The organism is Streptomyces sp. NPDC028314, from assembly GCF_055565795.1.
In genome coordinates this window covers 110,655-225,688 of record NZ_JBVHTP010000012.1, presented here as the reverse complement: position 1 = coordinate 225,688, position 115,034 = coordinate 110,655, and the positions used below count along the sequence as shown (strand labels likewise).

General features: G+C 72.7%; 98 protein-coding genes and 2 pseudogenes (1 of these 100 only partly in view). 35 read left to right on the top strand and 65 right to left on the bottom strand.

The genetic code is table 11. The features are described 5' to 3' along the window. Window positions 1-74: 74 nt before the first annotated feature. The 5 genes from ACZ4TG_RS27005 to ACZ4TG_RS26985 all read right to left on the bottom strand — a co-directional run bounded on the left by ACZ4TG_RS27005 (window position 75) and on the right by ACZ4TG_RS26985 (window position 3,957). Window positions 75-281 (bottom strand): hypothetical protein, encoded by a 207-nt coding sequence (locus ACZ4TG_RS27005; protein ID WP_468167214.1) that lies wholly within the window; start codon window positions 279-281, stop codon window positions 75-77. 113 nt (window positions 282-394) lie between these two features. Next, window positions 395-727: a hypothetical protein gene (locus ACZ4TG_RS27000; protein ID WP_468167212.1), complete on the bottom strand. Its 333-nt coding sequence runs from the start codon at window positions 725-727 to the stop codon at window positions 395-397. Then, on the bottom strand, window positions 724-1,095 hold the full coding sequence (locus ACZ4TG_RS26995; RefSeq protein WP_053676354.1) for a WhiB family transcriptional regulator: 372 nt from the start codon (window positions 1,093-1,095) through the stop codon (window positions 724-726). The genes ACZ4TG_RS27000 and ACZ4TG_RS26995 overlap by 4 nt, the downstream gene beginning before the upstream one ends. A 184-nt stretch (window positions 1,096-1,279) precedes the next feature. After that, the gene (locus ACZ4TG_RS26990) at window positions 1,280-1,624 is read right to left on the bottom strand and encodes a hypothetical protein (protein WP_468167210.1); all 345 of its coding nucleotides are present in this window, start codon (window positions 1,622-1,624) and stop codon (window positions 1,280-1,282) included. A gap of 167 nt (window positions 1,625-1,791) precedes the next feature. Continuing rightward, the gene (locus ACZ4TG_RS26985; RefSeq protein ID WP_468167208.1) at window positions 1,792-3,957 is read right to left on the bottom strand and encodes an ATP-dependent DNA helicase UvrD2; all 2,166 of its coding nucleotides are present in this window, start codon (window positions 3,955-3,957) and stop codon (window positions 1,792-1,794) included. Window positions 3,958-4,154: 197 nt separating this feature from the next. Between ACZ4TG_RS26985 and ACZ4TG_RS26980 the strand changes: the two genes are divergently transcribed. Next, a complete protein-coding gene (locus ACZ4TG_RS26980) occupies window positions 4,155-4,415 on the top strand; it encodes a mycoredoxin (protein WP_468167206.1) in 261 nt (86 codons plus the stop codon). 129 nt (window positions 4,416-4,544) lie between these two features. Here the strand turns inward: ACZ4TG_RS26980 and nudC are convergent, their stop codons facing one another. From nudC to ACZ4TG_RS26955, 5 genes are all read right to left on the bottom strand, one after another. Beyond that, entirely contained in the window at window positions 4,545-5,492 is a 948-nt protein-coding gene (nudC, locus tag ACZ4TG_RS26975; protein WP_468167204.1) for an NAD(+) diphosphatase, read from the bottom strand. Between the two features lie 55 nt (window positions 5,493-5,547). Beyond that, window positions 5,548-6,951, bottom strand: a complete 1,404-nt coding sequence (locus ACZ4TG_RS26970; RefSeq protein ID WP_468167202.1) for a dipeptidase — start codon at window positions 6,949-6,951, stop codon at window positions 5,548-5,550. Between the two features lie 10 nt (window positions 6,952-6,961). Then, window positions 6,962-10,690 (bottom strand): UvrD-helicase domain-containing protein, encoded by a 3,729-nt coding sequence (locus tag ACZ4TG_RS26965; RefSeq protein WP_468167200.1) that lies wholly within the window; start codon window positions 10,688-10,690, stop codon window positions 6,962-6,964. Between the two features lie 69 nt (window positions 10,691-10,759). Next, window positions 10,760-14,200, bottom strand: coding sequence for an ATP-dependent helicase (locus tag ACZ4TG_RS26960; protein WP_468167198.1), 3,441 nt, complete (start codon window positions 14,198-14,200; stop codon window positions 10,760-10,762). A 225-nt stretch (window positions 14,201-14,425) separates the two neighbouring features. Continuing rightward, window positions 14,426-14,773: an MGMT family protein gene (locus tag ACZ4TG_RS26955; protein ID WP_468167196.1), complete on the bottom strand. Its 348-nt coding sequence runs from the start codon at window positions 14,771-14,773 to the stop codon at window positions 14,426-14,428. Between the two features lie 119 nt (window positions 14,774-14,892). On the opposite strand from ACZ4TG_RS26955, the gene ACZ4TG_RS26950 reads away from it, so the two are divergent. Further along, window positions 14,893-17,811 (top strand): lysylphosphatidylglycerol synthase transmembrane domain-containing protein, encoded by a 2,919-nt coding sequence (locus ACZ4TG_RS26950; protein WP_468167194.1) that lies wholly within the window; start codon window positions 14,893-14,895, stop codon window positions 17,809-17,811. Between the two features lie 46 nt (window positions 17,812-17,857). Here ACZ4TG_RS26950 and ACZ4TG_RS26945 read toward each other — a convergent pair whose 3' ends face one another. Continuing rightward, window positions 17,858-18,589 (bottom strand): YwiC-like family protein, encoded by a 732-nt coding sequence (locus ACZ4TG_RS26945; RefSeq protein WP_468167192.1) that lies wholly within the window; start codon window positions 18,587-18,589, stop codon window positions 17,858-17,860. Between the two features lie 286 nt (window positions 18,590-18,875). Between ACZ4TG_RS26945 and ACZ4TG_RS26940 the strand changes: the two genes are divergently transcribed. The 6 genes from ACZ4TG_RS26940 to hemG are packed head-to-tail and all read left to right on the top strand — an operon-like array spanning window position 18,876 to window position 28,093. After that, window positions 18,876-22,535 (top strand): nitrate reductase subunit alpha, encoded by a 3,660-nt coding sequence (locus tag ACZ4TG_RS26940; RefSeq protein WP_468167190.1) that lies wholly within the window; start codon window positions 18,876-18,878, stop codon window positions 22,533-22,535. 33 nt (window positions 22,536-22,568) lie between these two features. Beyond that, window positions 22,569-24,080, top strand: coding sequence for a nitrate reductase subunit beta (narH, locus tag ACZ4TG_RS26935; RefSeq protein ID WP_468167188.1), 1,512 nt, complete (start codon window positions 22,569-22,571; stop codon window positions 24,078-24,080). Next, window positions 24,077-24,736: a nitrate reductase molybdenum cofactor assembly chaperone gene (narJ, locus tag ACZ4TG_RS26930; RefSeq protein WP_468167186.1), complete on the top strand. Its 660-nt coding sequence runs from the start codon at window positions 24,077-24,079 to the stop codon at window positions 24,734-24,736. Before narH ends, narJ begins: the two co-directional genes overlap by 4 nt. Then, window positions 24,736-25,461, top strand: coding sequence for a respiratory nitrate reductase subunit gamma (gene narI / locus ACZ4TG_RS26925; RefSeq protein WP_468167184.1), 726 nt, complete (start codon window positions 24,736-24,738; stop codon window positions 25,459-25,461). The genes narJ and narI overlap by 1 nt, the downstream gene beginning before the upstream one ends. Then, window positions 25,458-26,726, top strand: coding sequence for a TIGR04053 family radical SAM/SPASM domain-containing protein (locus ACZ4TG_RS26920; protein WP_468167182.1), 1,269 nt, complete (start codon window positions 25,458-25,460; stop codon window positions 26,724-26,726). Before narI ends, ACZ4TG_RS26920 begins: the two co-directional genes overlap by 4 nt. Continuing rightward, on the top strand, window positions 26,714-28,093 hold the full coding sequence (gene hemG / locus ACZ4TG_RS26915) for a protoporphyrinogen oxidase (protein WP_468167180.1): 1,380 nt from the start codon (window positions 26,714-26,716) through the stop codon (window positions 28,091-28,093). Before ACZ4TG_RS26920 ends, hemG begins: the two co-directional genes overlap by 13 nt. Window positions 28,094-28,119: 26 nt before the next feature. Here the strand turns inward: hemG and ACZ4TG_RS26910 are convergent, their stop codons facing one another. After that, window positions 28,120-29,058, bottom strand: coding sequence for a MerR family transcriptional regulator (locus tag ACZ4TG_RS26910; RefSeq protein ID WP_468167178.1), 939 nt, complete (start codon window positions 29,056-29,058; stop codon window positions 28,120-28,122). A gap of 92 nt (window positions 29,059-29,150) precedes the next feature. Between ACZ4TG_RS26910 and ACZ4TG_RS26905 the strand changes: the two genes are divergently transcribed. Next, entirely contained in the window at window positions 29,151-30,728 is a 1,578-nt protein-coding gene (locus ACZ4TG_RS26905) for an alpha/beta hydrolase (RefSeq protein WP_468167176.1), read from the top strand. Between the two features lie 107 nt (window positions 30,729-30,835). On the opposite strand, the gene moeZ is transcribed toward ACZ4TG_RS26905, so the two are convergent. The 12 genes from moeZ to ACZ4TG_RS26845 form a co-directional block, all read right to left on the bottom strand. Next, window positions 30,836-32,014, bottom strand: a complete 1,179-nt coding sequence (moeZ, locus tag ACZ4TG_RS26900; RefSeq protein WP_363053164.1) for an adenylyltransferase/sulfurtransferase MoeZ — start codon at window positions 32,012-32,014, stop codon at window positions 30,836-30,838. 63 nt (window positions 32,015-32,077) lie between these two features. After that, window positions 32,078-32,845: a spherulation-specific family 4 protein gene (locus ACZ4TG_RS26895; RefSeq protein ID WP_468167174.1), complete on the bottom strand. Its 768-nt coding sequence runs from the start codon at window positions 32,843-32,845 to the stop codon at window positions 32,078-32,080. Beyond that, window positions 32,833-33,831: an NAD-dependent epimerase/dehydratase family protein gene (locus ACZ4TG_RS26890; RefSeq protein ID WP_468167172.1), complete on the bottom strand. Its 999-nt coding sequence runs from the start codon at window positions 33,829-33,831 to the stop codon at window positions 32,833-32,835. The genes ACZ4TG_RS26895 and ACZ4TG_RS26890 overlap by 13 nt, the downstream gene beginning before the upstream one ends. Window positions 33,832-33,932: 101 nt before the next feature. After that, window positions 33,933-34,823, bottom strand: a complete 891-nt coding sequence (locus ACZ4TG_RS26885; protein ID WP_468167170.1) for a hypothetical protein — start codon at window positions 34,821-34,823, stop codon at window positions 33,933-33,935. After that, window positions 34,820-36,688, bottom strand: a complete 1,869-nt coding sequence (pelF, locus tag ACZ4TG_RS26880; protein WP_468167168.1) for a GT4 family glycosyltransferase PelF — start codon at window positions 36,686-36,688, stop codon at window positions 34,820-34,822. The genes ACZ4TG_RS26885 and pelF overlap by 4 nt, the downstream gene beginning before the upstream one ends. 205 nt (window positions 36,689-36,893) lie before the next feature. Continuing rightward, complete coding sequence (locus ACZ4TG_RS26875) at window positions 36,894-38,549, bottom strand: dipeptide ABC transporter ATP-binding protein (protein ID WP_468167166.1); 1,656 nt, start codon at window positions 38,547-38,549, stop codon at window positions 36,894-36,896. Next, entirely contained in the window at window positions 38,546-39,538 is a 993-nt protein-coding gene (locus ACZ4TG_RS26870) for an ABC transporter permease (protein ID WP_468167164.1), read from the bottom strand. The genes ACZ4TG_RS26875 and ACZ4TG_RS26870 overlap by 4 nt, the downstream gene beginning before the upstream one ends. Continuing rightward, the gene (locus ACZ4TG_RS26865; RefSeq protein WP_468167162.1) at window positions 39,535-40,518 is read right to left on the bottom strand and encodes an ABC transporter permease; all 984 of its coding nucleotides are present in this window, start codon (window positions 40,516-40,518) and stop codon (window positions 39,535-39,537) included. Before ACZ4TG_RS26865 ends, ACZ4TG_RS26870 begins: the two co-directional genes overlap by 4 nt. Continuing rightward, window positions 40,515-42,263, bottom strand: coding sequence for an ABC transporter substrate-binding protein (locus ACZ4TG_RS26860; RefSeq protein WP_468167160.1), 1,749 nt, complete (start codon window positions 42,261-42,263; stop codon window positions 40,515-40,517). The genes ACZ4TG_RS26865 and ACZ4TG_RS26860 overlap by 4 nt, the downstream gene beginning before the upstream one ends. Before the next feature lie 247 nt (window positions 42,264-42,510). Further along, window positions 42,511-42,606, bottom strand: coding sequence for an Ms4533A family Cys-rich leader peptide (locus ACZ4TG_RS26855; RefSeq protein ID WP_323178900.1), 96 nt, complete (start codon window positions 42,604-42,606; stop codon window positions 42,511-42,513). 46 nt (window positions 42,607-42,652) lie between these two features. Beyond that, window positions 42,653-44,284: a DUF3152 domain-containing protein gene (locus ACZ4TG_RS26850; protein WP_468167158.1), complete on the bottom strand. Its 1,632-nt coding sequence runs from the start codon at window positions 44,282-44,284 to the stop codon at window positions 42,653-42,655. A gap of 5 nt (window positions 44,285-44,289) precedes the next feature. Further along, window positions 44,290-45,279, bottom strand: coding sequence for an alpha/beta fold hydrolase (locus tag ACZ4TG_RS26845; RefSeq protein WP_468167156.1), 990 nt, complete (start codon window positions 45,277-45,279; stop codon window positions 44,290-44,292). A gap of 123 nt (window positions 45,280-45,402) precedes the next feature. Between ACZ4TG_RS26845 and ACZ4TG_RS26840 the strand changes: the two genes are divergently transcribed. The 4 genes from ACZ4TG_RS26840 (at window position 45,403) to ACZ4TG_RS26825 (ending at window position 47,200) form a co-directional block, all read left to right on the top strand. After that, on the top strand, window positions 45,403-45,618 hold the full coding sequence (locus tag ACZ4TG_RS26840) for a hypothetical protein (protein ID WP_468167154.1): 216 nt from the start codon (window positions 45,403-45,405) through the stop codon (window positions 45,616-45,618). Between the two features lie 146 nt (window positions 45,619-45,764). Next, window positions 45,765-46,403 (top strand): TetR family transcriptional regulator, encoded by a 639-nt coding sequence (locus ACZ4TG_RS26835; RefSeq protein ID WP_468167152.1) that lies wholly within the window; start codon window positions 45,765-45,767, stop codon window positions 46,401-46,403. Between the two features lie 134 nt (window positions 46,404-46,537). Next, window positions 46,538-46,765, top strand: a complete 228-nt coding sequence (locus tag ACZ4TG_RS26830; protein ID WP_069921827.1) for a DUF3107 domain-containing protein — start codon at window positions 46,538-46,540, stop codon at window positions 46,763-46,765. Window positions 46,766-46,903: 138 nt separating this feature from the next. Further along, window positions 46,904-47,200: a hypothetical protein gene (locus tag ACZ4TG_RS26825; RefSeq protein WP_468167150.1), complete on the top strand. Its 297-nt coding sequence runs from the start codon at window positions 46,904-46,906 to the stop codon at window positions 47,198-47,200. 137 nt (window positions 47,201-47,337) lie between these two features. Here ACZ4TG_RS26825 and ACZ4TG_RS26820 read toward each other — a convergent pair whose 3' ends face one another. Continuing rightward, the gene (locus tag ACZ4TG_RS26820) at window positions 47,338-48,096 is read right to left on the bottom strand and encodes a ferritin-like fold-containing protein (protein WP_468167148.1); all 759 of its coding nucleotides are present in this window, start codon (window positions 48,094-48,096) and stop codon (window positions 47,338-47,340) included. A 492-nt stretch (window positions 48,097-48,588) separates the two neighbouring features. On the opposite strand from ACZ4TG_RS26820, the gene ACZ4TG_RS26815 reads away from it, so the two are divergent. The 3 genes from ACZ4TG_RS26815 to ACZ4TG_RS26805 all read left to right on the top strand — a co-directional run bounded on the left by ACZ4TG_RS26815 (window position 48,589) and on the right by ACZ4TG_RS26805 (window position 51,736). Then, window positions 48,589-50,529 carry a DEAD/DEAH box helicase gene (locus ACZ4TG_RS26815; RefSeq protein WP_468167146.1) on the top strand — a complete coding sequence of 647 codons (1,941 nt, stop codon included), beginning with the start codon at window positions 48,589-48,591 and terminating at the stop codon, window positions 50,527-50,529. Between the two features lie 91 nt (window positions 50,530-50,620). Beyond that, entirely contained in the window at window positions 50,621-51,487 is an 867-nt protein-coding gene (locus ACZ4TG_RS26810) for an alpha/beta fold hydrolase (protein ID WP_468167144.1), read from the top strand. 96 nt (window positions 51,488-51,583) lie between these two features. Continuing rightward, window positions 51,584-51,736, top strand: coding sequence for a hypothetical protein (locus ACZ4TG_RS26805; protein ID WP_356874603.1), 153 nt, complete (start codon window positions 51,584-51,586; stop codon window positions 51,734-51,736). Between the two features lie 102 nt (window positions 51,737-51,838). Here ACZ4TG_RS26805 and ACZ4TG_RS26800 read toward each other — a convergent pair whose 3' ends face one another. The 4 genes from ACZ4TG_RS26800 to ACZ4TG_RS26785 all read right to left on the bottom strand — a co-directional run bounded on the left by ACZ4TG_RS26800 (window position 51,839) and on the right by ACZ4TG_RS26785 (window position 54,783). Beyond that, window positions 51,839-52,444, bottom strand: coding sequence for a MarC family protein (locus ACZ4TG_RS26800; RefSeq protein ID WP_468167142.1), 606 nt, complete (start codon window positions 52,442-52,444; stop codon window positions 51,839-51,841). Window positions 52,445-52,513: 69 nt separating this feature from the next. Further along, complete coding sequence (locus ACZ4TG_RS26795; protein ID WP_468167307.1) at window positions 52,514-53,377, bottom strand: PHP domain-containing protein; 864 nt, start codon at window positions 53,375-53,377, stop codon at window positions 52,514-52,516. A gap of 92 nt (window positions 53,378-53,469) precedes the next feature. Then, entirely contained in the window at window positions 53,470-54,114 is a 645-nt protein-coding gene (locus ACZ4TG_RS26790; RefSeq protein WP_468167140.1) for a DUF6758 family protein, read from the bottom strand. Between the two features lie 84 nt (window positions 54,115-54,198). Beyond that, entirely contained in the window at window positions 54,199-54,783 is a 585-nt protein-coding gene (locus tag ACZ4TG_RS26785; RefSeq protein ID WP_468167138.1) for a suppressor of fused domain protein, read from the bottom strand. A gap of 379 nt (window positions 54,784-55,162) precedes the next feature. Between ACZ4TG_RS26785 and ACZ4TG_RS26780 the strand changes: the two genes are divergently transcribed. Both ACZ4TG_RS26780 and ACZ4TG_RS26775 read left to right on the top strand, forming a co-directional pair. Next, window positions 55,163-56,287: a magnesium and cobalt transport protein CorA gene (locus ACZ4TG_RS26780; RefSeq protein WP_468167136.1), complete on the top strand. Its 1,125-nt coding sequence runs from the start codon at window positions 55,163-55,165 to the stop codon at window positions 56,285-56,287. A 67-nt stretch (window positions 56,288-56,354) separates the two neighbouring features. Then, entirely contained in the window at window positions 56,355-56,867 is a 513-nt protein-coding gene (locus tag ACZ4TG_RS26775; RefSeq protein WP_468167134.1) for a hypothetical protein, read from the top strand. Window positions 56,868-56,944: 77 nt separating this feature from the next. Here the strand turns inward: ACZ4TG_RS26775 and ACZ4TG_RS26770 are convergent, their stop codons facing one another. After that, window positions 56,945-57,739 carry a hypothetical protein gene (locus ACZ4TG_RS26770; RefSeq protein WP_468167132.1) on the bottom strand — a complete coding sequence of 265 codons (795 nt, stop codon included), beginning with the start codon at window positions 57,737-57,739 and terminating at the stop codon, window positions 56,945-56,947. Window positions 57,740-57,994: 255 nt separating this feature from the next. Between ACZ4TG_RS26770 and ACZ4TG_RS26765 the strand changes: the two genes are divergently transcribed. The 3 genes from ACZ4TG_RS26765 to ACZ4TG_RS26755 all read left to right on the top strand — a co-directional run bounded on the left by ACZ4TG_RS26765 (window position 57,995) and on the right by ACZ4TG_RS26755 (window position 61,142). Then, on the top strand, window positions 57,995-59,266 hold the full coding sequence (locus ACZ4TG_RS26765) for a magnesium transporter MgtE N-terminal domain-containing protein (protein ID WP_468167130.1): 1,272 nt from the start codon (window positions 57,995-57,997) through the stop codon (window positions 59,264-59,266). A 97-nt stretch (window positions 59,267-59,363) separates the two neighbouring features. Next, window positions 59,364-59,939 (top strand): DUF1003 domain-containing protein, encoded by a 576-nt coding sequence (locus tag ACZ4TG_RS26760; protein WP_468167305.1) that lies wholly within the window; start codon window positions 59,364-59,366, stop codon window positions 59,937-59,939. A gap of 87 nt (window positions 59,940-60,026) precedes the next feature. After that, entirely contained in the window at window positions 60,027-61,142 is a 1,116-nt protein-coding gene (locus ACZ4TG_RS26755; RefSeq protein ID WP_468167303.1) for an Mrp/NBP35 family ATP-binding protein, read from the top strand. A gap of 93 nt (window positions 61,143-61,235) precedes the next feature. Here the strand turns inward: ACZ4TG_RS26755 and ACZ4TG_RS26750 are convergent, their stop codons facing one another. The 5 genes and pseudogenes from ACZ4TG_RS26750 to sigE all read right to left on the bottom strand — a co-directional run bounded on the left by ACZ4TG_RS26750 (window position 61,236) and on the right by sigE (window position 65,533). Continuing rightward, on the bottom strand, window positions 61,236-61,970 hold the full coding sequence (locus ACZ4TG_RS26750; protein ID WP_468167128.1) for a hypothetical protein: 735 nt from the start codon (window positions 61,968-61,970) through the stop codon (window positions 61,236-61,238). Window positions 61,971-62,108: 138 nt separating this feature from the next. Further along, entirely contained in the window at window positions 62,109-62,558 is a 450-nt protein-coding gene (locus tag ACZ4TG_RS26745) for a sec-independent translocase (protein WP_468167126.1), read from the bottom strand. Window positions 62,559-62,663: 105 nt separating this feature from the next. Next, a complete protein-coding gene (locus ACZ4TG_RS26740; protein ID WP_468167124.1) occupies window positions 62,664-64,007 on the bottom strand; it encodes a S1C family serine protease in 1,344 nt (447 codons plus the stop codon). Window positions 64,008-64,304: 297 nt separating this feature from the next. Next, window positions 64,305-64,757: pseudogene (locus ACZ4TG_RS26735) on the bottom strand (zf-HC2 domain-containing protein); the annotation flags it as partial. Continuing rightward, the gene (sigE, locus tag ACZ4TG_RS26730; RefSeq protein ID WP_468167122.1) at window positions 64,754-65,533 is read right to left on the bottom strand and encodes an RNA polymerase sigma factor SigE; all 780 of its coding nucleotides are present in this window, start codon (window positions 65,531-65,533) and stop codon (window positions 64,754-64,756) included. The pseudogene ACZ4TG_RS26735 and the gene sigE, both read right to left, overlap by 4 nt. Before the next feature lie 190 nt (window positions 65,534-65,723). On the opposite strand from sigE, the gene ACZ4TG_RS26725 reads away from it, so the two are divergent. Next, entirely contained in the window at window positions 65,724-66,386 is a 663-nt protein-coding gene (locus ACZ4TG_RS26725; protein WP_360903462.1) for an O-methyltransferase, read from the top strand. A 186-nt stretch (window positions 66,387-66,572) separates the two neighbouring features. Here the strand turns inward: ACZ4TG_RS26725 and ACZ4TG_RS26720 are convergent, their stop codons facing one another. Beyond that, complete coding sequence (locus tag ACZ4TG_RS26720; RefSeq protein WP_003966491.1) at window positions 66,573-66,740, bottom strand: DUF3117 domain-containing protein; 168 nt, start codon at window positions 66,738-66,740, stop codon at window positions 66,573-66,575. A gap of 332 nt (window positions 66,741-67,072) precedes the next feature. Between ACZ4TG_RS26720 and chcB the strand changes: the two genes are divergently transcribed. After that, window positions 67,073-67,876, top strand: a complete 804-nt coding sequence (chcB, locus tag ACZ4TG_RS26715) for a 2-cyclohexenylcarbonyl CoA isomerase (RefSeq protein ID WP_468167119.1) — start codon at window positions 67,073-67,075, stop codon at window positions 67,874-67,876. A 25-nt stretch (window positions 67,877-67,901) separates the two neighbouring features. Here chcB and ACZ4TG_RS26710 read toward each other — a convergent pair whose 3' ends face one another. Both ACZ4TG_RS26710 and ACZ4TG_RS26705 read right to left on the bottom strand, forming a co-directional pair. Continuing rightward, window positions 67,902-68,480 (bottom strand): DNA-3-methyladenine glycosylase I, encoded by a 579-nt coding sequence (locus ACZ4TG_RS26710; RefSeq protein WP_468167117.1) that lies wholly within the window; start codon window positions 68,478-68,480, stop codon window positions 67,902-67,904. Further along, entirely contained in the window at window positions 68,477-68,830 is a 354-nt protein-coding gene (locus ACZ4TG_RS26705) for a DivIVA domain-containing protein (protein WP_468167115.1), read from the bottom strand. The genes ACZ4TG_RS26710 and ACZ4TG_RS26705 overlap by 4 nt, the downstream gene beginning before the upstream one ends. A 76-nt stretch (window positions 68,831-68,906) precedes the next feature. On the opposite strand from ACZ4TG_RS26705, the gene folP reads away from it, so the two are divergent. Next, window positions 68,907-69,767 (top strand): dihydropteroate synthase, encoded by an 861-nt coding sequence (folP, locus tag ACZ4TG_RS26700; protein WP_468167113.1) that lies wholly within the window; start codon window positions 68,907-68,909, stop codon window positions 69,765-69,767. Between the two features lie 110 nt (window positions 69,768-69,877). On the opposite strand, the pseudogene ACZ4TG_RS26695 reads toward folP, so the two are convergent. Beyond that, window positions 69,878-70,630: pseudogene (locus ACZ4TG_RS26695) on the bottom strand (LOG family protein); the annotation flags it as partial. Between the two features lie 64 nt (window positions 70,631-70,694). Then, complete coding sequence (gene dapE / locus ACZ4TG_RS26690) at window positions 70,695-71,774, bottom strand: succinyl-diaminopimelate desuccinylase (protein ID WP_468167111.1); 1,080 nt, start codon at window positions 71,772-71,774, stop codon at window positions 70,695-70,697. Between the two features lie 125 nt (window positions 71,775-71,899). Here dapE and ACZ4TG_RS26685 point away from each other — a divergent pair, with 125 nt between their 5' ends. Continuing rightward, the gene (locus tag ACZ4TG_RS26685; RefSeq protein ID WP_468167109.1) at window positions 71,900-72,871 is read left to right on the top strand and encodes a hypothetical protein; all 972 of its coding nucleotides are present in this window, start codon (window positions 71,900-71,902) and stop codon (window positions 72,869-72,871) included. A gap of 237 nt (window positions 72,872-73,108) precedes the next feature. Continuing rightward, window positions 73,109-73,516 carry an ATP-binding protein gene (locus ACZ4TG_RS26680; RefSeq protein ID WP_468167107.1) on the top strand — a complete coding sequence of 136 codons (408 nt, stop codon included), beginning with the start codon at window positions 73,109-73,111 and terminating at the stop codon, window positions 73,514-73,516. Window positions 73,517-73,634: 118 nt separating this feature from the next. Here the strand turns inward: ACZ4TG_RS26680 and dapC are convergent, their stop codons facing one another. Both dapC and fdxA read right to left on the bottom strand, forming a co-directional pair. Next, window positions 73,635-74,729: a succinyldiaminopimelate transaminase gene (gene dapC / locus ACZ4TG_RS26675; RefSeq protein WP_468167105.1), complete on the bottom strand. Its 1,095-nt coding sequence runs from the start codon at window positions 74,727-74,729 to the stop codon at window positions 73,635-73,637. Window positions 74,730-74,860: 131 nt separating this feature from the next. Continuing rightward, entirely contained in the window at window positions 74,861-75,187 is a 327-nt protein-coding gene (fdxA, locus tag ACZ4TG_RS26670; protein ID WP_030291119.1) for a ferredoxin, read from the bottom strand. A 117-nt stretch (window positions 75,188-75,304) separates the two neighbouring features. Between fdxA and ACZ4TG_RS26665 the strand changes: the two genes are divergently transcribed. After that, a complete protein-coding gene (locus tag ACZ4TG_RS26665; RefSeq protein ID WP_468167103.1) occupies window positions 75,305-76,288 on the top strand; it encodes a GNAT family N-acetyltransferase in 984 nt (327 codons plus the stop codon). Continuing rightward, a complete protein-coding gene (locus ACZ4TG_RS26660; RefSeq protein WP_468167101.1) occupies window positions 76,285-77,076 on the top strand; it encodes a transglutaminase family protein in 792 nt (263 codons plus the stop codon). The genes ACZ4TG_RS26665 and ACZ4TG_RS26660 overlap by 4 nt, the downstream gene beginning before the upstream one ends. Window positions 77,077-77,141: 65 nt before the next feature. Here ACZ4TG_RS26660 and ACZ4TG_RS26655 read toward each other — a convergent pair whose 3' ends face one another. The 21 genes from ACZ4TG_RS26655 to ACZ4TG_RS26555 all read right to left on the bottom strand — a co-directional run bounded on the left by ACZ4TG_RS26655 (window position 77,142) and on the right by ACZ4TG_RS26555 (window position 102,734). Further along, complete coding sequence (locus ACZ4TG_RS26655; RefSeq protein WP_468167099.1) at window positions 77,142-77,759, bottom strand: response regulator transcription factor; 618 nt, start codon at window positions 77,757-77,759, stop codon at window positions 77,142-77,144. Between the two features lie 29 nt (window positions 77,760-77,788). After that, window positions 77,789-78,907, bottom strand: a complete 1,119-nt coding sequence (locus ACZ4TG_RS26650; RefSeq protein WP_468167301.1) for a sensor histidine kinase — start codon at window positions 78,905-78,907, stop codon at window positions 77,789-77,791. Between the two features lie 77 nt (window positions 78,908-78,984). Further along, entirely contained in the window at window positions 78,985-79,740 is a 756-nt protein-coding gene (locus ACZ4TG_RS26645; protein WP_468167097.1) for an ABC transporter permease, read from the bottom strand. Further along, complete coding sequence (locus tag ACZ4TG_RS26640) at window positions 79,737-80,690, bottom strand: ABC transporter ATP-binding protein (protein WP_468167095.1); 954 nt, start codon at window positions 80,688-80,690, stop codon at window positions 79,737-79,739. Before ACZ4TG_RS26640 ends, ACZ4TG_RS26645 begins: the two co-directional genes overlap by 4 nt. A gap of 141 nt (window positions 80,691-80,831) precedes the next feature. Then, window positions 80,832-82,955: a peptidoglycan binding domain-containing protein gene (locus ACZ4TG_RS26635; protein ID WP_468167093.1), complete on the bottom strand. Its 2,124-nt coding sequence runs from the start codon at window positions 82,953-82,955 to the stop codon at window positions 80,832-80,834. Window positions 82,956-83,160: 205 nt separating this feature from the next. Beyond that, window positions 83,161-83,544: a DUF6113 family protein gene (locus ACZ4TG_RS26630; RefSeq protein WP_468167091.1), complete on the bottom strand. Its 384-nt coding sequence runs from the start codon at window positions 83,542-83,544 to the stop codon at window positions 83,161-83,163. Further along, window positions 83,541-84,434 (bottom strand): N-acetyl-1-D-myo-inositol-2-amino-2-deoxy-alpha-D-glucopyranoside deacetylase, encoded by an 894-nt coding sequence (gene mshB / locus ACZ4TG_RS26625; RefSeq protein WP_468167089.1) that lies wholly within the window; start codon window positions 84,432-84,434, stop codon window positions 83,541-83,543. Before mshB ends, ACZ4TG_RS26630 begins: the two co-directional genes overlap by 4 nt. 24 nt (window positions 84,435-84,458) lie before the next feature. Beyond that, window positions 84,459-84,653 (bottom strand): hypothetical protein, encoded by a 195-nt coding sequence (locus tag ACZ4TG_RS26620; protein ID WP_468167087.1) that lies wholly within the window; start codon window positions 84,651-84,653, stop codon window positions 84,459-84,461. Window positions 84,654-85,053: 400 nt separating this feature from the next. Beyond that, the gene (locus tag ACZ4TG_RS26615; protein WP_468167085.1) at window positions 85,054-86,130 is read right to left on the bottom strand and encodes an ABC transporter ATP-binding protein; all 1,077 of its coding nucleotides are present in this window, start codon (window positions 86,128-86,130) and stop codon (window positions 85,054-85,056) included. After that, window positions 86,123-87,097 carry an ABC transporter ATP-binding protein gene (locus tag ACZ4TG_RS26610; RefSeq protein WP_468167083.1) on the bottom strand — a complete coding sequence of 325 codons (975 nt, stop codon included), beginning with the start codon at window positions 87,095-87,097 and terminating at the stop codon, window positions 86,123-86,125. Before ACZ4TG_RS26610 ends, ACZ4TG_RS26615 begins: the two co-directional genes overlap by 8 nt. Window positions 87,098-87,109: 12 nt before the next feature. Continuing rightward, entirely contained in the window at window positions 87,110-88,111 is a 1,002-nt protein-coding gene (locus tag ACZ4TG_RS26605; RefSeq protein ID WP_468167081.1) for an ABC transporter permease, read from the bottom strand. Then, a complete protein-coding gene (locus ACZ4TG_RS26600) occupies window positions 88,104-89,027 on the bottom strand; it encodes an ABC transporter permease (protein WP_468167079.1) in 924 nt (307 codons plus the stop codon). The genes ACZ4TG_RS26605 and ACZ4TG_RS26600 overlap by 8 nt, the downstream gene beginning before the upstream one ends. Before the next feature lie 75 nt (window positions 89,028-89,102). Next, window positions 89,103-90,728 (bottom strand): peptide ABC transporter substrate-binding protein, encoded by a 1,626-nt coding sequence (locus ACZ4TG_RS26595; RefSeq protein WP_468167077.1) that lies wholly within the window; start codon window positions 90,726-90,728, stop codon window positions 89,103-89,105. 107 nt (window positions 90,729-90,835) lie between these two features. Continuing rightward, window positions 90,836-91,774 carry a GNAT family N-acetyltransferase gene (locus ACZ4TG_RS26590; RefSeq protein ID WP_468167075.1) on the bottom strand — a complete coding sequence of 313 codons (939 nt, stop codon included), beginning with the start codon at window positions 91,772-91,774 and terminating at the stop codon, window positions 90,836-90,838. 136 nt (window positions 91,775-91,910) lie between these two features. Continuing rightward, window positions 91,911-92,963, bottom strand: coding sequence for an ABC transporter ATP-binding protein (locus tag ACZ4TG_RS26585; RefSeq protein WP_468167073.1), 1,053 nt, complete (start codon window positions 92,961-92,963; stop codon window positions 91,911-91,913). Then, a complete protein-coding gene (locus ACZ4TG_RS26580; RefSeq protein WP_468167071.1) occupies window positions 92,956-94,011 on the bottom strand; it encodes an ABC transporter ATP-binding protein in 1,056 nt (351 codons plus the stop codon). Before ACZ4TG_RS26580 ends, ACZ4TG_RS26585 begins: the two co-directional genes overlap by 8 nt. Before the next feature lie 13 nt (window positions 94,012-94,024). Continuing rightward, a complete protein-coding gene (locus tag ACZ4TG_RS26575; RefSeq protein WP_468167069.1) occupies window positions 94,025-94,990 on the bottom strand; it encodes an ABC transporter permease in 966 nt (321 codons plus the stop codon). Then, entirely contained in the window at window positions 94,983-95,927 is a 945-nt protein-coding gene (locus ACZ4TG_RS26570; protein ID WP_468167067.1) for an ABC transporter permease, read from the bottom strand. Before ACZ4TG_RS26570 ends, ACZ4TG_RS26575 begins: the two co-directional genes overlap by 8 nt. A gap of 92 nt (window positions 95,928-96,019) precedes the next feature. Beyond that, entirely contained in the window at window positions 96,020-97,636 is a 1,617-nt protein-coding gene (locus tag ACZ4TG_RS26565) for a peptide ABC transporter substrate-binding protein (RefSeq protein WP_468167065.1), read from the bottom strand. Window positions 97,637-98,072: 436 nt separating this feature from the next. Then, window positions 98,073-99,977 carry a translational GTPase TypA gene (gene typA / locus ACZ4TG_RS26560; RefSeq protein WP_468167063.1) on the bottom strand — a complete coding sequence of 635 codons (1,905 nt, stop codon included), beginning with the start codon at window positions 99,975-99,977 and terminating at the stop codon, window positions 98,073-98,075. 348 nt (window positions 99,978-100,325) lie between these two features. Beyond that, window positions 100,326-102,734 carry an ABC transporter family substrate-binding protein gene (locus ACZ4TG_RS26555; RefSeq protein WP_468167061.1) on the bottom strand — a complete coding sequence of 803 codons (2,409 nt, stop codon included), beginning with the start codon at window positions 102,732-102,734 and terminating at the stop codon, window positions 100,326-100,328. Between the two features lie 361 nt (window positions 102,735-103,095). Here ACZ4TG_RS26555 and ACZ4TG_RS26550 point away from each other — a divergent pair, with 361 nt between their 5' ends. The 7 genes from ACZ4TG_RS26550 to ACZ4TG_RS26520 all read left to right on the top strand — a co-directional run bounded on the left by ACZ4TG_RS26550 (window position 103,096) and on the right by ACZ4TG_RS26520 (window position 113,230). Continuing rightward, window positions 103,096-103,323, top strand: coding sequence for a hypothetical protein (locus ACZ4TG_RS26550; RefSeq protein ID WP_468167059.1), 228 nt, complete (start codon window positions 103,096-103,098; stop codon window positions 103,321-103,323). 111 nt (window positions 103,324-103,434) lie between these two features. Next, window positions 103,435-104,274, top strand: coding sequence for a hypothetical protein (locus ACZ4TG_RS26545; protein WP_468167057.1), 840 nt, complete (start codon window positions 103,435-103,437; stop codon window positions 104,272-104,274). A 1-nt stretch (window position 104,275) separates the two neighbouring features. Then, window positions 104,276-106,195: a fumarate reductase/succinate dehydrogenase flavoprotein subunit gene (locus ACZ4TG_RS26540; protein WP_468167055.1), complete on the top strand. Its 1,920-nt coding sequence runs from the start codon at window positions 104,276-104,278 to the stop codon at window positions 106,193-106,195. After that, entirely contained in the window at window positions 106,192-106,965 is a 774-nt protein-coding gene (locus ACZ4TG_RS26535) for a succinate dehydrogenase/fumarate reductase iron-sulfur subunit (RefSeq protein ID WP_468167053.1), read from the top strand. The genes ACZ4TG_RS26540 and ACZ4TG_RS26535 overlap by 4 nt, the downstream gene beginning before the upstream one ends. A 60-nt stretch (window positions 106,966-107,025) precedes the next feature. Next, entirely contained in the window at window positions 107,026-110,232 is a 3,207-nt protein-coding gene (locus ACZ4TG_RS26530) for a serine/threonine-protein kinase (RefSeq protein ID WP_468167051.1), read from the top strand. A 100-nt stretch (window positions 110,233-110,332) separates the two neighbouring features. Next, window positions 110,333-112,468, top strand: coding sequence for a TPM domain-containing protein (locus ACZ4TG_RS26525; RefSeq protein ID WP_468167049.1), 2,136 nt, complete (start codon window positions 110,333-110,335; stop codon window positions 112,466-112,468). 33 nt (window positions 112,469-112,501) lie between these two features. Continuing rightward, window positions 112,502-113,230, top strand: coding sequence for a PspA/IM30 family protein (locus tag ACZ4TG_RS26520; protein WP_468167047.1), 729 nt, complete (start codon window positions 112,502-112,504; stop codon window positions 113,228-113,230). A 67-nt stretch (window positions 113,231-113,297) separates the two neighbouring features. Here ACZ4TG_RS26520 and ACZ4TG_RS26515 read toward each other — a convergent pair whose 3' ends face one another. Together ACZ4TG_RS26515 and ACZ4TG_RS26510 are read right to left on the bottom strand one after the other, a co-directional pair. Continuing rightward, window positions 113,298-114,506: a hypothetical protein gene (locus ACZ4TG_RS26515; RefSeq protein ID WP_468167045.1), complete on the bottom strand. Its 1,209-nt coding sequence runs from the start codon at window positions 114,504-114,506 to the stop codon at window positions 113,298-113,300. Window positions 114,507-114,613: 107 nt separating this feature from the next. After that, a protein-coding gene (locus ACZ4TG_RS26510) for a SpoIIE family protein phosphatase (RefSeq protein ID WP_468167299.1) crosses the window boundary here: on the bottom strand, window positions 114,614-115,034 show its end. It continues 2,192 nt past the right edge of the window; 421 of the gene's 2,613 nt are visible here — the last part of the coding sequence; the start codon falls outside the window, past its right edge; its stop codon occupies window positions 114,614-114,616.

Below are 115,034 nucleotides of genomic sequence, written 5' to 3'. Positions count from 1 at the left end.
CGGGTTCCAGGGCCGCCCCGGGGAGCAGCTCCGGGGCCGGCCCCGGCTGCCCTGCCGGGGGCGGGTTCCGGCGTTCACCACCAGGAGGAGTCGAGCCGGCCTTCGATCGCTCGGAGGTTGGCCCGGGCGCAGTCGACGCAGAAGTACTGTCTGGCGCCGTTCTCCACGGAGCAGGTCCAGGTGGGCGGCGCGCCGTCCGGGGAGCGGGTGCCGCAGCGCGCGCAGACGACGGGCTGGGCCTCGGATCCCGGCGGGGTGGGTCGGGGGGTCGGCTGGTCCACCTCCAGACGATATCCCCGCGGGCGGTGGACGCGCTCGGCAACGCACCGGGGGGACCGGTCCCTTCGGACCGGTCCCCCCGGGGTGCTGTTTTCTTTGCTGTTTTCTTCAGCTCTTACTGCATGACGGCCATGGCGAGCGCGCGCCGGGCGCGCATCGAGACGCGCTCGGCTCGACGCTGCATGCGCCGCGCGGCGACCAGGCGCAGGGCGTGACGCTCGGCGTCGGCCTCACGCATGCGGTCGTCCATATGGGCACGAGCCATGGCTTCTGGGATGAGTTGCATTTCGCGGGTCCTGTTCTGACGCGAGGTGATCGCGCCTGCGGTGATGAAGTCTGCGGTGGCGGAGCCGTGCGGCTGCTCGCTCGTGGTGGCGTGGGGGGACATGAGGGCCTGCTTCAAGGGGTCGTGCGTCAGGGGGCGGTCGATGGTTCCGATGGCGGTCATGCCGCGACAACCGGGTTCTTGCGCGGACGGCCACGGGGGCGCTTCCGGGCGACGACAACACCCTGGACGAAGAGCTCGCCACCCCAGACACCCCAGGGCTCGCGGCGCTCCTTCGCGCCGGCGAGGCAGGCCTCGACCAGCGGGCAGGTGCCGCAGAGGGACTTGGCGTACTCGACGTCGGCCGGGGACTCGGCGAAGAAGACCTCGGGGTCGAAGGTGCGGCAGGGAACGGGTACGCCGAGGTTCTCGATGGCGTCGTCGAGCGCGGTCAGCGCGGTGAGGGGAGTCAAGGTGGAGTCCTCCGGGACTGCGGGCGGGGAGATCGTTTGGGTCTGCGGTACGGACGGGGCGTGCGCTTCGAGTTGCACGGTGGTTTCTTCCTCGTCTTTGTTGACTAGTCGTTCCGGCCGGGTTCGGCCGGGGTCGGCTGGTACCTGTTCTTGCCAGTCCCGAGGCCCCTTCGCTCCGTCGTCCCCGTTCGGGGACAAACAGAAGGGCCGCGGATCCCGGGTGGGGTTCCGCGGCCCTGAAGGCGCCGGCCTGATCGTCGGATCAGGCTGGATCACTCCAGGGTTCGAGCCCGCGGAAGGCCCACATCAGGTGGTGCTGCTGCTTCGTCTGCTTCGTCTGGGATCCGGCACCGGCTGCGGCGGCCCCAAAGCCATAGGCGCCATGCGCCTGGGCTTCTGCTGCCATTACTGCCACCGGTGCCAGGGTCCGTCGCTCATTGCGCTCACTCACCAGCAGCGCGGAGGGCGCGGCCAGGCGGGCAGGGCTGTCCGTGGAAATCGGGGACAGACCGGTGACCAGGAGCGGAAGGAGCGGGGAGACACCGAGCGGGCAGGAAGCGGCAACCGAGCGATCGGTCATTTTGGTGGTGGTCATGAAGCTGGTCACTGGTCTCGCCTCCTCTCGGCGTCTCGGGGACTGGGCCCGGGGGCCTGTCCCATGCGTATTCGGATAAGTACAGCACGGATCCTGGGCTTCGGAGAAGCCACCGTTTCCGTTGCTAAGAACCTATGGGGATTCGCTGGGCATGTGCAAACTATTTTTCCGACGAGTTTCTACGCGTCGTCAGGATCGCCGCCCCCAGGCTCCTGGCCTGCGCAGATGGCCAGCACGTCGGCTCCGTACCGCTGGAGCTTGCGGCCGCCCACGCCGGAGATCATCGAGAGCTCGCCCTCCTCGGCGGGCGTGGCCTCCGCGATCGCCATCAGGGTCTTGTCCGTGAAGACGCAGTAGGGCGGCAGGCCCTGCTGCTTCGACTGGACCGAGCGCCACTCGCGCAGGCGCTCGTACAGACCCTCGTCCATGTCGGACGGACAGTCCTCACAGCGCATCAGTTTGAGCTCGCCGGCATCGGTCAGCGTCCTGCCGCAGACCCGGCACAGCACCGGGCCGCGGGGGCCGCGCTTGCGGGCACCGCGCTCGGCCGGGGCGGCGCCCTTGGCCCCCGGGGCCACAGAGCCCGGCCGCAGGCCGTTCAGGAAGCGGCTGGGGCGTCGGGAGGCCCTGCCGCCCGGAGCGCGGGAGAGCGCCCAGGAGAGGCCCAGGTGCAGCCGCGCCCGGGTGACGCCGACATAGAGCAGCCGGCGCTCCTCCTCGACCTGCTCGTCGGTCTTGGCGTAGGTGATCGGCATCATGCCGTCGGTGAGGCCCACGAGGAACACCGAGTCCCACTCCAGGCCCTTCGCCGCGTGCAGGGAGGCGAGGGTGACGCCCTGGACCGTCGGGGCGTGCTGGGCGGCCTTGCGCTCCTCCAGCTCGACGGTGAGATCGGCCAGGGTGGCGCCGGGACGGGCCCGGGCGAAGTCCTCGGCGAGGCGGACCAGCGCCGCCACGGACTCCCACTGATCGCGCACGGCGCCGGAGCCGGCCGGCGGTTCGCTGGTCCAGCCGATGGAGCTGAGCACGGCCCGGACCTGGGAGCCGAGCTCCACGACATCGTCGAGGAGCGGGTCGTTGCCGCCGGAGCGGGCGGCTCCGCGCAGCGCGAGCAGCGCCTTCTGCACCTCGTTGCGCTCGAAGAAGCGCTCGGCTCCGCGCAGCTGGTACGGGACCCCGGCGTCGGCGAGGGCCTGTTCGTAGACCTCGGACTGGGCGTTGATGCGGTAGAGGACGGCGATCTCGCCCGCCGGGACTCCCGCCGCGATCAGGTCCCGGATGCGGCCCGCGACGCCCTCGGCCTCGGCGGGCTCGTCCGGGTACTCGGCGTAGACCGGGTCGGGGCCGGTCTCGCGCTGGGAGACCAGCTCCAGGCGGTGCTCGGCGGCCCGGCCCTTGGCCTGGTTGAGCAGGCCGTTGGCGAGGTGGACGACCTGGGGGGTGGAGCGGTAGTCGCGGACCAGCTTGACCAGGGTGGCCTGCGGGTACTTGGTGCGGAAGTTCAGCAGGTGGTCGGGGGTGGCGCCGGTGAAGGAGTAGATGGTCTGGCTGGCGTCACCGACCACGCAGAGGCTGTCGCGGTCGCCGAGCCAGAGGTCGAGCAGACGCTGCTGGAGCGGGCTGACGTCCTGGTACTCGTCCACCACGAAGTGCTGGTACTGGGTGCGGATCTGCTCCGCGATGTCGTACCTGTCCTGGAGGATGCCGACGGTGAGGAGCAGCACGTCCTCGAAGTCGATCATGTTGCGGTCGCGCTTGAGCTGCTCGTACGTGCCGTAGATCTGGGCGATCTCGGCCATGTCCCGGGGGGCCTCGCGGCCCGCCTTGAGGGCGGCCGCCGGGTAGTCGGCGGGCACGGTCTGGGTGACCTTGGCCCACTCGATCTCGCCGGTGACATCGCGCAGCTCGTTGCGGTCGAGGCGGATGCGGCAGCGCGCGCCGGCCTCGGCCACGAACTGGATCTTGCGCTCCAGCAGCCGGGGCACCTCTCCGCCGATGGCCTTGGGCCAGAAGTACTGGAGCTGGCGCAGCGCGGCGGAGTGGAAGGTCCGGGCCTGGACCCCGCCCGCGCCCAGGGTGCGCAACCGGCCCCGCATCTCGCCGGCGGCGCGGTTGGTGAAGGTGACGGCCAGCACACTGGCGGGCATCAGCTGCCCGGACCGGACTCCGTAGGCGATCCGGTGGGTGATCGCCCGGGTCTTGCCCGTGCCCGCGCCCGCCAGCACGCACACCGGCCCGCGCAGGGTCGTCGCGACCTCGCGCTGCTCCGGGTCGAGGCCCTGGAGCACCGCATCGGCCGAGTCGGCGCCTGCCGTGAAGGATGAGGTGTGCGTTGCTGATGTCACCCCGCCATGCTGCCAGGTCTCCGGGGTCGGGCGGGAAAGTTGTCCACAGGCCCCCCGGATCCGTCGTACTGGTCGCACTGGTGGTACTGGTCGCACTGGCGCATCAACCGGAGAGGGGCGGCCGTGCGCGGGAATGGCCGGGCGGCCCCGTGCGTTCGAGTACTCGGACCACCGAGCCCCACGAAGGAGAGCGCAGCATGCAGGACACGGGCACCGTCACGATGTACAGCACGACCTGGTGCGGCTACTGCCGTCGGCTGAAGACGCAGCTGGACCGCGAGGGCATCGCGTACAACGAGATCAACATCGAGCTGGACCCGGAGTCCGCCGCGTTCGTGGAGAAGGCGAACGGTGGCAACCAGACCGTTCCCACCGTGCTCGTGAAGTCCGCCGCGGGCAACGAGTCCGTCATGACGAACCCGAGCCTGGCCCGGGTCAAGCAGGCCCTCGCCGTCTGACCGGGACCCGGGCACCGCGTGCCCGCCCGCGCGGACGCACGCCCGCTCACAGCAGAAGGCCCCCGCCGAGGCGGGGGCCTTCTGCTGTGACGAACGTTACGGTGCGCGGGCGCCCCGCGGCCCCCAGGCCTACGGCGTGGGTCGCGGCAGCGGCTTCCCGTACCAGAGCTCGACCAGGCGGGCCGCGATGGAGATCCCCGACGGCGGCAGCACGTCGCCCGCCTCGATAGCCTCGCGCAGGTCCTCGCGGGAGAACCAGCGGGCTTCCTGGATCTCCTCACCGTCGACCGTGATCTCCGAGGTGACGGCGCGGGCGGTGAAGCCCAGCATCAGGCTGTACGGGAAGGGCCAGGGCTGGCTGGCGACGTACTCGACCTCGCCGACCTTGACGCCGGCCTCCTCCCACACCTCGCGGACCACCGACTGCTCGATGGACTCGCCCGGCTCCACGAACCCGGCCAGCGTCGAGAAGCGGCCCTCCGGCCAGTGCACCTGGCGGCCCAGCAGCGCGCGGTCCTGCTCGTCGGTGACCAGCATGATCACGGCCGGGTCGGTGCGCGGGTAGTGCTCGGCGCCGCAGCCGGGGCAGCGCCGGATGTGGCCGGCGGCCGCGACGACGGTGCGCTCGCCGCAGCGGGAGCAGAAGCGGTGCATGCGCTGCCAGTTCTCCAGCGCCACCGCGTGCACCATCAGGCCGGCGTCGCGCTGGTTCAGCAGCAGCCCGGCCTCGCGCAGGCCGGCCGCGCGGGCCGACTGGTCCATGCGGCCCGGCAGGGAGTCCTTCTGCAGCGCGAAGTACCGTACGCCGTCCTCGTCCGTGCCCAGGAAGTAGCGGTGGGTCTCGGTGACCGGGGCCTCGAAGGCCGGGGTCATCACGATGCCGGTGCCGCCGTCGGGGGTGTCGTCGATCAGGACCTGACCGCCGGAGACCACGAAGACGCGGGTCGTCGGGTGGCTCCAGGCGGCCGCCAGCCAGGCCTCGTCGAGGCGGTGGTGCGCGGCGCGGTCGATTCCGCTGGGCGCGGCGAGCGAGATCGTGCGCTCGGGCTCGGTATGGGTGCTCACAGGTACTTCCAACTCCCCCGGTGGTGGGACAGACGGGCTCACGTAGGACGGTGGGCGGACGGGTGCGTCAGGCGGGCTTCCAGTGGGCGGCGAGGTCGCCCCAGAGGTAGGCCGTCGTCTCGACGCCCTTCAGGAGGAGGTCCAGCTCGACCTTCTCGTTCGGCGAGTGCCAGCCGTCCGAGGGGACGGAGATGCCGAGGAAGAGGACGGGTGCGTCGAGCACGTCCTGGAGGTCGGCCGCGGGCCCCGAGCCGCCCTCGCGGGTGAACCGGATCTTCTCGCCGAAGGCCCGGCCCATGGCCCGTACGACGGACTGCAGGGCCGGGTGGTCCAGTGGGGTCAGGCACGGCCGGGTGGGGGCGCCGAAGACGATGGAATGCCGGATTCCGGCCGGGATCCGCTCGGCGACCCAGTCCTTGACCGCGGCCTCCAGCTCGTACGGGTCCTGCCCCGAGACCAGGCGGAACGACAGCTTCAGGTGCGCGGAGGCCGGCACGATCGTCTTGCCGCCCGGGCCCTGGTAGCCGCCGCCGATGCCGTTGACCTCGGCGGTCGGGCGGGCCCAGACGCGCTCCAGGGTGGAGTAGCCCCGCTCGCCCGAGGCCGCGTGGGACTTGGCCGTACGGAGCCACTCGGCCTCGTCGAAGGGCAGCTCGGCGATCAGCGCGCGTTCGGCGTCGGTGAGCTCGGCGATGTTGTCGTAGAAGCCGGGGATCGTGACCCGCTCGTCCGCGTCGTGCAGGGCCGCGACGAGGCGGGCGGCGGCGGTGGCCGGGTTGGGCACGGCCCCGCCGAAGGCGCCGGAGTGGATGTCCTGGTCCGGCCCGTACAGGTCGATCTCGCAGTCGGCGACCCCGCGCATGCCGGTGCAGACGGTGGGGGTGGTCTCGGACCACATGCCGGTGTCGGAGACGATCACGACATCGGCGGCGAGGCGGCCGGCCTCCCGCTCGACGAGGGCGCGGAAGTTCGGGGAGCCCGACTCCTCCTCGCCCTCGATGAGGAGCTTGAGGCCGACGGCCGGGGCGTCGGCGCCGGTGGCGGCGAGGTGGGCCCGTATGCCGAGGGTGTGGAAGAAGACCTGGCCCTTGTCGTCGGCCGCGCCGCGCGCGTACATCCGGCCGTCCTTGATCACCGGCTCGAACGGGTCGGTGTGCCAGCCGTCGGCGAGGGCGGCGGGCTGCACGTCGTGGTGCCCGTAGACGAGGACGGTGGGGGCGGCCGGGTCGGCGCTCGGCCACTCGGCGAAGACGGCCGGGGCGCCTGCCGTCTCCAGGACCTCGACGACCGGGAAGCCGGTCGTCTTGAGCTGCGCGGCGAGCCATTCGGCGCTGCGGCGTACGTCGCCCGCGTGCTCGGGCTGGGCCGAGACGGAGGGGATGCGCAGCCAGTCGGCGAGCTCGTCGAGGAAGGCCGCGCGGTGGGTGTCGATGTACGTGCGGACGACGCTGTCCGCCGAGGTGTCGCTCATGGCCACGAGCCTAGCTGTCCGCCTGGTGGGCACTTTCCGTGTCCGTTTTGCCTTGGAGGATCTGCTCAAGGCGGGCCCGGTCGGGGAGGTTGCGGGGGCGGATCACGCGGCCGCTGCGGACGTGCAGGAAGGAGGCGGTGACCCGGGCGAGGGGGGTCTTGGTGGCTTCGGCCCAGGCCAGCCGGTACACGGCGAGCTGGAGGGGGTCCGCCTCGGTGGTGCGGCCGGTCTTCCAGTCGACGATCTCGTAGTCGTACGGGCCTTCGTGGTGGCGGTACACCGCGTCGATCCGGCCGCGGACGACCCGGCCGGCGAGCGTCAGCTGGACCGGGGCCTCCATGCGGTACGGGGTGCGGTCGGCGTACTCGCTGCGCTCGAAGGCGGCCTTGAGGGAGTCGAGGTCGGCCTCGTCGGCGATGTCCTGGTCGGAACCGGGGAGATCGGTGGCGGGGTCGAGGACGTCGAGGAGGGGGAGCGGGAGTTCGTCGAAGCGGGACTCGACCCAGGCGTGGAAGCGGGTGCCCTGGCGGGCGGCCGGCTGCGGGGGGCGGGGCATGGGGCGGGCGAGGTCGCGGACGAAGCCCTGCTCGTCGGAGGCGAGGCGCAGCAGCTGACTGGCGGACAGGGCCGAGGGCAGCACGACGTCGCGCACGGCGGCGCGGGCGCGGCGGAGCTCGCCTTCGAGGGCGTCGAGGTCACGGTCCCAAGAGGCGATGGCGCGGGCCTCTTCGGGGGTCAGGGCCCCTTGGCCACCGCCGGTGAACCGAGCCCGCGCGGCATCGCCGACCCGGCCGCCCCGCGCCCCGGGACCCGGGCCGGCAGCCCACCCCTCGGCCTCCGGCCACAGGTCGGGGTCGGCGGCGGGAGGCACCGCCCCGGCGGGGGCTGCGCCAGCCGCAGGCCCCGGGCGGGCAGCAGCCCACCCCTCGGCCTCCGGCCACAGGTCGGGGTCGGCGGGGGTGGGCCGGGGCGGGGTCGCCGGCGCGGCCTCGGGCTGCGGCCAGGGCTCGGAGTCTCCCGCCAGGGGCGCGGTCTCGGGGGCGGGCGGGGTCCAGGGGTTCTCGTCCGGCGCGGGGGCGGCAGGGGTGGGGGTGCCTGGGCGGAGGGGCCGGGGGCCCGGCACGGGGGCGGGCCACTCTTCGGGGTCCGGCCAGGGTTCCGCGTCGTAGGACGGGTCCTCGCAGTCCGGGGGCCAGAGGTACGGGTCCTCCGCGGGCGGCGGGGTCGCCAGGTGGGACTCCACCAGGGCCGCCGCGCGGCGGCGCAGGCGCAGGGAGGCCGGGTCCAGGGGCAGGGGCCAGGACTGGTCCGGAGTCGTGGCGTCGGACAGGGCCGGGTTCTCGGCGTCGGGCTCCGGCTCCGGTGCCCAGGCCTCGATCTCGCCGTACCCCGCCTCGCAGTGGGACCGGAGGGCCTCCAGGAACGCCGAGGGGCCGCGCGGCTTCTTCTGCGTCGGGCCCCACCAGTGGCCGGAGGCCAGCAGCAGGGAGCGCGGCCGGGTGAAGGTCACGTAGCCGAGGCGGAGTTCTTCGACGGCCTTGTGCTCCTTGAGGGCGGCCTTGAAGGACCTGAGCCCCGCCGAGGTCCACGCCGGGTCCCCCGGCAGGGTGGGGGCGTCGCCGCGCAGCGCGTACGGCAGCACCTTCGCGTACGAGGTCCAGGCCTCCGGGGGCTTCTCCTTCGGGAACGCGCCCGCGCACAGGTCGGGGACCACCACCACGTCCCACTCCAGGCCCTTGGACTTGTGGGCGGTGAGCACCTTGACGGTGTTCTCCCCGCCGGGCAGCGCGTGGTCCAGGCCCTTCTCGTACTGGGCGGCCGTCCGCAGGAAGGCCAGGAACGCCAGCAGCGAGGCCTCCCCGTCCAGGGCGGCGAACCCGGCCGCGACGTCCATGAAATTCGACAGCGTCTCGCGGCGGCGCGCGGCGAGGGCGTGCGGGGACGCCGACAGCTCCACGTCGAGGCCGGTCGCCGCCAGCACCCGGTGCAGTACGTCCATCAGCGGGTCCGCGAGGGAACGCCGCAGGTCGCGCAGCTCCTGGGCGAGGTGCGCGAAGCGGACGCGGGCGTCGGCCGAGAAGGGGAGGTCGTCGGCGGAGGAGGCCCCGGAGCCGTCCAGGAAGGTCTCCAGTGCGTCGGCCAGCGAGATCACCTCGGCCGGGTCGACGCCCTCGACGGCCGCCGCGAGCCGCTCGTCGGGGTCGTCGGTGCCGGCGGGGGCCCGGCCCACGAGCTGCCGCGCCCGCCGCCCCAGCAGCGCCAGGTCGCGGGCGCCGATCCGCCAGCGCGGGCCGATCAGCAGCCGGACGAGGGCGGCATTGGCCCCCGGATCCTGGAGCACCTCGCACACCGAGACCAGGTCGGCGACCTCCGGGAGGTGCAGCAGGCCCGACAGGCCGACCACCTCCACGGGGACGTCGCGGGCTACCAGCACGGCCTGGATCTGCGCGAAGTCCCCGGCGGACCGGCACAGCACCGCGATCTCGCCCGGCTCCGTCCCCGTCCGGACCAGGTGCGCGACCGAGTCCCCGAGCCACTCCAGCTCCTCGGCGTGGGTGGGCAGCAGTGCGCAGCGGACCGAACCGTCCCGCTCGGCACCCGGGGCCGGGCGCAGTGCCTCGACCCCCTCGTGCATGGAGCGCAGCGGCGCGGCGAGGCCGTTGGCCAGGTCCAGGAGGCGGCCGCCGCTGCGCCGGTTCTCGCTGAGCGAGTAGCGGGTGGCGGGGCGGCCGTCGGCGTGCGGGAAGTGCTCGGGGAAGTCGTCGAGGTTGGCCACGGAGGCGCCGCGCCAGCCGTAGATCGCCTGGCAGGGGTCGCCCACGGCGGTCACCGCGTGGCCCGCGCCGCCGCCGAACAGCCCGGACAGCAGCAGGCGCTGCGCGACGGAGGTGTCCTGGTACTCGTCGAGGAGGACGACCTTGAACTCCTCGCGCAGCAGCGCGCCCACCTCGGGCCGGGTGGTGGCGAGCTGCGCGGACAGGGCTATCTGGTCGCTGAAGTCGATCAGGTCGCGGGAGCGTTTGGCGGTGCGGTAGCGGGCGACGAGCTCCAGCAGTTCGAGGCGCCCGCGCACGGCCTCGGGGACCTTGCGCAGGTCGTCGTTGGTGAGCTTGGTCTGCGCGAGGACGCCGAGCAGTTCGGTGTCGTACGCACGGAGTCGTTCGGGGGTCGCCAGGTGCTCGGAAAGCTCCGCGTCGAGCGCGAGCAGGTCGCTGACCAGGTCGGGGATGGACTTCGTCAGCGACGGGTACGGGCCGGGGGCCTCCCGGAGCACGCGGGCGGCGAGCTGGAAGCGGGTGGCGTCCGCGAGGAGCCGGGCGCTGGGCTCCAGGCCGATGCGCAGGCCGTGGTCCTTGAGGAGCTGGCCCGCGAAGGCGTGGTACGTGGAGATGCGCGGCTCGCCGCCGGCCGCGTCGGCCTCGGCCGGGGAAGGGTCCGGGTCGCTGATGCCGGCCCGGGCGAGGGCCTTGCGCACGCGCTCGGCGAGCTCACCGGCGGCCTTGTTGGTGAAGGTCAGCCCGAGGACCTGTTCCGGTGCGACGGCGCCGGTGCCGACCAGCCAGACCACGCGGGCGGCCATGACGGTGGTCTTGCCGGAGCCGGCGCCCGCGACGATGACCTGCGGGGCGGGCGGGGCGGTGACGCAGGCCATCTGTTCGGGCGTGAAGGGGATCCCGAGGAGCTCCTTGAGCTGCTCGGGATCGCTGATCACGGCCGGTACGGGCGGGTGCGCGGACACCTGAAAAGGCTAGCCTCCCGCACTGACACCCCCGACCGTCCCGGTCGCGGGGGAGGGCGGCCCGCGGGGTCACTCGACGGTCTGGCGGCCCTCCGGGCGGCCGCTGCAGGCGCTGCGGAAGGAGCAGCGTTTGCAGTGCTCGCCGACGGCGGGCGCGAACCGCTCGTCCAGCACCCGCCCGGCGGCGCCGGCCAGCAGGTCGCCCACCCACGCGCCGTCGAGCGGCTGCTGTGCCTGGACCTTGGGGACCACGTCGCCGCCGTCCTTCTTGGGCGCGCCCTGGCGCAGCTGCACGAGCTCGGCGCCGCCGGACTCGGGGCGCAGCCCGTCGAAGACCTCGTCGACCGCGCCCTCCCGTACGGCGAGCTGGTAGACGGCGAGCTGGGGGTGGCGTGCGACCTCGTCCTTCGTGGGCACGGCCTTGCCGGTCTTGAAGTCGACGACGTACGCGCGCCCCTGCGGGTCCGTTTCGACCCGGTCCATGGAACCCCGGATGCGGACGGCGAACTCGCCCGCTTCGAGGGTGACGTCGAAGTCGTGCTCGGTGGCGACGGCCGCTCTGCCGCCGCGGTCGGTGGTGTGCCAGCGCAGGAAGCGTTCCAGGGCGGCGCGGGCGTTCTCCTTCTCCTGGCGGGACTTCCAGGGGGCGTCGAAGGCGAGGGCGTCCCAGACCGAGTCGAGGCGTTCCATCAGGACGGCGAGGTCGGCGGGGGTGCGGCCGGAGGCGACCTCGTCGGCGAGGACGTGGACGACGTTGCCGAAGCCCTGGGCGGCGGTGGAGGGGGCGTCGGCCTTGACCTCGCGGCCCAGGAACCACTGGAGGGAGCAGGTGTTGGCGAGCTGGTCCAGGGCGGATCCGGACAGGGCCACGGGCCGGTCCCGGTCGCGCAGCGGGACGCTGCTGCGGGTGGGTTCGTACAGGCCCCACCAGCGCTGCGGGTGCGCGGCGGGGACCAGGGGGCGGTCCTCGTCGTCGGTGAGCGCGGCGAGGCGGGCGAGCCGGCGGGCGGCGGCGTCCCGCAGGGCCTCGGAGGCCTCGGGGTCGACGGTGGTGGCCCGGAGCTCGGCGACCAGCGCCGGGACGGCGAGGGGGCGGCGGGGGCGGCCGGTGACGTCCTTGGGGGTGACGCCGAGCTCGGTGAGGAAGCGGGAGGGCTGGTCCCCGTCCTCGGCGGGGGCCTTGACGGCGGTGACGACGAGTCGGTGGCGGGCGCGGGTGGCGGCCACGTAGAACAGCCGGCGCTCCTCGGCCAGCAGGGCACCGGGGGTGAGGGGTTCGGCGAGGCCGTCGCGGCCGATGCGGTCGGCCTCCAGGAGGGAGCCGCGCCGCCGGAGGTCGGGCCAGAGCCCCTCCTGTACGCCGGCGACGACGACCAGGCCCCACTCCAGGCCCTTGGAGCGGTGGGCGGTCATGAGCCGGACGGCGTCCTGGCGGACCGCGCGGGTGGTGAGGGTGTCGGCGGCGATGTCCTCGGCTTCGAGCTGTTCGAGGAAGTTGAGGGCGCCGCGCCCGCCGGTACGTTCCTCCGCGCGGGCGGCGGTGTCGAAGAGGGCGCAGACCGCGTCGAGGTCGCGGTCGGCGTTGCGGCCGCCGGCTCCGCCGCGCCGGGCGGCCCGCTCCAGGCGCTGCGGCCAGGGGGTGCCGTCCCACAGGGTCCACAGGGCCTCTTCGGCGGTGCCGCCGCCCTGGAGGAGCTCGCGGGCCTTGCGCAGGAGCAGGCCGAGGCGCTGCGCTCCGCGGGCGTGGGCGGGGTCGTGGGCGACGAGCCGCTCTGGCTCGGCGAGGGCGCGGGCCAGCAGTACGTCGGAGGGCGCGGGCACCTTGACGCCGGCGGCGCGCTCCTCGTCGCGCAGGGCCCGGCCGAGGCGGCGCAGGTCGGCGGCGTCCATCCCGCCGAGCGGTGAGCCGAGCAGGGCGATGGCGGCCTCGACCCCGACCCACCCGTGGTCCGCGCCCCCGGCCCCGGCCTCGACGGAACCCGGGGCGTCCGGGGCGGCGTCCGCGTCCGGGCCCCCGTCCGGGGCCGGGGCGTCCGGAGCCGGGGCGGATCCGGGCTCGGCGGAACCCGGGGCGTCGGGGTCCGGGGCCGGGGCGTCGGGGGCCGGGCCGGTGGCAGGGGCCTCGTCCGATACCGGGGCCTCTGCCGGATCCGGTGCCGGCAGGGTCGTGGCCGCGGTGGCGGTGACGCGGAGGGCCGTGAGGAGGGGGGCCACGGCCGGTTCGTGGCGCAGGGGGGTGTCGCTGCCGTCCGTCTCGGCCGGGACTCCCGCCGAGATCAGGGCGCGGCGCATCGCCGGGAGGGTGCGGCCGCCCGAGCGGACCAGGACGGCCATGTCCTGCCAGGGCACGCCGTCCTCCAGGTGGGCCCGGCGCAGGATGTCCGCGATGTTGTCCAGCTCCGCGCCCGCGGTGGGGTACGTGTACACCTCCACGCGGCCGCCCTCCCGCGTGGGGCGCAGGTCCCGGTGGGCCCGTACCGCCGCCGCGGGCAGCCTCGGGACCGGCATCCGCGCGGTGAGGAGCCGGGTGGCCGCCAGCAGCGCCGAGGACGAGCGGCGGCCGACCGTCAGGGCACGTACCGCAGCGCCCGGGAAGGAACTCTCGAAGTCCAGGACGTTGTTGATGTCGGCGCCCCGGAAGGCGTAGATCGACTGGTCCGGGTCGCCGAAGGCGACCAGCGTGCCGCCCGGCCCGGACAGCGCGCGCAGCAGCCGCAGCTGGGAGGCGTCGGTGTCCTGGTACTCGTCCACGAGGATCACGTCGTAGGACGAGGCGAGCGACGGGGTGCGTTCGGCGAGCAGGACGGCCCGGTGGAGCAGTTCGGCGTAGTCCAGCGTGCCCTGCATGTCGAGGACGTCGAGGTACTCGGAGAGGAAGGCCGCGGCGGCCTTCCAGTCCGGGCGGCCGATGCGCCCGGCGAACTCGGACAGGGCCGTGGGCCCCAGGCCCAGTTCCCGGGCGCGGGCCAGGACGGCGCGGACCTCGTCCGCGAAGCCGCGCGTGGTGAGCGCCGCCCGCAGGTCGTCGGGCCAGCGGATGGAGCGGATCCGGCGCTGGCCCTCCAGCAGGGTCCGGACCATGACGTCCTGTTCCGGTCCGGACAGCAGCCGCAGCGGGTCCGCGAACAGGTCGGTGTCCTGGTGGGCGCGGACCAGGCCGTAGCAGAAGGAGTGGAAGGTGGTGGCCTGCGGGGCGCGTGCGCCGCCCAGCCGCAGGGCGGCCCGGTCGCGCAGTTCCACGGCGGCCTTGCGGCTGAAGGTGAGGATCAGGATGCGGGCGGGGTCGATCCCGGCCTCGACCCGGGCGGCGGCCGCCTCGATCAGGGTCGTGGTCTTGCCGGTGCCCGGCCCGGCCAGTACCAGCAGCGGTCCGGCGGTGTGATCAACCACCGCCCGCTGCGCTGCGTCCAAGACGGGGGGAGCCACCCGTTCCGGCCCGGTGCGCACCAGGCGGTACGCGTCAGGAGTCCGCGTACGCCGCTCTGAGCGGCCGGAGGGAGAGGTGATCACGTGGGGTGCCGGTCCTGGTGGGTCTGCGGTTGCTGCGACGACTGCTGTTGCTCCGGAGGCGGGGCCGACCGCGGTGGCGGCGGTGGCCGAAGAGGCAACGCTACGCCAAACGCGCCGACCGCCGCAGTCCCCCCGGGCGGCTGCGGGCGTCGCCTCGGGGACCCCTCGTGTCGTCCTCCGTACGGGCCTTCGACCTCCCGCCGGGGCTCCGCATGGCGGAAGCTGTCAGATGTGACCCTCGTCGCCTCCGTCCCGTCCTTCCCGCCCGTCCCAGCGTGCCCGCCGCATCGCCAGCCGGAGCTCGCCGTCGGCGGTCTCCCGCAGCGGCGTGGCCTCGGCGCGGTAGTGCTCCAGGGCCCGGTGCTCGCTGCCGGGCAGGGGTCGGCCGTCCGCGCGCACCACGCGCCACCAGGGCACGGCTCCCCCGTACAGGGCCATGACGCGCCCGACTTGGCGCGGTCCGCCCTCGCCGAGCCACTCCGCGACATCGCCGTACGTCATCACCCGGCCGGGCGGAATCCGCTCGGCCGCCTCCAGCACCCGCTCCGCGTACGCGGGAAGCTCTTCGCTCATTCGGGACATGGTGCCGCACCTCACCGACACCACGACGGAAGGTTTCCTTCCGCACCGGCGCGCACCCTGCTGCCCCGCTTGCCCGCCGGTCCGTGCCACCATCTTCCGGGCGGTGACTGGTGATACGTGATCAAGAAGAGACGGAAGTGACGGCGAAGGAGCAGGGTGTGAGCCCTCCGGACGGCGCGACGGCCGACGACGGCCCGCACCCGGACGCGCCCCGCGGCAAGCCGGGCGCGGACCGGGGCGCAGCCACGCCCGAGGGCACGGGAACGGGCTCCGGAAAGGGCGCGGGTCCGGCGAACGGCTCGGACACGGCGCAGGGCACGGGCACGGGCAAGGACACGGACACGGCAAAGGGCGCGGGCAAGGGTCCCGACGGCAGCCGCCACCACGGCCTCGACCCCGACCACCACCGCGCGGACGGCTTCGACAGCCCGGAGGCCCCGCACGGCCACACCCCCACCGCGGCCGACCAGGTCGAGGTCGACGAGCCGCTCCTCGCGGCCCGCGTGCACCGCCCGTCGGACCTCGTGCGCCTGCTCGTCGGCATCCTCGGCATCGCCGTCGTCCTCGGCATCGCCGCCTTCGCCCACGGCACCACCGCGGGCCTGGCCGCCGACATCAGCAACGGCACCGGCCAGGCCCCCGACGTACTGATCAAGGTCGCGGGCCTGGTGTCGAGCATCGCGGTGCTCCTCGTACCCGTCGCCTTCGCCATCGAGCGGCTGATCAAACGCGACGGGCTGCGCATCGCCGACGGCGTGCTCGCCGCGGTCCTCGCGCACGGCGTCACCCTCGCCACCGACCTGTGGGTCTCCCAGGCCGCCCCCGACACCATCCAGGCCGCGCTCACCCTGCCCACCGGTGTGGACGGCGGCCTCACCGACCCGGTGCACGGCTACCTCGCGCCCGTCATCGCGTACATGACCGCCGTCGGGATGACGCGCAGGCCGCGCTGGCGGGTCGCGCTGTGGGTGGTGCTGCTGCTCGACGCGTTCGCGATGCTGGTCGGCAGGTACACCACGCCCTTCTCGATCATCCTGACCGTGCTCATCGGCTGGACCGTCGCCTACGGGACCCTGTACGCGGTCGGCTCGCCGAACGTCCGGCCCACCGGGCAGACCCTCCTCGCCGGTCTGCGCCGGGTCGGCTTCAAGCCGGTCAGCGCGATGCGCGCCGAGCACGCCGGCGGGGGCGAGGCCACCGAGGTCAGCGACCGGGGCCGCCGCTACCACGTGAGCCTGGAGGAGGGCCCGCCCCTCGACGTCACGGTCGTCGACCGCGAACAGCAGGCGCAGGGCTTCTTCTACCGGGTCTGGCGCCGGCTCACGCTGCGCGGGATCACGACCCGGCGCAGCCTCCAGTCCCTGCGCCAGGCGCTGGAGCAGGAGGCGCTCCTCGCGTACGCGGCCATCGCGGCCGGGGCGAACGCGCCGAAGCTGATCGCCACCTCCGAGCTCGGCCCGGACGCCGTGATGCTCGTGTACGAGCACCTGGGCGGCCGCAGCCTGGACGCGCTGGCCGACGAGGAGATCACCGACGAGCTGAGCCGCAACGCGTGGGAGCAGGTACGGGCCCTCCAGTCGCGGCGCATCGCGCACCGGCGGCTCACCGGGGACGCCCTGGTGGTGGATCGTTCCGGCAAGGTCATCCTCACGGACCTGCGCGGCGGTGAGATCGCGGCCGGTGATCTGGTGCTCCGGATGGACATCGCGCAGCTGCTGACCACCCTCGGCCTGCGGGTCGGCGCGGAGCGGTCGGTGGCCTCGGCGGTGTCGGTGCTCGGCCCCGACGCGGTGGCGGACTGCCTGCCGCTGCTCCAGCCGATCGCGCTGAGCCGGTCCACCCGGGCGACGCTGCGCAGGCTTGCCCGGGAGCGGGCCGACCGGCAGCGGGAGGCCGTACTGGAGTCCTCGCGGGCCGCGAAGGCGGCGCGCGAGGCGGACGCCTCGGCCCCGGCGGGGGCTTCGGCCGCCGACCGCAAGGCCGAGAAGCGGGCGCTGGACGACGCGCTCGACGGGGCCCGCGAGGAGGATCTGCTGAGCCAGATCCGCCAGCAGGTGCTGCTGCTGCGCCCGCAGGCGCCGGTGGAGCCCGCCCGGCTGGAGCGGATCCGGCCGCGCACGCTGGTGTCGTTCATCGCGGGCGCGTTCGCCGCGTACTACCTGCTCACGTCCGTCACCGACGTGGACTTCGTGAAGGTCGTCGGCGAGGCCCAGTGGGGCTGGGTGGGGGCGGCGCTGGCCTTCTCCGCGCTGAGCTACGTCGCGGCGGCGATGAGTCTGCTGGGCTTCGTCCCGGAGCGGGTCTCCTTCCTCCGGACGGTGGTGGCGCAGGTCGCCGGGTCCTTCGTGAAGCTGGTCGCGCCGGCGGCGGTCGGCGGAGTCGCCCTGAACACCCGGTTCCTCCAGCGGTCGGGGATCCGGCCGGGGCTCGCGGTGGCCAGCGTGGGCGCCTCGCAGCTGTTCGGGCTGGCGAGCCACATCCTGCTGCTGCTGTCCTTCGGCTATCTGACCGGGACCGAGAAGACCCCGGAGATGACCCCGTCCCGGACGGTCATCGCGGGTCTGCTGACGGCGGCGGTACTGGTCCTGGTGGTGACGGCGGTCCCGTTCATGCGGAAGTTCGTGGCCACGCGGGTACGGGCGCTGTTCGCGGGCGTCGTGCCGCGCATGCTGGACGTGCTCCAGCGGCCGCAGAAGCTGCTGACGGGCATCGGCGGGATGCTGCTGCTGACCGGCTGCTTCGTGATGTGCCTCGACGCCTCGATCCGGGCGTTCGGGGGCGGGCAGGCCATCAGCTACGCGAGCATCGCGGTGGTCTTCCTGGCGGGCAACGCCCTCGGGTCGGCGGCGCCGACTCCGGGCGGCATCGGCGCGGTGGAGACCACGCTGACGCTGGGGCTGATCGCGGCCGGCCTGGAGCGGGAGGTGGCGGTCTCGGCGGTGCTGCTGTTCCGGCTGATGACGTTCTGGCTGCCGGTGCTGCCGGGGTGGATCTCGTTCAACTTCCTCACCCGCAAGGAAGCCATCTAGGCCGCCCTCCCGGCCCGCCGGCCCGGCCCGCCCTCCCGGCCTCGGGTCAGAACACCAGCGGGAGTGCGGTCAGCAGGACCAGGGAGGCGGCCACTTCGACCGCGCCGACCACCGGGACCCGGAGCCCGCGGCCCGGGAGGGCGGCGGCGCGGGCCAGGTAGGCCGCGAAGGGGACCGCGAGCCAGGGCGACAGCAGCGCGGCGAGCACCAGGGCCGCCGCGTGGTAGGCGACCGACGCGCGGTGGTACGTACGGGAACGCCGCTCCCGGATCATCGTCTTGACGTACGGCACCGTGCCCGCGAAGTACAGCAGGCAGGCCAGCGCCGGCGCCCACGCCAGCCCCGCGCCGCCCAGCCGCCCGGCCACCAGCAGCATCCCGCACGCCGGTACCACCGCCGCCAGGCCGTTGGGCAGCGCCCGTTCCCGGCCCTGCCACGCGTACCAGGTGTTCACCGCCAGGAAGGGCCCGCACGCCGCGGCCGCGAGCAGCAGCCAGGGGTGCAGGACCGCCGCCGGGACCGCGAGGGCCAGGAACACCGCCCCGAGGACCAGCGCAGGGCGGACGTGCCGGGCCGCCGCCCCCGGCCGGCGCGAGACGCGCCGGAGCCGGAGCCACTGCTGGCCGTGGAAGACCGCGGCGTACCCCGTCAGCCACGCCGCGAAGAGCAGTGCGTGCGCCCACCCGGGCCGCGGGCCGAGGAGGGTTCCCGCGAGGAACGGCACCGCGAGCATCGCCCACGCGCCGTGCTGGTCCGGCAGCCACCGGCCTTTCGCCACCGCTCTCCCCCTTTTCCGGACCTTTTCCGGACCTTGTTCGGAGCCCATGCGGAGCCCATTCGGAGCCCTTGCGGACCCCGTTCGCAATTCCGTCGCGCAATGCGCCGCGCGCCCGCAGAAGTTGGGCCTCCTCCAGCCTGCATCCAGTCGGCCCACGAAAGAGCGGAAGGAGGTCACGTACGTACGGGACCTTTGTCACCGTGTTCGCCATTGCGCCGGGCGTAGCGTCGTTTACGGGTCCTCTCGTCCGGACCGTCACACCACCCTTTCCGGCCTGGAGGTCGCTTTGCAGAAGCGTCAGGGACATCAGGACGCCGCCGATTCGCTGATCAGGGCGGGGAGTTTCTTCACCCGCGCCGAGGTGTCCGGCGACCTCCGTACGGTTCACCGGACCGGCGGCCGGGCCTCCGAGGCCTTCTACCGCGACCGCTGGAGCCACGACAAGGTCGTGCACTCCACGCACGGCGTGAACTGCACGGGTTCCTGCCGCTGGAAGGTGTACGTCAAGGACGGGATCATCACCTGGGAGACCCAGGCCACCGACTACCCCTCCGTGGGCCCGGACCGCCCCGAGTACGAGCCCCGCGGCTGCCCGCGCGGCGCCTCGTTCTCCTGGTACTCCTACTCGCCGACCCGGGTCCGCTACCCGTACGTCCGCGGGACCCTCCTGGAGATGTACCGGGAGGCCAAGCGGCGGCTGAAGGACCCGGTGCTGGCCTGGGCCGACATCCAGGCGGACCCCGCCCGTCGCCGCCGCTACCAGCGGGCCCGCGGCAAGGGCGGCCTGGTGCGGGCCACGTGGGAGGAGGCGACCGAACTCGTCGCCGCCGCGCACGTGCACACGATCAAGGAGCACGGCCCGGACCGGGTCGCCGGCTTCTCCCCGATCCCCGCGATGTCGATGGCCTCGCACGCCGCCGGGGCCCGCTTCCACTCCCTCATCGGCGCGCCGATGCTGTCCTTCTACGACTGGTACGCGGACCTCCCCGTGGCCTCTCCGCAGGTGTTCGGCGACCAGACCGACGTGCCCGAGTCGGGCGACTGGTGGGACGCCGCGTACCTGATGATGTGGGGCTCGAACGTGCCCGTCACCCGCACCCCGGACGCGCACTGGATGGCCGAGGCCCGCTACCGCGGCCAGAAGGTCGTCACGGTTTCCCCGGATTTCGCGGACAACACCAAATTCGCCGACGAATGGATGCACCCGCACCCCGGTACGGACGGCGCGCTGGCCCTCGCCATGGGCCATGTCATCCTCAGGGAATTCTTCGTGGAGAAGGAGACTCCTTTCTTCACGGATTACGTGCGCAAGTACACCGATCTGCCGTTCCTGGTGTCTTTGCGCGAGACCGGGAACGGTCTGGTCCCGGGGAAGTTCGTCACGGCCGCCGATCTCGGCCTGGAGACCGAGAACGCGCAGTGGAAGACCGTCCTCGTCGACGACGCCACCGGCGAGCCGGTGGTCCCGAACGGCACCCTCGGCCACCGCTGGGGCAGGAACGAGCAGCCCGAGTGGAACCTCGACCTGGGCGACACCGTGCCCCGGCTCACCCTGCTCGGGGAGGGCGGCAGCGCCGAGATCACGCTGCCCCGCTTCGAGGACGACGAGCGCGGTGGGACGGTCCGCCGCGGTGTGCCCGTACGCCGTCTCGGCAACCGGCTCGTCACCACCGTGTTCGACCTGATGCTGGCCCAGTACGGGGTCGCCCGCGCGGGCCTGCCCGGCGAGTGGCCGTCCTCCTACGAGGACGCGTCGCAGCCCGGCACCCCCGGCTGGCAGGAGTCCTTGACCTCGGTGCCGGCCGCCCAGGCGGCGCGCGTGGCCCGGGAGTTCGCGCGGACCGCCGAGGAGTCGCAGGGCCGCTGCATGATCCTGATGGGCGCGGGCACGAACCACTGGTTCCACTCCGAGACCATCTACCGGGCCTTCCTCGCCCTGCTGACCCTCACCGGCTGCCAGGGCCGCAACGGCGGCGGCTGGGGCCACTACGTCGGCCAGGAGAAGTGCCGCCCGGTCACCGGCTGGGCCACCCTCGCCGCCGCCTCCGACTGGTCGCGCCCGCCGCGCCAGATGATCGGCGCGGCCTGGTTCTACCTGCACACCGACCAGTGGCGCTACGACACCCTCCCCGCGGAGGCCCTCGCCTCACCGCTGGCCACCGGCGCGTTCGACGGCATGACCGGCTCCGACTGCCTGGCGGCCAGCGCCCGGATGGGCTGGATGCCGTCCTACCCGACCTTCGACCGCAACCCCCTGGAGCTGGGCGAGGCCGAGGACCCGGTCGCGGAGGCGGTCCGGCAGCTGAGAAGCGGCGAGCTGGGCTTCGCCGGGGAGGACCCGGACGCGCCGCGGAACTGGCCGCGCGTGCTCAACGTATGGCGGGCCAATCTGCTCGGGTCCAGCTCCAAGGGCAACGAGTACTTCCTCAAGCACCTGCTGGGGACCCACTCCAACCTGCCCGAGGACGGGCCGCGTTGCGCGCCGAAGGACGTCACGTACCGGGAGGAGGACGTGGAGGGCAAGCTCGACCTCCTCATGAGCATGGACTTCCGGATGACGTCCACCACGCTCCTGTCGGACGTGGTCCTCCCGGCGGCCACCTGGTACGAGAAGCACGACCTGTCCTCCACGGACATGCACCCCTTCCTGCACGCCTTCACCCCGGCCGTGGACCCGCCGTGGCAGGCCCGTTCCGACTACGACGCCTTCCGCGGCCTGGCCGAGCGCTTCGGCGAACTGGCCGCGACCCACCTGGGCGTTCGCAAGGACCTGGTGGCGACCGCGCTCCAGCACGACACCCCGGGCGGCGAGATGGCCCAGCCCGGCGGGGTCGCGCTGGACTGGTCGAAGGGCGAGTGCGAGCCCGTACCCGGCAGGACGATGTACGACCTGACCGTGGTCGAGCGGGACTACGGGGCGGTCGGCGAGAAGTTCGCCGCGCTCGGCCCGCTGGTCGACCGGCTCGGCGTCACGACGAAGGCCATCACCTTCGATGTGGCCGAGGAGATCGGCCACCTGGGCGAGAAGAACGGCCTGGTCCGCGGCGGAGTCGCCGACGGCCGCCCGCGCCTGGACACCGCGCAGCGCGCCTGCGAGGCGATCCTCTCGCTGTCCGGCACCTCCAACGGCCGCCTGGCGACGCAGGGTTTCGAGACCCTGGAGAAGAAGGTCGGCACGCACATGGCCCACCTGGCCGCCGAGGCCGAGGGCAAGCGGATCACCTTCGCCGACACCCAGGCCCGCCCGGTCCCCGTGATCACCTCGCCCGAGTGGTCCGGGTCGGAGGCCGGCGGGCGCCGCTACACGGCCTTCACCGTGAACACAGAGCACCTCAAGCCCTGGCACACCCTCACCGGCCGCCAGCACTTCTTCCTCGACCACGACTGGCTGCACGAGGTCGGGGAGTCGCTCCCGGTCTACAAGCCGCCGCTGAACATGCACACGCTGTACGGAGAGCCCGAGCTCGGCGTCGTCGACGAGAAGGCGAAGTCGGTCGCGGTCCGGTACCTGACCCCGCACAACAAATGGGCCATCCACAGCCAGTACCAGGACAACCTCTACATGATGACCCTGGGCCGCGGCGGTCAGACGGTGTGGATGTCCCCGCAGGACGCCGAGGCGATCGGGGTCGCGGACAACGACTGGATCGAGGCGGTCAACCGCAACGGCGTGGTCACCGCCCGCGCGATCGTCTCCCACAAGATGCCGCCCGGCACGGTCTACATGAACCACGCGCAGGAGCGCACGGTCGGCGTCCCCAAGACGGAGAAGACCGGCCGCCGCGGCGGCATCCACAACTCGCTGACCCGGGTGATGCTCAAGCCCACCCACCTCATCGGCGGCTACGCCCAGCTGACCTGGGCCTTCAACTACCTCGGCCCGACCGGCAACCAGCGCGACGAGGTGACGGTCATCCGCCGCCGCGACCAGAAGGTGGAGTACTAGATGCCCCCTCGCGAAGCGAAAATCGGACGAGTGATGGCACAGGTCGCGATGGTCATGAACCTCGACAAGTGCATCGGCTGCCACACCTGTTCGGTCACCTGCAAGCAGACGTGGACCAACCGGCAGGGCACCGAGTACGTCTGGTTCAACAACGTCGAGACCCTCCCCGGCCAGGGCTACCCCCGCCGCTGGGAGGACCAGGAGAAGTGGAAGGGCGGCTGGGAGCGCACCCGCTTCGGCAGGCTCCGCCTCAGGGCGGGCGGCCGCCTCGCGAAGCTCGGCAAGATCTTCGCGAATCCGGACCTTCCGGAGATCGACGACTACTACCAGCCCTGGACGTACGAGTACAAGAACCTCACCGAGGCTCCGGCGGGCGACGACCTGCCCACCGCCCGGCCCGTCTCGCAGGTCACCGGCGAGCCGATCGACAAGATCGAGTGGGGTCCGAACTGGGACGACAACCTCGGCGGCGCCCCCGCCCACGCCCCGCGGGACCCGATCGTGGAGAAGATCCGCGACGAGGTCGGGGAGAAGATCCGCTTCGAGTTCGAGCAGAGCTTCATGTTCTACCTGCCCCGGATCTGCGAGCACTGCCTGAACCCCGCGTGCGTCTCCTCCTGCCCGTCCGGCGCGATGTACAAGCGCGAGGAGGACGGCATCGTCCTGGTCGACCAGGAGCAGTGCCGCGGCTGGCGGATGTGCGTGACCGGCTGCCCCTACAAGAAGGTCTACTTCAACCACAACACCGGCAAGGCCGAGAAGTGCACCTTCTGCTTCCCGCGCATCGAGGTCGGCATGCCGACGGTCTGCTCGGAGACCTGTGTCGGCCGGATGCGCTACCTCGGCGTGCTGCTCTACGACGCCGACAAGGTCGCCGAGGCCGCCTCGGTCGAGGACGAGCACGATCTGTACCCCTCCCAGGTGGAGTGCTTCCTCGATCCCGACGACCCCGCCGTGATCGCCGCCGCCCGCAGGGACGGCATCACCGACGAGTGGCTCGACGCGGCCCGCGACTCCCCCGTCTACGACCTGATCGCCACCTACCAGGTCGCCCTCCCCCTCCACCCGGAGTACCGCACCATGCCGATGGTCTGGTACGTCCCTCCGCTCTCCCCCGTCGTCGAGGCGGTCGCGGCCACCGGCAGCGACGGCGAGGACGCGGGGAACCTCTTCGGCGCGATCGACGCGATGCGCATCCCCGTCGAGTACCTCGCCGCGGTCCTCACCGCCGGTGACACCCAGCCGGTGGAGGCCGTGCTGCGCCGGATGGCCGCGATGCGCGCGTACATGCGGCGGATCAACCTCGGTGAGCCGAGGGACGAGTCGATCGCCGAGGCGGTCGGGCTGACCGGCCGGGAGATGGAGGACATGTTCCGCCTGCTGGCCGTCGCCAAGCTGGAGGACCGCTTCGTGGTGCCGTCCGCCGCCCGCGCCGAGGCCGACGCGCTCGCCGGGACGCACCCGCTGGACGACGACTGCCCCGTCGGCGCGGTGAGCGAACCGCGCGTGATGCTCAACCTCGGTCCGACAAGGAGGAGTTCGTGAACCCGGACGCGCTGGTACGGCTGGTCGCGGGCTGCGTTCTGCAGTACCCCGGCGACCATTTCCACGACGAGCTCCCCCGGTTGCGCGCGGCCCTCGCCGGGGCGCCCGCCGAGCCGGCCGCGCTGCTCGGCGCCTTCCTCGACCGCGCCGGGTCGCTGGGCGCGATCGAGCTGTGCGCCGAGTACACCGCCACCTTCGACACCCGCAACCGCCGCTGCCTCTACCTGACCTGGTGGGCGGACGGGGACACCCGGCGCCGCGGACTGTCCCTGGTCCGGCTGAAGCGGATCTACCGGGACTTCGGGCTGGAGTTCACCGGTGAGGAGCTGCCCGACTTCCTCCCCGTGGCCCTGGAGTTCGCGGCGCTGCGCGAGCAGGCGGGCACCGAGCTGCTCCAGGAGCACCGGGCCGGCCTGGAGCTGCTGCGCCTCGCGCTCACCGAGTCCGGTTCCCCGTACGCCCGGGTGCTGGAAGCGGTCTGCGCGACGCTGCCCGGGCCCTCCCCCGAAACGAAGGCGGAGGCGAAGGCCCTCGCGCGGAACGGGCCGCCGCAGGAGCTGGTGGGCGCGGGATCGCCCCTGGAACCCTTCGGCCCCGGCATCGACATGCCCGCCGACCTCCCCTGGCCCGCCCTCGCGGAAAGGCAGAGTGCCTGATGGACCTCCTCCTGTGGGGCGTGCTCCCGTACGTCTCGGTAGCGCTGCTGATCGCGGGCACGGTCTGGCGGGCCCGGTTCGACCGGTTCGGCTGGACCACGCACTCCTCGCAGCTGCACGAGTCGCGGCTGCTGAGGATCGGGTCGCCGCTCTTCCACTTCGGCATGCTGTTCGTGGTCCTGGGCCATGTGGTCGGCCTGCTGGTCCCGAAGGGCTGGACCGACGCGATGGGGCTGAGCGATCACGCGTACCACCTGCTCGCCGTCTCCACCGGCGCCGTCGCGGGCGTCGCGGCCGCCGCGGGCATCGCGATCCTGGTGTACCGGCGCCTCAAGGTCCCGGCGGTGCGCCGCGCGACGCTGCGCGGCGACCACCTCATGTACACGTGCCTGCTCGGCGCGATGGCGCTCGGGCTGACGGCGACGGTCCTCAACTCCACCGGGATGACCGGCGGCTACGACTACCGGGACGGCATCTCGCTCTGGTTCCGCAGCCTGTTCACCTTCACCCCCGACCACCAGCTCATGGCGGGCGCCCCGCTCGCCTTCAAGCTGCACATCGTCTTCGGCTTCACGCTCTTCGCGCTGATCCCGTACTCGCGGCTGGTGCACATGTTCTCGGTGCCGCTGACGTACCTGGCGCGGCCGTACGTGGTCTACCGCAGGCGGGATCCCCGGCAGCTGGCCGAACGCCCGAGCAGGCGCGGCTGGGAGCGCGTCTCGTGAGCGCCCGTCCCCCGCGCGCGGTCGTCCGCCGGCCGCGCCACGCGATGGCGGAGCGCCCGTTCATCGTGATCTGGGAGGCGACCCGGGCCTGCCCGCTGGCCTGCCTGCACTGCCGTGCCGAGGCGCGGACCGCCCGCCACCCGCAGGAGCTCGACGGGGCCGACGCCCGCCGGTTGATGGACCAGACCGCCGCCTTCGGCCGGCCGGGCCCGCTGTTCGTGATCACCGGCGGGGACCCCTTCCAGCGGGCCGACCTCACCGACCTGGTGGCGTACGGGACTTCGCTCGGCCTGCGGGTGGCGGTCTCCCCGTCCGGTACGCCGACACTGACGCGGGAGAACCTGGCGGCGGTGCGGGACGCGGGGGCCGTGGCGCTGTCCCTGTCCCTGGACGGATCCACGGCCGCGCGGCACGACGCGTTCCGGGGCGTGCCCGGGGTCTTCGGCCGGACCCTGGACGGCTGGCGGGCGGCCCGGGAGCTCGGGCTGAAGGTGCAGATCAACACCACGGTGACCGGTGACGGCCTGGAGGACCTGGCCGATGTCGCCGCGCTGGTCAGACGCGAGGGCGCGATGCTGTGGTCCGGCTTCGTGCTCGTCCCGGCCGGGCGCGGCGGGCAGCTGGACTCCCTCGCCCCGGAGCAGGTCGAGGACGTACTGCACTTCCTCTACGACTGCGGTTCGGTGATGGCGACCAAGACCACGGAGGGGCACCACTTCCGCCGGGTCGCGCTCCAGCGGACCGTCCTCGACGCCCGCGGGGAACCGCCGCGGCTGGGGCCGCTGTACGCGCGCCTCACGGCCCGCGCCGCGGAACTCGGGCTCTTCGACGGCGCGCGGCGCGCGGTGCGCCGTCCGCCCATGGACGTGTCCGCGGGCCGCGGTTTCGTCTTCGTCTCGCACACGGGCGAGGTCCACCCGAGCGGCTTCCTCCCGGTCTCGGCGGGGAACGTGAAGAACCATCCGCTGACCGGGATCTACCGGGGCTCGGCGCTGTTCACCGCGCTGCGGGACCCGTCGCTGCTGCGCGGGAAGTGCGGAGCGTGCGAGTTCAAGACGGTGTGCGGCGGTTCGCGGTCGCGGGCGTACGGGTTCACGCGGGACGTCCTGGAGGCGGACCCGTACTGCGCCTACGAGCCGGGCAGCTTCCCGTACCAGGAGGAGCTGAGGGATCTGACCGAAAGCACGAGGCGCTCACACGCAGCCGCCCCATATGTTTCGAAGGGGTACATATCGGTCCCGGGAGAAGACACATGCGTTCAGTGATCGTCATCGGTGGCGGAATCAGCGGTCTGGCGGCGGCATGGCAGCTGCGCGGACAGGCCGACGTCACCCTGCTGGAGAGCCACTCCAAGGTCGGCGGCAAACTGCGCACCGGCACCATCGCCGGAATCACCGTGGACGAGGGCGCCGAATCGCTGATGGCCCTGCGCCCGGAGGCCGTGGAGCTGGCCGCGGCCGTCGGGCTCGGCGAGAGCCTGTGCGACCCGGCCGGCTCCCCCACCGCCATCTGGACCGACGGCGCGCTGCGGCCGCTCCCGGCGGGGCACGTGATGGGCATCCCTACGGATCCGGCGGCGCTGGCCGGCACCGGGCTCCTCTCCCCCGGGGGCATCGCCCGGGCGGCACAGGAGGAGACCCTGCCCGCACGGCGGCCGGCCGGCGACTGCTCGGTCGCCGAGTACCTCGCCGCCCGCTTCGGGCAGGAGGTGGTGGACCGGCTCGTCGAACCCCTGCTGGGCGGGATCTACGCCGGCCGCGCCGACCGGCTCTCGCTGCGCGCCGCCATGCCCCGGATCGCGGCGCTCGCCGAGCAGGGCTCCCCGCTCCTGCCCGCCCTGCGCCGCATGAAGGCGGCCGGCGCCCCCCGCGCGGCGGCGGTGGCCGTCCAGGGCGTGGCCGGCGGCGCGGGCCGGTTCCCCCAGGCCGTCGCCCGGGCCTGCGGGGCCCGCATCCTCACCGGCACCACCGCCCGCTCCCTCCAGCGGCTCCCCGGCGACCGCTGGCGGGTGCGGGCCGTCACCGGCGACGGGGTCCTGACCATGGAGGCGGACGCCGTGGTGCTCGCCCTGCCCGCGTTCGCGGCGGCCGGGCTGCTGCGCCCGCACTCCCCGTCGGCCGAGGCCGAACTGGCGGCCGTCCCGCACGCCTCGACCGCCGTCGTCACCATGGCCTTCTCCCGCGCACGGGCCCGCTTCCTCCCCGAGGGGAACGGCTTCCTGGTGCCGCCGGTCGACGGGCGCACCCTCAAGGCCGCCTCGTTCCTCTCCAACAAGTGGGCCTGGCTGCGCGATGCCGCCCCGGACACCTTCGTACTGCGCGCCTCGGTCGGCCGGATCGGCGAGGACGAACTGCTCGCCCGCCCCGACCGGCACCTGGTCCGCTCGGTCATCACGGAGCTCCACCACGCGGTGGGCCCGATGGGTGAACCCCTCGCCGCCCGCGTGACCCGGTGGGACCGCGGCCTGCCCCAGTACGGCGTCGGCCACCGCGAACGCGTCGCCCGGATCCGCGAGGCCGCCGGGAAGCTCCCGGGGCTGGCGCTGTGCGGAGCGGCGTACGAGGGCGTGGGCGTCGCCGCCTGCGTGGCGACCGGCCGGGCGGCGGCGACGCAGCTCCTGCGCGGCGCCTGACCGGGGAGCGGGGGACACCCCCTGGGTCACTCGTCCCGGAGCGGCCGGGACTGCGGCCCGTCCCGCGGCCCCTCAACCGGCCCGTCCGCCGGCCCGTCCGCCGGCCCGTCCCGCGGCCCCTCCACCAGCCCGTCCGCCGGCAGCGCCGCAGGCTCGCGCCCGGGCCCGCCCGGCGCCTGTCCCGCCGGCTCGTCCCACATCTCCCCCATCAGCTCGCCCAGCAGCTCCGCCGTCCGCGCCAGCGCCGGTGACATCAGGCCCGGCAGCCGCAGGAAGGGCGCCGGGTCCGCGAGGGGCTCGTCCACGAAGTCCGGCTCCGGGAAGTCGGCCGCGCGCTCCGCCGCCTCCAGGTGCCGGAGGTGGACGCAGAAGTCGTGGGCCAGCGCGGCGACCCTGGGGTCGCCCGGCGGGACGTCCGGGTCCGCGAGGGCGTCCATCTCGGCCTCCAGCCGCTCCTGTTCCGCGCGCAGCCTCGGGTTCGCGGCCAGCAGGCGGTGGCCCACGGCCTCTTCGGCGGCCGCCGCCGGGCCCAGCAGGTGCTCGGTCAGCAGCAGCGAGTCCAGGCCGCGCCGGCCGGGCTCCGCCGCTCCCAGCGCCCGCACCACCTCCGGGTCCAGCAGTCCCAGGTCGCTCCCGGCCGCGCGCAGGCGCCGTACGGCCCCACGGCGGGCGCGGATCTCCGCCTCCTGCCGCTCCAGGGAGGCCTCCAGGTCCGCCAGGAGCTCCTCCCGCGAGGACTTTCCCTCCAGGGAGGCCCGTACGTCGTCCAGCGCCAGGCCCAGCTCGGCCATCCGCCGCACCCACACGATGCGGACGATGTCCTCGTAGCCGTACCGCCGCCGGTCGTCGGGACCCCGTTCCGGCTCCGGCAGCAGCCCGATCCGGTGGTAGTGCCGCACGACCCTCGGCGTGGTCCCGGCCAGCTCCGCGGCCTCACCGATCCCGACCCACTGCGCAACGTTCATGGCTCCAGCTGACCACGTGCCGCCGCGGCGCGCACGAACCCGGATGGCTCATCGCACGCGCGGCCCGGCCCGTTCACCCACAAGATGGGTCCATGCCGAGAAACGCCCTGCGGGTCACCGCTGCCGCCGCCCTCGCCGCCGCGCTGCTCAGTACCAGTGCCTGTTCCGACGGCGCAGACAGGGACGAAAGGACCGCGGGCGGCAGCGCCCGGGGCGCCAAGTCCCTGAAGTGGGGGGACTGCGACGCCCCCACGCCCGCCCAGGGCGGCGGTCAGGCGCCGGGCAAGGACTGGCAGTGCGCCACGCTCGACGTGCCCCTCGATTACGCGGACCCCGAAGGAGAAACGATTCCTCTGGCGCTGATCCGGGCCAAGGCCCGCGACCAGAAGAACCGGCTCGGCTCCCTCGTCTTCAACTTCGGCGGCCCCGGCGGCTCCGGCATCACCACCCTGCCCGGCGCCGCCAAGGAGTACGAGGCCCTGCGCAAACGCTACGACCTGGTCAGTTTCGACCCCCGCGGCGTGGGCGGCAGCGCCCCGGTCCGCTGTGAGGACGACAAGCAGCTGGACGCGTACTACGCCACCGACTCCAGCCCGGCCACCCCGGAGCAGGAGAAGATCTACCTCGACGACCTCAAGAAGTACCAGCAGGCCTGCGAGCGCAACTCCGGCAAGGTCCTCCCCCACGTCGGCACCGAGAACGCCGCCCGCGACCTCGACCGCATCCGCCAGGCCCTGGGCGACGAGAAGCTGAACTACTTCGGCATCTCCTACGGCACCGAACTCGGCGGGGTCTACGCCCACCTCTTCCCGAAGAACGTCGGCCGCGCCGTCTTCGACGCCGTCGTGGACCCGACCAAGACCTCCGAGCAGGGGGCCCTCGGCCAGGCCAAGGGCTTCCAGCTGGCCCTCGACAACTGGGCCCAGGACTGCGTGAACCGCGGGGACCAGTGCCGGCTCCAGGGCAGCAACGTCAAGGAGGTCGAGGAGAACATCTCCAAGCTCCAGAAGCAGCTGGCCGCCAAGCCCATCCCGGGCATCGGCGCCCGGCAGCTCACCGAGTCCGCCGCGACCAACGGCATCGCCCAGGCGCTGTACTCGAAGGAGCTGTGGCCGCTGCTCGAAGAGGGGCTGGACGAGGCCCAGGGCGGCCAGGGCCAGCTGCTGATGGCGCTGTCCGATGCGCTCAACGGCCGGGACCAGCAGGGCCGTTACAGCAACATCGGCGCGGCGAACACGGCGATCAACTGCGCCGACTCCAAGGAGCGCTACACGCTGGCGCAGACCAAGGCCAAGCTGGCCGAGTTCCGCGCGGCCTCGCCCGTCTTCGGCGACTTCCTCGGCTGGGCGATGCTGGCCTGCACCGGCTGGCCGGTCCCGGGCGCCTGGGACACCCCGGACGTCTCCGCTCCCGGCGCCGCCCCGATCCTGGTGATCGGCAACACCGGCGACCCGGCCACCCCGTACGAGGGCGCGCGCAAGATGGTCGACCGGCTGGGCCCGGGCGTCGGCGTGGAGCTGACGTACAAGGGGCAGGGGCACGGCGCGTACAACAGCGGCGACACCTGCGTGCAGGAGAAGGTGAACACGTACCTGCTGGACGGGAAGGTGCCGGCGGCGGGCACGGTCTGCACGGCGGCCCCGGGCGGCGGCGAGGAAGCACTCGTCTGACCGCGCGCCCACCCCGCGCGGGTACGCCGAAGGGACCGTACCGCGAGCGGTACGGCCCCTTCGGGGAACTTCCGGTGGACCGGGGTCCGGCAGACCCGGGACCGGGTCTAGTAGACCGGCTTCTCGGGCTCGATCTGGTGGACCCAGCCGATGACACCGCCGCCGACGTGGACCGCGTCCGCGAAGCCCGCGGACTTGAGCACCGCGAGGACTTCCGCACTGCGGACACCCGTCTTGCAGTGCAAGACGATGCGCTTGTCCTGCGGCAGGTCCTGGAGGGCGGTGCCCATCAGGAACTCGCCCTTGGGGATCAGCTTCGCGCCGGGGATCGAGACGATCTCGTACTCGTTGATCTCGCGGACGTCGATGATCTCGATGGGCTCGTCGTTGTCGATCCACTCCTTGAGCTGCTTGGGAGTGATCGTGGAGCCGGCGGCCGCCTCCTGGGCCTCCTCCGACACGACGCCGCAGAAGGCCTCGTAGTCGATGAGTTCCTTGACGGTCGCGTTCGGACCGCAGACCGCGCAGTCGGGGTCCTTGCGGACCTTGACCTGGCGGTACTGCATCTCCAGGGCGTCGTAGATCATCAGACGGCCGACCAGCGGCTCGCCGACACCCGTGAGGACCTTGATGGCCTCGGTGACCTGGATGGACCCGATCGACGCGCAGAGCACGCCCAGCACGCCGCCCTCGGCGCAGCTCGGGACCATGCCCGGCGGCGGGGGCTCCGGGTACAGGCAGCGGTAGCACGGGCCGTGCTCGGACCAGAAGACCGAGGCCTGGCCGTCGAAGCGGTAGATCGAGCCCCACACGTACGGCTTGTTCAGCAGCACGCAGGCGTCGTTGACCAGGTAGCGCGTGGCGAAGTTGTCCGTGCCGTCGACGATGAGGTCGTACTGGCTGAAGATCTCCATCACGTTCTCGGCTTCGAGCCGCTCTTCGTGAAGGACCACGTTCACGTACGGGTTGATGCCCAGCACGCTGTCCCGGGCCGACTCGGCCTTGGAACGGCCGATGTCCGCCTGGCTGTGGATGATCTGGCGCTGCAGGTTCGACTCGTCGACCTCGTCGAACTCCACGATGCCCAGCGTGCCCACGCCGGCCGCGGCCAGGTACATGAGGGCGGGGGAGCCGAGACCGCCCGCGCCCACGGCCAGCACCTTGGCGTTCTTGAGGCGCTTCTGGCCGTCCATCCCGACATCCGGGATGATCAGGTGGCGGGAGTACCGACGGACCTCGTCAACGGTGAGCTCAGCAGCTGGCTCTACCAGGGGTGGCAGCGACACGGGGACTCCGTAGATGGTTAAGTCTTAACGGTGGTTCTCCCCGTAACACTGCCACGCCCTTCTTCATTCCGAGACACCCGGTCCGATCCGCGAGACGATTTCGTCCCAGTACCCGGGCATCGAGGCCCACGGGTCCCGCCCCGGAGTGCCCCGCCGGTCCGTGAACCACACCGTCCCGGCGCCCTGCCAGCGGGCGATCCGGAAGGCCTCCTCCACGTGGCTGCGGGGCACCCCGTGGACCAGGTGGCAGAACCGCTCGGGCGGGTACTCGGAGGTCCACTCCGCCACCTGTGACCAGCGGTAGTCGGCCCAGGCCCCGGAGAACGTGACCAGCTGGTCCGCGGCTTCCGCGTAGCCCGCGTACGGGTGGGTGCCGTGGCCGAGCACGATGCGCATGCCGTCGCCGAGCCCGCGCAGGGTGTCCACGACCCGGCGGACGCCGTCCAGGTCCGCCTTGTCGCAGGGGGTGTCGGCCAGGTAGAAGCCACCCACCCGGTACCAGTCCCGGAAGCGGTGCGCGTCGGACACCAGCTCCCCGAAGGACCGGGTTCCGTCCCGCATCGCGAGATGGCCGAGCAGCCGGGGGGCCGAGGGGCCGGTGCCGCCCGCTTCGCGGAGCCTGGCCGTCGCCTCCGTGCAGTGCGGGTCGGGCCGGCCGCCAGGGCCGTCCGTGACGTTGAGCACGGCCCAGTGCAGCGGGGTCCCCGGCCGGGTCAGTTCCGCCCACTCCACCGGCGCGAGCAGGGGGTGCGCGTAGCCGGGGGCGCCCAGGCCCGTGCGGCCGGCCTCCGTGGCCGCCTCGGCCGCCGCCGGAGTGGTCAGATGCGGCACGCCGCCTCCATCCAGATGTCGGCCAGGGACTCCTCCAGGTTGATCCGGGGCCGCCAGCCGAGCCGGTCGCGGGCCGTGCGCACGTCGGCCTGCTGCCAGGCGCCGCAGCCGTCCGGGTACGGGTAGGGCTGGGGGGCCGCGGCGGCCAGCTGCTCGGCCGTCGCCTCGGAGCGGGGGGAGCCGATGGCGGCGAGGCCGGGCGGGCGGCCGGGGTGGGCGTGCGGCTGCTGCGGCAGGTCGAGCTCGTGCAGGGAGCCGCCGTAGCCGGCGACCCGGGCGAGCACGGCCGCCGCGTCGCGCAGCCGGACCGCGCGGCCGGTGCCGATGTTGACGACGCCCTGGGCGGCGGAGAGGGAGGCCGCGTGGACGGCGCGCGCGACGTCCCGTACGTCCACGAAGTCGCGCTGTACGCCGAGTCCGCTGAGCTTGAGCTCACCGTCTCCGGACTGCATGGCGCGCCGCATGGCCTCGGCGAGCCGGCCGAGCGGGGATCCGGCGGGGGTGCCGGGTCCGACGGGCGAGAAGATCCGCAGGACGACGGCGTCCAGCCCCGAGCCGAGCACCAGCTCGGTCGCGGCCAGCTTGCTGACGCCGTACGGTCCGCCGGGTCTCGGGACGGCGTCCTCGGCCGTGGACGAACCGGGCTGGCTGGGCCCGTACTCGGCGGCGCAGCCGAGCTGGACGAGCCGGGCCCCGCAGCCGCTGCGGCGCAGGGACTCGCAGATGGTGGCCACGGCGACGGTGTTGTGGCGGGTCAGTTCCCTGGCGCCGCCGCGGGTGGCGCCCGCGCAGTTGATGACGACACCGGGGTGGACGGCGTCGAGGAACCGGGTGAGGGCGCCGGGACTGCCGGTGGCGAGGTCGAAGCGGACGTCCGCGTCGTCTCCGCGGCCGAGCGCGGTGAGCTGGACGGCCGGGTCGGCGAGCAGCCGGTCCGCGACGTAGCGGCCGAGGTATCCGTTGGCTCCGATCAGCAGCACCCTCATCGCGCGGCCCCTTGGTTGTTCGGCTGGCCGGTCATCCTGTTTCTCCTTGGGTGGTGGGGTCGATATGGGGGTACGGCGCTCCGGTGTCGGCTCCGAAGGGCTCAGGGGCGCGCGTGTGCGGAGGCACGGGTCAGCGCGCGGACGGCGTGTACGAGGAGTCCCGCCACGGCGGCGAGCGCCGCCGCCGGAACCGGGACGAGCGCGAGGGCCAGGGCCGCGGCCACGGGCGCGCGGTGTGCGCCGTGCCCGAGCAGCAGCCGGGTGAGGAAGAGCAGCACCGCGAGCGGCACGGCGGCCGCCAGTGGTGTTCCGGCGAGCGCGGCCGCCCCCGTGGCGGCCGCGGCGAAGCCGGCGACGGTCCCGGCCAGCAGCGGCCGGACCCCGTCGGCGAAGTCCTCCAGGGCCCGGCTCCCGGCGAGCCTGCGCCGGGCCCTGGCCGCGAAGGCGGCGCCGGCCAGGTGCCCGGGGGCCACGGCCAGCGCGAGTGCGACACCGAGGGCGGGGCCGTGCCGGTGGACGGCCCAGCCGACGGCGGCCGCCGCGAGCAGGTGGAGCAGGCCGGGGAACCGCCCCCCGGCGGTCCGCCCGGGCCACACCAGCGCGGCGACGGTGGCCACCACCGCGGCGGGGCCGGCCCAGGGGACCCCGGCGGCGGCCGTTGCGAGCGCGAGGGCTCCGGGCAGTACGGCGTACCCGAGCCCGCGCAGCACGGCCGGCGTGGCGGCGCCGGCCGTGGGCGGGGCGGGGGTGGCCTCCCCGCGCGGGGTCCGGGCGTACAGCTCCTCGGCGAGGGAGAAGACGTCCCGGTGGCGGAAGCGTGCGGCGGTGCGGTCGGTGATGCCGTGGGCCTCCAGCCCGGCCGCGATCTCCAGCGGGTCCACGGCCCGTTCGCACAGGGCCCGGTGGCGGTGTATCAGGGCCTTGACCGGGTCTCCGGCGGGCCTGCGCCGCGGGGCGGCCGGGGCGGCTTCGTCGACGCTGGTGCCGGTCATACCGCGGCCTCCGTGCTCGGAACGTGAGCCGGCCCCTCGGCCGGCTCTGCGGGTGCCTGGGCCCCGGCGGGCTCCGCGTGCAGGCGCGCGGCGGGATCCGCGTACCGGCCCACCACGGCATCCGTGTCCGCGCCCGCGACGGGATCCGCGTACCGGCCCACGGCGGGATCCGGGTGCGCGCCCACGGCGGGATCCGCGTACCGGCCCACCACGGGATCCGCGTGCGCGCCCGCGGCGGGCTCCGCGTGCGGGCTCGCCACGGGCGCCGCGAGCGGGCCGGCCTGCGGGTCCGTCACGGACGCCCAGGTCGGCGTGGTCCAGTGCCCGGGGATGCGGGCCTCGGGGGGCTGGGCGAAGGGGACCTCTCCGCCGGGCCGGGCCGGGCCGTGGGCGAGCAGCCGCAGGTAGCTCGCCCGGAAGGCCTCGACGTTCTGCTCGACGGTGAAGAGCTCCAGGGCCCGCGCCCGGCCGGCCGCGCCGAGGCGCTGCGCCCGCTCGGGGTCCCGCAGCAGCGACAGGCAGGCGTCCGCGAGGGCCCGGGGGTTGCGGGGCGGTACGACGAGCCCCGTACCGCCGATGACCTCACAGACGGCGCCCACGTCGGTGGAGACGGTGGCCCGGCCGCAGAACATCGCCTCGGCCAGGGTGATCGGGAAGCCCTCGATCACCGAGGACAGCACGACCACCCGCCCGGCCCCGTACGCCTCGGCCGTGGACGGCGCGTCGGGTCCGCCGATCTCCTCGAAGGTGACGGGGCTCTCGCCCACCGTGACCGCGTCGGCGGCCTCGTCGGGGAACAGCTGCGCGGCGAGCGAGCGGCAGTCGGCCAGGTACTCGACGGCCGCGGCTCCCGGGGCCACGGCCGTGGCGAAGATCCGCAGCCGGGTCTGCGGTGCGGCCCTGCGCACCTCGGCGAAGGCGTGCAGCAGGGCGATCAGGTCCTTGGCGGGCTCGATCCGGCCCACCCACACCAGCGTGTCCGGGTCCCCGCACTCCGGGTCCTCCCCGACGGTGGCGAATCGGTCCGCCTCCATCCCGGGGTAGACGGTGCGCACCCGCTCCCGCGGGGCCCCGCAGCGCTCCTGCCAGCGGCGGGCGTGCGCGTTCCCGGGGGTCAGCAGGTCGGCCCGGGCGTAGATCTCGCCGGCCAGCCGGATGTGGAAGGCGGCCAGGAGTCCGCGTACGGCGGGCCGTTCGTCCTCGGAGTGCTCCAGGTAGTGGGCCCGGAGCTGGACCCCGTACTCGGTGACCAGCAGCGGTACCCCGAAGAAGCGTTTGGCCAGCAGTCCGGGGACGGCCGCCACCCCGCCCGCGGCGGCGTGGCACACGTCGACCCGGCCGAGCTCCTCGTACCAGTCGAGGGACAACGGGCGCAGTGCGCACTCCAGCTGGTCCACGAACTCCAGCAGGTCCCGCACCTGCGCCCCCTGTACGGCACGGCTCGCGCCCGGCGCCCGGCAGGCGGACTCCGCGGCCCGGACCGCGGTCTCGGAGCGCAGCGCGGCGTACATCCCGCCCTGCTCACGGGCGAGTTCGGCCAGCCCGTACAGCCCGGCCGCGAAGGGCTCGGCCTCGGCGGCGCAGATCCCGCGGACCAGGTCCTTGAAGCAGGCGGCGAAGCGTCGGCGTTCGCGGCGGGAGTACGTGCGCCCGTCGTCGGCGGGTGCCCACAGCGGGGCGGTCCGCACCCGTGTGACGTGCTGCGGGAGCGGTAACCGGCCGCGCTCCTCCTGCTCGGCGCTGCGGCTCAGCGCGTACAGCTCGAACTCGTGCTGCGGCAGCCCGCGCACGAGCCGGTCGCACCACAGCCTGGCTTCTCCCGTCGCATACGGATAACCACCTTCCGTGAGCAGTCCGATCCGCACGAGTGGCACCCCCGATCTCCCGTTACAGGCGGCCTCCGTCGGTCCGGTGACCCGCTGCGGAAGAACTCAAGCGGATACGCCGAAGGCGCGACGGACGGTTGTCCGTCGCGCCACCGGAAGGGGTGAAGAGTCGTAACTTTCCCGTACGGTTCGCGTTCGGGCACGCTAGGAAGGGCCTACGGCCCGTGCCACCGGCCCGGACCGGCTACGCGTACACCTCCTGGCGCGTCGAGCGCCGCAGGGCGGCGAGCGCGGGGTCCAGGGCCGGGACCGCGGAGAGCAGCCGGCGGGTGTAGGGGTCGCGCGGGCGCTCGTAGATCTCGTCCACCGCGCCCTCCTCGACGATCAGGCCGCCGCGCATCACCGCCACCCGGTCGCTGACCTGCCGGACCACCGCGAGGTCGTGCGCGATGAAGACGAGCGCGATGCCGAGCTCCCGCTGGAGTTCCGCCAGCAGGGCGGTGACCTGCGCCTGGGTGGTGACGTCGAGGGCGGAGACCGGCTCGTCGCAGACGATCAGGCGGGGGCGGGGCGCCAGGGCGCGGGCGATGCCGACGCGCTGGCGCTGGCCGCCGCTGAACTCGTGCGGGTAGCGGTCGTAGTGCCCGGGCTCCAGCCCGACCCGCTCCAGGAGCTCCCCGACCCGGGCCCGGATCGCGCTCCCGTCCCGTTCTCCGGCCGCGCGCAGCGGGTCCGCGACGGACTCGCCGACCGAGCGGCGCGGGTTGAGGGAGGACACCGGGTCCTGGAAGACCATCTGGACGCCGGCCGGGATGCCGCTCCCCTCCTCGCCCGCGTGCCGGACCTGCCCGGAGCTGGGTTCCAGGAGCCCGACGAGCATCCGGCCGAGGGTGCTCTTGCCGCTGCCGCTCTCCCCGACGATGCCCAGCGTCTCCCCGGCCCGCACGGCCAGCGAGACCCCGCCGACGGCGGTGACGGCCCGCTTGCCCCGGCCGAACTCCCGCCGCAGCGAGAAGGCTTCGACGACGGGGGCCGGCTCGGTGGATGCCACCCGCAGCCGGGCGGCGCGCGGCGCGTCCAGCCGGGGCACGGCCGCGAGCAGGTCCCGGGTGTACCCGTGGCGGGGCTCGGCCAGCACCCGGCCGACGGGGCCGCGCTCCACCGCCCGGCCGTCGCGCATGACCAGCAGCTCGTCGACGCTCTCCGCCGCGACGCCGACGTCGTGGGTGACGAGCAGCAGCCCCAGGCCCCGCTCCTCGCGCAGCCCGTGCAGCAGGTCGAGGATCTGCGCCTGGACGGTGACGTCGAGGGCGGTGGTCGGCTCGTCGGCGATGAGCAGCCGGGGTTCGCAGGCCAGGGCCATGGCGATGAGGGCGCGCTGGCGCATGCCCCCGCTGAACTCGTGCGGCCTGGCGCGGGAGCGGCGGGCGGCGTCGGGGATGCCGACCCGGTCGAGCACCTCGACCGCCCGGGCCCGGGCGGCGCGCCGCGAGACGTCGGCGTGGATCCGGTACACCTCCGCGATCTGGTCGCCGATCGCGTGGTACGGGTCGAGGGAGCTGAGCGGGTCCTGGAAGACCATCGCGGCCGTCCCGCCGCGCAGGGCGCGCAGCTGCGCCGCGGAGGCGGCGCCCACGTCGGTGCCGCCCACCCGGACGGTGCCGGTCAGGCGGGTGCCCGTGCCGTGGTGCAGCCCCAGCAGGGCGGCCGCCACGGTGGACTTGCCGCTGCCCGACTCGCCGACGATGCCCAGGGCGCGGCCGCTCTCCAGGGTCAGCGAGACCCCGTCCACGGCCCGTACGTACTCCCCAGGGCGGCCGACCGGGAAGTCGACCACGAGGTTGCGTACGTCCACCAGCGGACCTGCCGGCAGGTCGGTCGGATCCTGTGCGTTCGTCATGACAGGGCCACCCTTCGGTCCGCGACGGCGTACAGCAGATCGGCCACGGCTCCCGCGACCACGACGGCCGTGCCGATGGCCAGGATGACGCCCACCACCACGGGCAGGTCGATCACGCGCACCCCGTCGATCAGCGTCTTGCCGAGTCCGGGGATGCCGAAGAGCGACTCGGTCAGCACGGCGCCGCCGATCATCGTCCCGAAGTCCACGGCGCTGAGCGCGATCACCGGTGCGACCGCCCCGCGCAGCGCGTGCCGGGTGACGACGGCCCGCTCCCCCACGCCGTAGGCGCGGAAGGTCCGGATGTGGTCCTCGGCGAGGGTCTCCAGGGTGGAACTGCGTGTCAGCCGCGCGTACTTGGCGCTTTCGACGAGGCCGAGCGTGACCCACGGCAGGAGCAGGTTCCAGGCCCACTGCTCGGGGTCCTCGGTCAGCGGCACGTACGTCGGGAAGGGCAGCCACTGGAGGTAGGCGCAGACGCTCATGAGCAGGAGCAGGCCCAGGATGAAGACGGGGGTGCCGGTCCCGGCGAGCGTGAGGACGGTCAGCGCCCGTTCGGTGAGGCCGCCGCGGCGCAGCGCGGACAGCAGTCCGGTGCCGACGCCGACCACCAGCCAGATCACCAGTGCTCCCAGCGCGAGGGAGAGGGTGGCGGGCAGACGCTCCAATATCAGCTCGGTGACCTGCTGGTCGTTCTGGTACGAGAATCCCAGGCAGGGCGCGTCGCAGTGCAGGACGAGCCCGGCGCCGCCGGAGTAGTCGCGGCCGGCCAGCAGCCCCTGGAGGAAGTGCAGGTACTGCGTGAACGCCGACGCGTCGAGCCCGAGCTGTGCGCGCACCTGGGCGATCTGCGCAGGGTTGCAGCGCTCCCCGCAGGCGAGCCGGGCGGGGTCGCCGGGGGCGAGGTAGAAGAGGGCGTAGATGAGGACGGACAGGGTGAGCAGCACGAGCAGTGCGCCGCCGGTCCGTTTGAGCACGAAGAGGGTCACTGCTTGCGCTCCTTTCTGGTGCCGACCCGCAGGCGGGAGCCTTCGCGCGGGTCGAGGGCCGTGCGGACGCCGTCGCCGAGCACGGTGAAGGCGAGCACGGTGACGAAGAGCAGCCCGGCGGGGAGCAGGACGTAGGCGGGGTCGGCGCGGAACCAGGTCTGGGCGCTGGACAGCATCTGTCCCCAGGAGGGGGTGGGCGGTCTCACGCCGACGCCGAGGAAGGACAGCGAGGCCTCGGCCACCATGGCGGTGGGGACCTTGATCGCGGCGAAGGTGATGACGGGCGCGCCCAGCGAGGGCAGCAGTTCGCGGCGGGCGATCCGCAGCGTGCTGTTGCCGGAGAGCCGGGCCGCGTCCACGAACGCCAGGTCGCGCAGGGCGAGGGTCTGGGCGCGCACCATCCGCGCGACGCCGCCCCAGTCGAGCAGTCCGATGATCAGGATCAGCAGCAGCGGCCGCGGGAAGTCGGGCGGGACCACGGCGGTGAGGGCGATGCCGAGCACCAGCATGGGCAGGGCGATCATCACATCGGTGAACCGGCCGATGAGCTGTCCCACGAAGCGGTTGCCGAGGGCGGCGGCGAGCCCGGCCGCCACCCCGACGGCGGTCTGTACGGCGGTGGCGCCGAGGGCGACGAGCAGGGAGATCCGGGCGCCGTAGACGAGCCGGGTGAACAGGTCACGGCCGGAGCCCGGTTCGACCCCGAGCCAGTGGTCGCCCGAGATGCCGCCGAAGGAGCCGGTCGGGACCCCGCCGCGCGCGGAGTCGACGAGCTCGTCGTGGTACGCGTTGGGGTCCTGGCCGGTGAGCTGGGCCAGCAGTGGTGCGGCGAGGGCGAGCAGGACGAGGAGCGCCAGGACGGCGGCCGCGGCCACGGCCGAGGGCCGTCCCCGCAGCCGCCGCCAGACCTGCCGCCCGGCGCCCGGGCCCGGGGCGGGTGCCCCGGGCGCGGGCGCCGACCGGTCTGCGAGGAGCGTCACTTGACCGATACCTGCGAGATGTCGAGCACGCCGGTCCAGTCGCTGATCACGACGTTCTTGACGGCCTTGCCGACGAGCCGCTTGTAGACCGGGTGGAAGAGCGGCACGGTCAGGGCCTGCTCGCCGATCTTCTTGTCGAGCGCCCCCCAGCGCTTGCCGGCTTCCACCAGGTCGGTCAGCTTGGCGATCTCGTCGACCTCGGCGTTCACGGCCGGGTCGTCGAGCTGGGCGTGGTTGTAGTTGGAGCCGTTGGTGACGATCTGCCGGCCGTCGAAGATCGGCGCCAGGAAGGGGGCGCCGGAGGGCCAGTCGGCGCCCCAGCGGGAGAGGAAGAACCCGGGGGTGTTCTTGGCGTCCCAGCGCCTCTCGTTGAAGGCGTTGTTCTCCAGGCCCTCCAGCTTGACGGTGATGCCCGCGGCGGACAACGCCTGCTGGACGGCGGTGGCGACCTCGGGGCTGGTCTGCCGGTTCTGCGCGGTGGAGTGGGTCAGGGTGATGCTGATGCCGTCGGGGAAGCCCGCCTCCTTGAGCAGCTCCTTCGCCTTGGCCGCGTCACCGGTCTTGCCGGCCGGGAAGTGGTCGTACTTGGTGAAGCCGAAGGCCTGCTGTTCGGGCAGGAAGGTGGTGGCCGGCTCGGCCAGCGCGGAGCCGCCGGCGGCGTTGATCACGCTGGTGCGGTTGATCGCGTACGAGATGGCCTGGCGCACCTTCGGGTTGTCGAAGGGGGCCACCTTGGGGTTGAAGGCCAGGTAGTTGACGTAGCCGAAGTGGCCGGTGCCGACCCGTGCGGCCAGTTCGTTCTTCTCGGCGGAGTCGCCGATCCGGGCGAGCTCGGCCGGGCCGAGGTTGGTGTCGGTGGTGACGGCTGCCGCGTCGGCGCCGGAGCTGGTGGTCAGGCGCTGGTTGATGACCGCGGAGTCGAGGCCGGAGCGGACGTCGATCTTGTCGGGGTAGGCCTTGCGCTCCTCGTCGGTCTTCTCGTCCCAGTGCTCGTTGCGCTCCAGGGTGAGGTGCTCGCCGTCGTTGTCGTTCTTGACGACCTTGTACGGGCCGGAGGAGAAGGGGTGCTCCTCGTACCTGACCCCGGTGTCCTTGGCCTTGGGGACGGGCGCGAACTGGGTCTGGGTGGCGAGGAAGGGGAACTCGCCCTCGGGCTTGCGCAGCTTGAAGGTGATCGTCTTCGCGTCGGGCACGAGGATGGAGTCGAGGCCCTTGCCGCCGTCCTTGTAGGGGCCCTCGTACGTCTCGCCGCCGACGAGCCAGTCCCGCAGGTACGGGGCGCCGCCCGACAGTTCGGCGGCGAAGGAGCGCTCGATGCCGTACTTGATGTCGGCGGTGGTGATCGGGGTGCCGTCCTCGTACTTCAGCCCGTCCTTGAGGGTGTACGTCCACTCCGTGGCGTCGGCGTTGGGCTTGCCGGTGTCGGTGGCCAGGTCGGGCACGACCTTGGCGCCGGCCGGGCCGTCCTCGCGGTTGCGGGTGGTGAGGGTGCGGAACACCAGCGAGGGAACGTTTCCGCCGCCCGAGGTGTAGAGCCGCGCCGGGTCGAAGTCGGTCTGCGGCTCGTTGTTGAGGACGGTGAGGGTGCCGCCCTTCTGGGGTGCGCTGCCGGCGGCGCCGGGCTTGTCGCCGGAGCCGGCCTTGTCCGCCGCGTCCTTGGGCCCGCAGGCGGCGGCGCCCCCGGCCAGTACGAGGCTGACGGCGACCGCGGCCACGCGGCGCGATATGTGGGACTGACGGAGCATGGGAAGAGGGACCTCTCGGCGTGGGGCGGAACGGGAGAAAGCCACGCGAGGGGCAGCCGCCGGGGATCACACCGGTGGAAGTCCGGGAGTCCGGGAGTCCGAAAATCCAGGGGTCCAGGGGTCCGGGGGTCCGGGGGGTGAACGATCACGCCACACGGTGTCGGATCGACGAATGGCCGCGCCTGCGGGCGGATGCACCCGGGCGCGGCGGAACACAGGGAAACGGTGTCGCGCGCTCAGGCAGGCGTCAGCGACAGAAGATGTCGGCCACGCTGTGCGCGGCCACACCGAGGAGCGCCAGCTCGATGGCGGCGCTCGCGGCGGTGGTGTGGCGGTGCGACATGCGGAGAACAATTACCGACCATCGGACACCTTGTCAACGCCGGCACTCAACTCCCGGGGAACACCCACGGGTTGGGCTTGCACTGGATGTTGTCGATGTCGAGGGACTTCGTCTGCTGCTGCATGATCGGCGCGAGCTCGCCCGGGGTCCGGCAGTTCACGTGCCCGTGTCCGAGCCGGTGTCCGACCTCGTGGTTGATGAGCATCTGCCGGTACGCGAACATCTGGTCGGCGCCGTAGGTCGGGGAGCCCTGCGCCCAGCGGAAGGCGTTGATCATCACGCGCTCGGTGGCGGCGGAATCGCAGGAGACGTTGTCGACGGTGGTGTCCAGACCGGACTTCGCGCACCAGGTGCCGGTGGTCCCGGGACTGGCGAGCGTGATCACGAAATCGGTTTCCCCGCCCGGTACACGCTCGAAGGTCATCGCGCCGCCGTGGGCCCAGCTGCGCGGGTCGTTGAGGGTGCGGTGCACGGCCTCCGCGAACAGCTGCGCGTCCAGGCCCAGCCCCTGCTCCACGTCGACCCGGTAGTGCCAGATCTTGCCCTTGCCCGGCGCCTTGGCCACCCCCGGCACGGTGTCGAAGGCACCCGGGCCGGTCAGCTTCGCGTCGATCGGCAGCTGCTGGGCCATCTTCTGTTCGTACGTCAGCTCCACCGGCGCCGGGGCCGGCCCGTCGGGTTTGGTGCGGTCGTCGGAGCGGGAGGCGGCGGACTGGCCGGGGACGGCGCGGCCCTGGCTGTCGTCGGGACCCGCCTGCACGTTGGCCTTGTCGGAGCCGCCCTCGGTGGCCACCTGCCCGGCCACCACGACGGCGAGCACGGTGGTGACGGCCGCGGCGGCCATTCCGGTGTACGTACGGATCTTCGAGCCGCGCCCGGTGGCCGGCCGCTCGGCGCCGGCGGGGGCCGGTCCGGGCTCGGCCAGGGGCATCCGCGGCCCGGGGATCCGGCGGTGCGAACCGGTGGACGTGAGGGGGTCGGCGGGGGCCCGGCCCGCCGGATCGGGCGTTGCCGGCTGCGGGACGGTGATCCGCGGGAAGCCGACCGCGGGGGTGCCGAAGGCCGGGGTGTCGCTGTCCCGCACCGGCGCGGCCGCGGACCGGGCGCGCGGTACCCCGCGCCAGTCGCCGTACACGGCGCCGCCGCCGGTGTCGGTGACGGGGCCTGCGCCCCAGGCACCGCCCGGCTCGCGCTGCTCGGGATGCCCGGCGGGCCGTCGGTGCGGCGCGGCGGGCGGGGTGGGCGCGGCGGGCGCGTACCCCCGGTGGGCGACGGTGGGTTCGGGTGACGGTCCGCCACCGGGGCGGCCCTCGTGGAGGGGGCGCTGGTTCCGGAGGTACGGGGTGAGCCTGCGGTAGGGCGCGGGGCCCCCGTGCGACGGCGGACCCCCGTGCGGGGCGGCGCTCTCGTACGGCGCCGGACTCTCGTACGGCGTGCGCCCCTCGCGCGGGGCGGCGCTCTCGTACGGCGTGCGCCCCTCGTACGGCGCGGAGCCCTCGTGGAGCGCCGGGCCCTCGTAGGACGCGGGTTCCTCGTACGGCGCGGGTTCCTCGTACGGCGCCGGAGCCCGGTGGGGCGGCTGGGTCCCGTACGCCGCGAAGGCCTCGTACGGGGCCACGGGCTCCGCCGGCGGCGCGGGCCGCTCGGGGGCGGAGTCCTTGCGACTATGTCGTCCCACGCGCCTCAGCCTCTGCCGTCTTCTTCGGTTCGTGCCGTGTCCTGTGTGTCCCGCAGCAGTTCGCGGAACGCCGCGGCCACCACTTCGGGGTACTCCATCATCGCCACGTGCCCGGCCTCCGGCAGGCACAGCAGCCGCGAACCCCGGAAGGCCGCGGCGGCCTTGCGCGCCATACGGTACGAGACCAGTTGGTCCCGCCCACCGTAGACCAGCAGGACCGGCGCGAGCACCCGCTGCGCCTGCTGCCACAGCCCGTGCTGCCCGCCGAGGGTGTAGGCGTCCACGATCCCGCGCGAGGAACGGGTCATCGCGTCCCAGAAGTACGGGAGCGCCATCCGCCGCTCCATCTCCTCGACCGCGGCCCCGAATCCCTCGGGTGTCACCCGGGAGGGGTCCCCGTAACAGAGGACCGTCACCCCCCGGGTGCGCTGCTCGGCGGTGAGCCCCCGCGTGAGGCGCCCGAACAGCCCCGCCATGCCCGGCACCGCCAGCAGGGCGGTGGGCACCGCCGACCGCTGCACGCGCAGTTCGGGCAGCGCGGGCGAGACCAGGGTCAGGCTGCGCACCAGGTCGGGACGGACGGCCGCGACCCGGGTGGAGACGGCCCCGCCGAGGGAGTTGCCGAAGAGGTGCACCGGCCCGCGGTCGGCCGCGTCGAGGTGCCGGATGACCGCACGGGCGAAGGCGGTGAGCGAGTAGTCCCGGTCGGCGGGCGGCGGGGACCAGCCGAATCCGGGCAGGTCCAGGGCCTCCCCGTCGACCTGGTCGGCCAACTCCCTCATGAGCTCGGACCAGTTCTGCGAGGAACCGCCGAGCCCGTGGACGAACAGCGCGGGCGGCAGCCCCTCCCGCGCGGCGGGCCGGAAGCGCACGTTCAGCTCCAGGCCGGGCAGCCGGGCCGTGCGCAGTTGCTCCCCTTCGGCCACCCGGACGGCTCCCACCTGGGAGGACACCTCGGGGGTGGACCGCACACCCGGCAGCTCGGTCGAAGACATGGGGCAATGTTACGAGACGATCACGCCCGGCCCCCTGTGTTCGCGGTCACAAGACCGCCTGGCGGCGTAACCGCAATCCTCCTAGGCTCGTAGTGAAATACGAGCGAAGGCGAGGGGAGCGCGATGACTGTCGACCCTGCGGAGCCGGACACCTTCCACGAGCAGCTTCCGGAGATCACCGACCCGGAGACGCCCGAGGCGGATGCCGCGGAGCAGCACATCGAGTTGCAGCCCGTCGAGGACGATCCGGTCACCGGGGTGGACCGCGGCGAGGCCGCCGACGGGGACGCCGCCGAGCAGGCACGGGTCGTCCCGCTGGACGAGGACGACTACCGCTGACCGGGACCGATGGGCGCTGACCAGCGGGTCAGGGTGGTCCGCACAGCGAGAAAACTCGGCTTGAACCCACCAGATTCGGTTACCGAAAAGTACGATGGCGGCGCGGCGCAGAGCGCACTGTGTTCTTAGAGAAAGTGGGAGGCGGCGTGACAGCCATCGAGCAGACGGAGGCAGCGCGTCCCCGGGGCACGCGACTGCCGCGCCGAGCCCGGCGCAACCAGCTTCTGGGTGCTGCCCAGGAGGTTTTCGTGGCGCAGGGCTACCACGCCGCCGCCATGGACGACATCGCGGAGCGTGCCGGGGTCAGCAAGCCGGTCCTCTACCAGCACTTCCCGGGCAAGCTCGACCTGTACCTGGCCCTCCTGGACCAGCACTGCGAGGCCCTGCTGCAGGCGGTGCGCACGGCGCTCGCGTCGACGAACGACAACAAGCTGCGCGTGGCGGCGACGATGGACGCCTACTTCGCCTACGTCGAGGACGAGGGCGGCGCCTTCCGGCTGGTCTTCGAGTCGGACCTGACGAACGAGCCCGCGGTGCGCGAGCGCGTCGACCGGGTCTCGCTCCAGTGCGCCGAGGCCATCTCGGACGTCATCGCGGAGGACACCGGCCTGTCGAAGGACGAGTCGATGCTGCTGGCCGTGGGCCTGGGCGGCGTCTCGCAGGTCGTGGCCCGGTACTGGCTGTCGAGCGAGAGCCCGGTCGCCCGGGACACCGCGGTCGGCCTGCTGACCTCGCTCGCCTGGCGCGGTATCGCCGGCTTCCCGCTGCACGGTACGGAGGGCTGACGCCCCGCGGCCGGCGGCGGGCTGTTCGCTGCGAGCATGTCCGCCACGAGCCGATCGTGTCCCCTTGCCGGGCTAATGTGGACCGCGTACGGCGCGGCTGATCGCGCGAACCGGATCGTCGGAGGGACAAAGCCGTGGAGGTCAAGATCGGCGTGCAGCACGCACCCCGGGAGATCGTGCTGGAGAGCGACCTGAGCGCGGAGGAGCTGGAGAGCATCGTGGCCGCCGCGCTGTCCGGTACGGCGCCGCTGCTGAGCCTCACCGACACCAAGGGCCGCAAGGTCCTGGTGCCGTCCGACCGCCTGTCGTACGTCGACCTGGGCGAGCCGAGCACGCGCAAGGTGGGCTTCGGCGCGCTCTGAGCGCGGAGAACCGAAGCTCCGGCAACGGACGAGAACGGCCCGGCGGTTGCATACGCCGGGCCGTTTCCCTTTGTTCCGCTTCGGGTAGGAGCGCAGTACTGCAACCCGATAACGCCCTGACGTACGGGAAGGGACATCATGCTGCTGATGGAAGCGCTCGGCTCCGGTCTGCTGGGCCTCGCCCTGGCCGGGGCGGCGGTGCGCACGCTCGCGACGCGGCTGCCGTCCTCCAGAGCGGTCCTGATCAGCGGGGTCGCCGGGGCCCTCTTCGGGGCCTACCTCACGCACATGTCGCTGGGTCCGGGGCACAACACCCTGGCGGCGACCCTGATCGGCGGGGGCCTGGTGGCCGTCGTCGTGCTCTCGCTGCTGCTGCGCCCCGCCGCCCGCACCGGAAGGCCGCCCCGGCGGACTCCGTTTTCGGTCCCGTCCTGAGGCGGACCGGTCCGCGGAAGCCGGCGACGCGGGCGACGCGGGCCAGGCCCGGTAGCGGAGAGGTCCAGTAGCGCGGCCCCCGGCGCGGAGTGGTTTCCGTGCCGGGGGCCGGGTGCGTCTGCCGTGGATCGGGCCGCTCAGGCCGCGAGGCCGAGGGCCGCCATCCGCTTGGTGTGCGCCTTGGTGATCCGGGTGAACATCTCGCCGACGGCCGCCAGGTCGAAACCGGCCGCCATGCCGTCCACACCGCCGACCAGCATGGTGGACAGCGCGTCGCGCTCCGCGACGACCCGCTGGGCCTGCGAGAGCGCCTCGCCCATCAGCCGGCGGGCCCACAGCGCGAGCCGTCCGCCGACGCGCGGGTCGGCCTCGATCGCGGCGCGCACCTTCTCGACGGCGAAGCCGCCGTGGCCCGTGTCGTCGAGCACTCCGACGACGAGGGCACGGGTGTCGGTGTCGAGGTGGGTGGCGACCTCACGGTAGAAGTCACTGGCGATGGAGTCGCCGACGTAGGCCTTGACCAGGCCTTCCAGCCAGTCCGACGGGGCGGTCTGGCGGTGGAAGTCGTCGACGCCCTTCGCGAAGGGCTCCATCGCGGCGGTGGGCTCGGCGTCGATCGCCGCGAGCCGGTCGCGCAGCCGCTCGAAGTGGTGGAACTCGGCGGAGGCCATCTTCGCGAGCTCGGCCTTGTCACCGAGGGTGGGCGCGAGCTTCGCGTCCTCGGCGAGGCGCTCGAAGGCCGCCAGCTCGCCGTACGCCAGCGCGCCGAGCAGGTCCACGACGGCGGCCCGGTACTGCGGCGAGGCCGAGGCGGTCGCCCAGTCCTGGGCGGCGATTCCGGCCGCCTCGGCGGGGGTGCTGTCGTCGGCGGGAGATGCGTTTTCTACGGTCGACATGCTCCGCACAATAGCCCGCCGAAAGGGCGGGCTGGGCACGGCCTATAGCCCCTCGCGGCCTGCGTAAACGCGACTACCAGGTGAATTCACCCAACACACCTGCGCGATTCCGGGGTACAGTGGTAATGCGCCTGCCGAATACTCGGCGGGCCATCCCGAATGAGGATGCCCGGTCGGTGGCCCGATCGGCTCCAACCCGACCGCCCTCTGTGTGGCGCGTGCGTTCATGCGTACCGCCTGCACGAGGGGCCCCCTCAGCGGCAGAAGCCCTTGAGCGAAGGCTAGTGGTCCCGCGCAGCTTCGTACGACCCGCCCGAACCTGGGCGGGCGCAGTACTGCAAGCCCGGCACGGTACGACCCCCTTCGCCGCCTCGCGCCGCGTCTCACAGAAGAGGCAGCACCCTGACTACGTTCCGAGACCTCGGGATCTTTCCCGAGACGGCCGAGGCCCTTGAGGCCGTCGGCATCGTGTCCCCCTTCCCGATCCAGGAGATGACCCTTCCCGTCGCCCTCTCCGGCACGGACGTCATCGGCCAGGCGAAGACCGGTACCGGCAAGACGCTCGGTTTCGGCCTTCCGCTGCTGGAGCGGGTCGTCGTCCCCGCGGACGTCGAGGCCGGCCGGGCGAAGCCCGAGCAGCTGACCGACGCTCCGCAGGCCCTCGTGGTGGTTCCGACCCGCGAGCTCTGCACCCAGGTCACCAACGACCTTCTGACCGCGGGCAAGGTCCGCAACGTCCGCGTCCTCGCCATATACGGCGGCCGCGCGTACGAGCCCCAGGTCGAGGCGCTCAAGAAGGGCGTCGACGTCATCGTCGGCACCCCGGGCCGCCTCCTGGACCTGGCCGGGCAGAAGAAGCTCGACCTCTCCCACGTCAAGGCCCTGGTCCTCGACGAGGCCGACGAGATGCTCGACCTGGGCTTCCTGCCCGACGTCGAGAAGATCATCAACTACCTGCCGCCGAAGCGTCAGACCATGCTGTTCTCGGCGACCATGCCGGGCGCGGTCATCGGCCTGGCCCGCCGGTACATGACGCAGCCGACGCACATCCGCGCCACGTCCCCCGAGGGCGAGGGCGTGACCGTCGCCAACATCAAGCAGCACGTCTTCCGTGCGCACAACATGGACAAGCCGGAGCTCGTCTCCCGCATCCTCCAGGCCGACGGCCGTGGCCTCGCCATGATCTTCTGCCGTACCAAGCGCACGGCGGCCGACATCGCCGAGCAGCTGGAGAAGCGCGGCTTCGCGTCCGGCGCCGTCCACGGCGACCTGGGCCAGGGCGCCCGCGAGCAGGCGCTGCGCGCGTTCCGCAACGGCAAGGTCGACGTGCTGGTGTGCACCGACGTCGCCGCGCGCGGTATCGATGTCGAGGGTGTCACCCACGTCATCAACTACCAGGCGCCCGAGGACGAGAAGACCTTCCTGCACCGCGTGGGCCGCACCGGCCGCGCGGGCAACAAGGGCATCGCCGTCACGCTGGTCGACTGGGACGACATCCCGCGCTGGCAGCTGATCAACAAGGCGCTGGAGCTGGACTTCCACGACCCGGTCGAGACGTACTCCACGTCCCCGCACCTGTTCGAGGAGCTGAACATCCCGGCCGGCACCAAGGGCATCCTGCCGCGCGCCGAGCGCGTGCGGGCCGGCCTGAAGGCCGAGGACCTCGAGGACCTGGGCGAGACCGGCGGCCGCGGTGGCCGTGGCGGGCGCGGCGCTGCCGCCGCCCCCGTGGCCGAGGAGCGCCCCGCGCGCACCCGTACCCCGCGCCAGCGCCGCCGTACCCGTGGTGGTGCGGACCTGGGCGCCGAGGCCGCCGCCGTGACCCCGGTCGCGGAGGCTCCCGAGGCTCCGGCCGCCGACGAGCCGCGCAGGCCGCGCCGTCGCCGGACCCGGGTGGCCACGGTTCCGGCGCAGGCCGTGGAGTCCGTCGCGGTCGTGGAGGCCGCTCCGGTCGCCGTGGCCGAGGCCCCCGTGGCCGAGGCCCCGGTCGAGGAGGCTCCCGCCAGGCCGAAGCGCACCCGGACCCGCAAGGCCGTCGCCGCGGTCGCCGAGGCCGCCGTGGTCGAGGCCCCCGCGGCCGAGGCCCCGGTCGCCGAGGAGGCTCCCGCCAAGCCGAAGCGCACCCGGACCCGCAAGGCCGTCGCCGCGGTCGCCGAGACCGCCCCGGCCGTCGCCGCCGAGGCCGCTGCCGTGGCCGAGGAAGCCCCGCTCAAGCCGAGGCGCACCCGGACCCGCAAGGTCGTGGGCGGCGTCGTCGAGGCCCCGGAGCCGGACTTCCAGATGGCCCCGCCGGTGGAGCCCGTCAAGGCCCGCCGCCCCCGGACCCGCAAGGTCGCGGAGGCCGCCCCGGAGGCGTCCGCCGCTGGTGACGCGCCGGTCAAGCCGAAGCGCACCCGCACCCGCAAGGCTGCCGCGGAGGCCCCGGAGGCCTAGTCCTCCGCTCCGCACCGACGGCCCCGGCCCCCCTCAGGGGAGCCGGGGCCGTCCTCGTGTCCGGAGGGTACGGGCCGGTAACCTCGGCCCCATGAGCAAGCCGCCGCGCCTGACCCTGCCGCCCGCCGCCCGCGCGTACCGCCTGACGACCGCACGCGGGGAGTTCGCCGTGCACGAGGCCGGTGAGCCGCTGCGCGGCACCGCCCTGCTGGTCCCCGGCTTCACGGGCAGCAAGGAGGACTTCATCGGCCTGCTGGAGCCGCTGGCCGCCGCCGGGTTCCGGGTGGTCTCGGTCGACGGGCGCGGACAGTACGAGAGCCCCGGCCCGCGCGAGGAGTCGGCGTACACCCTGGAGGAGCTGGCCCGGGACCTGCTCGCGCAGGCCGCGGCCGTGTCGGGCGCCGGAGGGGAGCCGGTCCACCTGGTCGGACACTCCCTGGGCGGCCTGATCGCCCGCGCCGCGGTGCTCCGCGACCCCTCCCCCTTCGCCTCGCTCACCTTGCTGAGCAGCGGTCCGGCGGCGATCTCCGAGGAGCAGCAGGCGCGTACGAAGCTGCTGGTCGCGGCCCTGGAGGTGCTACGGGAGGACATGCCCGGCGTATGGGCGGCGATGCGGGCCCAGGACCCGGCGGACGCGGCGCCCGAGGCACCGGAGCTGGCGCGGTTCCTGCGGGACCGGTGGCTGGCGACCCGGCCGGAGCAGCTGATCGCCACCGGCCGGGTGCTGATCTCGGAGCCGGACCGGGTGGCGGAGCTGGCGCAGGTGCCGCTGCGCAAGCTCGTGCTGTCGGGGACCGTCGACTACGCGTGGCCGGTCCCGCTGATGGACGACATGGCCCGGCGCTTGAGTGCGTCCCGAGTGATCGTCGAGGGCGCGGAACACTCCCCCAACGCGGAGAACCCGCAGGTCACGGCCGGTGCACTGGTGGCGTTCTGGGAGGCCCGCACCAGCGGGTAGTTAGCCAGTGAAAAAATTTCCTTAGCGTAGGGAATGTTTGCCGCTTACACTTCGTTAACCCTGTGCAAGGAGAACACTGACGAAGGGAGAAGCCCCATGCGCTTCGAGATTCTGCGCCTGGACGACGTCGACGGAACCGCCGTGGACAGCACCGTCGTGGACGCGGCCTCCGTCAACCGGATCGTGCAGCAGGCCGCGTCCGTCGGCCAGCGCATTCTGATCCGACCGGCCGAGACGGCGTCCTCCTGACACACCTGGAAACACCCGGCGCGCCCTGCGCGACAGACGCCGAATGCCCCGCACCGTACCGGTGCGGGGCATTCGCATGTGTACCGGCGGACCGGTCGCCGCTCAGGCGTTGTGCACGACCTGGAGCACGCCGTTGATGATCTGCTGGACGGCGATGGCGGAGAGCATCATGCCCGCGAGCCGCGTGACGAGGACGACGCCGCCGTCCTTGATGACCCGGATGATCACCAGCGAATAGCGCATGGTGATCCACAGCACGATGTGCATGGCGATGATCGCGCACCAGACGGAGACCTGCCCGCTGACCCCGTCGGCCTTCTGCACGGCGAGGATGACCGACACGATCGCACCGGGGCCGGCCAGCAGCGGCATGCCCAGCGGTACGAGGGCGACGTTCACGTCCTTGGTCTGCTTGGGCTCGTCCGTCTTGCCGGTGAGCAGGTCGAGCGCGATCAGCAGGAGGAGCAGTCCACCGGCGATCATCAGCGCCGGGACGGACACGTGCAGGTAGTCCAGGATCTGCTGGCCGCAGAGACCGAAGACGGCGATGACACCGAAGGCCACGCAGACGGCCTGCCAGGCCATCCGGCGCTGCACCTTCGCGGCGCGACCGGAGGTCAGGGCGAGGAAGATCGGCGTGATCCCCGGGGGGTCCATAATCACAAATAGCGTGAGAAAAAGGGATCCGAAGACGGCGAAATCAAACACAGTGATGCCTTGCAGGAGAGAGGGGTGAAGCAAAAGGAGGGCGCGGAGCGGCCGAGGAACCAGTCCTCGTTACGCGGTCCGTCCGCCGGCGCCGGGCACGGGGAACGCCCCGGTGGCACGGCGCGTGATCTCGCCGTAGATCTCGGGGTCGGTCGTGTACTCCCCGAGGCGGCAGAGCTTGCGGTCGCCGTGGTAGTCGCTGGACCCGGTGGTCAGCAGTCCGAGGTCGGCGGCCAGTGCGCGCAGCCGGGCGCGGGTGTCCGCGTCGTGGTCCATGTGGTCCACCTCGATGCCGTCCAGACCGGCGGCCGCCAGGGCGGCTATCGCGGACTCGGGCACGACCTGACCGCGCTTGACCGCGGCGGGGTGCGCGAAGACGGTGACCCCGCCGGCCGCCTTGACCAGGCGGATGGCCTCGAAGGGGTCCAGCTCGTGCTTCCCGGCGTACGCGCGGCCGCCGTCGGCGAGCCAGTCGGCGGTGAACGCGTCGGACACGGTCGGTACGACGCCCAGCTCCACCATGGCGGTGGCGATGTGCGGCCGGCCGACGGAGCCGCCGCCCGCGATCCGGGCGACCTGCTCCCAGGTGACGTCCACGCCGAGCGCGCGGAGCTTGCCGATCATGGCCTGGGCGCGGGGGGTGCGGTCGTCGCGGACCAGCTCCCGCTCGCGGAAGAGCTCGGGCTCGTCGGGATCGAAGAGGTACGCGAGCATGTGCATCCCGACCCCGTCGAGGCGGCAGCTGAGCTCCGCCCCGGTGACGAGGGTGAGACCGGCCGGGACGTTGGCGATGGCCTCGGCGTATCCCCCGACGGTGTCGTGATCGGTCAGCGCGATCACGTCCAGCCCGGCGGCGGCCGCGTTGCGGACCAGTTCGGCGGGCGTGTCGGTGCCGTCGGAAGCCGTGGAGTGGGCGTGCAGGTCGATGCGCACAGCCATGCTCCATGGTTCTCGTACGGACGGGGGGACGCTCCAGGATACCCAGCCCCCGCCGTGCCCCGCCCCGCCGCGCGCGGCGGGCGCCGTCAGGCCGGGCCGAGGATCCGGGGACTCAGGGCGCCGCAGGGCAGCAGTTCCACCTCGGCGCCGGCGTCGCGCAGGTCCGTCAGGACCAGCTCGTCGTACATCAGGAGGCCCGACTGCTCCGGCCAGACGATGGCCCACAGCCACAGGCCGCGCGCCTCGCCGGCGAAGACGGCCCGGTCGTCCGGGGCGCCGGAGACGTGCCAGAGCGGGGTCGGGCGGCCCGCCGCCACGACCTTGGCGTGCGGCGGGGCCGAGACGTTCATGTACGGGCCCGGGTCGGGCGCGTCGATCCCCGCGTAGCGGGCTCCCAGCCCGACGCCGAGTTCCTCCGCGACCAGCAGCAGCTCGCCGATGCCGCCGAGCGGTCCGGGGCCCGAGCAGGCCACGGCCGTGGCCCGGCCCCCGCTGCGGTCGTCCCCGGCGGAGGCGATCCCGGTGAAGAGCCACCCCACCGGCAGCGGCCACGGCATCCACACGGGCACCTGGGCGCGGTGGACGACCACGCTCAGGCCCTCGACGCTCGGCGGGATGACGGGCTGCAGGGGCTGGACGCCGCCGTGCACCGCGCACTGCCAGGAGTCGGCGAAAAGACCGGGCGCCCGGACCCGGCCACCGCACTTCGGGCAACTCGGTTCGCCCCTCATAAGAAGCACGCTCCTCCCCGCCCGGCGCCCCGTCAAGACGCGATCACCCGTCCGGATGCCATCCGTACCCGCAACCGCCGGCGCTCAGTCCAGGGCGACGGCCGTACGGAGAGGGTCCCGCAGATCCGTGCCGCGCGCGAGCCAGCGTTCCTGGAGCGCGGCCGCGCCGTGCACGCGCTTCCAGGCCGCCTCGTTCGCCGTCATCGGGAGCAGCGGGAGGAACCGTACGGGGTCCATGGGCTCGTCCAGTTCGAGGTCCTCGACCAGCCCGCCGGGCTCCGCGACCAGGACGGAGCTGAACGGCGCCCCTTCCCACAGCGGTTCGCCCACGTCCAGCGAGGCTCCCGGGCTCACGATCAGCCCCTCCACCATCGGGGAGGCGGCCAGCACGGCGAGCGGCCGGAGCAGCCTGTCGGTGGGGGCGAGGCCCGCCCGCACGGTCAGCACCAGCTCGGCGCGCGGTCCGCGCACGGGGTCGGCGACCACGGCGGTCGGGTCGGTCATCGGGTGGGCGGACATGCCGAGGGTCGCGTACCGCACGAGGTCGCCCTCGGCGAAGCGGAGTACCTCGATGCGATCGGTGCCGAGGAAGGTGACGGCGGCGCGGGCGTCGGGTTCGCCGAACGCGGTCCGCAGCCGGGCCTCCACAAGGGCCAGAATTTCTGCCATGGAGCGAGCATAGAACTCGTATCCGGCGGGTAAAGGGCGGGTCTTGACCATCCGTCGGCTGATAGTGTTGACAGCTGGTTCGACCCGCACGCAGAAGCGTTGTTTCAAGGGCCGGACGACAGGACGTCCTCTACGGGGGACCGGCCGGAGGAGGTGGGGCTGCGATGGATCGAAGTCGATCGTGCAGTACCGATCGCTCTTCCACTTCTATGCCGGGCCCCTCCCGCCCCCTGTGATCTTCTGATCAGTAGAAGAGCGACGGCAGAACTCCTGTCCTCTCCGTCCTTTTCCTTCCGCCTGCGCGGGCCTGCCTGCCCGCTCGGCCGCGGAGGGCCTCCCACCCGTACGGTCCGCAGCCGTGCGCGCGAAGGAGCCTGCCATGTCGATGCTGCCCTACCTCCGTGCCGCCGTCCGTCCGGCCCTGCGCCGGTCCTCCCCCGCCCAGCCCGGCTACGACTCCACCCGCGACCCGTCCGCCAGCAGCGCGGTGGTCGACTGCGCCGTCTACCGCGACGGCCGGCGGGACGGGCGCGGTCAGGGGACGGGCTGCCTGACCCCCCGTGAGGCGATCCGCCGGGTCCGGGAGGACGGCGGGTTCGCCTGGATCGGTCTGCACGAGCCGACGGAGGCCGAGTTCGCCGGCATCGCCGCCACCTTCGGGCTGCACCCGCTCGCCGTGGAGGACGCGGTGCACGCGCACCAGCGGCCGAAGCTGGAGCGCTACGACGACACCCTCTTCACCGTCTTCAAGACGATCCACTACGTGGAGCACACCCAACTCACCGCCACCAGCGAGGTGGTGGAGACCGGCGAGGTGATGTGCTTCACCGGACCCGACTTCGTGATCACCGTCCGGCACGGCGGCCAGGGCTCCCTGAAGGGGCTGCGGCACCGCCTCCAGGACGACCCCGAGCTGCTGGCCCGCGGGCCCTCCGCCGTCCTGCACTCCATCGCGGACCACGTCGTCGACGGGTACATCGCGGTCGCCGCGGCCGTGCAGGACGACATCGACGAGGTGGAGAGCGAGGTCTTCGCCGCCCCCGCGAAGGGCAGTACCCGCGGCGGTGACGCGGGCCGCATCTACCAGCTCAAGCGCGAGGTGCTGGAGTTCAAGCGGGCGGTCGCCCCGCTGCTGCGGCCCATGGAGCTGCTGAGCGAGCGCCCGATGCGGCTGGTGCACCCGGACATCCAGAAGTACTTCCGGGACGTCGCGGACCACCTGGCGCGGGTGCACGAGCAGGTCGTGGGCTTCGACGAGCTGCTGAACTCGATCCTCCAGGCCAACCTCGCGCAGGCGACGGTCGCCCAGAACGAGGACATGCGCAAGATCACCTCCTGGGCGGCGATCATCGCCGTGCCCACGATGATCTGCGGGGTGTACGGGATGAACTTCGAGCACATGCCCGAGCTCCAGTGGAAGTACGGCTATCCGATGGTGATGGCCACCATCGTCGGGATCTGCTTCACCATCCACCGGGCCCTGCGCCGCCACGGCTGGCTGTAGCCGCGAGCCCGACCCGGCCGGCCCACCGCCTCCCGCGCCTCGGGCGGCGGCTGGCTACCCTGTGCGCATGACTCTCAGCGCGCTCGATCTGGCCCTCGTCGAGGAGGCCACCAAGAAGTCCGGGCTCATCTGGGTCCGCGGCTCCGGGGCCGACCGGGCCCTGTGGCACGCCTGGGTGGACGGCGCGGCGCACGTGCTCGGCGACGGGCCCGGCGAGCAGCCGTTCCCGGGGCTCGTGGACGGCGCGGCCGCCGAGGTGACGGTGCGCAGCAAGGACAAGGGCGGCCGGCTCGTGGCGTGGACCGCGACCGTGCGGGAGATCCCGCCCCGCGGCGAGGAGTGGCACGCCGCGGTGGCCGAGCTCAAGGGCAAGCGGCTGAACGCGCCCGACTCCGAGCAGATGACGGAGCGGTGGGCGCGCGAGTGCCGGCTGCTGCGGCTGGAGCCGGAGGCGGTACGGGACTCCCTGCCGGCCGGGTCCCTGGCCGCGGCCCCGCTCGGCTCCCCGGCGACGACCCGCCGGGCCATCCCGGCCGGGCTGCCGAAGCTGCTGCTGAAGCGGAAGAAGGCCGGGCGCTAGACGCGGGCGAAGGGTCCCGGCGACGGGTCCCGGCGAAGGCCCTCGGTCGCGGGGCGGCGGGGCCGGCCGGGCCGTGCTCAGCCGCCGCCGGGATTCGAGCCCTGGCCGGAGCTCTTGCTCGGGGCCGGCTTGGTGCCGCCCTGGTCCTTGGTCGCGGGCAGCTGGGGTCCGTAGTCCACCGTCTGGTCCTGGGCGGGGGGATCCAGCGGGAAGGTCTGGCCCCAGTCCGCGAGTTCCACCCGCCCGGCGCCGCCCGCGCGTTCCATGAGGACCGGGTAGGGGGTGCCGTCGAGGGATACGGAGAGCTTGCCGCCCTTGCCGCCGTCGCCCGAGAGCGGGACCACGCGGGCGTGCCCGACCTTGGAGTACGTGCCCTTGGTGACCTTGCCCTCCAGGCCCAGCAGCCCGTCGAGCAGCACCCCCATGTCGGTGAAGCCGCGGAACTGCTTGTACGTGGGGTCGCTCTGGGGCACCTTCACGAACTTGTCGCCGAGCTTGCCGGCCGAGTCGGACTGACCCCAGAAGGCGGCGCTCGCCTTGAGGTAGAGCTGCTCGCCGACACGCAGCAGCTGGAAGGTGTCGTCCTGGGACTTCACCTCGCCGGAACCGCCCTCGGGCTTGAGGCGCATGTCGAGGGTGAAGGACTTGCCGCCGCTCACCACGGTCCCGGACAGGTGCACCGAGCCGGCCGAGGTGGCCGCGGTGCGCGCCTTCTCCTCGATCTTGTCGGCGGAGAGCTTGCCCACCCCGTTGGTGCCCTTGTCGGGGTCCTCGTCCTTGCCGCAGCCCGTGCCTGCGACGGCGAGGCCCGCGCACAGGACGCCGGCGAAGGCAGCCCGGCGCAGCCGGGCGACAGGGATGTTGGCGGTCACGGGCGAGTCCTTCTCGGCGGTCGTCGGCGGGCAGCAGGCAGCGTACCCGCCCGTAGCCCGCCGCCCGCGCCCGCGTCGGGGCAGCTCGGGCCCGGCCCCGCTCGGACCCCGGTCGAGGCGCGCTCGGCCGGGGGCGGACGGCCGCTCGACCCCCGGGCGGACGGCCCCACCAGGACGGTTTCCCGCCGCACGGGCTAGCCTGAGGCACGGCAGGACTGTTGATCGACGCTGGTTCACGCTCTAGGAGGCGCTCTGATGGCTGCAGGCGCCCCGCGGATCTTCGTCTCGCATCTGTCGGGTGTGCCCGTCTTCGACCCCAACGGCGACCAGGTCGGCCGCGTCCGCGACCTCGTCGCGATGCTGCGCGTCGGCGGCCGTCCGCCGCGGCTGCTCGGGCTGGTGGTCGAGGTGGTCAGCCGGCGCCGGATCTTCCTGCCGATGACCCGGGTGACGGGCGTGGAGTCCGGACAGGTCATCACCACCGGCGTGGTCAACATGCGGCGCTTCGAGCAGCGGCCCACGGAGCGGCTGGTCCTCGGCGAGCTGCTGGACCGGCGGGTGACCCTGGTGGCCACCGGCGAGGAGGTCACCGTCCTGGACGTGGCCATCCAGCAGCTGCCGGCCCGCCGGGACTGGGAGATCGACCGGATCTTCGTACGCAAGGGCAAGGCGGGCGCGCTGCGCCGGCGCGGCGAGACCCTCACGGTGGAGTGGTCGGGCGTGACGGGCTTCTCGCTGGAGGAGCACGGGCAGGGCGCCGAGAGCCTGGTCGCCACCTTCGAGCAGATGCGCCCGGCCGACCTGGCGAACGTACTGCACCACCTGACGCCGAAGCGGCGCGCCGAGGTGGCCAGCGCCCTGGACGACGACCGGCTCGCGGACGTCATGGAGGAGCTCCCCGAGGACGACCAGGTGGAGATCCTCGGGAAGCTGAAGGAGGAGCGCGCGGCCGACGTCCTGGAGGCGATGGACCCGGACGACGCGGCCGACCTGCTGTCGGAGCTGCCGGAGGACGACCAGGAGCGGCTGCTGACGCTGATGCAGCCGGACGACGCGGCGGACGTGCGGCGCCTGCTGTCGTACGAGGAGCGGACGGCGGGCGGTCTGATGACCACCGAGCCGATCGTGCTGCGGCCGGACGCGACGGTCGCGGACGCGCTGGCGCGCGTACGGCAGTCGGACCTGTCGCCGGCGCTGGCGGCGCAGGTGTACGTGTGCCGGCCGCCGGACGAGACTCCGACGGGCAAGTACCTGGGGACGGTGCACTTCCAGCGGCTGCTGCGGGACCCGCCGTTCACGCTGGTCAGCTCGATCGTGGACACGGACCTGCCGCCGCTGCGGCCGGACGCCTCGCTGCCCGCGGTGACCACCCATCTCGCCGCGTACAACATGGTCGCGGTGCCCGTGGTCGACGAGAGCGGTTCGCTGCTGGGCGCGGTGACCGTGGACGACGTGCTCGACCACCTGCTGCCGGACGACTGGCGGGAGACGGACTTCCACTCCGAGGAGGCCGTGGGTGGGCACTGAACGGGGGCGCGGCGAGGCCGCGCGCGAACGGCGCCGGGAGCGGCGCGACCAGGCCCGGGAAGGGCTGTCCGACCGGCTCGAAGAGGCCATGGAGCGGATGCGGACGGAACGGCCGGAACGTTCCGGCGAGCGGTCGAAGGGGACCGCTCCGTCCGGGGCCAGCGCACTGACGCGCTCGCGCGTCCGCCTGGACCAGCCGCGGGCGGCGCGCCGCCGGCTGCTGCCCGAGTACGACCCGGAGGCCTTCGGCCGGCTCTCGGAGCGGGTGGCGCGGTTCCTCGGCACGGGCCGGTTCATCGTCTGGATGACGATCGTCATCATCGCCTGGGTGCTGTGGAACATCTTCGCGCCCGCGCACCTGCGCTTCGACGAGTACCCGTTCATCTTCCTGACCCTGATGCTGTCGCTCCAGGCCTCGTACGCGGCTCCGCTGATCCTGCTCGCGCAGAACCGGCAGGACGACCGGGACCGGGTCAACCTGGAGCAGGACCGCAAGCAGAACGAGCGGTCCATCGCCGACACCGAGTACCTGACGCGGGAGATCGCCTCGCTGCGGATGGGGCTGGGCGAGGTCGCCACGCGCGACTGGATCAGGTCGGAGTTCCAGGACCTGATCAAGGAGATGGACGAACGGCGGCTGCTGGCCCCCGAACGTGACGAAGGCGACCGCTGACAGGCTTACCGGCGGCGTGCTGCCGAGCCGTACCATCGGGACATGGCTACCGACACAAGCTCCGCCGCCGTGCCTGAGCAGGACGCGATCCTGGACGCGCTGGCGACGGTGAACGACCCCGAGATCCACCGGCCGATCACCGAGCTCGGCATGGTCAAATCGGTGGAGATCGGCGACGGCGGCGCGGTCGCCGTCACGGTCTACCTGACGGTGTCGGGCTGTCCCATGCGCGAGACCATCACCAAGAACGTCACCGAGGCCGTCGAGCGCGTCGCCGGCGTCACCTCCGTCGCCGTCACCCTGGACGTGATGAGCGACGAGCAGCGCAAGGACCTGGCCGCCACCCTGCGCGGCGGCACCGCCGAGCGCGAGGTGCCCTTCGCCAAGCCGGGTTCGCTGACCCGGGTGTACGCGGTCGCCTCCGGCAAGGGCGGCGTGGGCAAGTCCTCGGTCACCGTGAACCTGGCCGCGGCGATGGCCGCGGACGGCCTGAAGGTCGGCGTCGTCGACGCGGACATCTACGGTCACAGCGTGCCGCGCATGCTCGGCGTGGACGGCCGCCCCACCCAGGTCGAGAACATGATCATGCCGCCGTCGGCGCACGGCGTGAAGGTCATCTCCATCGGCATGTTCACCCCGGGCAACGCGCCGGTGGTGTGGCGCGGTCCGATGCTCCACCGGGCCCTCCAGCAGTTCCTCGCGGACGTGTTCTGGGGCGACCTGGACGTGCTGCTGCTGGACCTGCCGCCGGGTACGGGCGACATCGCGATCTCGGTGGCCCAGCTGGTGCCGAACGCCGAGATCCTCGTCGTGACCACCCCTCAGCAGGCCGCGGCCGAGGTGGCCGAGCGGGCCGGCTCGATCGCCGTGCAGACCCACCAGAAGATCGTCGGCGTCGTCGAGAACATGTCGGGCCTGCCGTGCCCGCACTGCGACGAGATGGTGGACGTGTTCGGCTCGGGCGGTGGCCAGAAGGTCGCCGACGGGCTGACCAAGACGGTCGGCGCCACGGTGCCGGTGCTGGGCTCGATCCCGATCGACGTCCGGCTGCGCGAGGGCGGCGACGAGGGCAAGCCCGTCGTGCTGTCCGACCCCGACTCCCCGGCGGGCGCGGCGCTGCGCTCGATCGCGGGCAAGCTGGGCGGCCGGGCCCGCGGGCTGTCGGGCATGTCGCTGGGGATCACCCCGCGCAACAAGTTCTGACGCGGCCGGGCCCTCCCCCGGGAGGGCCCGTACCGCTGCACGAAGGGGGTCACCGTCGAAGAGCCGACGGTGACCCCCTTCGTGCAGGGGCCGCTACTCGTACGCGGCCAGGTCCCCGATGACCGAGAACCCGAGGCCGTACGCGCTCATGCCGCGCCCGTACGCGCCCAGGTGCACTCCCCCGCGCGTGGAACCGGCGAGCACCCAGCCGAACTCCGACTCGCGGTAGTGGAACGGCGTCGGCTCCCCGTCCACCGGCAGGGACAGCGTCGACCAGTCCTCGCCGGCGAGGTCGTCGGCGAGCTCCCAGGCGGCCTCCGTCTGCTGGTCGAGCCAGTCGTCGCGCAGGGTGTGGTCCATCTGGCCGGGCCAGCTGTAGGCCAGCAGCCCCGAGCCGGCGAGCCAGGCGGCCGAGGAGACCGAGGTGGCCTCCAGGACGCCCGTGCCGTCGCCGCTGCGGCGGAGCGGGTTGCTGGCGACGGTGATCACCACCGCGAAGCGTTCCTTCTCTCCGGTGGCGATCTCCCCGCGCGCGGACGGCTCGTCGCCGTGGCCGGTGGAGCCGTGCTCCACCGTGCCGTCGGCGGCGGTGCCGACCTGCATGAGCCAGCGGGGGCCGGTGAAGGCCCCGTCCAGCCCGTACCAGGGGAAATCAGCCCGTAGATATCCCTCCGCCGCCCGGCGGGCCGCCGGGACGGGAGCGGTGCCCTCCTGGGCCTCCTCGGGGGTCTCCTGTGGGTTCTGCTGGGTCTGCGGATTATCCGCGGGTGCGGCGGCGGGGGCTTCGGCAGGCTGTACGCCTACCCGGCCACTGCTCGTCGTCTCCATCTGGCGGCCTCTCGTTCCGTGGGGTCCGGAACGGCCCCTCCCCCTCGCTTCGCTGGGGGGACCCCCTCCCTCGGGCGTCCTGCGTCCGGACAGATGGAGGATAGCCATCCGACTCGGGATCGCAGGGCAGGCGGCGGCTCAGGTGGCGTCTGCGTCGAACGGGGTGCGCTGTTCGGGGGCCGGTGCGGCGGGCTTCTTCAGCAGGTCGGGACCGGTGCTCGCGGCGGGCGTGGCGGCGGGGCCGGACGGGGGCACGGGCGCGGCCGGCTCCTTGCTGTTGACCGCGTCGGTGACGTCGTTGAGCTCCTTGCGGAGGTCGAAGCTGCTGCGGAGTTCCTTGAGGTCCTCGTTCTCGGTCAGCTGCTTGCGGATGAACGTCTTGGGATTGAGGTCCTCGAACTCGAAGTCCTTGAATTCCGGACCCAGTTCGGAGCGGATGTCCTGCTTGGCGCTGTCCGAGAACGAACGGATCTTGCGGATCACACCGCTGACGTCCTGGATCACCTTCGGCAGCTTGTCCGGGCCGAAGACGAGGATGGCGAGCACCACGATGGTGACCAGCTCGAGTGCGCCTATGTCGTTGAACACCTTGCCGCTCCTCGGCTCTCTTCACATCGGGCCAGAACAACGGTACCCGGCGATACCTCGGGGCCAATACGTCAGGACGGTCCCAGTCGCGCTTTCACCCGGCGGTCATGATCCGTTGGCCGAACCGAGGACCAGTTCCAGCGTGCGTTCCGCGCCGTCGCGCAGCACGGTGAGCCTCAGCGGATCGCCCGGGCGGTGGGCGCGGATCTTGATGATCAGCTCGTCACCGCCGTGCACGCGCTGCCCGTCGACCTTGGTGATCACATCGCCCGCCTTGATCCCGGCGCGGGCACCCGGTCCGCCGGCGACGACGGAGGGCTTCCCGTCCTCCCCCTTGGCCCCGACGCGGGCTCCGTCGCCCGTGTACTGCATGTCGAGGGTGACTCCGATGACGGGGTGGGTGGCGTGGCCGGTGCGGATGAGCTCCTCCGCGACCCGCTTGCCCTGGTTCACGGGGATGGCGAAGCCGAGGCCGATGCTGCCGCTCTGGCGGGAGCCGTCCTCGCCGGCGCCGCCCTTGTCGGCGCCCCGGATGGCGCTGTTGATGCCGATGACGTGGGCGCGGGCGTCGAGGAGGGGGCCGCCGGAGTTGCCGGGGTTGATGGGGGCGTCGGTCTGGAGCGCGTCGACGTAGCTGATGTCGCTGCCGTCGCCCTTGTCCCCGCCCGCGGTGATGGGCCGGCCGGTGGCGCTGATGATGCCCGCCGTGACGGTGTTGGAGAGGTCGAAGGGGGCGCCGATGGCCACCACCGGGTCGCCGACCTTGACGTTCTCGGAGTTCCCGAGGGTCAGCGGCCGCAGCCCCCGGACCCCACTGACCTTGACCACGGCCAGGTCGTAGCCGCCGTCGCGGCCGATCAGCTCGGCGGGGACGCTCTCGCCGGTGCTGAAGGTGACCGTTATGTCCTTGGCGTCCGCGACGACGTGGTTGTTGGTGAGGATGTGGCCCTGCGGGTCGAGCACGAAGCCGGTACCGGTGCCGCTGCCTCCGCTGCCGCTGACGTGCAGGGTGACCACGCCGGGCAGTGCGGCGGCGGCGATCCCCGCCACGCTCTCGGGAGCCCGGCCCTGGCCGCCGTCGGCGGCGGCCTGGGGGAGTTCGAGGCGGGTGCTGCTCTGCCGCTCGGCGAGGACGCCGAGGTACCCGCCGATGCCGCCGGCCAGGAGGGCGGTGCCGACGGCGAGGGCCACGGCCTGCCACACGCGCAACCCACGGGGCTCCCGGCCCCGGTCCACCACGTGCAGGGGGCGGTCGGCCCAGGGGTCGTAGCGCGACTCGGCCCCGGACTCGGGCGCGGCCCCGGGCGCGGGCTCGGGTGCTTCGGCCGTCTGTGCCTCGGAGCGCTGCCGGGGGACCGCCTCCGGAGCCTGGCGGGGGTCCCCGGGGCTGCCGGGCCGGCTCCACCACTGCGGCCCCGGGGCCGGATCGGTCTGCTGGCTGTCGGACATGCGCGCTCCCCGCGTACCTGTCGCACCGCCGGGCGGCGCATCTGCCGCCGATTCAACCAGGTCCCGCCCCACGGCTGGGGCCCCGCCCCCGAACCCGCGGCCGCCAGGTCCGGGGCAGGGGGCGGCGGCCCGCCGTCAGCGGGACAGCGAGACGGCGGGCAGGGCCGTGAGGGTGGGACCGGGCGGGGACAGGGTGGGCAGGCCGCCCGGGCTGGGCAGGCGGTCGCGGACCACCGCGTCGGTCAGCGGCAGGTACGGCCCCGGCCGCGCGGCAGGGGCATCGCCCCGGGCGTTCGGCTCGACGGCGTCCAGCGGCAGCGAGCCGCCCAGGGCGATCGCGGCCAGCGACACGGCCCCGGCCGCGACGAACGCGAAGCGGCGTCTGGGCCGCCCCACCTCATGGATACGGAACCCCTCCCGCGGCGGCGCCGGGGCGGCATAGCCGAAGGACGCCAGCGGATCGGCACCCGGCGGCGGGGACGGCGGCCCGGAGGACGGCGGCCCGTCGGGATTGCCTCCCGGCAGACCCTGGAGGCGGGCCAGCAGCCCGGCGGACAGCGGCGGCGGCGCGCTCTCCACGAACATGCTCTTCACCCGGCGCTGCGCGTCGGCCTCGGCCTTGCACTTGGCGCAGGTCGCCAGGTGGGCCAGCACCCGCTCGCGCACGTCATGGCTCAGCTCCCCGTCCACCAGGGCGGCGAGCCGGTCGCCCAGGTGTTGTTCGGCGGGGGACGGACGGGCTCCGCTCACTCGGCTCCGCCCTCTCCCCCGGCGCCGGGCGCGCCCACCGCCACCCCCGCCAGCGCGCGCTGCTCCGCACGGGCCTCGGGAGACCGGTGCTTGAGCGCCTTGCGCAGGTGCGAGCGGCCCCGGTGGATACGGCTGCGCACGGTACCGAGCTTCACGCCGAGCGTGGCGGCGATCTCCTCGTAGGACAGGCCCTCGATGTCGCACAGCACCACGGCGGCACGGAATTCGGGCGCGAGGGTGTCCAGCGCCTGCTGCACGTCCGCGTCGAAGTGGGTGTCGTGCAGCACCTGCTGCGGGGACGGCTCGCGGCTCGGCAGCCGCTCCGCGGCGTCGTCGGCGAGCGAGTCGAAGCGGATCCGCTGCTTGCGGCGGACCATGTCCAGGAAGAGGTTGGTGGTGATGCGGTGCAGCCAGCCCTCGAACGTGCCGGGCGTGTACGTGGACAGCGAGCGGAAGACGCGGACGAAGACCTCCTGCGTCAGGTCCTCGGCGTCGTGCTGGTTGCCCGTCAGACGGTAGGCGAGACGGTAGACCCGCGCACTGTGCGTGCTGACGATCTCCTCCCACGAAGGAGGCGTCCACGCCTGCGAGCCCGCATCGGCGGCAAAGGTCGCGGTGGTTGCGGTGTCGGCGGTGTGGAAGCGGTCAGCAATGTCGGTCACGGATTTCGGCTCACCAGCCGACCAGAAGAGGCGTCTGAACACGCCCCCACGATCCACAGGCGCAGCCGCACCTCCCCTATCGGCTCTGGTGGTGTCCAGTGGAGTCCCTACCATAGCCACCCCTCCCGTCAGCTCCGGATAAGCATTTTTGCAGTAACTTTGCACGGGTCTTGGATTCCATGACGGCCCCGGGCTGCCGATCTGCCCGCTGCCGTCCCCTTCTATCCCGCATCCGTTGTGCGTCTGCTTCTCCCAACGCCCGGTCCCATCTGCGGGTTCCCGACGTCAACGGATACAGTCACCGTTGCGCCAACTATGGGGACAGGAGAGGGTCATTAGCGGCAACCGGCAGACGAGCTGGGCGTTCGCCGACGCGTTTGTCGCCGAGGACGACGCTCTGCGATGGGCCCGCGACCGGTCCAGGGAAGCGGGCCTGCGCTCGGTCTCCCCCGGCACCGGGGCCGCGCTGCGTCTGCTGGCCGCCACCGCGGACGCCAAGGCGGTCGCCGAGATCGGTACGGGCACCGGTGTCTCCGGCATCCACCTCCTCCACGGCATGCGCCCCGACGGGGTGCTGACCACCGTGGACCCCGAGGCCGACCGGCAGGCCTTCGCCCGGCAGGCGTTCCGCGCCGCGGGCTTCGCCGGGAACCGGGCCCGCTTCATCCCCGGCCGCGCCCTGGACGTGCTGCCGCGGCTCGCCGACGGCGGATACGACCTCGTCTTCTGCGACGGGGACCCCTCGGAGTCCCTCGACTACCTCGCGGAATCGTTGCGTCTGCTGCGGCCCGGCGGGCTGGTGTGCTTCGAAGGGGTCTTCTCGGACGGCCGTACGGTCGACTCCGCGGCCCAGCCGGTGGAGGTGCTCCGGGTCCGCGAGCTGCTGCGCAGCGTCCGCGAGAGCCCGGCGCTGGAGGCCGCCCTGCTCCCCGTGGGCGACGGCCTGCTGTGCGCGGTCCGGCGCTGATCCGCCGGCGCGGGCGGTACGCGGGCCCGTAGGAGCCCCGCCCCGCAGGAGCCCCGCCGCCGCAGGAGGCCCCGCCCCTGCGGGAGCCCCGGCCCGGGAAACAACACTGCCCCGGCCGCGAGGAGCGGCCGGGGCAGTGCAGAGAATGCAGCGAAGGTGAAAAGCGCTGTCAGCGTCCTCGGAAGGTCAGCCGACGACCTTCTTCAGGGCGTCACCCAGGGCGTCCGCTTCGTCCGGAGTCAGCTCGACGACAAGCCGACCGCCGCCCTCGAGCGGTACGCGCATGACGATGCCCCGCCCCTCCTTGGTGACCTCGAGCGGGCCGTCGCCCGTCCGCGGCTTCATGGCCGCCATGCTCGTTCCCCTTCCTGAAACCAGCTCATCGTCAGCCGACGGCCCCATTCAGGCGCCTAGTACCCGGCATCGAACACATTGCTTCCCAGCCATTATCCCGCATGTCAGGACCCGATGACCAACATCGGCGGGGAACGCTTGTGCAACGCGCTTGACCAAAACCACTCATTTCGGGGAGCCGCCTGCGATACTTCGCCGCTGCCCCCTGGGGCCGCCCTCCGGTTTCTTTGACGCACATCACATGTCCGGGCCCGGTCCGGTCCGCCATGCTGGCCCTTGCACCGGCCGGTACCGGCCGGTAGCCAAGCCCGCGACGAAGGGGGACCCCCGCCATGGCCGACAGCGTGCTCTACGAAGTGACCGACGGACTCGCGACCATCACGATCAACCGGCCCGACGCGATGAACTCGATGAACACGGAGACCAAGGTCGCCCTGCGCGACGCGGTCCAGGACGCGGCCGCGGACACGGCGGTACGGGCCGTCCTGCTGACCGCGGCCGGCAACCGGGCCTTCTGTGTCGGGCAGGACCTCAGGGAGCACATCGGGAACCTGGCGGCGGACCGCGAGACCGGCTCCTCCCTGACGATGAGCACGGTCTCCGAGCACTACAACCCCATCGTGCGGGCGCTCACGGAGATGCCGAAGCCGGTGGTCGCGGGCGTGAACGGGGTCGCGGCCGGGGCGGGCTTCGGCTTCGCGCTGGCCGCGGACTTCCGCGTCGTCGCCGACACGGCGTCCTTCAACACCTCCTTCGCGGGGGTGGCGCTGACCGCCGACTCGGGCGTCTCGTGGACCCTCCCGCGCCTGATCGGCGCCTCGCGCGCGTCGGACCTGCTGCTGTTCCCGCGCTCCGTCAAGGCACAGGAGGCCTACGACCTGGGCATCGCGAACCGGCTGGTCCCGGCGGAGTCGCTGGCGGCGGAGGCCGAGTCGGTGGCCCGTACCCTCGCGGCGGGCCCCACGGTGGCCTACGCGGCCCTGAAGGAGTCCCTGGCGTACGGGGCCGCCCACCCGCTCTCGCGGGCCCTGGAGCGGGAGGACGCCCTCCAGACCCGCGCGGGCGCCTCCGAGGACCACGGGATCGCGGTCCAGGCGTTCCTGGCGAAGGAGACCCCGAAGTACCTCGGCCGCTGACCGGGGAGGGGCCCGCAGGAACGGGCTACACCTCGCGGGAGACGCATCCCGCGAGGTGGTCGTTCACCAGGCCGCACGCCTGCATCAGGGCGTAGGCCGTCGTGGGGCCGACGAAGCGGATGCCGGCCTTCTTCAGCGCCTTGGCCAGGGCCGTGGACTCCGGGGTGACCGCGGGGACGTCGGTGACGCTCCTCGGGGGCCGGCCGGGCTTCTTCGGGGCGTGGGACCAGACCAGCTCGTCCAGTTCCCCGGGCCGCCACCCGGCCAGCACCTGCGCGTTGGCGAGGGTCGCCTCGATCTTGGCCCGGTTGCGGATGATCCCCTCGTCCGCGAGGAGCCGCTCGGCGTCCGCCGGGCCGTAGCGCGCCACCGCCGCGATCTCGAAATCCGCGAAGGCCTTGCGGAAGCCCTCGCGCCGCCGCAGGATCGTCAGCCAGGAGAGCCCCGACTGGAAGGCCTCCAGGCACAGCCGCTCGTAGAGCGCGTCGTCGCCGTGGACCGGCTTGCCCCATTCGGTGTCGTGGTAGACGACGTAGTCCTCGGTGGAGAGCCCCCACGGACAGCGCAGGCCGCCGTCCGGCCCGGCGACCAGTCCGCCGCTCACCGCTCGTCCTTCGTGAGGTCGATCCGGTCCTCCGGCGCCTCGTCCCGCGCGGGGGCCGGGGTCCGCGCCGCGGACAGCTCCGCGATCCGCGCGTCCCGCTCGGCCAGCTCGGCCGCGAGCCGGTCGAGTACGTCATCCACCTCGGCCATCCGGTAGCCGCGCGGCGCGACCGGCAGCCGCAGCGCGTCGATGTCCGCCCGTACCACCGGACGGGTCTCGGGGAGCCCGTCGGCCACCCGGTCCGGCTCCGCCTCGGGCAGCACGGCCTCCGAACCTCCGCCGACCACCGCGAGGGTGACCGCGGCCACGACCACGACCAGCGCGATCAGCAAGAACCAGAACACGATCAACTCCCCTGAGAGACTCCGGCCACCAGGTTAAGGTCGCAGGCGAGGCGCGAGGGCCGCCGAAGGAGGAAAGAGCAGGATGCTGCGACTGGGCAGGCGCGAGTTCGACACCCACGAGCCGGTGATCATGGCCATCGTGAACCGGACTCCGGACTCCTTCTACGACCAGGGCGCGACGTTCCGCGACGAGCCCGCGCTGGAGCGGGTCGACCGGGCGGTGGCCGAGGGCGCCGCCATCATCGACATCGGCGGGGTCAAGGCCGGCCCGGGCGAGCACGTGGACGCGGCCGAGGAGGCCCGCCGTACGGTCGGCTTCGTGGCCGAGGTGCGGCGCCGCCACCCGGACGTGGTGATCAGCGTGGACACCTGGCGGCACGAGGTCGGCGAGGCCGTGTGCGAGGCCGGGGCCGATCTGCTGAACGACGCGTGGGGCGGGGTGGACCCCAAGCTGGCGGAGGTCGCCGCGCGCTACGACGCCGGCATCGTCTGCACCCACGCGGGCGGGGTCGAGCCGCGCACCCGGCCGCACCGGACCTCGTACGAGGACGTGATGGCGGACATCCTGAACGTCACGGTGGGCCTGGCCGAGCGGGCGGCCGCCCTCGGTGTGCGGCGGGACGCGATCATGATCGACCCGGGCCACGACTTCGGGAAGAACACCCGCCACTCGCTGGAGGCCACCCGGCGCCTGTCGGAGATGGCCGACACCGGCTGGCCGGTCCTGGTCTCCCTGTCCAACAAGGACTTCGTCGGCGAGACTCTCGACAAGCCGGTCAAGGAGCGCCTGCTGGGCACCCTGGCCACGACGGCCGTCTCCGCCTGGCTGGGCGCCCGGGTCTACCGGGTCCACGAGGTCGCGGAGACGAAGCAGATCCTCGACATGGTCGCCTCGATCCAGGGCCACCGGCCCCCGGCGGTCGCCCGCCGGGGGCTGGCCTGACCGGGCAGTCCCGAGCGGGCCCCGGCGGGCGGCCGTTCCCGCGGCTAGTCGCCGGTCTCCCGGGCGGCCTCTTCGGTGGCGGCGAGGGCGACCCGTTCGTTCGTGCCCTCGCCGACCTCCTTGCTGACCAGCGTCACCGCCTCTTCCACGTCGTCCGTGACGTGGAAGAGGAGCAGGTCGAACTCGGAGGCCTTGCCCTGCGCGATCACCGTGTTCTTCAGCCAGTCGATCAGCCCGCTCCAGTACTCCGTGCCGAACAGCACGATCGGGAAGCGGGTGATCTTCCGGGTCTGGACCAGGGTCAGCGCCTCGAACAGCTCGTCCAGCGTGCCGAGCCCGCCGGGGAGGACCACGAAGCCCTGGCTGTACTTCACGAACATCGTCTTGCGGACGAAGAAGTAGCGGAAGTTCAGCCCCAGGTCGACGTGCTGGTTCAGGCCCTGCTCGAAGGGCAGCTCGATGCCCAGGCCGACGGAGACGCCGTTGGCCTCCCGCGCGCCCTTGTTGGCGGCCTCCATGGCGCCCGGGCCGCCGCCCGTGATCACGGCGAAGCCGGCGTCGACGAGCGCGCGCCCGATCCGTACGCCCGCGTCGTACTCCGGCGAGTCGACCGGGGTGCGGGCCGAGCCGAACACGCTGATCGCCGGCGGCAGCTCCGCCAGCGTGCCGAAGCCCTCGATGAACTCCGACTGGATGCGCAGGACCCGCCAGGGATCGGTGTGCACCCACTCGGAGGGCCCGGCCGAATCCAGCAGCCGCTGGTCGGTCGTACTGCCCGCCTTGATCTGGCTCCGCCTCCTCAGCACCGGCCCGAGCTGCTGCTCCTCGGGCCGACGACGAGCGGTTCCTTCGGGGTTGCCCATGATGTGCTCCCTCCTGCTGATCGTTGGATCAGGTTAGGCGCACAAAGGTGACGAGAAGCGGAATTCAGGAGGTCAGCCAGGCGCGGAGTCGTTCCTCGCAGTGCAGGATCGCCTTCGTCTCGACCCGCTCGTCGACCTTGTGGGCCAGCAGGGCGTCGCCCGGGCCGTAGTTGACCGCCGGTACGCCCAGCGCGCTGAAGCGGGACACGTCCGTCCAGCCGAACTTGGGCATGGCACGGCCGCCGACGGCCTCCATGAACGCGGCGGCGGCCGGGTGGGAGAGGCCCGGCAGGGCGCCGCCGGAGGAGTCGTCGACGACGAACTCGGCGATGTCGCAGTCCGCGAAGACCTCCTTCACGTGGGCCAGGGCCTCCGCCTCGCTGCGATCGGGGGCGTAGCGGAAGTTGACCGTCACCGTGCAGGCGTCCGGGATGACGTTGTTGGCGACGCCGCCCTCGATACGGACCGCGTTGAGGCCCTCGTGGTACTCCAGGCCGTCGATGACCGGCTTGCGCGGTTCGTACGCCGCCAGCCTGGCCAGGATCGGGCCCGCGGTGTGGATGGCGTTGGAGCCCATCCAGCTGCGCGCGGAGTGGGCGCGTTCGCCGGCCGTGCGCAGCAGGACGCGCAGGGTGCCCTGGCAGCCTCCCTCGACCTCGGCGTCGGAGGGTTCGAGCAATACCGCGAAGTCTCCCTTGAGCCAGTCGGGGTGGGCCTCGGCGACCTTGCCCAGGCCGTTGAGGTCGGCGGCGACCTCCTCCTGGTCGTAGAAGACGAACGTGAGGTCCCGGTTCGGCTCGGGCACGGTCGCCGCGATGCGCAGCTGGACGGCGACCCCGGACTTCATGTCCGTCGTGCCGCAGCCCCACAGGACGCCGTTCTCGTCCAGCCGGGACGGGACGTTGTCCGCGATCGGCACGGTGTCGAGGTGGCCGGCGAGTACGACGCGCTCGGCGCGGCCGAGGCCGGTGCGGGCGACGACGTTGTTGCCGAAGCGGTCGACGGTGAGGTGCGGGAGGCCGCGCAGCGCGTGTTCCACGAGGTCGGCGAGTGCCTTCTCGTCGCCGCTCACGGAAGGGATGTCGACGAGCCGGGCGGTCAGCTCGGCAGCGTCCAGGGTGAGGTCCAGCTCGGATTCGGACATGGAACTGACCCTAACGCCCGGGGTGCTGTGCGGGCCGGTCCGTCCGCCCGGTGGACGCGTCATATGGGCGTTTCATATGGAGTCGTCATGTGGGCTCGTCATATGGCTGAAGTACGGTGGGCCGCGTGTCCCGGACCGATGACTCCCGCCCCCGTCGCCGCCGGCCTTTCAGAAAGGTCGCGGGCCTGCTCGTACTGCTCGCGCTCGGCGGCTACTTCGCCGTGCAGTACGAGTCGAACGGCGGTGGCGGTGCCCCGCACTGCACGGCCCGGGCGACGGACCCCGGCGGCAAGGGCGGTTCCGGCCAGTCTTACGACATGTCCCCGGAGCAGGCGGCGAACGCGGCGACGATAGCGGCCGTCGGTGTCGCCAAGGGCCTGCCGGAGCGGGCGGTGACGATCGCGCTGGCGACCGCGATGCAGGAGTCGGCGCTGCGCAACCTCGACCACGGCGACCGGGACTCGCTCGGGCTGTTCCAGCAGCGGCCCTCGCAGGGGTGGGGCACCCCGGAGCAGATCAGGGACCCGGTCTACTCGGCGGGGATCTTCTACGACCGGCTCGTCGAGGTGAAGGGGTACTCGCGGCTCCCGCTGACGGTGGCCGCGCAGAAGGTGCAGCTCAGCGGCTTCCCGCAGGCGTACGCGAAGCACGAGCCGGACGCGACCGTGCTGACGGCGGCCTTCGGCGGCGCCGGCTCGGTGACCTGCGGCGGGCCCGCGCCCACCGAGCCGGGCGACCCGGCGAAGGTGCGGACGGAGCTGACCCGGATCTTCGGCAAGCAGGTGCGCATGGAGGCGGTCGCCGGCGCCGCGCAGACCGGGGGCGCCGGGGCCGGGGAGACCGAGGTCACCGTCGCCCGGACGAGCGGCGCGGGCGAGGCCGAACCGCGGCAGAGCCGCCTGGTGGCGCAGTGGGCGGTTGCCCATGCGCGCGAGATGGGCATCGCGCGGGTCTCGTACTCCCCCAGGAGCTGGGTCGCGGGCGAGGCCGAGGGCCGCTGGCAGGACAGGGGCGGCAAGGGCGGCGCGGGCGCCAGGGGCGTGGCCGGCGAGCCGGGCAGCGCCGCGGACGAGGTGCGGATCTTCGTGGCCCGCTGAGCGGCCGGCCCGGCGACCGCTCGGGCGTACGACCCGTCCCCCGTACGGGGGTGACCGCCGGCCGGCCCCCGGGGGGCCCGGACCGGAGGAAGCCCTGGTGGGCGCGCATCCGGTGCGCTTGTCGCGGAAGCCGATTAAACGATGCGTTACCGATCCTTTACCCACCAGGTCCGCAACTTCGCACGCCCCAGGAGCGGTTAGACACGGCGTACTCAGCCGCTACCGCTTAGGAGCAACATGTCCCTCCCCCTGACCCGTCGGATCGCCCGTGCCGCGCTGCTGCTCGCAGCCGGGACAGCTCCCGTGGTCGGTGCGGCCGGCGCGGCCAGCGCCGCGGGCCTGGAGTCCGTGCCGCAGCTGGACACGCTCACCGCGCCGGACGCCGTCGCCCCGGCCGCCGCCACCGACGCGGCGGGTGACGTCGCCGCCACCGCCACGGACACCGCGGCGAAGGCCGCTCCCGCCGCCGACCTGACGGGCACGGCGGGCGGTCTGCTCGGCGGGCTGCCGGCCACGAAGGACCTGCCGGTGGGCCAGCTGCCCGCGACCGGCGACCTCCCCGGCGGCCTGCCGGGCGGTCTTGCCGGAGGTCTGCCGGGCGGCCTGCCCGGCGGGCTGCCCGGCGGTCTGCCGCTGGGTGGCTGATCACCGCACGGGCGGAAAACACCGAGGGGCCGGGAGTGCGAACTCCCGGCCCCTCGGGCCGTCTGCGGCCGCTGCCGCGGTCCCGGGCCGGCCGGCCCCGATCCGCGGCCGTCCCGGCTCAGCCGAGGCGCTTGACCGCGGCCTCGACCCGCTCGTCGGTGGCGGTGAAGGCGACCCGGACGAAGTTCGCGCCCGCCTCCCCGTAGAAGTCGCCCGGCGCCACCAGGATGCCCAGCTCCGCGAGGTGGGCCACGGTCTGCCAGCAGGGCTCGTCCCGGGTCGCCCACAGGTACAGGCTGGCCTCGCTGTGCTCGATCCGGAAGCCGTGCGCCTCCAGGGCCGTGCGCAGCGCGTCGCGGCGGGCGGCGTAGCGGGCGCGCTGCTCCGCGACGTGGGCGTCGTCGCCGAGGGCCGCGACCACGGCGTTCTGGACGGGCGCCGGCGTCATCATGCCGCCGTGCTTGCGGATCTCCAGCAGTTCGCCGAGCACGTCGGCGTCACCGGCGATGAAGGCGGCCCGGTAGCCGGCCAGGTTGGACCGCTTGGAGAGCGAGTGGACGGCCACGAGGCCCTCGTACGAGCCGCCGCACACCTCGTCGTGGAGGACGGAGACGGGCTCGGCCTCCCAGCCCAGCTCCAGGTAGCACTCGTCGCTGAAGACCAGGATCCCGTGCTCGCGCGCCCAGGCGACGATCCGGACCAGCTCTTCCTTGGGGATGACCTTGCCGGTGGGGTTGGACGGGGAGTTGAGCCACAGCAGCTTCACCCCGGCCGGGTCCAGCTCGGTGGGGTCGTCGTACACGACCGGCTCGGCCCCGCACAGCCGCGCGCCGACCTCGTACGTCGGGTAGGCGAGCCGGGGGTACGCGACCTTGTCGCCGGCGCCGAGGCCCAGCTGGGTCGGCAGCCAGGCCACCAGCTCCTTGGAGCCGACCACCGGCAGCACGTTGCGGTGTCCGGCGGCGCTCGCGCCGAGACGGCCGCGCAGCCAGCCGGTGATCGCGTCGCGCAGCGCGACCGTGCCCCACACCGTCGGATATCCCGGCGAGTCGGCGGCCGCGACGAGGGCGCGCTGGATCAGCTCGGGCACCGGGTCCACGGGCGTGCCGACCGACAGGTCGACGATCCCGTCCGCGTGGGCCGCCGCAGTCGCCTTGTACGGCTCCAGCTTGTCCCAGGGAAAGGCGGGAAGACGGTCGGATACTGCGGCCACGGTGGTCTCTGCTCTCTGTGCGTGCTGGGGTCGAAGCGGGCGGGGGCTGGGCCGGTACGGAAATGGCTCGGTCCCGCGCGGCGGAATGCCGTACGGGACCGAAGCACGCGTTCCGCCTGGGGCGGTGACCGTCAGTGGCCTTCGCCCATGGGCGGCAACGCGGCGATGAAGGGGTGATCGCGCTCGATCAGGCCCAGCTTCGAGGCACCACCGGGCGAACCGAGCTCGTCGAAGAACTCGACGTTCGCCTTGTAGTAGTCCTTCCACTCCTCCGGAGTGTCGTCCTCGTAGAAGATGGCCTCGACCGGGCAGACCGGCTCACACGCACCACAGTCGACGCACTCGTCCGGGTGGATGTACAAGGACCGCTGGCCCTCGTAGATGCAGTCGACGGGGCACTCTTCGATGCATGCCTTGTCCTTGACGTCGACACAAGGCTCCGCGATGACGTAGGTCACGCTCTCGTTCCTCCTCGGTAGGGCTTTCCATATCGCGCGGGAGCGCGGCGTCGTCGATGCCCGCACCTAGTATCTCCGTTCCCGGGCACGATCCGAACAGGAGGGGCGGACAGAGCTGTGGAAATCACTGCCGGTGGGCTGCTGGAGATCCGTATTACCCCGGCTGACGTGGGGAAACGAGTCTCTGTACGACGGGTGGAGGCTGGCCGGAGCGGCCCCCCGACGTTCATGGACACCGTCGGTGTTCTCACATCCTGGAACGATGGTGTGCTGACCATCACACGTAAGGATGGTACGTCCGTCCGCATCGCGGAATCCACGCTGGTCGCGGGCAAGACGGTGCCCGCGGCGCCCGCCCGCAGGAGGGGGCCCGCGGCCTCCTTCGAGGAGCTCGCACGGGTCACGGCGCGGGCCTGGCGGCCGCTGGAGAGCGAGCAGCTGGGCGGGTGGACCCTGCGCGCGGCCGGCGGCTTCACCCGGCGGGCCAACTCCGCGCTGCCACTGGGAGACCCCGGGATACCGGTCCCGGAAGCACTCGACCGGGTGACGTCCTGGTACGCGGAGCGCGGACTTCCCGCGTACGTGCAGGCCGCCACGGGCGCCGCGGGCACCCAGGAGCTGCTGTGCGCGGAGCTGGAGCGGCTGGGCTGGGCCAACGAGGTCTCGGCGCAGGTGCGGATCGGGGCGCTGGCCCCGATCGCGGACGTGGACGCGGACGTCTCGGACGTACGTCTGACCCGCGCCCCGGACGAGGAGTGGCTGGCCCGGTACGGGCGGGTCCGGGACCCGGAGCTCGCCCGGCGGATGCTGGTGGAGGGGCCCTCCGTGTGGTTCGCGTCCCTGGGCTGCGGCCGGGCGGTCGGGCGGATGGTGGTGGACGGGCGGTGGGCCGGTTTCGGCGCGGTGTCCGTGGACCCGGAGCACCGGCGGCAGGGGCTGGCCACCGCGGTGATGGCGGCGCTGTCCCGGCGGGCGCTGGAGGAGGGCGCCTCGGCGGCCTGGCTCCAGGTCGAGGCGGAGAACCCGGGCGCGCGGGCCCTGTACGACGGGATGGGCTTCGCGACGCACCACGCGTACCACCACTACCGGGCGGCGAAGTGAGCTCCGCTTCGCGGCGGCGGTTCGCGGAGGAGGTCCGCTCGGAGCGGCCGGACCTGGCGCTGCTGTGCCTGCTGCTGGCGGCCGAGGCGGATCCCGATCTCGACGAGCGAGCCATGGACTGGGCGCAGATCGAGCTGGACCGGCTGGCGGGGATGCTGCCGTACGGGCTGCGCGGCGCGAAGGCGTGGGCCTCGGCGGTGACGGAGCTGCTGGGGGGCCGGATGGGGTTCCACGGGACCCCGGCGGACTACGACCGGCTGTCGTCCTCGCTGCTGCACGAGGTGCTCAGGCGCCGGCGGGGCCTGCCGATCCTGCTGTCCGTCGTCTGGCTGGAGGTGGCGCGGCGGGCGGGCGCGCCGGTGTACGGGCTGGGCCTGCCGGGGCACTTCGTGGTGGGCTTCGGGGATCCGGAGGAAGCGGTGGTGGTGGACCCCTTCGCGGGGGGCGCGGCGCCGGGCACCGGCCCCGCGGAACTGGCCGCCGGACCGCGCACCCCGGCCCGCACCCTGGACATCGTCCTGCGGATCCTGAACAACGTCCGGGCCTGGGCCTCGTCCCGGCCGGAGCACTCGGCGGTCGCCCTGTGGGCGCTGGACCTGTCGCTGCTCCTGCCCTCCCACCCGGCCTCGCTGCGCTACGAGCGGGCGCGGCTGCTGGTGGAGCGGGGGGAGTTCGTGACGGGGGCGGCGGAGCTGGACGCGTACGCGGAGATCGTGCGGGCGGTGGACGCCGGGGCGGCCGACCGCATCCGCGCGGAGGCCCTCTCGGCCCGCGCCCTCCTGAACTGACGCGGCCCGGGCCGGGCCGGGCTGGTCGGGCTGGCCGGGCCGGGCCGGGGCCCGGGCGCGGACTTCTAGAGCCAGCCCTTCTCGCGGGCCGTGCGGACGGCTTCGGCGCGGTTGCGCGCCGCGAGCTTCTGGATCGCCGTCGAGAGGTAGTTGCGGACCGTGCCCGGGGACAGGTGGAGCCGCTGGGCCAGTTCCGCGTTCGTGGCGCCGAACTCCGCCGCCCGCAGGACCTCCCGTTCCCGGTCCGTCAGGGGGTTCGCGCCCTCCGCCAGGGCCGCCGCCGCCAGGGTGGGGTCGATGACGCGCTCGCCCGCCAGCACCCTGCGCACCGCGTCCGCCAGCTGCGCGGCCGGGGCGTCCTTGACCAGGAAGGCCGAGGCTCCCGCCTCCATCGCGCCGCGCAGGTAGCCGGGGCGGCCGAAGGTGGTCAGGATGACGATCCGCAGCCCCGGCAGCTCGGCCCGCAGGGCGGCCGCCGCCTCGATGCCGGTCATGCCCGGCATCTCGATGTCCAGGAGCGCGACGTTCACGTCGTGGGCGCGGGCCGCCGCCACCACCTCGTCGCCGCGGGCGACCTGGGCCAGCACCTCGATGTCCGGTTCCAGGCCGAGCAGTGCGGCCAGTGCCTCCCGGACCATGGACTGGTCCTCGGCGAGGAGGATCCTGATGGGCCGTGAGGTCATGGGGCCGATCCTAGGGGGTGTCCTGTCGGTCAAGCCGGGCCCCCCAGGGGGACGCGGGCCAGCAGCCGGAAGCCGGTCCTGCCCGCCGGGCCCGCGGCCAGGGTGCCGCCCACCGCCTCCAGACGTTCCGTCAGGCCCGTGAGGCCGTTGCCGGGGACCGCGGCGCCGCCCGAGCCGTCGTCGGAGACGGTCAGTTCGGCGACCGGTCCCGCCAGGGTCTGCCGGACGCCCAGGGTGACCGCGCACCGCCCGGCCCCGCTGTGCCGGACCACGTTCGTCACGGCCTCGCGCAGCGACCAGGCCAGGGCGGATTCCACGTCCTCGGGAAGCTCCTGCGTCCACCCGGCCGGGAGGTCCGCCAGTACGCCCGCCGCTGCCAGCGCGGTCCGGGCGCCGGCCAGTTCGCCGGGCAGGGTCGGACGCCGGTAGCCGCTCACGGCCTCCCGTACGTCCACCAGCGCCTGCCGGCTGACCCGTTCGATGTCCGCGACCTGCTGCGCGGCCGCCTCGGGCCGGTCCGGGAGCATCCGCCCCGCCAGCTCGCTCTTGAGCGTGATCAGCGACAGCGAGTGCCCCAGCAGGTCGTGCAGGTCCCGGGCCATGCGCAGCCGTTCCTCGTTGGCCGCGAGCTGCGCCACCGTGGCCCGGGCCTGGCGGAGCTCTATGGTCGTACGGATCATCGCGCGGACGCCGATCATCGCGAACCCGCCCATCAGGGACGGGATCAGCAGGCCGGCCAGGTACTCGTCGCCGCCCGGTACGGCGAAGGCCGTGGCCGTGAGCACCGCGGTCGCGGCGGGGACGGTCCAGCGGGAGATCTCGCCGGGCAGCGCGGCTCCGGAGGAGATGGCCACGTAGACGAAGAGCACCAGCCATTCGCGGCCCAGGGTCAGGGAGAGGACGGTGGCCTGGGCGGCCAGCACCGTCACCGAGAGCAGGACCCGGCGGACCGGCATCTGCCGTGCGGAGCGCAGGACCAGGATCAGGTACCAGACGACGAAGGCCGCGAGGCCCAGGCCGCCGAGCAGCCGGGCCCCGAGGCTGTGTCCGCCGCGGATCAGGTCGGTGACGGGCGCGCTGAGGTAGAAGAGCCACAGGCCCGTCCAGGTGAGCTTCACGACCCTCTGGCGGCGGTTCTCCGACGGCATCGCGATCCGCAGGGCGCGGTTGTTGCGCCCATCGGCCCGTTCCGCCGCGTACCTCACGTCCGTCACGCTCGTCACCGTCATGCCTTCAGCGAGTCCTTGCGGTACAGCCAGGCGGCGGCACCGGTGAAGAGTACGAAGTACACCGCGAGGATCGCCACGTCCTTGGCGTGCGGCGCGCCGCCCAGCTCGATGGCCTGGCCGAGGCCCGCGTAGGCGTGGGTCGGCAGCCACTCGCAGATGTTTCGCAGCCACTGCGGGAAGTTCGCGGTGGGCATCCACAGGCCGCCGAGGATCGACAGGCCGAAGTAGAAGAGCATCGTGATGGGGCGGACGGTGTCCCCGCTGGCCAGGTAGCCGATCGCCACGCCCAGGGCGGCGAAGACGAGGCTGCCGGCCCAGATGGAGCCGGTCAGGGCGAGCCACTGCCAGGCCTCGAACCGTACGCCCTTGACGGCCGCGGCGACCGCGAAGACGACGAGGATGGACGGGAGCGAGAGGACGCCGGCGCTGGCGGTCTTGGCGAGCACGTACCCGCGGCCGGGCAGGGCGGTCAGCCGCAGCTGGCGGACCCAGCCCTTCTCGCGCTCCTTGGCGATGCGCTCGCTGTTGCCCATCAGGACGGCGGTCAGGGCGCCGAAGGAGGCCATGGCGACCATGTAGAAGGCGGGCATGGTCAGTTCGGTGCCCATGACCTTGGTCGTGCCGTCCAGGGTGCCGCCGAGCATCAGGAAGAGGGCGGCCGGGTAGAGCACCGTGAAGAACAGGTACTTCTTGTTGCGCAGGGCGCGGGTGATTTCGAGCTTGACGAGCTTCGTCGTTCCGGTGGTCATCATGATGCGTCGGCCTCCTCGGCCTCGGTGAGGGCGATGAAGGCCTGCTCCAGACCCAGCCCGGCGACTTCCAGGTTCCGGGGGTAGAGGCCCAGGGCGTAGACGGCGTGCACGGTCGCGTCGGCGTCGCGCGACTGGAGCTTCACGGTGTCGCCGCGGCGCTCGTAAGCGGTCAGGTGCGGGAGGGCGCGCAGCGCCGCCTCGTCGACGGGGCCGTCGGTGAGGTCGAAGGCGATCTTGCGGGCGCCCGCCTTGGCCTTGATCTCGGCGGCGGTGCCGTCGGCGAGCAGCCGGCCCTTGTTGAGGACCAGCACCCGGTCGGCGATCGCGTCCGCCTCCTCCAGGTAGTGGGTGGCGAAGAGGACCGTACGGCCCTGCGCGGCCTGCTCTCGCATGGTGGCCCAGAAGGCCTGCCGCGAGGTGACGTCCATGCCGGTGGTCGGCTCGTCGAGCACGATCAGGTCGTTCTGGCCGGCGGTGGCGAGGGCGAAGCGGACGCGCTGCTCCTGGCCGCCGGAGAGCTTGTTGACGAGCCGGTCCGCGATGCCGTCGACCCCGGCGCGGGCGAGCACCTCGTCGACCGGGAGCGGCCGGGGGTGCAGGGAGCAGCCGAGCGTGACGAGCTCGCGTACGGTGACGTCCTCCATCAGGCCGCCGCTCTGCAGCATCGCGCCGACCCGGCCGGCGGCGATGGCCTCGCGGGGGGTGGAGCCGAAGAGCCGGACGCTGCCGGTGTCGGCGGGGCGCAGGCCGAGCAGCAGGTCGAGGGTGGAGGACTTGCCGGCGCCGTTGGGTCCGAGGAGTGCGACGGTCTCGCCGGGGTGGAGTTCGAGGGAGAGGCCGTCGACCGCCCGTACGGCGCCGTAGCTCTTGGTCACGTTCTCGAAGCTCACCACGGTGCCGGTGCCGGGGGTCCTGGCGGCGGCTGGTTGCGTCGCGGTTGTCGTCGTCATGGGTCGAGGTTCGCCCGTACGGGGGTGGGCGCGGCAGTGTCTCCGGTCGTGACTGCCGCATGACAGTTGTCATGTCGCGGACGTGACAGAGCCCCCGCCCGGGGCCGGGCAGGGGCTCTGGCGTGCGGTTTCGCCGCCGGGTCAGCTCGCGTTGGTGTCGATGACCACGGTCCGTTCGGCGGGGGTCTTGCCGCGCAGGGCCTTGGTGAGGGCGCCCGCGACGTCCTGCGGGGTGACGGCGGTCTTCTCGCCGGTGCCCCGGGTGATCAGGACCCCGTCGAAGGCGGTGGTGTACGCCGCCTTCAGCGCTTCGAGGTCGTACTTCTCGACGAGGTGGCCTTCCACGACCTGCATGCTGAGGATCTTGGGCAGCGACTTCTGGCCGAAGGGGACGGACTTGTTGCCGGCCTTGACCGTGGCGATGCCGGACATCGCCGGTTCGGCGAACTCGTTCATGGCCCGGGTCAGTTCGGCCTGGTCGACGGCCGGTTCCTTGGTGGCGGACGGGAGCTCGACGGGGGTGGCCTGGCCGGTGGCGACCATGTCGCGGAAGGCCTTCTTGACCAGGTCGACGGAGCCGTCGACGTCGAGGGTGGTGCCGGCCTTGCCGGGGACGGCGACGGCCTTGCCCGTGTCGAACTTGATGGTGCCCTCGGTGGCCGAGCCGGCGGTGCCTGCCAGTTCCTGGAGGGCGACCCGCAGCTTCTCCTCGTCGGCCGGCATGACGGCGTCGGCCTTGCGCTCGTTGCCGAGGAGGGAGCCGATGACGGTGACGGGGTTGTAGTCGCTGCCCGTCGCGTTGCGGACGGTGGTCTGGCTGTCGAGGGTCAGACCGGCCTTCTCGGGCTTGAGCTCGACCGGCTTGCCGGCGACGGTGAGCTGGAGCGGGGCGGTGGCGCGGCTGCCGAAGGCCGTCTGGATCTTGGTGACGGCCTCGTCCCGGGTGCCGCTGATGTCGACGCCGAGGACGGTGGTGCCCTTGGGGACGTCGGAGTGGTTCAGGAGCAGCCCGGCGCCGTAGGCCACGCCGACGAGGGCGATGAGGCCGCCGCCGATGATGACCAGCTTGGAGCGGGGCTTCTTGGCGGGCTTGGCGGGGGCCTTGGGGGCCGGCCGGGTCTGCTGCGACGGCTGCGGGGCGGGCGGCGGTACGGCCGGTCCGGAGGCGGGGGCGCCTGCCGGGCCGCCGGGGCCTGCGGGGCCGCCGGGGCCGAAGGGACCGCCGGGTCGCGGGCCGCCGGGGAACGGGGCGTCGGCGAACGGGGCGTCGGGACCCGGACCGTCGGCCATGGGGCCGCCGGTCATCGGGCCGCCGGTCATCGGGCCGCCGGTCATCGGGCCGCCGGTCATCGGGCCGCCCTGGCCGGAGCCGCCCGGGACGCCCGGGCCGGGGCCCCCGGGGCGGGGGCCGCCGGCCGGCGGGGCCTCCGGGCCCGGCCAGCGCGGTGCCGCGTCGGCGCCGACGGGTGCGGTGCCCATGGCGGGGCCTCCGGTGGGCCCGGCCGGTTCGGTGAAGGCGGGGAAGGCCTCGGTGGCCGGTCCGTTGTCGTACGCGGGGTAGCCCTGCGGGGTCCCGACACCGGGGCCGCCGACGGCGGGGGCGGGGGCGGGCGGGAAACCACCGCCGGGGCCGCCCCCGGGGCCGCCGGGGCCGCCATGGCCGCCGCCGGGCGCCGGGGCGTCCCTGCGGGGGCCCGCCGGCGGGGGCGGGAAGCCGCCGCCCGCCGCGGGCGCGCCGGGAGCACCGGGCGCGGAGCCGTGGCCGGCGCTCGGCGGGAGCGCGGGGGCGCCGGTTCCGCCGGCCGGGGGCTGCGGCGCGGCCGGCTTGCGCGGGGCGAACCAGTTGCTGGCGGGCTCCTCGGAACCGCTCGCGGCCGGGGCCGGGGCGGGCTGCGGGGACCGCACGGGCAGCGGCCCGGGCGCCGGGGGCGGCGGGGCGGGCGCCGGTGCGGGCTCGTCCGCGGCCGGTGCGGCGGGCGCGGCGGGCGCCTCGGCGTCCTTCACCGGCTTGCGCACCACGACGGGCGGGATCGGCCGCGAACCCGGGATGTTGATCCGGATCCGGGTCGTCAAGGTGGTCTCGGTCTTCGGCCCGTCGGAGTCGGGCGTGGACGGCTTCGAAGTCACAGAGTTCTCCTCCGGGGCGGTCGCCGCAGCGTCCGTGGACGGATACTGGCCGGTTCCATACGGCGGCGTACCCGAGGGGTAGGCGGCTCCACCGTGCCCTTGGGGCCCGGGGGACGAACTGTCAGTTTCACGACTCAAGGCAGGTTCTCCCGGTTGGCTCCGCCGCCCGTCATACCTTGCGCGGGCAGCTCGGCGGCCCGTCCACCATACTGGCCGCCGCCCGCGCGCAACTGTCCGGCGGGAATCAGAGATTCCCTTTGACCTCCTTCGCGGGGGTCCTCAACAGTCCGTCAAACCCCCGCAAGCCATCCCCGATCGGAGCCGGGCCGAGTTCAACGGCAGGTCACCGGCGGGGCTTCGCGGCCGAAACCGGCCGGTCGACCGGCCCGCGCATCGTGGCACAGATCACAGCGGCGGCCGTGCCCCCCAAAAGGTATGCGTACATACCGATTCCGGACGAACTGAGCAGGAAATCCCCTTCGGGGCGGGGCAGGCTGAGCGCCACGTAGGCGAGGAACCAGCCACCCGCCGCGGCGCCCACCCCGATCCCGGTCCCGGTCGCGATCCGGCCCGCGAGGAACACCCCGAGCAGGGCCAGCAGGGCCAGCAGCAGGCCGCCCGGGAACCACAGGTCCACCACGATCCAGCCGGCGAGTCCGTTCAGCGCGCCCGCGGCCAGCAGGCCCAGCAAGGTCGCGATCCGCCCGGGGGTCAGGGTCGTGGTCATGCCGTCACCCCCGCGAAGAGGTCCCGCTCGCGCTCGCCGGCCGGGGTGCCCGGCTCGCCGGCGACCAGCTCGTAGTACTCGCGGGCGAAGAGCGGCTGGGCCAGGTCGTTCGACAGGGCGAAGAACGGGCCAGCCACGACGATCTGGGTGGCGTGCGCCCGCATCGCGGCGGCCTTGGCGGCGACGAACGCCTCGTCATCGATCTCGGCGGTGATCCGCTCGTCCGCGACCACTCCGGGGACGTCGTCCGGCTCGGCGAGCCCGGGGAAGGGCGCCTCGCCGCCGGCCGCGCGGAGCTCGGCGAAGCCCTCCTCGACCACCGAGCGCGGCACCCGGTTCCAGTAGATCTTCCCGATCGTGTGCGCCGCGCCGAGATCGCGGCGGTACGCTCCCTCGCCGGCGAGCTCCGCCGCGCGCATGGCGACGCGGTGGGCCTGGATGTGGTCGGGGTGCCCGTAGCCGCCGTCGGGGTCGTAGGTGACGAGCACCTGCGGGCGCAGCTCGCGGATCACCTCCACGAGGTAAGCGGCCGCCTCGTCCACGTCGGCGGACCAGAAGGCGCCGGGCCGGTGGTTCTGCTCGGCCCCCATCATCCCGGAGTCGCGGAAGCGGCCGGGGCCGCCGAGGAACCGGTGGTCGGTGACGCCCAGTTCCGCCATGGCGGCGGCGAGCTCTCCGATCCGGTGGGTGCCCAGGGCGTCGTCGCGGTCGGCGGCCAGATGGGCGAGACCGGGCGGGATGACCTCGCCCTCCTCGCCCAGCGTGCAGGTCACCAACGCGACGTGGGCGCCCTCGGCCGCGTACTTGGCCATGGTGACGCCGTTGTTGATCGACTCGTCGTCCGGGTGCGCGTGCACGAGGAGCAGACGACGGGCGGGAAGACCGTTCATGGGGGTCAGCCTACGAGCTGAGCCCTAGAACTTGAGCCCACTGATCATGCTGGCCACGTTCGACGTCAGCTGGCTGAGGGTCGGCGCGATGGTCGAACTCGCCAGGTAGAAGCCGAGGAGCACGCACACGAAGGCGTGTCCCGCCTTCAGCCCCGACCTCCGCACCAGCAGGAAGACGACGATCGCCAGCAGCACCACGGCCGAGATCGAGAGTGCCACGGCGTTTCACCTCCACGTCGAGCGGACATCGGTACGCGTACTCGTGCTCGGCAGACTCATACCCACCGTGCGCTACGGATCATAACTATCCGTACCAGCGCATCGATCGAATTCCGGCAGCACAAGGGGCGCACGCCGCGCATGTCCAGGGGCACGGGGGAGGCCGGCCGGAGAGGCTGTACGCCTCTCCGACCGGCTGTCGGCACCCGCACGGCCGCACCCGGCCCAGGCTGCCCGGCTCATATCTCGGGGCAGAAACGGTCAAGTTGCCGCCAGGTAAACCGAGTTGCCGCCACTGGGGGCGAGGGCGCCCCGCATATTCGGGGTGGCCGGAAATGATTGCTCCCCGTCGGCCGGCCCCGCCGACGCTCCCCCGGCTCCGTGAGGGCGGCCGGGCGGGCTACTCCTTCGACAGCGGGGCCGTCGGCGGTGGCGGCGGTGGCGGGGGGAGGTCGCCCGGGGCCGGGACCACCTGCTTCTCGGCCGCGAAGTGGCAGGCGGAGGGGTGCGCCGCCGGGCCCGACGGGAAGACCTCCGGGACCGCCAGCAGCGGTACCTCCGCCGCGCACCGCTCCTCCGCCTTCCAGCAGCGGGTCCGGAAGCGGCAGCCCGAGGGCGGGTTGGCCGGGGAGGGGACGTCGCCGGAGAGGATGATCCGCTCCCGGTGGGCGCGCGCCTCGGGGTCGGGGACCGGGACGGCCGACAGCAGCGCCTGGGTGTACGGGTGGGTCGGGTGGTCGTAGATCTGGGTGTCGCTGCCGATCTCGACGATCCGGCCCAGGTACATCACGCCGACCCGGTCGGAGATGTGCCGCACGATCGAGAGGTCGTGCGCGATGAAGACGTAGGACAGGTCGAACTCGTCCTGGAGCCGCGCCAGCAGGTTGATGACCTGCGCCTGGACGGAGACGTCCAGCGCGGAGACCGGCTCGTCCGCGACGATGATCTCCGGCCGCAGCGCGAGGCCGCGGGCGATGCCGATGCGCTGGCGCTGGCCGCCGGAGAACTGGTGCGGGTAGCGGTTGATGTACTCCGGGTTCAGGCCGACCACGTCCAGCAGGTCCTGGACCTGGCGGCGCCGGTCGCCCTTGGGGGCCACCTCGGGGTGGATCTCGTACGGCTCCCCGATGATGTCGCCGACCGTCATGCGCGGGTTCAGCGAGGTGTACGGGTCCTGGAACACCATCTGGATGTTGCGCCGGACGGCCTTCAGGGCGCGGCCCGAGAGCCTGGTGATGTCCTCGCCCTTGTACGAGATCACCCCCGCGGTCGGGCGCTCCAGGTTGACCAGCATCTTCGCGACGGTGGACTTGCCGCAGCCGGACTCGCCGACGATGCCGAGGGTCTCGCCCCGGCCGAGCTGGAAGGAGACCCCGTCGACGGCCTTCACGGCGCCGACCTGCTTCTTGAAGAGGACGCCCTGGGTCAGCGGGTAGTGCTTGACCAGGTCCCGCACGTCCAGGATGGCTTCAGGCACCGAGGCACTCCTTCCAGAAGAAGCACGCGCTGGTGCGGTCCGGGGCGACCTCGGCGAGCGGCGGGACCTCGGCCCGGCAGACGGCCTGGGCCATGGGGCAGCGGGGGTTGAAGGCGCAGCCGGGCGGGATGGCGAGCAGGTTGGGCGGCAGTCCCTTGATGGCGTAGAGCTCCTGCCCCTTCTGGTCCAGGCGTGGGATCGAGTCGAGCAGGCCGCGGGTGTACGGGTGCGCCGGGCGCTTGTAGATCTCGTGCACGGGCGCCGACTCGACGATCCGGCCCGCGTACATGACGGCGATCTTGTCCGCGACGTCGGCGACGACGCCGAGGTCGTGGGTGATCAGGATCAGGCCCATGTTCAGCTCGCGCTGGAGCTCGGCGAGCAGGTCCATCACCTGGGCCTGGACGGTGACGTCGAGGGCGGTGGTGGGCTCGTCCGCGATGATCAGGGAGGGTTCGAGGGCCAGCGCCATCGCGATCATGATGCGCTGGCGCATGCCGCCGGAGAACTGGTGCGGGTAGTCCCCCACCCGCTCCTTGGCGGCCGGGATCTTGACCCGGTCCATCAGCTCGATCGCCTTGAGCCGGGAGGCCTTGCGGGAGAGGCCGCGGTGGACCTCGTACATCTCGGCGAGCTGCGCGCCGACGCTGAGGACGGGGTTGAGCGAGGAGAGGGCGTCCTGGAAGATCATGGCCATCTCGGCGCCGCGGATCTTCCGGCGTTCCTCCTCCTTCGTCTTCAGCAGGTCCTTGCCCTTGAACAGGATCTCGCCGCCCGCGATCCGGCCCGGCGGCACGTCGAGGATGCCCATGACGGCCTGGGCGGTCACGGACTTGCCCGAGCCCGATTCGCCGAGCACGGCGAGGGTCTCGCCCTCGTCCACCGAGTAGGTGACGCCGTTGACGGCCTTGGCGACTCCGTCGCGCGTGCGGAACTCCACATGGAGGTCGCGGACTTCGAGCAGCATGGTGCCCACTCCTCAGCGCAGCTTGGGGTCGAGGGCGTCGCGCACCGCGTCGCCGAGCATGATGAAGGCGAGCACGGTGATGCTCAGCGCACCGGCCGGGTAGAGCAGCATGTGCGGGGCGTTGCGGATCTGGGGGGCGGCGTTGGAGATGTCGATGCCCCAGGACACCGTCGGCGGGCGCAGGCCCACGCCGAGGAACGACAGGGTGGCCTCCAGTGCGATGTACGTGCCCAGGGCGATGGTGGCGACGACGATGACGGGGGCGACGGCGTTGGGCGCCACGTGCCGCAGCAGCATCCGGGCGTTGCCGGCGCCGAGGGCCCGCGCGGCCTGGACGTAGTCGTTCTGTTTGGCGGTGATCACCGAGCCGCGGGCGATGCGGGCGATCTGCGGCCAGCCGAGCAGCACGATGAAGCCGACGACCGGCCAGACGGTGGTGCTGGTGACCACGGACAGGAAGACCAGGCCGCCGAGGACGACCGGGATGCCGAAGAAGATGTCCGCGACCCGGGAGAGCAGCGCGTCGCCCCAGCTGCCGAAGAACCCGGCGAGCCCGCCGAGGAACGAGCCGAGCAGGGCGGCCCCGAGGGTGGCGCAGACGCCGACCGTGATGGAGGCGCGGGCGCCGTAGACGGTACGGGTGTACACGTCGCAGCCCTGGGTGTCGTAGCCGAAGGGGTGTCCGGGGGCGGCGCCCTGCTGGGACTTGGACAGCTCGCAGTGCAGCGGGTCGCCGCTCGCGATGAGCTGGGGCCAGATGGCGATGACGACGAGGAACAGGATCAGGGCCGAGGAGATGATGAAGACGGGATTGCGGCGCAGCTGGTGCCAGGCGTCGGACCACAGCGAGCGGGCCTTCTCCCGGGGGCCGGTGGGACCGTCGCCGAGTGTCTTCTCCAGGCTCTCGGCTTCCTCCAGCGCGAGGTCCATGGGGCCGCCCTGGCCGGTCGGAGCGATGGCCTCCCCCTCTCCGGGTCGTAGTGGGTCGTAGGCGGGGTGCTCGGGCTCAGGCATAGCGGATCCTCGGGTCCAGGACCGCGTAGAGCAGGTCGACGAGCAGGTTCGCCAGCAGGAAGACGATGACGAGGATGGTCACGAAACCGACCACCGTGGGGGCGTTGTTGCGCAGGATGCCCTGGTAGAGCTGGTAGCCGACGCCGTGGATGTTGAAGATGCGCTCGGTGACGATGGCGCCGCCCATCAGGGCGCCGATGTCGGTGCCGATGAAGGTGACCACCGGGATCAGCGAGTTGCGCAGCAGGTGCCGGGTGATGACCCGGCGGCGCGGCAGCCCCTTGGCCACGGCCGTACGGACGTAGTCCGCCTTGACGTTCTCGGCGATGGAGGTGCGCGAGAGGCGGGTGACGTACGCGAGGGAGACCAGGGCGAGCACGATGCCGGGCAGGATCAGCTCGTTGAAGGGGGCGTCGGGGGAGACGGTGGGGCGGACCCAGCCCCATTTGACGCCGAAGACGTACTGGAGCAGGTAGCCCGTCACGAACGTGGGCACGGAGATGACGACGAGGGTGAGCACCAGCACGCTGGTGTCGATGGCCTTGCCCCGGCGCAGACCGCTGATCACGCCGAGGGTGATGCCGACGACGATCTCGATGACGATGGCGACGATGGTCAGGCGCAGGGTGACGGGGAAGGCCGATGCCATGAGCTCGGTGACCGACTGGCCGTTGAAGGCGGTGCCGAAGTCCCCCTGGAAGATCTGGCCCATGTAGTGGAGGTACTGCTTCCACAGCGGCTGGTCGAGGTAGAGGTCCTTGCGGATGCGCGCGGCGGTGGCGGGGTCGGGGGCCTTGTCGCCGAAGAGGGCCGCGACCGGGTCACCGAGCGCGTACACCATGAAGAAGATCAGGAACGTGCTGCCGATGAACACCGGGATCATCTGGAGCAGTCGCCGGATCACATAACGTCCCATGGAGTGCTCCAGGGTGTCGTGGGCCCTTCCGGCACGCCGGGGCGGCGGCCGGAGGGCCCGGGATCCGTAGGAGGGTCAGCTGACCTTGATCTGGTCGTAGACCGGGACGCTGAACTGGTTGAGCGCCACGTCGGTGAGCCGCTCGGAGTGGCCGGCGCTGCCGTTCTGGTACCAGAGCGGGATGGACGGCATCTGCGCGGCGAGGATCTTCTCGGCGTCCTGGAACGTGGTGATCGCCTTCGCCGCGTCGCTCTCCTGGTTGGCCTCGTCGACGAGCTTGTCGAAGTCCGGGTTGTTGAACTTCCCGTAGTTGGAGGAAGCGCCGGTGTAGTAGAGCGGCTCCAGGAAGTTCTGGATCAGCGGGTAGTCGGCCTGCCAGCCGGACCGGAAGGGGCCGGTCAGCTTGAAGGCGCTCTGCTGGTTGCGGAAGTCGGCGAAGGTGCCGATCGGGTTGACGGTGCAGACCGGGCCCTCGCCGAGCGCGTTGTTGATGCTGTTGCAGACGGCGTCCATCCAGTCGCGGTGCGAGCCGGTGTCCACGTTCGAGGTCAGCGTGACCTTCCCGCCGGGCAGGCCGCCGCCCTCCTGGATGAGCGCCTTGGCCGCGACCGGGTCGAACTTGCAGGCGTCGCCGCACAGGCTCGCGTTGAAGCCGCCCTTCTCCCCGAGGGCCGGGGAGGTCCAGTCCCGGGCGGGGGTGCGGGTCTCCTGGAAGATCTGCTGGGTGATCTCTTCCCGGTTGATCGCCATCGAGATGCCCCGGCGGACCTTCTCCATGCCCTCCTTGTTCCACTGCGGGTCGTACAGCGGGAAGGTGAGGGTCTGGATGATGAGGGCCGGCTGGTTGATGTACCGGTCGCCGAGGTCGTTCTTGACGTTCTTGAGCTGCTGCGCCGGGACGTCGTCGACGAGGTCGAGGTTGCCGGAGATCAGGTCCGTGTAGGCGGTGTTGTTGTCGGTGTAGACCTTGAGGTCCACTCCGCCGTTCTGCGCCTTGTCCGCGCCGGGGTAGCCGTCCCACTTGCGCAGCTTCATCGCGGTGCCCTTGGTGTAGGAGTCCACCGTGTAGGGGCCGTTGCCCACGGGCTTGGTGAGCCAGCCGTCGTGGTCGGTGAAGAAGGCCTTGGGCAGCGGGGAGAAGGCCTGGTAGCCGAGGGTCTCGGGCCAGGTGGAGAACTTCGACTTCAGGGCGACCGTGAAGGTCTTCGGGTCCTTGACGACGAGTCCCTTCATCGTCTTGGCCCTGGGCTCCCCGGAGGCGGGGTGGAGGTCCTCGTAGCCGACGATGTCGGAGAAGAACGGCGAGTTGTTCTGCTTGTTGCGCACGTCCGCCCCGTAGTTCCAGGCGTCCACGAAGGACTGGGCCGTGACGGGCTCGTCGTTGCTGAACTTCCAGCCGTCCTTCAGCGTGACCGTGAAGTTCTGGCTGTCGGTCGTCTCGATCTTCTCGGCGAGCATGTCCTTGGCCTCGCCGGTCTTCGGGTCGTAGCGCTTGAGACCCCGGAAGAGCATGTCGAGGACCTTGCCGCCCTGCACCTCGTTGGTATTGGCGGGCTCCAGCGGGTTCTGCGGATCGCCCCACGAGGAGCTGATGATGCCCGCGTCGCCGCCGCCGCTGTCGCTTCCGCCGCCGCAGGCCGTCGCCGCGAGGGCGACGGCCACCGCACATGCGGCCCACTTGGCGTGGGTGGCTCCGCGCATGGAGTGCCTCCTATGGGTCCCAGGACTCGCTTAGGGCCCTATGTCACCCTATGAGGGGTCCCATACACCTCCGGTTGGACCGATTGCACCCTCGCGTCACCCGCCTGTCACCCCTGCGAGTGCAATGGCAGCTCCCAGGTGTCCACCGCGTAGTGCAGGCCCATGCCGTGCGCCTCGTAGAGCGCGAGCGCGCCGGTTTCGTTGTGGGTGTCGACGCCCAGACCCACGGTGTCCCGGCCGCGCCCGGCGTAGGCGGCGAAGCCGTGGCGGAGCAGGAAACCACCGATGCCCCGGCCGCGCACGTCCTGCCGTACTCCGATGTGGCTGATCCAGCCCATGCTGGTGCGGTCGTCGCGGGTGAGCAGGACCGCTACGTCACCCAGCGCGGGCAGGGCCGCGATCCAGACCAGCGACCAGTCGAGCCTGCGCGCGTCGAGGTGGTCCAGCCAGGGCTCGTACGCGCGCCGGACGTGCCCGAAGTGCGCGGCGAAGGTCTCCTCGACCAGGGCATGGGCCCGGTGCCGGTCGGCCTCGTCGGCGGCGCAGTGGCGCAGGGTGAGCCCGGCGGGGGGCTGCGGGGGCAGGTCGGCGGCGGGGGCCAGCCGACGGGTCATCACCTGGTAGCGGCGTACGGTGCGGTAGCCGCGGGCGGTGAGGAGGCCGAGGTCGAGGGTGGGCTTCACGTTGAGCTGGAGCCGCAGTACGGCGGGCGGCTCCCCCACCGCCAGATCGCGGGCCCGGATCTCCATCAGCTCCAGCAGCCGGTCGGCGGCCTCGGGGTGGCCGGGCAGCACGTAGTGGTCGCCCTCGACCCGGCCCGGGCCGGCATCGGCCCAGACCAGCGCGTAGGCGGCGAGCCGGCCGCCCTGGAAGGCGAGCCATGAGTCGGTGGCGAGGTCCACACCGGGGTGGTTGAGGTCCGCCTCGACGGTGCCGAGGTCCGTCTCCGGTCTGCCGATCTCGATCACGTCGACGGCGTTGAGCAGGGCGCAGATGTCGGACGCGTCACCGGGGCCGGCGGGCCGGACGGTCAGCATGTCGGTCATCGGACCACTCTCGGCCGCCGCGGGCCCCGGCCGCAACCGGCTTTGGCGCCAAGGGCGTCCCGGGCATGCGCCAGGGCGCCCGGTACCGGAAGGAATCCGGTGCCGGGCGCCCTGGGAGACGTACGCCTGCGGGAGGTCAGACGGCCAGTACGGCCTTCTCCTCCGCGAAGTGGCACGCCGACTCGTGCGCGGCCAGGGTGTCCAGGCCCTTGAAGCGCTCCGGGATCGCCAGCAGCGGCTCCTCGGTGGCGCACTTGTCCTGGGCCTTCCAGCAGCGGGTGCGGAAGCGGCAGCCCGACGGCGGGTTGGCCGGGGACGGGACGTCACCGGTGAGGATGATCCGCTCGCGGCCCTCGCGCGCGTCCGGGTCCGGGACCGGGACGGCCGACAGCAGCGCCTGCGTGTACGGGTGCGTCGGGTGCTCGTAGATCTGCCCGTCGCTGCCGATCTCGGCCATCTTGCCGAGGTACATGACGCCCACGCGGTCCGAGATGTGCCGGACGATCGAGAGGTCGTGCGCGATGAAGACGTAGGACAGGTCGAACTCGTCCTGGAGCTTCTCCATCAGGTTGATGACCTGGGCCTGCACCGACACGTCGAGCGCGGAGACCGGCTCGTCGCAGATGATGATCTCCGGGTTGAGCGCGAGGCCGCGGGCGATGCCGATGCGCTGGCGCTGGCCGCCGGAGAACTGGTGCGGGTACCGGTTGATGTACTCCGGGTTCAGGCCCACGACGTCCAGGAGCTCCTGGACCTTGCGGCGCCGGTCGCCCTTGGGAGCCACCTCGGGGTGGATGTCGAAGGGCTCCCCGATGATGTCGCCGACCGTCATGCGCGGGTTCAGCGAGGTGTACGGGTCCTGGAACACCATCTGGATGTTGCGGCGGACGGCCTTGAGGGCCCTGCCGGACAGCTTGGTGATGTCCTGGCCCTTGTAGAAGACCTCGCCCGCCGTGGCCTTCTCCAGGCTCATCAGCAGCTTCGCGACGGTGGACTTGCCACAGCCGGACTCGCCGACGATGCCGAGGGTCTCGCCCCGGTACAGGTCGAAGGAGACGCCGTCCACGGCCTTGACCGCGCCGACCTGCTTCTTGAACAGGATTCCCTGGGTCAGCGGGAAGTGCTTGACCAGGTTGCGCACCTGGAGGATCGGCTCGCGCTCGGTGGTGCTCTTGGTGAGCTCAGCCATGGATCTGCTCCTTCCAGAAGTGGCACGCGCTGCCGCGGCCGGGCAGCTCGGTGCCGTCCTGCTCGGTCACCTGGTGCAGGACCGGCACGTCGGTGCGGCAGATGTCCTGAGCCTTGGGGCAGCGCGGGTTGAAGGCGCAGCCCGACGGGATGTTCAGCAGGTTGGGCGGCAGGCCCTTGATCGCGTAGAGCTCCTGGCCCTTCTGGTCCAGGCGCGGGATCGAGTCGAGCAGGCCGCGGGTGTACGGGTGCGCCGGGCGCTTGTAGATCTCGTGGACCGGGGCGTTCTCGACGATCCGGCCGCCGTACATGACGGCGATCTTGTCCGCGACGTCGGCGACGACGCCGAGGTCGTGGGTGATCAGGATCAGGCCCATGTTCATCTCGCGCTGGAGCTCCGCGAGCAGGTCCATCACCTGGGCCTGGACCGTGACGTCGAGAGCCGTGGTGGGCTCATCGGCGATGATCAGGTCCGGCTCCAGGGCCATCGCCATGGCGATCATGATGCGCTGGCGCATACCGCCGGAGAACTGGTGCGGGTAGTCGCCCACGCGCGCCTTGGCGGCGGGGATCTTCACCCGGTCCATGAGCTCGACGGCCTTGGCCGTGGAGTCCTTCTTGGACATCCCGCGGTGCACGCGGAACATCTCGCCGAGCTGCGCGCCGACGGTGTGCACCGGGTTCAGCGAGGACAGCGCGTCCTGGAAGATCATGGCGATCTTCGAGCCGCGGATCTTGCGGTACTCCTCGGCGGGGAGCTTCAGCAGGTCGGTGCCCTGGAACAGGATCTCGCCGTGCGGGATCTTGCCCGGAGGCATGTCCAGGATGCCCATGATGGCCTGCGCCGTCACGGACTTGCCGGAGCCGGACTCGCCGAGGACGGCGAGGGTCTCGCCCGCGTCGACGGAGTACGAGACACCGTTGACGGCCTTGGCGACACCGTCGCGGGTGTGGAACTCGACGTGCAGGTCGCGCACTTCGAGCAGGGGGGTGCCCTCCGGCGCCGAGCGGGGCGCGGGGACGTTCGAGGTCTTGTCGATGATGGTCAACGTACGCCCTTCCTCAGCGCAGCTTCGGGTCGAGGGCGTCGCGCACCGCGTCGCCGACCATGATGAACGCGAGCACCGTGATGCTCAGCGCGATGGCCGGGAAGAGGAGCACGTGAGGTGCCTGGAGCCAGCGGACGGAAGCGTCGCTGACCATCAGGCCCCAGGAGATGCCGGGCGGCTGGACGCCGATGCCGAGGTACGACAGGGCGGACTCCGCACCGATGTACACACCGAGGCTGATCGCGCCGACCACGATCACGGGGGCGACGGCGTTCGGCAGGATGTGGCGCATCGTGATGCGCAGCGTGCCGGCGCCGAGGGCGCGGGCGGCCACGACGTAGTCGTTGTTCTTGTTCTGGAGCACCGAGGACCGCATGATGCGGAAGATCTGCGGCCAGCCGAGGGTGGCGAGCACCACCGAGACGGTCCACGCGTTGCCCTTGCCGAGGCCGGACATGATCAGCATGCCGCCGAGGAGCAGCGGGATGGCGAAGAAGATCTCGGTGAACCGGGACAGGATGCTGTCGACGAAACCGCCGACCCAGCCGGCGATCAGCCCGAGCGCGCCGCCGACGACGAGCACCAGGGTGGTGGTGACGACACCGACGATGATCGAGTTGCGCGCGGCCCAGACCGTCCGGGTGTAGACGTCGCAGCCCTGGACGTCGAAGCCGAACCAGTGGTCGGCACTGGGCTTCTTCAGGGAGTCCTGGAGCTTGCAGGCGGTGGCCTCGAAGGGGCTGCCCGGCGTGAACCACTGCGGCACGACGGAGAGCACGATCAGCATGAGGACCAGTACCCCGCCGATCAGGAAGATCGGGTTGCGCCGGAGGTCCGAGACGGCGTCGGACCAGAGGCTGGCCTCGCGCTCCTTCTTCGACTTGCGGCCGGAGTTCCTGGTCGCCGGGCCGCTCGCGGAGGGGGCTTCGGCGGTCTGGGTGTCGGTCAACTCGTCCCCCACCGTAGTTGTGTCACGCATAGCGGATCCTCGGGTCGAGCACTGCGTAGAGCAGGTCCACGATCAGGTTGGCGACGAGGTACACGATGATCAGGAGCGAGACGACGCCCACGATCACGGTGCCCTCCTTGCGGTACACCGACTCGGCCAGCAGGCCGCCGATCCCGTGGATGTTGAAGATCTTCTCGGTGATGACCGCACCGCCCATGAGCGATCCCAGGTCGGCACCGAGGAAGGTGACGATCGGGATGAGGGCGTTGCGCAGCGCGTGGTTCACGACGACGCGGCGGCGCGGCAGGCCCTTCGCGGTCGCGGTGCGCACGTAGTCGGCGCGCATCGTCTCCATCATCGACGTACGGGTCAGTCGGGCCACGTACGCCAGCGAGGTCGAGGCGAGCACCAGCGCCGGGAGGAGGTAGGCGCGGATTCCGTCGTTCTCGTTGAAGGAGACGGAGAAGAAGTCGATGCCCCAGCTGTTCTTGAGCTGGACGCCCAGCGTCAGCTGGAGGACGAAGCCGCTCACGAAGACCGGGATCGAGATGACGAGCAGGGTCGACAGCAGGACGAGCTGGTCGAGGAACTTGCCCCGGCGCAGCGCGGCCATGATGCCGGCGACCACGCCGACGACCGCCTCGATGGCGAACGCGCACAGGGCGAGGTTCAGGGTGTACGGGAAGGACTCGGTGATCTTGTCCCAGACGGCGCGCCCGGTCAGGGTCTCGCCGAAGTTGCCCTGGGCCAGGTTGGTTATGTAGTTCCAGTACTGCGACAGGAACGAGTCGTTGAGGTGGTACTTCTCGCGCAGCATCGCCGCGACGATCGGGTCGGCCTTCCGCTCGCCGGCCAGTGCCTGGATCGGGTCACCGGGGAGCGTGAATGCCAGCCAGTAAATGAGGAACGTGGCACCGATCAGGACAGGGATCGCCTGTATGAGTCGGCGGATGAGGTAGCGGCCCATCAGACCTCCAGCAAGAACAGGGGGAAAGGGCAGGCAGGCGGAAACCTGCTTCCGCCTGCCCGCCCCCGGGTTCCCCTAAGTGAAGAGGGGTGTTAGTTGAGCTCGACGTTCGCCAGGTCCATGCGGCCCTGGGCGTCGACCTCGACGTTCTTCACGGACTTGGAGTAGGCCGAAGAAGACATGTAGGTGAAGACCGGGATGTACGGAAGGTCCTTGATGATGATGTCATCGGCCTTCTGGTACAGCTTCAGGCCCTCGGCGGCGTCCTTGGACTCGTCCGCCTGCTTCATGACGGTCTCGAACTCGTCGTTCTTGTAGTGACCGTAGTTCGAGCCGTTCTCGATCGCGACCTTCGAGAAGATCGGACGGAGGTAGTTCTCCGCGGCCGGGTAGTCCATCACCCAGGCCATGCGGAAGGCACCCTTGTACTTCGAGGCGCCCAGGTCGTCCAGCATCTCGCCGAACTTGGCGTAGGGCTTGGTGGTGACCTCGATGCCGAGGTTGGCCTTCAGCTGGTTCGCGACGGCCTCCATCCACTCCTTGTGGCCGCCGTCGGCGTTGTAGCCGAGCTCCAGCTTGTTGCCCGGAACACCGCCGGCCTTCGCGAGGAGCTCCTTGGCCTTGGTCGGGTTGTACGTGCCGAACTCGCCGAGCGCGCCCTTGCGGTAGCCGGGGACGATCGGGCTGATGAAGTCGTCGGCCGGCTTGCGGGTGCCGTTGAAGATGGTCTTCGTGATGGCGTCCCGGTCGATGGCCATGGAGATCGCCTGACGGACCTCCAGCTTGCCGAAGGTCTCGGGGTTCTGCTCGAGCGGCAGGCCGATGTAGCCGACGCCGGACTCGGGCTTGTAGATGTAGCGCTCGCCGAACTCCTGCGAGACGTTGGCCATCGCCGAGATCGGGAGCTTGTCGAGGATCTGGATGTTGTCGGCGCGCAGGTCGTTGTACGCCGTGTCCAGGTTGTCGTAGATCTTGAAGTTGACCGCGGCCAGCTTCGCGCGACCCTCGGCAGGGTACTTGTCGTAGCGCTTGACCTTGATCTGCTTGTTGTGCTCCCAGGCGCCGTCCATCTGGAAGGGGCCGTTGCCGATGGGGGCCTCGCCGAACTTCTTCGGGTCGGCCTCGAACGCCTTCGGCAGCGGGTAGAAGGCGTTGTAGCCCAGCATCGTCTTGAACTGCGAGAACGGCGCGTTCAGCGTGACGGTGAAGGTCTTCTCGTCAACGACCTTGAGGCCCTTGAGCTCCTTGGCGCTGGGCTTCTTGTCCTTGCCCGGGGCCAGCTCTTCGGAGCCCTCGATCTTCGAGAAGAACGGCATGCCCTCGGCGGCGTTCTCCTGGTTGGCGCCCCAGTTCCAGGCGCGGACGAACGACTGGGCGTCGACCTTCTCGCCGTTGTGGAAGGTGAAGCCGTCCTTGATCTTGATCGTCCAGGTCTTCGAGTCCGTGGTCTCGATGGACTCGGCGACCGCGAGCTTCGGCTCGTTGGTCTTGGTGTCGTATTCGACGAGACCGGTGAAGAGGGCGTTGAGAACCTCGGCACCCTCGGACTCGGCGGTGTTCTGACCCACCAGGCCGTGCTGCGGCTCACCAAGCTGCACCGTGATGCTGCCGCCTGCGCCTGCGCTCTCCTTGCTGGTGCTGCATGCCGTGGCAGCCATCGCCACGATGACGGCACCCGCGACCCACTTGGCGCTCGTTGCTCCGCGCATGGGTAATTGCCTCCTCAGGAGTCACTGTCGATTCGTGAAGGACCCGGTCCCCGCTGACACCCCTGACAGCGGAATCCGGTCCCATCGTGTGTGCTCGTGAGTCGACGCTCCCCACAGCGTGTGACCCATTGACCCGAGCTCAATGGAGCCATCCTCAGGGACTGCCAGACCGTAAACCACACTTAAGTGGTCTCGTTTTCACAACATCACCGCATGGCGAAAACCCGAAATCCGGACAAACGGATAGGAGACAGACACGTGCGAAACGGACTGTTAGCTCAACTTCCGGAGTGTCACGGTCGGTATGCGGACACCAGAACGAAATAATCCGCTTGACAAAAGCGAACAGCCCCTCCTCGCACGGACACCGTGCGGGAAGGGGCTGTGTCACCGTACCGTTCCGGGCCGCCTCACGGGGCGGCCGGGAACGTCCTTGCTACTTGGCGGACTTGGCGCGCGACGCGGTGCGCGAGCGGTCCTTCTGGTCCAGGACGACCTTGCGGATACGCACGGCCTCCGGGGTCACCTCGACGCACTCGTCGTCGCGGCAGAACTCCAGGGACTGCTCCAGGGAGAGCTTGCGGGGCGGCACCACGTTCTCGGTGTTGTCCGCGGAAGCCGCACGCATGTTGGTGAGCTTCTTCTCCTTGGTGATGTTCACGTCCATGTCGTCGGAGCGCGAGTTCTCGCCGACGATCATGCCCTCGTACACCTCGGTGCCGGGGTCGGTGAACAGGACGCCGCGCTCCTGGAGGTTGATCATCGCGAACGGCGTGACCGAACCCGCGCGGTCCGCGACCAGCGAACCGTTGTTGCGGGTCACCAGCGGGCCGAACCACGGCTCGTGGCCCTCGTGGATGGAGTGCGCGATACCGGTACCGCGCGTGCCCGTGAGGAACTCCGTACGGAAGCCGATCAGACCGCGCGAGGGGACGACGAACTCCATGCGGACCCAGCCGGAGCCGTGGTTCGACATGTTGTCCATGCGGCCCTTGCGGACGCCCATGAGCTGCGTGACCGCGCCCATGTGCTCCTCGGGGACGTCGATGGTCATGCGCTCGACCGGCTCGTGCACCTTGCCGTCGATCTCCTGCGTGACCACCTGCGGCTTGCCGATGGTCAGCTCGAAGCCCTCGCGGCGCATCTGCTCGACCAGGATGGCGAGCGCGAGCTCACCACGGCCCTGGACCTCCCAGGCGTCCGGGCGCTCGGTGTCGAGCACGCGGAGGGAGACGTTACCGATCAGCTCGCGGTCCAGACGGTCCTTGACCTGGCGAGCGGTGACCTTGCGGTCCTTGACCGCGGACTTGGCGTCCGCGCCCTTGCCGCTGCCGCCGCGGCCGACCATCGGGGAGGTGTTCGTACCGATGGTCATGGAGATCGCCGGCTCGTCGACCGAGATCAGCGGAAGCGCGATCGGGTTCTCCGGGTCGGCCAGGGTCTCACCGATCATGATGTCGGGGATACCGGCGACCGCGCAGATGTCACCCGGGCCCGCCACCTCGGCCGGCTTGCGGGTGAGCGCCTCGGTCATCATCAGCTCGGTGATGCGGACGTTGGACATGGTGCCGTCACGCTTGATCCACGCGACGGTCTGGCCCTTGCGCAGCTCGCCCTGCTCGACGCGCAGCAGCGCGATGCGGCCGAGGAAGTTGTCGGCGTCCAGGTTGGTGACGTGGGCCTGGAGGGGGGCCTCCTCGTCGTACACCGGGGCCGGGACGTGCTCCAGGATGGTGGAGAAGAACGGCTCCAGGCTGTCGCTGTCCGCGGGGACGGTGCCGTCCTCCGGCTTGGTCAGCGAGGCGACGCCGTCACGGCCACAGGCGTAGACGATCGGGAACTCGATCTGGTCCTCGTCCGCGTCCAGGTCCAGGAAGAGGTCGTACGTCTCGTTGACGACCTCGTCGATCCGGGAGTCCGGGCGGTCGGTCTTGTTGATGCAGAGGATGACCGGCATCTTCGCCTGCAGGGCCTTGCGCAGGACGAAGCGGGTCTGGGGCAGCGGACCCTCGGAGGCGTCCACCAGCAGGACGACCGCGTCCACCATCGACAGACCGCGCTCGACCTCACCACCGAAGTCGGCGTGGCCGGGGGTGTCGATGATGTTGATCGTGATGGGCGCCCCGCCGTCCTTGGGGTGGTACTTCACCGCCGTGTTCTTGGCGAGGATCGTGATGCCCTTCTCACGCTCCAGGTCGTTCGAGTCCATCATGCGGTCGTCGAGGTGCTGGTGGGCGGCGAAGGCACCGGCCTGCTTGAGCATGGCATCGACGATGGTCGTCTTGCCATGGTCGACGTGGGCGACGATGGCGACGTTACGGATGTCGTGGCGCGTGGGCACTTCGGCGCTTCTCCCGGGATCGTGGATGGCGACGCGTACGGTCCGGCACGCGAGCCTTGCCGGGCGGAAACCTGCCACGGCCTTACCCCATGGTACGTCGAATGGCGGGAACTGCCTGCCGGGGGGTCTGTCAAGAGGCCGGACGAATGAGTGCGGCCGAGTGTGGGGTGGGGAGTCTCGGCCGCGGGCGGCGCCTGTATTCACATGGGATTCTTGCGGGTCAACGGGTATGCACGACCTTGCCCGCCGGGTGTCCGGCGGGCAAGCGACTTGAGTCACTTCTGAGCTTGTGACCCGTGGGTCAACCTGTCTGGCCCCCCTTTGTCACCACTTCTTCTCCCGCCCGCCCTACTTCTTCTTCCCGTCCGCGCCCTTGGCCGGTGCGGGCTTCTTCCAGCCGATGTCCTGGAAGCGGGGGGCACCGAGGCCGAAGGCGCCGGCGTTGACCAGGCTCGGCTTCACCGCCACCAGCTCGGGGCGCTGGTAGAGCGGGATGGAACCGGCGGCGGCCCAGATCCGGGCGTCGGCCTTGCGCATCAGCTCGCGGGACTGTTCCTCGTCCAGCTCGCCGGCCGCCTGGTCGAAGAGCTGGTCGATGTGGTCGGTGCCCACGCGGGTGTAGTTCTGTTCGACGAGGAGGGAGCCGTCGGCGGCCGGCTCGGGCTTGGCGAAGATGGGCCGGGCGTCCGTGGCCGGGAAGGCCGTCGCGGGCCAGGAGTACAGGGCCAGGTCGTACTGGCCCGAGGCGATGTGGTCCTTGAAGAAGCTCTCGTCCGCGACCTTGGTCAGCTCGGTGTTCACTCCGACCTTCTGCAGCATCTGCGCGATCCGCTCGCCGACCGTCCGCAGGGACTCCGCGCCCGGACCGGACGGCAGGACGAAGCGCAGGGTGAGGGGCTTGCCGTCCTTGGCGAGCATGCTGCCGGAGGTACGGACGTGCTTGGCCGGGGCCGGGCTGGGCTTCGCCGGCTCCTTGCCGTCCTCCGACTCCTCGCCGACCTGCGCCGGGGCGCGCTTGCCGTCGTCGAGCGCCTCGGCCTGCGCCAGCAGGGCCTTCTCCTGCTGGGCCGCCAGCGGAGCCGGCGCCAGCACCGGGGAGGGCTCGCCCTCGGCGGCCCCGGGGGCGAAGGCGTCGGCGTCGACGATCTCCCCGTCCGGGCGGTAGAGGCCCTCGGGCAGGCCCACCCCACCCGGGAGCCCCGCGCCGGTCAGGCCCCCGGGGGCCTCGCGGTCGCCGGGCCTGCGCGCCGGTGCCGACGCCTTGCCGTCGCTGTTGCGCCCGTCGTCCTGGCCCACGATGTAGAGGCCGTCGTTGCCGGTGCCCGGGCCCGACGGGGTCTTGCCGTCGTCGTTGAGCGCCTCGGCCTGCTCGCCCTCGGGGCCCGCCTTGGTGCCGGCGGGCTCGGTCAGCTTGCCGCCCCGCTGCCAGCCCGCGTCGGCCAGCAGGGCCTGGGCCGCCTGGGTGTCCTGGCCGCCGATGGCGTCGCTGTTGTCCGCGTACGCGGCCTGCCCGGCCAGCGCCAGGTGGCTTCCGACCGGCTTCGCGGGCAGGCCGAGCGGCTTCAGTACGATTTCGGCCAGCGCCTTGCGGTCCAGGGCCCGGGCCACCGCCCGCCGGACCCGTTCGTCGGCGAGGGGGCCGGAGGCGCCGTTCAGGGCGAGCTGCGTGTAGGCCGGCTCCAGGGACTTGCGGACCGTGAAGGCGCGCAGGGCCGCCTGCTCGTCGGCGTACTTCTTCACCGCCTCCGCGTTCTTGCGGCGGGTCTCCTGCTCCTCCGCGGCCTTGCCCTCGTCCGCGCCGAAGGCCAGCGCCCAGGACAGGGTCGCCTGGGCGGCCGTCACCGAGGCGCCGGGCCCGTGCGCGCCGTGGTCCCCGGAGGTCTGGCCGGCGTCGCGGTGGGCGAGGGCGATCCGGTCGGCGCCCGCGCGGTCGACCTCCGCCATGTCCACCTTGCCGGCGGCCAGGGCGGCCGGGCGGTCGGCGCGGGGCACGGCCGTCAGGACCAGGGTGTCCAGCTTGGCGGGCCGGCCCCACCAGCGCGCGTTGCGGGTCAGCGCGGCGGTGCCGGTCTTCTTGTCGACGGCCCCGAGGTTGAAGGGTCCGGCGGTCACCTTGAGGGTGCCCCGGGCCCCTTCGTTGAAGGCCTCCGGGGTGCCGGTGACCTGCTTCGGGTAGAGCGGGCTGAAGAGGGAGCGCCAGTCCGCGTACGGCTTGGCGAAGGTGACCTTGACCTCCAGGTCGGTCTTGCCGCGCTCGATCTTCTCGATCCGCTCGTAGCCGGCGTTGCGGGCGGTCCAGTACGCCGAGTCCTTGCCGTTCAGGGCCCGCCACTGCGCCACGAAGTCGGCGGCGCCGATCTCGCGGCCGTCGCTCCACACCGCCTGCTGGTTCAGCTTGTACAGGACGACCTGCTTGGGCTCCCGCTCGACGACCTCGGCCTTCTCCAGATAGTCCGGGTTGGCCACCGGCCGCCCCTTGCCGTCCAGGACGAACAGCTGCGGCAGCACCGCCCCGGCGATCCGGGTGGTGGTGGCGTCCGCGTCGGCCTGGAAGGCGTTCAGGGTCCCCGGGAGGGTGTCCACGGCCCAGCGCAGCACACCGCCGTCGGCGACCTGGTCCCGGGCCGTCGTCGCGATGTCCTGGCCCGCCGCGGCCGGGCCGCCGTCGTCATCACCCGCGCCGCAGCCCGTGAGGAGCGGCAGTGCGAGGACTCCCGAGGTCAGGAGCGCCAAGGACCTGCGCCTTCTCTGGGTCATGGGTGGTACCTCCGGGGCGGGGCGTGGGGGTGCGGGAACACGGGGGGTGCTTGATCACATTTGGCGGTATATGGAGCTGATCACACTGGGTGTCGAAACCCACTGAAAAGGACGGCCCACCGGGTCCCCCGCAGCAGACCCACGCCACGCCGCGAACCCCACCCGTGCGGACCAATCCCACTTGCGGTGTCAGCGCGCGTTCCCCCGTAAGAGGGATGAAAATGGGTGCAGGGAGGGGCGCACAGATCGCGCCTGCGCGCCCGCAATCGCTGCACGTCCCTTCACAACCGGGGACGTGAGGCGCGACACTCGCAGGCGCCCATGAGCGTTGCCACCGCACCTGCGGAAGTGAGGGCAAGTCATGTCCCTGCAAGATGATTTGACCGCCGTACGACGCAACCTCGACGAGCTCGCCCGCAAGGTCGAGCGGCTGGAGAAGCAGGCGGCCCAGCAGAAACCCGGGGCCGGCCGGCCCGCGGCGCCGGATCCGTCCCGGATGGTGACCATCCCGGACACCCCGTACGACAACGCGCTGTGGACGGACACCGACGACGAGGGCCTCGGCGCCCGCGACCGCCGGGCCCCCTGACCCCGCGCCCCCGCACCACCCGGCGTACCCCCGCGCACACCCACCGGACCCAGCCGCCCACCGCGGCTGGGTCTGCCGGGCCACCCCTCATCACTCCACCCGGAGTCCCCATTGGCCACAGGCACGGACTTGCCACCCCCTTCCCGGTCCCCGCAGCGGGCCGGCGGCGTCAACGGACCCTCCAGAGCCGCGATCGCGGCCCGGCACCTGCGGACCGACCGGTGGTGGCTGTCGCCCGCCGGCACCGCGGCCGGGCTGCTCGCCTTCATCGTCTACTCGACCTGGCGGGCCTTCTCCAACGCCGACTACTACGCGGCCCCGTACGTCTCGCCCTTCTACTCCCCCTGTCTGGCGGAGAACTGCGAGACGATGCGCGGCGGCCCCAACCTGGACCTCTTCGGCAGCTGGTGGGGCCTCTCCCCCGCCCTGCTGATCCTGATCTTCCCGCTCGGCTTCCGGCTGACCTGCTACTACTACCGCAAGGCCTACTACCGCGGCTTCTGGGCCTCGCCGCCCGCCTGCGCCGTCGCCGAGCCGCACGCCTCGTACACGGGCGAGACCCGCTTCCCGCTGATCCTGCAGAACGTGCACCGCTACTTCTTCTACGCGGCGGTGCCGGTGGCGGGCATCCTCACCTACGACACGGCGCTGACCTTCCGCAACGACCGGTACGAGTGGGGCCACATGGGCCTCGGGACGCTGATCTTCCTCGTCAACATCGTGCTGATCTGGGCCTACACGCTGTCGTGCCACTCCTGCCGGCACATCATGGGCGGCCGCCTCAGGCACTTCTCCAGGCATCCGGTGCGCTACCGGCTGTGGGGCTGGGTGAGCAGGCTCAACACCCGTCACATGCAGCTGGCGTGGGCCTCACTGGTCAGCGTGGCCGCCTGCGACTTCTACGTCTACCTGCTGGCCAGCGGCGCCTTCACCGACCCGAGGATCTTCTGACATGGCTCAAGTCGACCGGCAGCAGTGGGACGTGGTCGTGGTCGGGGCGGGCGGTGCCGGACTGCGGGCCGCGATCGAGGCCCGCGAACGGGGCGCCCGTACGGCCGTGATCTGCAAGTCCCTCTTCGGCAAGGCCCACACGGTGATGGCGGAGGGCGGGATCGCCGCCTCCATGGGCAACGTCAACGAGGGCGACAACTGGCAGGTGCACTTCCGCGACACGATGCGCGGGGGCAAGTTCCTCAACCAGTGGCGGATGGCCGAGCTGCACGCCAAGGAGGCCCCGGACCGGGTCTGGGAGCTGGAGACCTGGGGCGCGCTCTTCGACCGGACGCCCGACGGGAAGATCTCCCAGCGCAATTTCGGCGGGCACGAGTACCCGCGGCTCGCGCACGTGGGCGACCGGACCGGGCTGGAGCTGATCCGCACCCTCCAGCAGAAGATCGTCCAGCTCCAGCAGGAGGACTTCAAGGAGTACGGGGACTACGAGGCCCGGCTCAAGGTCTTCCAGGAGTGCACGGTCACCAGGGTCCTGAAGGATCACGGTCCCCCTGAGGGGCAGCGGGTCTCGGGGGCCTTCTGCTACGAGCGCGAGTCGGGCCGCTTCTTCGTCCTGGAGGCCCCCGCGGTGGTCCTGGCCACGGGCGGCATCGGCAAGTCCTTCAAGACCACCTCCAACTCGTGGGAGTACACGGGCGACGGCCACGCGCTGGCGCTGCTCGCGGGCGCTCCGCTGCTGAACATGGAGTTCGTGCAGTTCCACCCGACCGGCATGGTCTGGCCGCCCTCGGTGAAGGGCATCCTCGTCACCGAGTCGGTGCGCGGCGACGGCGGGGTGCTGCGCAACAGCGAGGGCAAGCGGTTCATGTTCGACTACGTCCCGGACGTCTTCAAGGAGAAGTACGCGGAGTCCGAGGAGGAGGGCGACCGCTGGTACGAGGACCCGGACCACAACCGGCGCCCGCCCGAGCTGCTGCCCCGCGACGAGGTGGCCCGGGCCATCAACTCCGAGGTCAAGGCCGGCCGCGGCTCCCCGCACGGCGGGGTCTTCCTGGACGTGTCCACGCGGATGCCGGCCGAGAAGATCAAGCGGCGGCTGCCGTCGATGTACCACCAGTTCAAGGAGCTGGCGGACGTGGACATCACCGCGGAGCCCATGGAGGTCGGCCCGACCTGCCACTACGTGATGGGCGGGATCGCGGTGGAGTCCGACACCGCGGCCACCCTCGGGGTGCCGGGGCTCTTCGCCGCCGGTGAGGTCGCGGGCGGTATGCACGGCTCGAACCGGCTGGGCGGCAACTCCCTGTCCGACCTGCTGGTCTTCGGCAGGCGGGCCGGGCTGCACGCGGCGCAGTACGCGGCCGGCCTCGGCGGCGCGCTGCCCGCCGTGTCCCAGGCGGAGATCGACTCGGCCGCCACGGAGGCACTGGCCCCCTTCCACGCCGACGAGGGCGCGGAGAACCCGTACACGCTCCACCAGGAGCTCCAGACGACCATGAACGACCTGGTCGGGATCATCCGCCGGGAGGGCGAGATGGCCGAGGCGCTGGAGAAGCTCGCGGGGCTGCGCGTACGGGCCGCCCGCGCCGGGGTCGAGGGGCACCGGCAGTTCAACCCGGGCTGGCACCTGGCGCTGGACCTGCGGAACATGCTGCTGGTCAGCGAGTGCGTGGCCCGCGCTGCCCTGGAGCGTACGGAGAGCCGCGGCGGCCACACCCGCGAGGACTGCCCGGCGATGGAGCGGGACTGGCGGCCGGTGAACCTGCTGTGCCGGCCGGTGGATCCGGTGCCCGCCGATCCCGCCGCCGACCGGATCGGCCTCACGCGGGTCCGCACCGAACCCATCCGCCCCGACCTGCTCGCGCTCTTCGAGAAGGACGAGCTGGTCAAGTACCTCTCCGAAGAGGAGCTCTACGAGTGAGTGACTACGACGCCCGCTTCCGGATCTGGCGGGGCGACGCGGAGGGCGGATCGCTGAGGGACTTCACCGTCGAGGTGCACGACGGCGAGGTGGTCCTGGACATCGTCCACCGGCTCCAGGCCACGCAGGCCCCGGACCTCGCGGTCCGCTGGAACTGCAAGGCGGGCAAGTGCGGCTCCTGCAGCGCGGAGGTCAACGGCCGGCCGCGGCTGATGTGCATGACCCGCATGTCGACCTTCACCCGCGAGGAGACGGTCACGATCACCCCGCTGCGGGCGTTCCCGGTGGTCCGGGACCTGGTCACGGACGTCTCCTTCAACTACCGCAAGGCCCGGGAGGTGCCGGCCTTCGTACCGCCGGAGGGGGTGGCGCCGGGCGAGTACCGGATGCAGCAGGTGGACGTGGAGCGCTCGCAGGAGTTCCGCAAGTGCATCGAGTGCTTCCTGTGCCAGGACACCTGCCACGTGGTGCGCGACCACGAGGAGAACAAGGCCGCCTTCGCCGGTCCCCGCTTCCTGATGCGGGTCGCGGAGCTGGACATGCACCCGCTGGATGCGGCCGGTGAGGCGGGCCTGGACCGCAAGCGCACCGCCCAGGAGGAACACGGGCTCGGCTACTGCAACATCACCAAGTGCTGTACGGAGGTCTGCCCCGAGGGCATCAAGATCACCGACAATGCGCTGATCCCGCTGAAGGAGCGGGCGGTGGACCGCAAGTACGACCCCCTGGTCTGGCTGGGGAACAAGATCCGCCGGCGCTCGGAGCCGTAGCCGCCCCGGCCGGTCACCCGCTCCGTGGACAATGCCCCCTGGGAGAACGTCATTGACGTGATGTCAGGGGGCTTCGCGGTGCGGGTGGGGGATCAACTGGCGGGCCGTTACCGGCTGGACCAGCGGCTCGGTGCGGGCGGCATGGGCGAGGTGTGGCGCGGGCACGACCTGTCGCTGGACCGGGCCGTGGCGGTGAAGGTGCTGCTCGACGCGGCGACCGGCGAGGAGGTGGTCGCCCGGTTCCGCCGGGAGGCCACCATCGGGGCGCGGCTCCAGCACCCCGGGATCACGGTGGTGCACGACGTGGGGCAGCAGGACGGGCGGCTCTTCATCGTGATGGAGCTGCTCTCCGGCGAGGACCTGGGCGCGGTACTGGCCCGCTCCCCGGACGGGCTGCCGGTGCCGGTCGCGCTGGAGCTGGCCGCGCAGACGGCCGAGGCGCTGGCCGCCGCGCACGAGCAGGCCGTGGTGCACCGGGACCTGAAACCCGGCAACCTCTTCCTGCTGCCCGGCGGACGGCTCAAGATCTGCGACTTCGGCATCGCGCACTCCTCCGACGCGACGGCGGGCTGGACGGTCACGGGCCGGGTGTTCGGCACCCCGCCGTACATGGCTCCCGAGCAGTGGCGGGGCGAGCACGTCGACGCCCGGTGCGATCTGTACGCGCTGGGGTGCGTGCTGTACGCGCTGCTGAGCGGGGCACCGCCCTTCGGCACCGGGACCGCCGCGGGCGAGAGCCCGTGGGTCCTGATGCGCCGGCACATCGAGGACCCGCCGGAGCCGCTGCGGGTCGCCCCGGAGCTGGACGGGCTGGTCCGGTCGCTGCTGGCGAAGGACCCGGCGGACCGCCCGGAGTCGGCGGAGGCGGTGGCCAGGACGCTGCGGGGAGCCGCCACGGGCGGCCCGGCGGGCGGGAGCGGCGGGCCTGTCGGCGGAAGCGGCGTCGCGAGCGGGGGGCCTGCCGGCGGGAGTGGGGCCGGGAGCGGCGGGCCCGTCGGCGGGGGTGCCGCCGGGCCCGTCGGCGCTCGCGTGCGGGATGTGGACGGGGCCGGCGGGGCGGCGGGGGAACCCGGGCTGGAGTTCGTACGGGGTCTGCTGCTGGAGGCGGAGGAGACGCTGAACTCCCTGCCGCCCGGCTCCGCCGACCACCGCGCCGAGGGGCTCGCGCTCGCGGCGGACGCGGCGGCCCGCTTCGACGCGGGCCTCGCGGGCCGGCTGCTGGCGGACGCCGAGCTGTGGGCGTGGACCGACGGCGAGGGGGACGGCGCCCGGGTCGCGGGCCTGCTGACCGGGCTGGCCCGGCGGATCTCGGAGCACGCCCCGGCGCGCACCGAGCGGGTGCTGACCGACGCCCAGCAGGCCCTGTTCACGGTGTTCGGCCCCACCCGGGAGGGCCGGCTGCGCAAGGTGGCCGAGGAACTCGCCGCCGTCTCCCCCGAGCGCGGCGCCGAACTGGCCCGGCGGCACTTCGCCGACAGCCCGTCGGAGGAGGGGATCCTGGCCCGGGCCGCCGTGGCCACCGCCCGCACCGATCCCGCGCTCGCCGAGCGGTACGTGTCCCGGATCCGCACCCCTGCGCTGCGTACGGCCACCGAGGCGAGGGCGGTCACGGCCGCGGCCCGGCAGGACCTGCCCACCGCGCTGCGCCTCGCCGAGCGCATCCCCCTGGGCGGCGGCCGCGTCCGGGCGCTGTGCCGGGCCGCGGAGGAGCGCACGGCCGGCGGTGACCCGGAGGGCGCGGCCCGGGCGCTCGCCCAGGCGGAGCGGGCCTACGCCCAGCTGGCCGCGGAACGGGCGGCGCAGCTGCGGGAGCGGGCGGCCCGGCACACCGAGCAGGGGGCGCACGTCCAGGCCGGGCAGCTGCGCGACCGGGCGGCGGGCCTCCTGCGCCGGGACGCCCGCGCCACCGGCGACGAGGAGGTGGACGGGGCCGTCGAGGCCCTGGCCGCCGCCCGGGAGGCCCTCTCCGCGGCCCGCGGGCCGAGCACGCCACGGCCCCGTCCGGACCTGACGGGCGCCCGGGAGCGGGCGGCGGCGGCCCGGGCGCTGGCCGAGCCCCGCGAGCGCGGCCGGGAGCTGGCGTGGATCGCCCGGGACTGCACGGCCGGCACCCCCTGGCTCCCGGAGGCGGCGGCCGACCCCGGCACCCCGCCCCCGCCCGGTGCGGCGGCGGTGGCCAGCGCCGAGACCCGCCGACGGCGCCTCCCGCGGGAGGCGCCGGCTCCGGGCGAGCGGCTGTGGCACACCCGGGCCCGTCCGGACGCCCTGTACCCCGTCGGGGACGGCGTGGTGTGGCGGGCGGGCGCCGAGGTGGGTTCCGTACAGGCCGGTACGGGGGCCGCGCGCTGGAGCGCGTACGCCGACGACGGGGTGCTCGCCCCGCCGCTGCCGGGGCCGGCCCGGGTGTCGTGCGCGGCGGACCCGGGGCTGGTCCTCGTCACGGTGGAACCGCAGGACGGCCCCGGGGGCCGGCTGGTGGCCCGGGAGCCGGCGGACGGCCGGGTGCGCTGGTGGCGGGAGCTGCCGGACGCCGGGACCGGGAGGCCTGCCGTGCACCTGGCCGAGGGCGTGGCGCTGCTGGTGGCGGGCGGCGAGCTGACGGCTCTGGCCAGGACGGACGGTCAGCCGGTGTGGCGGCTCCCGCTCGAAGGCGGCGGCACACCGAAGCTGACCCTGTCCGGGGACTGCGTGGTCGTCTCGCACCGGATGCTGCTCACCGCACTGCGGCTCGACGGCGGGCAGCCGCTGTGGGCGTGGCCGCGCAACGCGTACCCGCTCGGACCGCAGCGCCCCGGCGGGCCCGTGCACGTGCTGGACGGGGGCACCGTACGCGCCCTGCACCGGCGGGAGGGCCGCCAGCTGTGGCACTTCGAGGTGGGCTCGTCCTCGGCCGGGCTGCTGGCCGGGGACGGCACGGTGTACACGGCCTCGCACCTCTCGGAGCACGGCTGGGACACCGTCAGCGCGCTGGACGCCGAGACCGGCGCGGTGCGCTGGCAGCGCACCGTCAACCGGCGCGACGGGAAGGGCGGCAGCCTCGAACTGCTGGGCGTCCGCGAGGGGGTGCTGTACGTGAAGGCCGCCCACGGTGGCCGCCGCGGACTGCTGAGCCGGGCGGTCCAGCCCTTCCTGACCGGGCTGGACGTGGTGTCCGGGAAGCAGCTCTGGTCCTGGGAGAACTCGGCGGGCGCCGTGCGCGCCGCGGTCCTGGCCGGCGACGGCATCGTCCTGCCCCTGCCCGAACTGACGGCGATCGCGCTGCCCTGAGGGCTGTCCCACAGGGACGCCTCCCAGGGGCCGTCCAGCGGCTCTTTCGTGGTGATCACTCCGGGTGCGGGGCCGGGAAACCGCCCATACGCTCCCACATGTGACTCCGCCGAAGAGACGCGCCACCGCAGCGAAAGCCGTACGGGCCGGCCTCGCCCTCGCCGCCGCGCTGCTCGCGCTCGGCGGCGGGGGCCTGGCCGGGGCGCCGCCCGCGCGGGCCGACGATCCCGTCACCCTGGACCAGCAGGGGCAGATCACCGACCGCGTCGGGGCGCTGGGCGACCGGCAGCCGGCCGTCGCGGCCGCGCTGGACAAGCTGTACGCCGACCGGAAGATCCAGCTCTTCGTCACCTACGTACGCGACTTCTCCGGGCGCTCCGCGCAGAGCTGGGCGGACGCCACGGCGCAGAAGAACGGCCTCGGCCAGAGCGACGTACTGCTGGCGGTGGCGACCGGGGCCCGGCAGTACGCCTACTCGGCCGACGTGGACTCCGGTTTCACCGAGGAGCAGCTCGCGACCGTCGCCCGGACCGCGATCGAGCCCGCGCTGAAGCAGAACGACTGGGCGGGCGCCGCGATCGGCGCGGCCAACGGCTACAACGCCGTCCTCGGCGGGCTGCCCGTACCCGTGCCGGCGATCACCCCCGGCCCCGCGGACCCCGGAGGGGACGCGGGCGGCGGGAACGGCGCCGGTGACTTCGTGCTCCCGGTGGTCGCCGTCGGCGCGGCGGGAGCGCTCGGGGCGTACGCCTACAGCCGCCGCAAGCGCGCCAGGGGCGGCAGCGGGCGCGGTACGACGACCGCCCGGCCGGGCTGGGGCGGCCAGGGCGGCGCCGCGGCTCCGCTCGCACTGCCCGACCTCGACGCCAGGGCCAAGGCGCTGCTGGTGGAGACCGACGACGCGGTCCGCACCAGCACGGAGGAACTCGGCTTCGCCTCGGCCCAGTTCGGCGAGGAGGCCGTCGGGACCTTCACCGGGGCCGTGGAGTACGCCAAGGGAGAGCTGACCCACGCCTTCCGGCTGCGCCAGCAGCTCGACGACGCCTACCCGGAGGACGACGCCACCCGCCGCCGGATGCTGGACGAGATCGTGGCCCGCTGCACCGAGGCCAACCGCCGGCTCGACGCCGAGTCGGCGGACTTCGACCGGCTGCGGGACCTCCAGAAGAACGCCCCTCAGGCGCTGGAGACGGTGGAGGCGCACTTCCGCGCGCTGACCGGCCGTACGACCACGGCGGAGGCCACCCTCACCGCGCTCACCGGACGGTACGCGGACTCCGCGTCCGCCCCGGTCTCCGCCAACCCCGAGCAGGCCAAGGACCGGCTGCTGTTCGCGACGACCAGCCTCGGCGAGGCGCGGGCGGCGCTCGGTGCCGGCGACAACGGCAGGGCGGCCGTGCACGTACGGGCCGCCGAGGGCGCGGTCGACCAGGCGGCGACCCTGGTGGACGCGGTCGAGCGGCGGGCCCGGGAACTCGCGGAGGCGGCGGGGAAGCTGCCCGGCGCGCTGACCGAGACCGAGACCGACCTGGCGGACGCCCACGGCCTGCTCACCGGTACCGCGCAGGGAGCCTCGACGGCGGACCTGCGCGGCCGGATCGGCCGGGCCGAGTCGGTACTGGCCGACGTACGCCGGGAGCAGGCGGCCGGCCGGTACGACCCGATCGACGCGCTGCGCCGCGTCGAGGAGGCCGACGCGGCCCTCGACGAGGCCCTGGCGGGGGCCCGCGAACGCGAGAGCGGCCGGCAGCGGGCGGTGGCCCTGCTGGACCAGGCCCTGCTGTCGGCCCGCAGCGCGATCGGCGCGGCGGCGGACTACGTCACCACCAGCCGGGGCGCCGTCGGCAGCCAGGCCCGGACCCGGCTCGCGGAGGCGCAGCGGCATCTGGAGCGCTCGCTGGCCCTCACCGCCTCGGACCCGGCGGGCGCGCTGTCGGAGGCCCAGCAGGCGGACTCCCTCGCCCGGCAGGCGCAGCAGCTGGCCGAACAGGACGTACGGGCCTACCGGAACCCGTACGGCGGCGGCCGGCCGCAGCAGGGCGGGATGAGCGGCGCGGTGCTCGGCGGGATCATCCTCGGCGAGCTCTTCGGCGGCGGCCGCGGCCGGGGCGGCGGTTTCGGGGGCGGTTTCGGCGGCGGGGGCGGGTCCTTCGGCGGCGGGGGCGGCGGCCACGGACCGGGCTCCTTCGGCGGCGGGGGCACGCGCGGCCGCATGGGCGGCGGCGGCCGCTTCTGACGGAATCCCACCTCTACCCAGGAGAACAGCCACATGAGCAAGCAGACCATCCTCGGCCGCGTCACCCAGCTCGCCAAGGCCAACATCAACGCCCTGCTGGACCAGGCGGAGGACCCGCAGAAGATGCTGGACCAGCTGATCCGGGACTACACGAACAACATCTCGGAGGCGGAGCAGGCCGTCGCCACCACGATCGGCAACCTGCGGATGCTGGAGGCGGACCACAAGGAGGACGTGGAGGCGGCCGCGGAGTGGGGCGACAAAGCGCTGGCGGCCAGCAGGAAGGCCGACGGGCTGCGCGCCGCGGGCTCGGCCGCGGACGCGGACAGGTTCGACAACCTGGCCAAGGTCGCCCTCGGCCGGCAGATGCAGTCGGAGAAGGAGGCGAAGACGGCGGAGCCGACGATCGCCGCGCAGACGCAGGTCGTCGAGAAGCTGAAGTCCGGCCTGGACTCGATGAAGACCAAGCTCACGGAGCTGTCGTCGAAGCGCGACGAGCTGGTGGCCCGGGCCAGGACGGCGCAGGCGCAGAACACGATGATGGACGCGGTGAAGAACATCGACGTGATGGACCCCACCAGCGATCTGAACCGCTTCGAGGACAAGGTCCGGCGCGAGGAGGCGATGGCGCTCGGCAAGCAGGAGCTGGCCGCCTCCACCCTGGACGCCCAGTTCGAGTCCCTCGACGACCTCGGCAGGACCGCGGAGATCGAGGACCGCCTGGCCGCGCTGAAGACCGGCAAGGCAGGCAGGGCCGCTTAGGCCTCGGGCCGGTTACCCCCTTGGCCCTTGCCTCCCTTGGATCCCGTGGGCCCCTCCGGCGGCGCGCTCAGAAGCCCTTCGCCCGTTGCGCGGCGGCCGCGCGGACGTCGGGGTCCTCCATCGGGTCGTCGCGCAGCGCGGCGATCAGCTCCCGGTTGCGCGGGTCGGCGGGTGCGGCGGCGACGGCGAGCAGCCGGGTGCGCGCCTCGCAGTCCCGGAGGCACTCGGTGTACAGCTCGTCCGCCCCGGCCGGGTCGACGGCGGCGATCGCCCGGAGGTAGTCGGCCCGCTCGTAGCTGTGCGGGGTCCGCGCCGCGAACGCGCGCAGCAGCGGCGCGGCCTCGGCGGCGGCCGGTCCGAGGTGGGCCAGGGCCCTCGCCGTGTCGTCGGGGCCGCACCAGGTGCGGGCCTCCCACTGGGCGGCGAGTTCCCGCAGCAGCAGGGGCAGGGCCTCGGGGGCGGGGTGGTCGGCCAGTACGCCGAAGCCCAGCCGGGAGAGCCAGGCCCGCTCGTCCTCGGCCCAGGCGCGCGCGGCGGGCACGGCGAGCGCGCCCAGTGCCCGTACGGCGCGCGTGAGCAGGGGCAGCGGGCGCCTGTCGGCGATGTGGAGCGAGGGCACGAGCGCGAGGAGACCGGGCTCGGGCTCGCGTCCGGCCAGCACGCGCAGGGCCTGGATCTTGTCGCCGCCGGGGGCGTCCGGGTCGGCGAGCAGCGCGAGCAGTTCGGCGCCGGCGCGGGTGTCCCCGGCGGGCTCCGGCCGCGGCTCGGGGCCGGCGTCCGCGGGCAGGATCCCGAACCGGATCCACGGCTCGGCGTGCCCCGCCTGCCCGGCCTCGTCGGTGACCCGGGCCCGCACCACGTCCCCGAGGTCCGCCCACCATGCTTCGGGCCAGCGGTCCGAGACCGACTCCAGTACGTCGCCCCAGTGCTCGCCCTCCCGGATGTGGGCCCGCAGCCCTTCCCGGGCGCTCGCGCTGCCGCCGAGGGCGAGCAGTTCCAGGACGGCGGTGGCCCGCCACCGTTCCTCCTCGTCACCGGCCAGCTGGCCGAGGACCGGGCCGAGCGGCAGGTCCAGGTCGCGGACCAGCCGGGCGTGGTAGAGGGCCCGCTCGTCGCACTGGCTGTCCCAGCGCCACTCCCGGCGGATGCAGTCGTACACGTACGGGGCGGCGGCCGCCGGGTCGTCCAGGGCCAGGGCGTGGCCGAGGCCGCGGCCGCGCTGGAGGAGCCCCTGGAGGCGGTCGTGGGGCGCGTACGCCGGGCCTTCGTCGGTCACCCCGGCATGCTGCCCCAGCGACACCCCCTCCCACCAGCTGTTTTCCCGGCCGGGCGGTCAGCGGCGGTGCGCTGCGCCGCCCCTGCGGGAGGTCATCCGTACAGAAGTCACCCGTACATGCTCAGCAGTTGCTCCGCCGACAGTTCCGTCGCCGCCTCCACCGCGCCCCCGGGCAGCGGCAGCTCGAACCACACCGTCTTGCCCCGGTGCGTGCGCCGCGTCCCCCAGCCCGCCGACAGCAGTCCGACCAGCTGGAGCCCCCGGCCGCCCTCGTCGGTGTCCCGTGCCCGGCGGCGGCGGGGCTGCGCCAGGTTCGCGTCCCACACCTCGCAGACCAGGGTCCGGTCCAGCAGCAGCCGCAGCCGGATCTCACCCTCCCCGTACCGCAGGGCGTTGGTGACGAGCTCGCTGACCAGCAGTTCCGTGGTGTCCAGCAGCCCCTCCAGGCCCCACGCGGGCAGCTTCGCGCGCGCGAGTTCGCGTGCCCGGCCCACCGAGCGGGCCTCCCTCGGCAGCTGCCAGTCCCCG

Coding starts and splice junctions, on each gene's coding strand:
- ACZ4TG_RS26575 (WP_468167069.1), bottom strand. CDS start 94,990: ATGCGTGACACAACTACGGTGGGGGACGAGTTGACCGACACCCAGACC.
- ACZ4TG_RS26760 (WP_468167305.1), top strand. CDS start 59,364: ATGCGGACGGAACGGCCGGAACGTTCCGGCGAGCGGTCGAAGGGGACC.
- ACZ4TG_RS26630 (WP_468167091.1), bottom strand. CDS start 83,544: ATGACCACGACCCTGACCCCCGGGCGGATCGCGACCTTGCTGGGCCTG.
- ACZ4TG_RS26605 (WP_468167081.1), bottom strand. CDS start 88,111: ATGCCTGAGCCCGAGCACCCCGCCTACGACCCACTACGACCCGGAGAG.
- sigE (WP_468167122.1), bottom strand. CDS start 65,533: ATGGTAGGGACTCCACTGGACACCACCAGAGCCGATAGGGGAGGTGCG.
- ACZ4TG_RS26590 (WP_468167075.1), bottom strand. CDS start 91,774: ATGACCGACATGCTGACCGTCCGGCCCGCCGGCCCCGGTGACGCGTCC.
- ACZ4TG_RS26845 (WP_468167156.1), bottom strand. CDS start 45,279: ATGTCTTCGACCGAGCTGCCGGGTGTGCGGTCCACCCCCGAGGTGTCC.
- ACZ4TG_RS26540 (WP_468167055.1), top strand. CDS start 104,276: ATGGCTCAAGTCGACCGGCAGCAGTGGGACGTGGTCGTGGTCGGGGCG.
- ACZ4TG_RS26905 (WP_468167176.1), top strand. CDS start 29,151: ATGCCGAGAAACGCCCTGCGGGTCACCGCTGCCGCCGCCCTCGCCGCC.
- ACZ4TG_RS26610 (WP_468167083.1), bottom strand. CDS start 87,097: ATGCTGCTCGAAGTCCGCGACCTCCATGTGGAGTTCCGCACGCGCGAC.
- ACZ4TG_RS26860 (WP_468167160.1), bottom strand. CDS start 42,263: ATGCTCCGTCAGTCCCACATATCGCGCCGCGTGGCCGCGGTCGCCGTC.
- ACZ4TG_RS26720 (WP_003966491.1), bottom strand. CDS start 66,740: ATGGCGGCCATGAAGCCGCGGACGGGCGACGGCCCGCTCGAGGTCACC.
- ACZ4TG_RS26750 (WP_468167128.1), bottom strand. CDS start 61,970: ATGGAGACGACGAGCAGTGGCCGGGTAGGCGTACAGCCTGCCGAAGCC.
- ACZ4TG_RS26765 (WP_468167130.1), top strand. CDS start 57,995: ATGGCTGCAGGCGCCCCGCGGATCTTCGTCTCGCATCTGTCGGGTGTG.
- ACZ4TG_RS26955 (WP_468167196.1), bottom strand. CDS start 14,773: ATGAGCGAAGAGCTTCCCGCGTACGCGGAGCGGGTGCTGGAGGCGGCC.
- narH (WP_468167188.1), top strand. CDS start 22,569: ATGGCACAGGTCGCGATGGTCATGAACCTCGACAAGTGCATCGGCTGC.
- ACZ4TG_RS26885 (WP_468167170.1), bottom strand. CDS start 34,823: ATGACCGGCACCAGCGTCGACGAAGCCGCCCCGGCCGCCCCGCGGCGC.
- ACZ4TG_RS26910 (WP_468167178.1), bottom strand. CDS start 29,058: ATGAACGTTGCGCAGTGGGTCGGGATCGGTGAGGCCGCGGAGCTGGCC.
- ACZ4TG_RS26655 (WP_468167099.1), bottom strand. CDS start 77,759: ATGACCTCACGGCCCATCAGGATCCTCCTCGCCGAGGACCAGTCCATG.
- ACZ4TG_RS26815 (WP_468167146.1), top strand. CDS start 48,589: ATGACCCTTCCCGTCGCCCTCTCCGGCACGGACGTCATCGGCCAGGCG.
- ACZ4TG_RS26785 (WP_468167138.1), bottom strand. CDS start 54,783: ATGGCAGAAATTCTGGCCCTTGTGGAGGCCCGGCTGCGGACCGCGTTC.
- ACZ4TG_RS26550 (WP_468167059.1), top strand. CDS start 103,096: ATGTCCCTGCAAGATGATTTGACCGCCGTACGACGCAACCTCGACGAG.
- mshB (WP_468167089.1), bottom strand. CDS start 84,434: ATGAACGGTCTTCCCGCCCGTCGTCTGCTCCTCGTGCACGCGCACCCG.
- ACZ4TG_RS26740 (WP_468167124.1), bottom strand. CDS start 64,007: ATGTCCGACAGCCAGCAGACCGATCCGGCCCCGGGGCCGCAGTGGTGG.
- hemG (WP_468167180.1), top strand. CDS start 26,714: ATGCGTTCAGTGATCGTCATCGGTGGCGGAATCAGCGGTCTGGCGGCG.
- ACZ4TG_RS26840 (WP_468167154.1), top strand. CDS start 45,403: ATGACTGTCGACCCTGCGGAGCCGGACACCTTCCACGAGCAGCTTCCG.
- ACZ4TG_RS26595 (WP_468167077.1), bottom strand. CDS start 90,728: ATGCGCGGAGCCACCCACGCCAAGTGGGCCGCATGTGCGGTGGCCGTC.
- ACZ4TG_RS26520 (WP_468167047.1), top strand. CDS start 112,502: ATGAGCAAGCAGACCATCCTCGGCCGCGTCACCCAGCTCGCCAAGGCC.
- ACZ4TG_RS26825 (WP_468167150.1), top strand. CDS start 46,904: ATGCTGCTGATGGAAGCGCTCGGCTCCGGTCTGCTGGGCCTCGCCCTG.
- narI (WP_468167184.1), top strand. CDS start 24,736: ATGGACCTCCTCCTGTGGGGCGTGCTCCCGTACGTCTCGGTAGCGCTG.
- ACZ4TG_RS26980 (WP_468167206.1), top strand. CDS start 4,155: ATGCAGGACACGGGCACCGTCACGATGTACAGCACGACCTGGTGCGGC.
- folP (WP_468167113.1), top strand. CDS start 68,907: ATGCTGCGACTGGGCAGGCGCGAGTTCGACACCCACGAGCCGGTGATC.
- dapE (WP_468167111.1), bottom strand. CDS start 71,774: ATGTCCGAATCCGAGCTGGACCTCACCCTGGACGCTGCCGAGCTGACC.
- ACZ4TG_RS26645 (WP_468167097.1), bottom strand. CDS start 79,740: ATGATGACCACCGGAACGACGAAGCTCGTCAAGCTCGAAATCACCCGC.
- ACZ4TG_RS26650 (WP_468167301.1), bottom strand. CDS start 78,907: ATGCCGTCGGAGAACCGCCGCCAGAGGGTCGTGAAGCTCACCTGGACG.
- ACZ4TG_RS26600 (WP_468167079.1), bottom strand. CDS start 89,027: ATGGGACGTTATGTGATCCGGCGACTGCTCCAGATGATCCCGGTGTTC.
- ACZ4TG_RS26890 (WP_468167172.1), bottom strand. CDS start 33,831: ATGAGGGTGCTGCTGATCGGAGCCAACGGATACCTCGGCCGCTACGTC.
- ACZ4TG_RS26790 (WP_468167140.1), bottom strand. CDS start 54,114: ATGAGGGGCGAACCGAGTTGCCCGAAGTGCGGTGGCCGGGTCCGGGCG.
- ACZ4TG_RS26680 (WP_468167107.1), top strand. CDS start 73,109: ATGTCCCTCCCCCTGACCCGTCGGATCGCCCGTGCCGCGCTGCTGCTC.
- ACZ4TG_RS27000 (WP_468167212.1), bottom strand. CDS start 727: ATGACCGCCATCGGAACCATCGACCGCCCCCTGACGCACGACCCCTTG.
- ACZ4TG_RS26775 (WP_468167134.1), top strand. CDS start 56,355: ATGACTCTCAGCGCGCTCGATCTGGCCCTCGTCGAGGAGGCCACCAAG.
- chcB (WP_468167119.1), top strand. CDS start 67,073: ATGGCCGACAGCGTGCTCTACGAAGTGACCGACGGACTCGCGACCATC.
- ACZ4TG_RS26780 (WP_468167136.1), top strand. CDS start 55,163: ATGTCGATGCTGCCCTACCTCCGTGCCGCCGTCCGTCCGGCCCTGCGC.
- ACZ4TG_RS26970 (WP_468167202.1), bottom strand. CDS start 6,951: ATGAGCGACACCTCGGCGGACAGCGTCGTCCGCACGTACATCGACACC.
- ACZ4TG_RS26555 (WP_468167061.1), bottom strand. CDS start 102,734: ATGACCCAGAGAAGGCGCAGGTCCTTGGCGCTCCTGACCTCGGGAGTC.
- ACZ4TG_RS26530 (WP_468167051.1), top strand. CDS start 107,026: ATGTCAGGGGGCTTCGCGGTGCGGGTGGGGGATCAACTGGCGGGCCGT.
- ACZ4TG_RS26565 (WP_468167065.1), bottom strand. CDS start 97,636: ATGCGCGGAGCAACGAGCGCCAAGTGGGTCGCGGGTGCCGTCATCGTG.
- ACZ4TG_RS26810 (WP_468167144.1), top strand. CDS start 50,621: ATGAGCAAGCCGCCGCGCCTGACCCTGCCGCCCGCCGCCCGCGCGTAC.
- ACZ4TG_RS26875 (WP_468167166.1), bottom strand. CDS start 38,549: ATGACGAACGCACAGGATCCGACCGACCTGCCGGCAGGTCCGCTGGTG.
- ACZ4TG_RS26640 (WP_468167095.1), bottom strand. CDS start 80,690: ATGACGACGACAACCGCGACGCAACCAGCCGCCGCCAGGACCCCCGGC.
- ACZ4TG_RS26570 (WP_468167067.1), bottom strand. CDS start 95,927: ATGGGCCGCTACCTCATCCGCCGACTCATACAGGCGATCCCTGTCCTG.
- ACZ4TG_RS26585 (WP_468167073.1), bottom strand. CDS start 92,963: ATGGCTGAGCTCACCAAGAGCACCACCGAGCGCGAGCCGATCCTCCAG.
- ACZ4TG_RS26805 (WP_356874603.1), top strand. CDS start 51,584: ATGCGCTTCGAGATTCTGCGCCTGGACGACGTCGACGGAACCGCCGTG.
- ACZ4TG_RS26855 (WP_323178900.1), bottom strand. CDS start 42,606: ATGTCGCACCGCCACACCACCGCCGCGAGCGCCGCCATCGAGCTGGCG.
- ACZ4TG_RS26820 (WP_468167148.1), bottom strand. CDS start 48,096: ATGTCGACCGTAGAAAACGCATCTCCCGCCGACGACAGCACCCCCGCC.